Below are 111,340 nucleotides of genomic sequence, written 5' to 3'. Positions count from 1 at the left end.
GGCCAGCACGGCGTGCAGTTCGCGGACGAGGGGATGCCAGACCGGCATGGTCGGGCCGGTGTCGTGCACGAGGACGAGCCGCAGCCAGCGGTCCCGTGCCGGGCGCAGGACGGGCAGCCAGACGTCGGGGTGTGCGCCGAGCCGTGCGATGCGGTCGGCTGTGGCGCGTTCGTCCAACTCCCGCACCCGCGCCGACGGCACGGTCCGCTTCAGGGGACGCAGCGCGCGCTGAAGGCTCAGGGGGCGGGGCAGCATCGGCGGCACGGGCGCGAGGAGCGGCGTACCGCTGCCGCCCGGTTCGCCCTGGTGGGCGGGAGCGCGGGGGAGCCGCAGGGGGACGCGGTCGGAGGCGGGCGGCGGGGAGGGGGTGCCGGGGGTCGCGCGATCGGGGGCGGAATCGGAGCCGGCGTCTTTCGCACGGGGGCGGGAGTCGAGCGGGCCGCCCTCGTCGTCCGTGGCTGCGGCCGCCTCCGTGAGGGAGTCCCCCTCGTCGCCCAACTGCCGGGCGAGCCAGAGCACTTCGGCGAGCTCGCGAGGGGTGGGCGTGAACTCGGAAGCGGAGCCACGGCCGGCGGCGGCGAGTATGGCGGCCAGCCGGGCGACGGCACGGACGTCCCGCCCCCGAGCCGCCGCCTCCACGCCAGAGCGGCCCGCCGCCGCGTCCACGTCGGAGCAGCCCGCCTCCGGCTCCACGTGGGACCGGCCCGCCTCCGCGTCCTTGCCTTCCGCCTCGCCGTCCCCCTGTTCCTCCCCCTCTTCTTCCCGCTGTTCTCCGGGGCGTTCAGAAGCCATCGGTGTCTGCCGTGGGGGTCAGGTAGGGCATCAGTTCGTCGGCCAGAGCGTCTCGGGAGGCAGGGTCCAGGCCGGCGACGCCGGTGAGGTAGAGGGCGTTCAGGAGCTGGTCGGTGGCGAGTTCGCCGTCGGCCGCCCGGTTCAGGAAGCGGGTGATGAGGTGGTCGGCCTCGCCCGGCGGGGTCGCCAGGTGGGCGCGGACGATCTCCGTGAGCTGCTCGTGGTCGGGGCGGCGCAGCTTCAGCCGGACACAGCGGCGCAGGAAGGCCGGCGGGAACTCGCGCTCGCCGTTGCTCGTCAGCACCACGAACGGGAAGGCGCGGCAGCGGACCCGGCCACGGGTGACGGGCACCGGTGTGTCCGTGCCGTCGGCGAGCACCTCGGCGGTGGCGGCGTCGGCCGAGTGGCGTGCGGCGCGCATCAGTTCGGGGATCTCGTACTGGCCCTCCTCCAGGACGTTCAGGAGGTCGTTGGGCAGATCGAGGTCGCTCTTGTCGATCTCGTCGACGAGGAGGACGCGGGGGCGGTCGTAGGGGAGCAGGGCGGTGCCGAGGGGGCCGAGACGCAGGTGGTCCTCGACCCCGTCCGCACCGGCGGCGCTCGCCTCGTTCGCCGCCCCCGCCCCCGGCAGGTCCCCCCTGGAAGTCCCCGCCCCCGGCAGGTCTCCCCTGGAGGCCCCCGCCCCCGGCAGCTCCCCCCTGGAAGCCCCCGCACGCCAGGCCGCCGCCTGCCTCGCCGCGTACAGGCGGGACAGGGGGTCGTACTGGTAGAGGCCGTCGGACAGGGTGCTGCGGCTGGTGATGTTCCAGCGCAGGACCGGGCCGAGGCGCAGCTCCCGGGCGACCGCGTAGGCGAGGGAGGACTTGCCGGTGCCGGGCGGGCCGGTGACCAGCAGCGGGCGGCGCAGGACGAGGGCCGCGTTGACGAGCTGCACGCTCTCGGGCGCGGCCACGTACGTGCGGGCGCGGTGCACGCGGTCGGGGGAGACGGCCGCCTCGTCGTCGGCGTCCCGGGGCGTGGGCAGGACGGGCTCGCCGTCGAACGCGCGCCAGGGCGGCGGCGGGGGCAGCCGGTCGACGCCGTCGTGCGGCTCGCTGTCGCCGGTGTAGACGGACCAGTGGGGCATGGGAGGGTTCCGGTCTCCGTTCAGGGGCTCGTCCGGTGGGCCCGGTCGGTCGACGGGCTGCCCGGTGGGCTCATTCAAGAGGCGACACGGGCGATCGGGCGTGCGCCGCCGTCCCGCCGTGCGGGTCGGTGAAGACGCGCGGGTCGTCCCACAGCAGCTGGATGTCCCGCGCCCAGTGCCCGTCCTCCAAGTCGGCCTCCTCCCGCAACTGAAGGACTCGGCGGGGCAGTTCGACCGGCGGGACGACGGACACGCACGCGTCCAGCTCGTCCAGGAACGTCTTGCCCGCGCACCCGTCGCCGCCCGCGCAGGGCTCGTCCGGCCCGCCGTCGCAGCCGCCCCTGGACCAGACGACCACCGGCGCCGGCGCGGTGAGCGAGGTGTCGAAGTGGGGCCTGGTGCGGGCAGAGGCCGGCGCGGCGGCGAAACCGGCCAGGCAGGCGTCGGCCTGCCGCAGCCGCACCCGCAGCCGGCGCGGCTCCTCCGGCCCGCCGCACTCGACCCGGTGCAGCCGCGCGCCGGGCACGGCGTCGAGCCGGTTCCAGGCCCGGGTCAGCTGATGCCGCGCGCCCGCCCTGCGCCGCGCCTGGTCGGTGACGACGACCGGGTACACGCAGCCCAGCGGAGTGTCGTCGTCGGGTGCGCTCGCCCAGCGGTCGACGGGCAGGTCGATCCAGTCGCGGGGCAGGGCGAACGCGATCAACTCGTCGTCCCCTGCCGTCAGACAGGGGAAGGCGGCCTCGATGAGGTCGCGCACGCGGTCGGGCAGCCCGGCCCACGGCACGGTGCCGGAGGCGACGGGGTGCCGGCGTCCCCCGCTGTACGCGGACACCTCGACGCGGACCTGCCCGTCGCCGGCGCCGCTGTGCTGGAGCTCGACCAGGATGGGCGCCCAGCGGGGGACGGCGGACGTGCGGGCCGGGGCCCGGAACAGGGTCTCCACCTGGTCGGCGAAGCGGGCGACGGTGCCGGCCGCGTCCTCGCCGTCGATCTCGCACAGCACGAACAGGGCCGCCGCGCGCAGAGAGTCGAAGCCCTCCTGCGGCGGGTCCGGGTCGAACGGCCCGGCGGCGGCCCGGTAGAGCCGCGCGAGCCGTACGGGATCGCAGTCCAGGCCGGTGCGGACGGCCCGTTCGACGAGGTCGCGCAGCCGGGCCCGGTCGGCGGAACGGTGGTCGGAGGTGGGGACGAGGCCGGCGAGCCCGGGCCAGTATCGGGCCATGACCTCGGTGGGCATCATGCGTCCGTTGCGCACGCCCTGGTCGCCGGCGGCCGCCGTGACCATGCCGACGACCTCGCCGGTGTCGACGAGGGTGACGGCCGCGCCGCTGAAACCGGGGGCGAGCGGCTGGCCGTCCGGCTGCCAGGCCTCCAGCTGCATCCATTCCCGGTTGAGCAACTGCGGTGCGGTGATGCGGTATTCGGCGAGGGTGCCCTCGTCGAAGCCGACCGGGAAGCCGTACACGACGAGTTTGCGGGGCTGCCGGCCGTGCGCCGCGTCGACGGGGGCGAGCGCGGCCGGGGCGATGCCGACCTCCCGCTCCAACTCCAGGACGGCGAGGTCGCCGAGGTCGGTGACGCCTCCGGCCCAGCCGCCCTCGGCGACGATCCGGGCGGGGACGGGAGCGGAGCCCGGCCGCTCGGTGAACGTCACCGCGAGCGCGTCCGCCGGGCCCTCGTGCACCACGTGCGCGCAGGTCAGGACCAGTCGGGGGGTGACGAGGAAGCCGGCGCCGACGACCTGGCCGGCGCACTCGACGCGGGCGTGCCACTCGGGGCTGTCCATGGCCGTCATGCGCCGCATGCGTTGCACGCGCGTCATGAGGAGGCGGGAGGCTCAGCCGCGGCCGTGGGAGCGCCGGGTCCGGCCCCGGACGATCCCTCACCGGTGTCGCGGTCGGGCGACCACGTCAGCCTGACCACCAGGTGGCCCTCCGCCGTGCCCTTGGCGATGATCGCGCCCGTCTCGGCGGCCAGCTTCACCCCGAACTCGATCTCCACCCCGTCGGGCCGCAGCGCGCCGTCCCGGAAGACCCGCAGCGCGGACTCCGCTGCGGAGCGCACGCCCTCCAGCGCGCCTTCGAAGGTCCGGGCCGCCTGGACGGTGCCGTCGCCACGGGCGACCAGCCGCGAACCGGGACGCTGCTCCGTGGCGGCCTCCACGGCGACCACGGCGCCGTCCTGCGTCCTGAACTCCACCAGTCCCGTCATGGCTCCCCGGTCGCCCCCTCGTCCTCGCCGGTCGTCCCACGCCGCTGTGCACGTGACACGGCTCTGTGCAGCGTAGCTGTAACCAACGGTGCCCGCAGCCGCCCTGACCCCGTCACCCGGCGTCCGTGCGGATCACCCCCAGCTCGGCCAAGTCCTGCGGCCGGATGCGGAGTTGTTCAGCCGTCGACTCGATCTCGGACGGCGGGCGCTTGAGGATGCGGGCGGCCTGCTCCGGGGCGATGACGGAGAAGTAGCTGTCCGGTGTGGCCCAGGTGCGGCCGGGGGCGGCCAGCGCGAGCGCGCCGCCGGAGCCGCCCTCGCCTATGACCAGCGTCGTGACCGGGGTCCTGGCGGCGGCGACCACGCCGAACAGCTCCGCGATCGCCGCGCCGGCGCCCTGCCGCTCGGCCTCGGCGTCGTTGGCCGCGCCCGGGGTGTCCACCAGGGTCAGCACCGGGATGCCCAGCCGTTCCGCGAGCCGGATCAGCCGGGTCGCCGTGCGGTATCCGGCGGGGCGGGTCGCCGTGCCGGTCTGGGCGGCGTAGGCGATCGTACGGCCGTCCCGCTCGCCGAATCCGCAGAGGACGCCGTCGGGGTCCGTCCCGCCGCAGCGGTCGCCGCTGATCGTGACGCGGTGGGTGAAGTAGTCGTCCAAGTAGTGCGCGGCGCGCGGGCGTTCGGGGGAGCGGGCCCGCTGGACCGCGTTCCAGCCGGAGGCGGGCAGGCCGGCTGCGCCGAGGGGTCGGGGCACGGGCGCGGGCTCCGCCGACGGCGTGGTCAGGAGCCGCAGCCACCGTCCGAGCGTCTCCCGCAGCTCTTCCGGGGGCACGACCGCGTCCGCCGATCCGGCCGCGACCTGCGCCTCGGCCGTGTAGGCGGCCGGGTCGGCGTCCGGCGGCCTCACCCGTGAGCCCGCGAAGCCCACTTGGGCGCCGGGCAGTGCCAGGACGATGTCGGCGCCCGCGCCCAGGGTGGCCCAGCCGCCGCCGGTCGTCGGGTCGCGCACCACGGCGACCTGCGGCAGCCCGGCCTCTCGCGTGAGTGCCGACTGCCTTGCCACGCGCTGGAGTTGGGTGAGGGCGAGCATGCCCTCCTGCATACGGCTGCCGCCGGTGGCGATCAACGGGACCACTGGGAGCCGGTGTTCCCGTGCGCAGGCGAAGGCGGCCTCCAGGCGGTCGCCGGTCCGTTCGCCCAGCGAGCCGCCCAGATAGCCGAACTCGAACGCGATCAGCACGGCGCGTACGCCTTCGGCGTCTCCCGCGCTCTTGATGTGCGCGGTGCCGCAGACGACGGACTCCGTCTCGCCGGTCCGCTCCGCGGCGCGGGCGCGGGAGGCGTCGTAGCCGGGCCAGCCGAGGGGGCCGTCCCTCTTGGAGTCCCGTATCGGGCAGTCGAGTTCACGGAAGTCGTCGGTGACGAGCGCGATGGCCTCCCGGGCGCTCGGGCGGTGGTCGGCGGTCATGACGGCAGCGCCCGCTTCATGATCTTCCCCATGTCGTTGCGGGGCAGGGAGTCCAGATACCGCACGACGCGCGGCCGCTTGTGCGGAGCGAGCCGGCCGGCGACATGGTCGGCCAACTCGCTTTCCCCTGGCGGGCTTTGTTGGTCGACCGGCACCACCCACGCCACGATCCGCTCCCCGAGGTCCGGGTCCGGCTCTCCGGTGACGGCGGCCTCGCGCACCCCCGGGTGCTCCAGCAGCGCGTTCTCGATCTCCCCGGCCCCGATCTTGTACCCGCCGCTCTTGATCAGGTCGGTGGCCTTGCGCCCCACGATCCGTACGTAGCCGTCGGGGTCGCGCACCGCCATGTCCCCGGTGCGGAACCAGCCGTCGGAGGTGAAGGCGGCGGCGGTCGCGTCGGGGCGGTTGAGGTACTCGGTGAAGAGGTTCGGCCCGCGCACCTGGATCTCGCCCACGGTCTCCCCGTCGAAGGCGGGGTTCTGCGTGGCCGCCCCGGCGTCGCGGGTACCGTCCGCGCCGACGGGCGTGCCGTGCGAGGCAGTCTGCGTGCCGCCCTCTGCGCCGATTGGCGTGCCGTCCTCCTCCACCAGCCGCAGTTCCACCCCCGGCAGCGGCACGCCCACGGTCCCCGGCCGTGCCTCCCCGTCGGCGCGGACGCTGGTGTTCATCAGCGTCTCCGTCATGCCGTACCGCTCGATCACCCGGCGGCCGGTCGCCGCCGCGATCCGCTCGTGGTCGTGCACGGGCAGCGCGGCCGAACCGGAGACCAGCAGCCGGGCCCCCGACAGCGCCTTGACCAGCTCGGGATCGTCGGGCAGCGCCTCGGCGAGCCGGTGGTACATCGTCGGCACCCCGAACAGCATGGTCGCCCCCGCGTTCAGCTCCCGCGCCACGCCCTCGGCGGAGAACCGCCCCAGGTGCCGCACCGACCCGCCCCGCCGCAGCGGGCCGAGCACGCCCAGCACCAGCCCGTGCACATGGAACAGCGGCAGCGCGTGCACCAGCACGTCGTCCGCCGTCCACTGCCAGGCGTCCGCGAGGGCGTCCAGGGTCGCGACGAGGGCCCGCCGGGGGAGGACCGCGCCCTTGGGCGGGCCGGTGGTGCCGGAGGTGTAGACGACCAGCGCGGGATCACCGTCGTCCACCTGCGCGAAGTCGGCACCCCCGCCGCTGACTCGGACATCGACGTCGACGCGCGTCAAGTGGCCCGCCGCCTCGGGGAGCCGCTCGCCGGGAGCCGCCAGGACCAGCGACGGCGCACTGTCGGCGAGGATGTGCCCGAGTTCCTTCTCGCCCGACTTCGGGTTGAGCGGCACGACGGCCGCCCCGGCGAGCAGCACGCCCACCACGCCGACGGCGGTCTCCAGCGACGGGGTGGCCCACACGGCGACCCGCTCACCCGCGCGCACCCGCCCCCCGACCGCCGAGGCGGCCCCCGCGAGCTCCGCATACGTGAGGGACCGCTCACCGAACCGCAGAGCGACACACTCGCCCGGCCCGTCGACCAAAGCGGGAAAAAGAAACGACACGCGGCGACTCCTGGCTGTCTCGACGGCACGAAGGTGGACGACACCTCACGGCATCACCTTTCCCTGTCCCGTGCGCGGCGAGACGCGCGCCACCGGTCAGGCCGCCGTGGTTTGTACCACGTCTGCCACCACGCAGGTCACGTTGTCCGGGCCGCCGGCTGCGTTCGCTTCGGTGATCAGGGCTCGGACCGTCTCGTCGGGGGCGTCGGGGGTGGTGGTGAGGAGGCTGCGCAGGCGCTCTTCCGGGACGACGGTCGACAGGCCGTCCGAGCAGAGGAGGTAGCGGTCGCCGGGACGGGCGTCGTGCAGGCGCAGGTCGGGCGCGGCCGGGCCGCCGCCGGTCAGGGCCTTCAGCAGCAGGGAGCGCTGGGGGTGGGAGACGGCCTCCTCGGGCGTGAGGCGGCCCTCGTCGATCAGCGACTGGACGACGGTGTGGTCCTCGGTGATCCGGAACAGTCCGCCGTCGCGGAGGAGATACGCGCGGGAGTCCCCGATGTGGACCAGCGCGAGCCGGGAGCCCGTCCACAGCAGCGCCGTCAGGGTGGTCCCGACGTCGTCGCCGCCGTCGGCGATGTCACGGACCGCCTGGGTCGCGCCGCGCACCGCGTCCTCCAGGAGGTTCAGCACGTTCCCGGCGGGCGCGTCCGGGGTGTCCAGGAAACGCAGCGCCTCCACGGCCGCGCCGCTCGCCGGCGCGCCCGCCGGTCCGAAACCGTCGGCGACCGCGAGCAGCCGGCCTCCCGCGTAGGCGGTGTCCTGGTTCTCCGGGCGGACCAGGCCCCGGTCGGAGTGGGCGGCGTAACGCAGTTCCAGCATGGTGGTGTCCTTCCTCGGTGCTTCCGTCAACTGGTTCACGAGGAACGAGGCGAGGTCGCGGCGTACCGCCGTCTCCGCTTCCACCCGCGCCCAGTAGGCGCGGATCTCCCGGGCGGCGTCCCCCGGTTCGAGGGCGACGACCTCGCGGATGCGGGCCAGCGGCATGCCGAGCCGCCGCAGCCACGCCACCAGGCGCGCCTGCTCCAACTGCTCGGCGGCGTAGTACCGGTAACCGGTGTGGGGGTCGACCCGCGCGGGTCGCAGCAACTCCAGCTCGTCGTAGAGCCGCAGCGCCTTCGGCGACAGCCGGCTCGCCTTCGCGAAGGCGCCGATCGTCATGCTCATGTGCCTGTGCACCCCGTTTCCGTCTCGTTCCGCCACCGATGCTGGGGCTTCCCCGAAGGGGAAGGTCAACAGGGGCACGACGGTTGCCGCGGCCGCGCCGGCTCCGGCTAGCCTGCCGGGACGCGCGCCTCGCGAGAACGTACGAGAACGGAGTCCCGCCGTGCCCCGCATAGCCCTCGTCACCTACGACCCCGGTCCGGAGCCCAGCAAGGACCACGACCTCCCCGTGCTGCGGCGCGCGCTGGAGGACGCCGGCGCGCGGGCGGACACCGTGTGCTGGGACGACGCCGGCGTCGACTGGGCCTCCTACGACCTCGCCGTCATCCGCTCGACCTGGGACTACAGCTGGCGGGCGGCCGAGTTCACGGCGTGGGCGGAGCGCTGCGCGAAGGCGACGCGGCTCGCGAACCCGGTGGAGGTCGTGCGCTGGAACGCCGACAAGCGCTACCTCGGCGACCTGGCCGACGCCGGCGTCCCCGTCGTCCCGACGCGCTATGTCGCCCCCGGGGCCCCGGACCCCTCGGCCGCCCTCCCCACCGACCACGAGTACGTGATCAAGCCCACCTCGGGGGCGGGTGCGCGCTACGCCGCCCGCTACACCCCCGACCGGCACGAGACGGCCGTACGGCACCTCGCGCGGATGCACGAGGAGGGGCTGACGGCGATGATCCAGCCGTACATGGCGTCGATCGACACCGGCGGCGAACGGGCTCTGCAGTTCTTCGCCGGCCGCCTCCTGCACGCCAGCCGCAAGCGGGCGGTCCTCGCCCCCGGCACCGCCTTCGACGCGGACAAGGTGGCCCACCCCGGCCTGGAGCCCTGGACCCCGACCGCGTCCGAACTCGCGGTGGCCCGGCAGGCGCTGTCCGCCGTCCCCGGCGACCCGGACCTCCTCTACGCCCGGGTGGACCTGGTGCAGGGCGCGGACGGCGAGCCGCGGGTGATGGAACTCGAACTGGTCGAACCGAACCTGTTCCTCCACCTCCACCCCACCTCGACCCCGAAGGTCGCGACAGCGATCCTCGCGACGGCCGCTACGCCCTGACCGCCGTCCGCTGCAGCAGTCCCCAGGTGAACTCCGCCGCCACCTGCCGTCGCCGACCCAGACCGTCCGGGGCGGTGAGGAGGAGACCCCATCGGGTGGGAGCCGTGCCCTCCATGGGGCGGGCGGGGGCGAAGGCGCGGGCCGCCTCGTCGACCGTGCAGGACCAGGGGGTGAGGTCGTCGAGGGTGCGCAGCGGCGGCGGCTCCGCTCCCGGGGCGCGGACCAGCCACTCGTTCCACACCGCGCCGTTCGGGGCGAGCAGCACCTCGAAGCGGAGGTCGGGCCACAGCGGGAGCGGCCAGAGCAGCGCCTCGCAGTCGAGGTCGCCGACGCGGCGGGCGGTACGGGACTCCGGAGCGCCCAGCACCGAGCGGTACCGGGACGCGGCGGCCCGCCCCCGCGGCGACCGCACCATCGCCTGCCACCGCTTGTTCGCCTCCCGCATCCCGCCCAGGGACACCCCCAGCTCCCGCCGCGCGTCCTCCACCAACCCGGGATTGTGATCGGCCATACGCCGCAGCAGCACCAGCTGGAAGTGCAGGGCCGTGAACGGCTCGGCGGGACGCTTCTCGGACGGCATACCGTCCATCCTCACCCATCCCCCGCCACCCGGCCGGTGCGGTCGCTCACCGCCCGCTTCACACCCACCCCGTTCCCGGCCATTGCCCGGCAGGTTGCTGTGTGGCTAGCCTGTGTTCGCCATGCCGATCGCCTGTTGATATATCGAACACAGGCAATGAGACGATCAAGGGAGGGGGACGGTCGTGGGACGACTCGTACCTGCCGTGACCCGGGCTCTCGACATTCTCGAGCTCTTCCTCGACGGAGACGGGACGCTCTCCGCCCCCGACATCGTGCGCAAGCTCCAGCTGCCGCGCACCACCGTGCACGAGCTGGTCACCACGCTCGCCGCCCGGTCCTACATCGTCCAGATCCCCGGACAGCCCGGACGGTACCGCCTCGGCGTACGTCCGTACCAGCTCGGGAGCCGGTACGCCGAGCAGCTCGACCTGGCCGCCGAGGGGCAGCACGTGGCCCGGTCCGTCGCCGAGACCTGCGACGAGACGGTCCACGTGGCGATCCTGGAGGGCACGGACGTCATCTACATAGCCAAGGTCGACTCCACGCACGCCGTCCGCATGGTCTCCGCCGCCGGACGCCGGCTGCCCGCCCACTGCACCTCCGTCGGCAAGATGCTCCTCGCCTCCCTCCCCGACGCCGAGCTCGCCGCCCGCATCCCCGACGACGCCGAGCTCGTCCGCATGACGCCGAACAGCATCACCGAGCCGGGCGCGCTGCGCGAGGCACTGGCACGGATCCGCGAGCGCGGCGTCGCCGTGGAGAACCGCGAGTCCAACCCCGACGTCAGCTGCGTCGCCGCCCCCGTCCGCGACCGCACCGGACAGGTGGTCGCGGCCCTGTCCATCTCCGTCCCCATGATCCGCTGGAGCGACGACCGCCGCCCCGAGCTGGAGCAGCTCGCCGCCAAGGGCGCGGCCGAGCTCTCCGAGCTCCTCGGCTACCGGAGCGTGTCGTGACGACGACGCGCAGCACGGCGTACGAGGTGGCCGTCCGCGCCCGGGCCACCCTCGGCGAGGGACCCACCTGGGACCCGGCCGCCGGCCGCCTCCTCTGGCTGGACATCCTCGGCTCCCGCCTCCACACCTACGACCCCGCCACCGGCCGCCGCACGGTACGCGTCACCGACCAGCACGTCGGAGCCGCCAAGCCCCGCGCCGGAGGCGGCCTCGTCCTCAACCTCCGCGACGGCGTCGCCCTCGTCGACGCGGACGGGGACGGCACCCTGCGCTGGCTCCACCGCGAGCCCGTCCCCGGCCGCCGCGCCAACGACGCCGCCGTCGCCCCCGACGGCTCCCTCTGGGCCGGCACCATGCGCTACGACGAGGCCCCCGGCGGCGGCACGCTCACCCGCCTCACCGGCGACGGCTCGGTCGAGCCCGTCCTCGACGACGTGGCCGTCAGCAACGGCACCGGCTGGAGCCCCGACGGCCGCCTCATGTACTACGTCGACTCCCCGACCCGCCGCGTCGACGTCTTCGACCACGCGGACGGCCGGGTGTCCGGCCGTCGCACCTTCGCCGTGATCGAGGACGGCGCGGGCTTCCCCGACGGCCTCACCGTCGACGCCGACGGCTGCGTGTGGGTGGCGCTGTGGGACGGGGGAGCGATACGCCGCTACACCCCCGAGGGGAAGCTGGACCGCGTCATCGCCCTCCCCACACCCCGGGTGACCGCCTGCGCCTTCGGCGGCCCCACCCTGAGCGACCTCTACGTCACCACGGCCCGCGTGGGGCTCGACTCGCCCCATCCGGTGGCCGGCTCACTGCTGGTGGTGCCGGGCGCGGGACAGGGACTGCCCCAGCCGGCGTTCGCGGGCTGACACCGGGGAGGACGAGCCGGCCCCCGCGGCCGAGCTCAGTCCTCCAGCCCCGCCCGCTTGATCTCGTCCCCCGTCAGCGGCGGCCCCGCCAGTGGGGGCAGCAGCGGGCCCGCCGCCGCCCCCACCAGCACCGCCGGCGACAGCAGCACCGCCGCCCCCCGCTCCAGCGACGTCACATCCGTCACCCGCCGCGCGATCCGGCCGTTGCCCGTCGCCGTGTGCATCAGCCGGTTCACGTACGCCGCCACCAGCCGGTCCCGCAGCCCGGGCCCGCCGTCGACCGCGCCCGGGTAGAACACGTCCTGCCCGATCGCCAGATCCCACGCCGCGCCCACCGGCCGGGCCACCGCCTTCTGCACCCGCCGCGAGAGTCCGGCCGCCCCCATCCGTGACGTCTGGTCAAATCACGCAGCAGCAGGGCGCTTTGGGCGCTCACGGCGAGCCCGTGCCCGTACACCGGGTTGAACGCGGCCAACGCGTCGCCGAGGACGGCGAAGTTGTCGGGCCACGCCCGCATCCGCTCGTAGAAGTGGCGGCGGTTGGCCGTCGCCCGGGTCACGGACACCTCGCTCAGCGGCTCGGCACGCTCCAGCAGCCGCCCGATCAGCGGGTGTCGCAGACCGTCCCGTGCGAAGGGAACGAACTCCTCGGCGGACGACGTGGGTTCAGCACCCCGCGTGCCCGCGAGCGTGACCATCCACCGCCCGTCCTCGATGGGCAGCAGGAACCCCGACCGCCCCGGCCCCCCGGCCCGCGGATCGAGCTGCACGTTGACGACGGGGAAGCCGGACCGCGCGTGCTCGGGCGCGAGGTAGAGCCGGCTCGCGTACGCCAACCCGGCGTCCATCTCCCGCCGTTCCACCTCCGGCAGCCCCAGCGACGTCAGCCAGCGCGCCGCACGCGAGCCGCGCCCCGTCGCGTCGACGACCATCCCCGCACCGACGACCCGCTCACTCCCGTCGGCGGTCCGCACCCGCACCCCGGTTACCGCGGACGCCGTGCCCTCCAGCCCCGACGCCTCCGCCCCCGCCAGCACCTCCACCCGGGGGTCGGCGAGGACCCGCGCGCGGACCGTCGCGTCCAGCAGGTCCCGCCCGGCGAGGATCACATGGTGGGACTCCTCCCACCGCCGGAACCACCCCCGCGGCGACAGAGCGACCATGTCCGTGGTGACGGGAGCCCGCCGCGCGCCCGCCTCCCGCAGCGCCGCCGTGATCCCCGGCAGCAACTCCTCCAGGGCCCGCACCCCGCCCGACCACAGCATGTGCGCGTGCCGCGCCTGGGGCAGCCCCTTGCGGGGCTCGGGTCTCTCGGGCAGCGCGTCACGCTCGACGACCACGACCCGTTCGGCGAACTCGGCCAGGGCCCGCGCCGCGAGCATGCCGGTGTGGGAGCCCCCCAGGACCACGGCGGTTCTGGCGGGGTGGGACGGGTCAGTCATGCGCGGACACGCTCTCTGCCGGGGCGGCGGCGTGGACGCGCACCGCGTTGATGTCGTCGGTGCTGCGCAACGCCCGGGCCACGGCCTGGATCTCGCGCAGCAGGTAAGTGGTGTCAGGGGTGGCGTCGGCACCCGCGTCGGGAGACGCGCCACGAGCCGACGTGTCACGAGCGGCCTCACCGGCGCCGGAAGCCTCGCCGACGCGGGACGTCTCACCGGAGCCGGATGCCTTACCGGCGACAGCCGCCTCGCCGGAGCCGGAAGCCTCACCGGCGACAGCCGCCCCGCCGGCACGGGATGCCCCGCCGGCACCGGACGCCTCGCCGGAGACAGCCGCCCCGCCCCGCCCCCCGCCCGCCTCGACCGCGTCCAGCAGCGCCACCGCCGCCGCGAGCGCCTGCGCCCGCCCCCGGTCGTGGCCGAGCGCGAGGGCAGCCTCGTAGGCCCGCCCGCGCAGCCCCTCGTCGAGCCGCCGGGACAGCGGAAGCAGCGCGTCGCGGATGAACGTCTCACGGCGGATCAGCCGCAACTCCGGCGTGGCACGCAGCGCGAGCGGCTCGCGGTCGCCGGTGACCTCCCGCATCAGCCGGGACAGCGGCCGCAGGTCCCGGTGCCGCCGCCGCACCAGCCAGCGCTCCTGGAGGTACTGGCCGGCGTGCGGGACGATGAAGCCGACCGCGACGAAGGTGGCGGCGACGCAGGCGGCCGACGGGGCCACGTTCGTGTTGAGCCAGTCCAGGTCGTGACCGGTCCAACGGGCCGCCACGGCGGTGAACTTGGCCGCGCTGAACAGCAGGTTCGTCGCATAGCCGACGCCCAGGAAGCGCAGTCCCCAGCGCAGCCAGGCGTCGAGGCCGTCGGTGCGGATCCAGTTCCAGATCAGCCGGGCGGTGATCGAGCAGGCCACGGTGTGCGCGGTGAGGTAGAGCAGGATCTCCTCGCGCATGAACGGCGTACCGGCGTAGTAGGTGTCCAGGTCCCGGATCTGCTCCACGGGCACGTCGGCGAGCGCGAACAGCACCCACAGCGCGACGACCACCCCCGCGTACACGGAGACCACCCACCGGGTCGCGCGCCGGGTGGCCGCCGAGCGCTCGGCGCGGCCGTTGCGCCAGGCGATGATCAGCAGCAGCCAGGACGCGGAGAGCGCGGTCAGCAGCGAGTACACCCAGGGGGCGGCGATGTTGGGCACGCCGGTGACCCGGTTGGTCCAGGCGATCGTCTTGGGGGCGGCGAAGACGAACACCGCGCAGGCGAACACCAGCAGCCCGCCGACGGCCCGCAGCAGCGGGTCCCGCCACAGCTTGAGGATGCTGGGCAGCTTGATCGCCAGGGCGGCGGCGAGGACGACGGTCGGCAGCCAGAAGGACACGTACAGCCCGCTGAGGAAGTGTTCCGCGGCGAGGGCGCCGGGCGCGGGTGCCGTCACCGCGCCGTCCCTCTGCGCCCCCGGTAGCCCATCGACCGCTGCACCGGCGTCAGTGACGACGACGGGTCGCCGCCGGGTCCGCTCAGGTACGGCCGCAGGGCAGCCGCGAGCCGGTGCCCGAACTCGTCGGCCTCCGACTCGTCCCGCCGCCGGGAGCCGTTGCGGGCCGCGACGGCCAGGGCGATGTCGTCCCGGCCGGACCGCCCGGCGAAGACGTGCGCGGCGGCCGTGTCGACACCGTGGTGGTGATGCCGGTGCCCCGCGTGCAGGTGCCACAACTCATGGCCGAGGATGACCAGTTGCTGCACGGCCTCGGCCCGTTCCTCGACGATGACGAGGTCGAAGTCCTGGAACTCCACCCACAGCCCGGTCACCTGGAACTCGTCGGGGAACCGCTCGAACCGCAGCTCGACGCGCCGTCCGCCGCGCACCGCGGTCATCTCCTCGCACAGCGCCCCGAACACCTCCGGCACGCCGTGCGGGGGGCGGGGCCGGGTCCGCAGCGCGGTGGACAGGACGCCGGCCAGCTCACGCATCGCCGGACCGTTCCCGCCGCGCCGCAGCGCCGAGGCGATGTGGGCCACCCTGGCACGCGCGCCCGCGATGTCCATCGCGTCCCCCTCCCGGCCGCCGTGCGGCAACCTGTTCGAGGCTACGCGGCCGGAAGCACGCGGCGTCAAGCCTTGCCGGAAGACCTGCCGAAGATCCGCCGAAGACCCACCGGAGACCCGCCGAAAGACTCGGCGAAAGACCGCCGAAGGTCCATCGAAGGCCCGCGCGGAACCCGGGGCGAATCCTCGCCGGAGGCCGCCGCCGTCCACCGCCCCATTGACGCGCGAACCGCTCCGATCTTACGTTTTTGTTCGTTCCTGTTCGACGTCACGAGCGGCCTCCGACATACCGAACACAAACCCCCGTCGCGAGGCCCCGAACACGAGTCACCGGACGACATCCGAAAGGCGCCCATGAGAACCGCCCGCCTCGCCCTGGACCCCGCCTTCACCGTCGGCCGGGTCGACCCCCGGCTCTTCGGCTCCTTCGTCGAGCACCTCGGCCGCTGCGTCTACACCGGCATCTACGAACCGGGCCACCCCACGGCCGACGAGGACGGCATCCGCGCCGACGTCCTCGACCTGGTCCGCGAACTGGGCGTCACCGCCGTCCGCTACCCCGGGGGCAACTTCGTCTCCGGCTACAAGTGGGAGGACTCGGTGGGCCCCGCCGAGGACCGCCCCCGCCGGCTCGACCTCGCCTGGCACTCCACCGAGACCAACCGCTTCGGCCTGTCCGAGTACATCGCCTTCCTCCGCAAGATCGGCCCCCAGGCCGAACCCATGATGGCCGTCAACCTCGGCACCCGAGGCGTCACCGAGGCCCTGGAACTCCAGGAGTACGCCAACCACGCGGAGGGCACCGCCCTGTCCGACCTCCGTGTCTCCCACGGCGACAAGGACCCCTTCGGCATCAGGCTGTGGTGCCTCGGCAACGAGATGGACGGCCCCTGGCAGACCGGCCACAAGACGGCCGAGGAGTACGGCCGCGTCGCCGCCGAGACGGCCCGCGCGATGCGCCAGATCGACCCGTCCGTGGAGCTGGTCGCCTGCGGCTCCTCCAGCCAGAGCATGCCGACGTTCGCCGAGTGGGAGGCGACCGTCCTGAAGGAGACGTACGACCTCGTCGACTACATCTCCCTGCACGCCTACTACTGGCCCGAGGACGGAGACCTCGACTCCTTCCTCGCCTCCGCCGTCGACATGGAGTCCTTCATCGCCAACGTCGTCGCGACCGCCGACCACGTGGGCGCGCGGCTGAAGTCGAAGAAGCGGATCAACCTCTCCTTCGACGAGTGGAACGTCTGGTACCTGCCCCGGTGGGAGGAGCACGCCAAGGGCATCGAACAGCGCGACTGGCCGGAGGCCCCCCGCCTCCTGGAGGACAACTACAGCGTCATGGACGCGGTCGTCTTCGGCTCGCTGCTCATCGCCCTGCTGCGGCACGCCGACCGGGTGACGGTCGCCTGCCTCGCCCAGCTCGTCAACGTCATCGCCCCGATCATGACCGAGCCGGGCGGCCCGGCCTGGCGGCAGACGACGTTCTTCCCCTTCGCCCAGGCGTCCCGGCACGGCCGCGGCGAGGTCCTCGACGTGCGCGTGGACTCGCCGACGCACGAGACGAAGAAGTACGGCGAGACGGACCTGCTGCACGCCACCGCCGTGCGCGCGGAGGACGGCACGCTCACGGTGTTCGCGGTCAACCGCAGCCGTACGGAGGCCCTGCCGCTGGAGGTGGCGCTGAACGGCCTCGGCGTCACACGGATCGTCGAGCACAGCGTGCTCGCGGACGCCGACCCGGACGCCCGCAACACCCTCGACGACCCGGAGCGGGTCGCCCCGCACGCCGCCGAGGGCACCACGCTCTCCGACGGGACGCTCACGGCGACGCTGGAGCCGCTCTCGTGGAACGTGATCCGCCTGGCGTGATCCGTTCCGGGGCGACAGGCGGCCGCACAATGGGCGTATGAGGATCTCGGCACGGGCTGACTACGCGGTACGGGCGGTACTCGAACTGGCCGTACGGCAGGGCGGCGACCCGGTGAAGGCGGAGGCCGTCTCCGACGCCCAGGGCATCCCGCACAAGTTCCTGGAGGGGATCCTCGGCGACCTGAGGCGCGGCGGGATCGTGGAGAGCCGGCGCGGCGGTGGCGGCGGCTACCGGCTGGCGCGCGAGCCGGGCAGCATCACCGTCGCGGACGTCATCAGGGCGGTGGACGGCCCGATCGTCTCGGTCCGCGGCGAACGGCCCACCGGCCTCACCTACACGGGCACCGCCGAGCCCCTGCTGCCCCTGTGGATCGCGCTGCGCGCCAACGTCCGCAAGATCCTGGAGGGCGTCACGGTCGCCGACATCGCGGCCGGCGCCCTCCCGGAGCCCGTGCGCGAACTGGCGGCGGAACCGGCGGCATGGGAGAACCCGTAAGGCCCCGGCGGGCCCGGCCCGTGAACCGGAGGGGTATGTGAACCGGTCGGCGTGAATGGCCGGAGATCGGTCTGTCCGCGTCCCGAGCGGCTCCTTACGATGCGATCGCCTCGCCGCTTCACAGCAACTCCACTCGTTCTTCACAGAGTTCGCCTGTGGAGGGGCCCGGCGCATCCACCCCCCACCGATCCCGAAGAAGGGGAGAGACCATGGCTAGTGGCCTGCTCCTGGGCGGCGCGGTCGCCGCTCTCGTCACCGCCGCCGTGCCGGCGCACAGCCCGTCGTCCTTCGACAACCCGCCCCCGGACAAGATCGTGATCACCATCGCCACGGTGAACGGCTCCGGCTGCCCCGCCGGCACCGCCGCCGTGGCCGTCTCCGCCGACAACACCGCCTTCACGGTGACCTACAGCGACTACCTGGCGCAGGTCGGCGGCAACTCCGACCCCACGGCGTTCCGCAAGAACTGTCAGCTCAACCTGAAGGTGCACGTCCCGCAGGGCTTCACCTACGCGATCGCCAGCGCGGACTACCGGGGCTTCGCCTCGCTCCAGCCCGGCGCGACGGCCGTCCAGCGGGCCTCCTACTACTTCCAGGGCTCGCCCAGCACCGTCTTCAAGAACCACAACCTCAACGGCGCCTACAACGACAACTGGCAGGCCACCGACGTCACGGACTGGGCCCAGCTCGTCTACGCGCCCTGCGGCGTCCAGCGCAACTTCAACATCAACACGGAGCTGCGCGTGAACGCGGGCACTTCCTCGCCGGGCAAGGTCAGCTTCATGACCATGGACTCGACGGACGGCGACATCAGCACTACGTACCACATGGCGTGGAAGCAGTGCCCCGGCAAGTGACCCGGCAGGGGCCGCCCGTCGCCTACCGGCACGGACGGCCCCGACGGTCACCGCGCGGCGTACGCGACGAAGTCGGCCCAGGCGGTGGGGGAGAGGGCGAGCTGGGGCCCGCGCTTGTCCTTGCTGTCACGGACGTGGACGTGCCCCGGCGGGGTGGCGACCTCGACGCAGTCGCCGGATGCGCTGCTGCTGTAGCTGGACTTGCGCCAGGAGAGGGCGACTTCGACGCAGTCTCCGTCGCCGCCGCTGCTGTAGCTGCTCTTGAACCAGGCCAGTTCGGACGCGCTCATAGGTCTCCTCGCATCTGCCGCAACAGGCTCGTGGAGTCTTCCGGGGTGAGAGCCTGTGAACGCATCCTGGCATAGCGCATGTGCAAGATGCTGACCTCTTTCGGGTCGGAAACGAGCAGACCGCCCCGCTGTCCTTCGCAGTAGGCGTACCACTTGTTCGCCGGTGTCTCCAGCAGTTGAACGGCCCCGTCCAGCCCCGCATGCGACTCCCGGACCGTCGGCATGACCTGCATCTCGACGTTGCGCAGCTCCCCGACGGTCAGCAGGTGATCGATGAGCCCGCGCATGACCTCCACGCCGCCCGTGCGCCGCCGTAGCAGGTGCTCTTCCAGGATGAAGCTGAACGCCGTGTTGGGCCGGTTCCGCAGCAGTTGCTGCCGGGCTGCGCGAGCCTGCCACTGCATCTCGATCTGATCGTCGTCAAGAGGTGGAAGCTGCTGCGTGAACAGCGTGCGCGCGTACGCCTCCGTCTGCAACAACCCAGGAATCATGCGGCACTCGTACGTATAGAGAGTGATCGCCGTCTTCTCCAGCCGGGCCCACTCCCGGAACCACGCCGCCAGCCCCACCTGCCGCACCAGGTGCACGGCGGCCTTCCGCAGTGCCCCCGTGTTGCCCAGTACCGCCTCCGCCGCCTCGACGAAGTCGACGTCCGGCATGCGCCTGCCCAACTCCACGGAGGCGACCGTGTGTTTGGAGAACCCGACCAGGTTCCCGAACTCCTCCCTGCTCAGTCCGTGGAACTCGCGCAGAGCCTGGACGACCGCCCCGAACGTCCGCAGACTGTCCGAGGACTCCGGCTCACCGCTGCCGCCCGCACCCACCCGTCCGTCGACCACCATCGGCCACCTCCCTCACGCCATGGTCACGCGGCGTCACCGGTACTGTCCAGTGAGTGACCGCGTACGCTGCGCGAGCGTACGCGGCACGTCGCTGGAGAAGTGGGCCCCACTCACGCCAGATTGGCCGCATGACTGCACGCTCCACCCCTCAACCGACCCGACTGCCGGTCACCGTACGTGCGTTCACGCAGCGTCTGAGCCCGACGCCGCGCGGGGCGCGGCTGGCCAGGCACCTGGCGCTGAACCAGCTCGACGCGTGGGGCATCCCGCACGGCACGGACGTGTCGGACGCGGTCGCCGTGATCGTGGCCGAGCTGGCGGCGAACGCGGTGACCCACGGCCGGGTGCCGGGCCGGGACTTCGAGTTGCGGCTGTCGCTCGTCGCGGGGAGCGTCCGCGTCGAGGTGAGCGACACCCGGGCCGAGCCGCCGCTTCCGCCGGGACCGGGTGCCGTACGGGAGCCGCTGCCGCTGGAGGAGGGTGGCCGGGGGCTGGTGCTGGTGCACGCGCTGGCGGCCCGCTGGGAGGTGGTGGACCGCGAGCCGCCGCCGGGGAAGACGGTGCGCGCGGAGGTCGACGTGCCGGGATGGCTGGGCATCGTCAAAAGATGCCCGGCGTGAGCGGCCGCCGGAGGCGGCAGGATCGCGCGACTGGGCGCCGGCGCCCCTTCATTGACGCCCAGTCAGCGACTCAAGCTCTCACCGCGGTCAGCCGGTCTCGACGCCGAGGGTGAGGGTGCCCGCGTAGCCGGCGGAGGGTGAACTCCCCAGCGCGGACAGGGTGAGCAGTCCGGAGGCCGCGCCGCCGCCGTCGTAGATGGAGTCCTGGGCGAGGGTGGTCCGGGTGACGCGGTTGGTGGAGTACGGGGAGACCGTGGCGACCCGGGTGGTGACGCTCTCGCTGAAGAAGAGCTGGCCGGTGTGGATCTCCCGGCCGCCGGTGAAGTGGCCGTCGGAGGTCAGGGTGACGCCCGTGTGGACCTTGACGTGGATGTGGATGCAGCGGCCCCGGTACCAGCCGGGGTAGACGGACGTGATCGTCGCGACCCCGGCGGAGTTCGTGAGCACGCCGCCGCGCAGGAAGGTGCCGTTGTCGGGCTCGCTGTGCCCGTTGTTCCCGACGAAGCCCGAGTACTCGCCGAGGGCGTCGGCGTGCCAGAGCTCGACGAGGGCGCCTCGCAGCGGGGCGCAGGTGTCGTCGTCGACGACGGTGAGGGTCAGCTTCAGCGGGACGCCGGGCTTGCCCTCGCTGATGTCGGCGCGGACGTACTGCCCGTCGAGGTAGTAGGGGCCTTCGGTCATCTCCCGCGTGAGCGTGCACACGGCAGCGGCGGCGGTGTCCTGGCGGGTGCCGTCGAGGGCGCCGGCCGAGGCGGCGCCTCCCACGGCCAGGGCGGCGGCGGTGGCGCCGCCGGCGACCAGCACCGTGCGACGCGCGACGGGGATACGGCTTTCCGAGTTGCTCGAAGAGGTATCTGTCATGAACACGGCATGTTAGGGAGCCTTCCTGTCAGGCACCTGTCAGTTCGGCAAAGCGCCGCCCCGTCAAGTCGCTTCCGGGCCGCGTCGAAGCACCCGCGGCCCGGAACACGGCGAAGCCCCCGGCCGACAACCCGTCGGCCGGGGGCTCCGTCGCGTCAGCTCGGCGGGGGTCAGCCCGCCTGGCCCATTCCCGCCGCGTTCGGCCAGCTCTGGGCGTTGGGCCAGCCGGTGGCCGCCGCCGGGGAGAGGCCGTTGGTGCCGCGGACCTGGGCGGCGGTCAGGCCGCCTCGGGCCGGGACGCCCGGAGGGGTCTGGCCGGAGGTCATGGGAGCCGCGGCCGGCGTCATCGCCGGAGCGGGGGCCGGGGCAGGGGCCGGCGGCGGGGCCATCGCCGCGGGGGTCATGGCAGCCGGGGACATCGCCGCGGGAGCCATCGCCGCGGGAGCCATCGCGGCCGGCGCCATCGGCGGCGGGGCCATCTGCGGCGGCACGGGCGCCATCGGCGGGGCCATGGCGGCCGGTGCCATCGCGGGCGCCATCGGCGGGGCGGGGGCCGGGGCCGGGGCGGGCGGCTGGGGTGCCGGTATCGACTGGGGGAAGATCTGGGCCGCCGCCGGCAGCGGCACCCCGGAGCCGTCGGAGGGGGTCGGGGCCGACATGCCGGCGGCGGCGGCCGGGGCGGGGGGGAGCCCCGGCGCACCGGCGCCCATGGCCTGAGCGGCAAGGCCCGGCATGCCGGCCCCGTTGGTAGCTCCCACCAGCCGATCCACGGCCGCCGTGCCCGAGCTGTAGCTGGTCCCGGCGCCCAGCTCGGGCACGGCGGCTCCCCTCCTGTTCCCGTAGAGCACCTGTTCCAGGCCGGACACCAGGCGACGCACGTCGACCTGGGGGCGCACCACGAGCCTCAGGAAGCGGCTGGAGGAGCCGATCTTGTTGCCGCACTCGCGGACCAGGATCCGGTGCTCGGTGAGCAGCCGGTCGCGGACCACGGTGCCCTCGGCGCCGACGGGGAGGCGCACGAAGAGGAAGTTCCCCTGCGAGGGGTAGACGGTCAGGCCGGGCAGCGCGGAGAGCTGGCTGGCCATCTCCAGACGGTCCCGGCGCACCTGCATCAGGCTCTGCGCGTACTCGGGGCCGTGCTCCTTCAGCATGAACACCACGTGCTCGGCGAAGGAGTTGAGGTTCCACTTGGGCAGCATGGAGCGGACCCGCCCGGCCAGCGCCGGGTTCGCGACCAGGTAGCCGAAGCGGATGCCGTGCAGGCCGAAGTTCTTGCCGAGGCTGCGCAGCACGACGACGTTGGGCCGCAGCATGGCCTCCTGCACCACGCTCGGCTCGGCCTCGGCGTCGGCGAACTCCAGGAACGACTCGTCGATGACGATCAGGTCCAGGTCGGCCATCGCGTCCATGAACTGCACCAGCGAGTGCTTGTGCAGGAACCCGCCGTCGGGGTTGTTCGGGTTGCAGATGACGGCGACCCGGGTGCCGCGGGTGCGGATGAACTCGGCGTACTGCGCGAGGTCGAGGGCGAAACCGCTGGACTCCTGGAGCGGGAACATGTCGACCCGCTTGCCGGTCTCCATCGGCTGGTCGGTCCAGCGGCCGAAGGTGGGGACGGGCACCGCGAGGGACTCGCGGACCAGCAGGTGGTCGATCCAGGTGATCAGCTCGGTGGAGCCGTTGCCCATGGCGACGGCCTGCGGCGGGAGTCCGAGCAGGTTGCACAGCTCGGCGGTGATGGTGTCGGCGCTGCTCGGGTAGTACGTGATGATGTCCCGCAGCCGGTTCGACATCTCGTCGAACATCTGCGGGGTGGGGAAGTAGGGATTGCAGGGGATGCAGAAGTCCACCGGCCCGCCCCCGTCGCCGCCCTCGCGGGTCAGCGCCGCCATCGACGGGCTGTGCGCCGCGGTGCTGCGGAACAACGAGGTGACGTTGTCGGCCATGGAACCTCCGTATGGGGCGGGCCCGGTGGGGACGACCGGGCCCGTCGTCATCTGGGTGGCCCGCGCGGGGGAGCACGGGCCGTCCCTACATACGCAGGCCGGGGCGCAACTGTTCAACCGCCGAGAAGCGGGTGTCAGTTGCGCCCCACCGCTGAGGAGACGTCAGCAGTCGAAGGAGTGGACCGTCGTCGACCGGTACGTCTGGCCGGGCCGCAGCACGGTCGACGGGAAGTTCGGCTTGTTCGGCGAGTCCGGGAAGTGCTGCGTCTCCAGGCACATGCCGTCGCCCTGGCGGTAGACGGTCCCGCCGCTTCCGACGAGCGTGCCGTCCAGGAAGTTCCCGGAGTAGAACTGCAGGCCGGGCTCGGTGGTGGAGACCGTCAGGGTGCGGCCCGAGGACGGGTCGCGCAGGGTGGCGACGGGCGCCGGCCGGGAAGTGATGCCCTTGTCGAGGACCCAGTTGTGGTCGAGGCCCTGGCCGTACAGCAGTTGCTGGTGGGCGACGCGGATGTCCTTGCCGACGGTCTTGGCGCGGCGGAAGTCGAAGGGGGTGCCCGCGACCCTCGCCAGCTCGCCGGTGGGGATCAGGCCCGAGTCGACGGGCGTGTAGCGGGCGGCGTCGATCTCCAGCTCGTGGTCGTAGATGGTGCCGCTGGACTCGCCGGCGAGGTTCCAGTAGACGTGGTTGGTGAGGTTGACGACGGTGGCCTTGTCGGTGGTGGCCTCGTAGTCGATGCGCCAGTCGCCGTGCCGGGTGAGGGTGTAGGTGACCTTGACCTTCAGCGTGCCCGGGTAGCCCATCTCGCCGTCGGCGCTGGTGTACCGCAGGTGCAGGCCGACGTCGGAGCCCTTGGCGAACGGCTCGACGCTCCACACGTGCTTGTCGAAGCCCTTGGAACCGCCGTGCAGGCTGTTCGCGCCGTCGTTGACGTCGACCTGGTAGGCCTTGCCGTCGAGGGTGAACTGCCCCTTGCCGATGCGGTTGCCGAAGCGGCCGATCAGCGCGCCGAAGTAGGGGGACTTGGCGACGTAGTCCTCGATGTTGTCGAAGCCCAGGGAGACGTTGGCGTAGCGGCCGCGACGGTCGGGGATCTCCAGGGACTGGACGATGCCGCCGTAGTCCAGGACCTTCAGCCGCGTCCCGCCGTTGGCCAGCGACCACAGGTGGACCTCGGTGCCGTCGGCGAGCGTGCCGAAGAGCTTCTTCGTCGGCTTCTTGCCGCCGGAGGTGGAGGCCTCGGCGACGCCCCCGAGGGCGGTGGCGGCGATGCCCGCCGCAGCGGCGCCCGCGATGACCGTGCGTCTGTTCAGTTCCATCTAGCGGCTCCAGAGAGGGGAGTTGGAGGCGCCCGCCGGGCCCCGCGCCCTGTGCAGGGCGCGGGGGACCGCGCTACCGGCCATGTGCGGCCCGCAGCGTCGTACGGCCTTCCCGGCGGAGCGCTTGCTTACGAACCGGACTTGCGCTTGTTCCACACGTCGAACCCGACGGCGACCAGCAGGGCGAGGCCCTTGATGACCTGCTGCCAGTCGGTGCCGACGCTGAGGAGGTTCATGCCGTTGTTCAGCACGCCGAGGACGAGACCGCCGATGATCGCGCCGAGGACGGTGCCCACACCGCCGCTCATGGACGCGCCACCGATGAACGCCGAGGCGATCGCCTCGAGTTCGTAGTTCAGGCCCGCCTTCGGAGAGGCCGCGTTGAGGCGGGCGGCGATCGCCAGACCAGCCAGGGCCGCGAGCACGCCCATGTTCAGGAAGACCAGGAAGGTGACCTTCTTGTCCTTGACGCCGGACAGCTTGGCCGCCGGCAGGTTGCCGCCGATGGCGTAGATGTGACGTCCGAAGATGGAGTTGCGCATGAGGTAGCCGTACCCGACCACCAGCGCGCCCAGGATCAGCAGGATGATCGGCGCGCCCTTCCAGCTGGCGAGCAGCATGGTGACGACGAGCAGCGCGGAGGCGATCGCGACGAGCTTGAGCAGGAAGAGGTTGGTCGGCGGCACGTCGAGGGAGAACTCCCGCTGACGCTTGCGGTCCCGGACCTCCTGCATGACCACGAAGGCGATCAGCACGATGCCGAGGAGCAGGGTGATGTTGTGGTAGTTGGTCTCCGGGCCGACCTCCGGGAGGAAGCCGTTGCCGATCTTCTGCAGTCCGAGGGGGAACGGGCCGAGGGTCTGCCCCTCCAGAAGGATCTCGGTGACGCCGCGGAAGGTCAGCATCCCGGCGAGGGTGACGATGAAGGAGGGTATGCCGAGGTAGGCGATGAAGAAGCCCTGCACCGCGCCCGCCACGGCCCCCGCCAGCAGGCAGAGGGCGACGGCGACGGGCCACGCCACGTCGTGCTGCACGGTCAGCACGGCCGCGAAGGCCCCGACGAACGCGGTCAGCGAGCCGACCGACAGGTCGATGTGGCCCGCGATGATGACCAGCATCATGCCGATCGCGAGGATCAGGACGTAGCTGTTCTGCAGCACCAGGTTGGAGATGTTGTGCGGCGTCAGCAGTCCGCCGTCGGTCCACACGCCGAACAGCGCCACGATCAGGCCGAGCGCGATCAGCATGCCGTACTGACGCATGTTGCGGCGCAGGCCGTCCAGCACCAGCTGGAGCAGGTTCCCGCCCGCCGCGTCCCCGCTCTTGCCGGGCGGCGCGGGGGCCGGGCTCTTGGCGGTCACTTCCGTGCTCATCGGGTTACCTCTTTGTCCTTCGTCATCTGACGCATCAGCGATTCCTGCGTGGCCTCGGCACGCGGGAACTCACCCGTCAACCGCCCTGCGGCCATGGTGTAGATGCGGTCGCACATACCGAGCAGCTCCGGCAGCTCGGAGGAGATGAAGACGACCGCCTTCCCTTCCGCGGCCAGCTTGTCGATGACCGTGTAGATCTCGTACTTGGCGCCGACGTCGATGCCGCGCGTGGGCTCGTCAAGGATCAGCACGTCCGGACCCGTGAAGATCCACTTGCTGAGGACGACCTTCTGCTGGTTGCCGCCGGACAGCTTGCCCACCGGCTCGAAGACGGTCGGCGCCTTGATGTTCATCGACTTGCGGTAGCGCTCGGCCACCTGCCGTTCCTCGTGCTCGTCGACCACGCCCCGCTTGGCGACCTTGTCCAGGGCGGTCAGCGAGATGTTCCGGTTGATGGTGTCGATGAGGTTGAGGCCGTAGTGCTTGCGGTCCTCGGTGACGTAGGCGATGCCGTGCCCGATCGCCTCCGCGACGGACTTGGTGCGGATCTCCTTGCCGTCCTTGAGGACGGTGCCGCCCGCGTGCCGGCCGTAGGACCGGCCGAAGACGCTCATGGCGAGTTCGGTGCGGCCGGCGCCCATCAGTCCCGCGATGCCGACGATCTCCCCGCGCCGCACGTCGATCGACACGTCGTCGACGACCTTGCGCTGCTGGTCGATCGGGTGGTGCACGGTCCAGTTGCGGATCTCCAGCGCGGGCGCCGCGCCGGCCTCCGGCTCGTGCGGGGTGCGCTCGGGGAAGCGGTTGTCGAGGTCGCGGCCGACCATGCCGGAGATGATCCGGTCCTCGCTGGTCTCCTCGGCCTTGACGTCCAGGGTCTCGATGGACTTCCCGTCGCGGATGATCGTCACCGAGTCGGCGACCCGGCGGATCTCGTTGAGCTTGTGGGAGATGATGATCGAGGTGATGCCCTGGTTCTTCAACTCAAGGATCAGGTCGAGGAGTTTGCCGCTGTCCTCGTCGTTCAGGGCCGCGGTCGGCTCGTCGAGGATGAGCAGCTTCACCTCCTTCGACAGGGCCTTCGCGATCTCCACGAGCTGCTGCTTGCCCACGCCGATGTCGGCGACGCGGGTCTCGGGGTGGTCGCTCAGGCCGACCCGGCGCAGCAGCTCGGAGGCGTGGCGCAGGGTCTCCCTCCAGTCGATGAGCCCGCGCTTGGCGTGCTCGTTGCCGAGGAAGATGTTCTCCGCGAGGGAGAGGTACGGCACCAGCGCCAGCTCCTGGTGGATGATGACGATGCCGCGCTGCTCGCTCGCCCGGATGTCCTTGAAGCGGCAGAGCTCTCCCTCGAAGAGGATCTCCCCCTCGTAGGTGCCGTGCGGGTGGACGCCGGAGAGGACCTTCATCAGGGTCGACTTGCCGGCGCCGTTCTCTCCGCAGATGGCGTGGACCTCGCCCTGACGGACGGTCAGTGTGACGTCCGACAGCGCTTTGACGCCGGGAAAGGTCTTGACGATCGAGCGCATTTCCAGGACGGGTCCCGCCATGGTCGTGCCTTCCAATCCGTGTTTCGTGTGAAGGGCGTCGGCGCTTACTTGAGCTGGTCGGCGGTGTAGTAGCCGCCCTTGACCAGGACCTCCTCGTAGTTGGTCTTGTCGACGCTCACGGGCTGGAGCAGGTAGGCCGGGACGACCTTGTTGCCGTTGTCGTAGGTCTTGGTGTCGTTGACCTCGGGCTTCTTGCCGTTGAGGGACGCGTCGACCATGTTCGCGGCGACCTTGGCGAGCTGGCGCAGATCCTTGTAGACGGTCTGCGTCTGCTGGCCGGAGATGATCGACTTCACCGAGGCGAGCTCGGCGTCCTGGCCGGTGAGGACCGGCAGCGGCTTGGCGGCGCTGCCGTAGCCGTCGGACTTCAGGGCGGACAGGATGCCGATGGAGATGCCGTCGTACGGCGAGAGGACGGCGTCGACCTTCCCGCTCGTGTACGACTTGGAGAGGATGTCGTCCATGCGGCGCTGGGCGGTGGCGCCGTCCCAGCGCAGGGTCGTGACCTGCGTGATCTTCGTCTGGCCGGACTTGACGACGAGCTTCTTGCTGTCGATGTACGGCTGGAGCACGCTCATCGCGCCGTTGAAGAAGTACTTGGTGTTGTTGTCGTCGTTGGAGCCGGCGAACAGCTCGATGTTGAAGGGGCCCTTGCCCGACTTCAGGCCGAGCTTGTCGGCGATGTAGTCGGCCTGGAGCTTGCCGACCTTCTCGTTGTCGAACGACGCGTAGTAGTCGACGTTCGGGCTGTTGAGGATCAGGCGGTCGTAGGAGATGACCGGGATCTTCGCGTCCTTGGCCTGCTGGAGCACGTTGTCCAGGGACTTGTTGTCGATCGCCGCGACGATCAGCGCCTTGACGCCCTGGGCGATCAGGTTCTCGATCTGGGAGACCTGCTGCTCGGGCTTGTCCTCGCCGTAGACCAGCTTGGTCTTGTAGCCCTTGGCCTCGAGCTCCTTGACGACGTTCTTGCCGTCGGAGATCCACCGCTCGGAGGACTTGGTCGGCATCGCGATGCCGATGGTCGCGCCCTTGGTGTCGCCCGCCTTCTCCTCGCTGCCGCCTTCGCTGTTCTGGCCGCAGGCGGACAGGGTGAGGGCGAGGGACGCGGCTCCGGCTATGGCGGTGAGTGCGGCTCTGCGGTTACGCATGGTCATCATCCTTGATGTGGTGAGGGTGGTTCCCGGCCCCGCGAGTTGGAGGGCCCGAAGGCGGTGCCGGAAGGGCCGAGAAAACGCGCGTGTGGGATTCTGTTCGGCTGCGTCTGCTTGTGTGAAGCGTTTGTGTGCTGTGTGTCCGGAACGTTATGCGGGCGTTTCGAACCGCTTCAGTTCGCCGGGCAGTCGCGACCCCAGCGGAGCCATGTCCTCGCCGGCTCCGTGGCGCGCGAGCAGGTCCAGGGCGAGCCGGCCGCGCCGCACCCGCTCCTTGGCGGTGGACAGCGTCAGTTCCCGCAGGTGGTGCCCGTAGGGGTAGATGCCCGGGGTCTTGGAGAGACCGAACTTGAGGTAGAGCGGCGCCCCGCGCCGGATCAGCTCGGCGACCTCGTACATCCGGATGTACCCGCCCAAGTCGTCCGGCGCCTCGATGTACATGTCCATCGGAGCGGCCGACACCCGCCGGATCTCGGTGAGGTGATCGAGCGTCAGATCGCTGGGCACGTTGACCGAGTCGGCGCCCAGGTGCTCGTACACCGCGTACGCGGCCGGGTTGACGGGGCCGATCAGCGCCGACACCTTGAGCGTGGTGTCCGCCGGGATGATCCCGGCCTGCCGCGCCCGGTGCAGCGTCCACAGCACGCCCTCGTCGGCGACGAGCAGGCACTTGACGCCCAACTCCGTGGCCCGCACGGCGTCTTCGACACAGCCGGCCACGGCGTCGTGGCCTCTGGCTCTCAGTCCCGCGCCGCGCGAGTCGGTCCGGGTGGAGCCGCCGATGTCCCAGGTGCCGCGCGGACCGGTGAACAGGCAGAGCTCGATGTCGCGTTCGGCGGTCGCCTCGACCATCTCGGTGATCTCGGCGTCGGACAGCATCCACACACCGCTGCCCTGGCTGATGCGGTGGACGGGCACGTCGAGCCGCGAGGCTTCCTTCAGGACGACGGCCAGCGCTTCGGGACCCTCGCACGAGGGGATCTCGGTGCGCCAGCGGCCGCCGCCCGGGAACGTGTGCGGTGAGGCGTCGGCGGGATCGAGCGCGGGCGCGCCCAGACCGAGCGCGGTGAGCGCCGGCTCGCCGGGTCGGCGGGCCGCCGTGGCGGAAGCGTCGGTGGTCACAAGGCTGTCCTTCGTGTTCGATATGTCGGACGTGGTTCGCGGCTCAAGGCGGAAAAGGGTGGTGGGGTACGCCGGTACGGAGGCCGTCAGGTGCCTTCGCACCGGCGTACGGCTGGGGGTGGCCTACGGCCGGAGCAGCACCTTGCCCACCTTCGGATCGCCGGAGCCCACCAGCTCGATCGCCTCGGGGAACTCCGTGAGCGGCAGCTCGTGCGTGACCAGCGGCAGCGGGTCCAGCAGTCCGGCCCCGAACACCCGGACGGTGTGGGACCAGGCGTCCGGCGGCGCCCCGAAGACGGTGTGCACCTCCAGCTGCCGTACGACCAGGTCCGTCGGGTCGAGGCCCTCGGCGCCCGGCGCCGGGATGCCCGTCAGGACCAGCCGGCCGCCGCGCCGGAGCAGCGAGGCGGCGGTGCGGGCGGCGGACGCGGACCCGGCCGTCTCGATCACCACGTCGAAGTCGTCGGGCAGCGCCTCGTCCCGGGTGCGGAAGCCGGTCGCCCCGAACTGCCGGGAGAGCTCCTCCCGGTCCCGCCGGGTGCCGACCACCAGCAGCTCGCCGGGCGAGCCCGCCTTGAGGAACTGGACGGCGAACATGCCCAGCGTCCCGGTGCCGACGACGGCGACCTTCTCGCCCGGCACCGCGTGCGCCTTGAGGGCGGCGGCCGCGATGCAGGCGGCCGGCTCCAGCAGGGCGGCGGCGGTCAGGTCGGCGTCGTCGGGCAGGACGTGCAGCAGCCGGGCCGGCAGGGTGAGGGTGGCGGCCATCGCCCCGGGCTGGGTGAACCCGGTCTCCTCGTAGCCGTCCGTGCACAGCGTCGTCTCGCCCGCATGACAGCGGTCGCAGACCTGGCAGTTGCGGAAGCCCTCGCCCACGACCTTCCGGCCGACCAGTGAGGCGGGCACCCCCGCGCCCACCGACTGGACCGTCCCCGACCACTCGTGGCCCGGGGTGAGCGGGTAACGGACGTACCCCTCGGGCCGGTTGCCCTGGTACACCTCGCGGTCGCTGCCGCAGATGCCGACGGCGTGGACCCGCACGAGCGCCTCGCCCGGCTCCGGCTCGCGCGGCGTGTGCGCGACGAGCCGGTGCTCGCCCGGCGCCTCGACGACGACGGCGGTGGTCACTTCCCGGAGCCCTTCGGCTTACGCTGCTCCCAGCCCTCGGCCCACAGGTCGAAGCGGGCCTGCTGTTGCGGGAACTCGGCGGCCGCGTCCACGTCCAGCTCGACGCCGAGACCGGGCGCGTCGGAGAGGTGGAAGTAGCCGTCAACCACCTCGGGGGCGCCCTTGACGACCTTCTTGATCTCCGCGTCCGCGAAGTCGTTGAAGTGTTCGAGGATCTTGAAGTTGGGCGAGGTGAAGCCGACCTGGAGGGAGGCGGCGGTCAGCACCGGCCCGCCCACGTTGTGCGGGGCGACGAGCACGTAGTGCGTCTCGGCGGTCGCCGCGAGCTTGCGGGTCTCCCAGATGCCGCCGATGTGGCCGACGTCCGGCTGGATGATGTCGACGGCCTGGCTCTCGAAGAGCTCGCGGAACTCGATCCGGTCGTGGATGCGCTCACCGGTGGCCACGGGGACGTCCACCTTGGCGGCGACCTTCTCCAGCGCCTTCAGGTTCTCCGGCGGGCAGGGCTCCTCCAGCCAGGCCGGCTTGAAGGGGGCGAGCTCCTTGGCCAGGCGGACGGCGGTGGCGGGGGAGAAGCGGCCGTGCATCTCCAGCATCAGCTCGGCGTCCGGGCCGATCGCGTCCCGCACGGCCTCGATCAGGGAGACGGCGTACAGGGTGTTCTCGTGGTCCAGCTCGTAGTGGCCGGTGCCGAAGGGGTCGATCTTGAGCGCCTTGTAACCGCGCTCCATGACCCCCTGGGCCGCCTTGTGGTACGCCTCCGGGGTGCGCTCGGTGGTGTACCAGCCGTTGGCGTACGCCTTGACCTTGTCGGTGACCTTGCCGCCGAGCAGCTGCCACACGGGGACGCCGAGCGCCTTGCCCTTGATGTCCCAGCAGGCCATCTCGACGACGGCGATCCCGGACATCACGATCTCACCCGCGCGGCCGTAGTCGCCGTACTTCATCCGGCGCACCAGGTCCTCGACAGCGAACGGGTCGGAGCCGAGAATGTGGTTGGCCTCGGCCTCCTTCAGATAGCCGATCAGCGCGTCGGTGTGGCCCAGCATGCGGGTCTCACCGACACCGGTGATGCCCTCGTCGGTGTGCACCTGGACGTAGGTCAGGTTGCGCCAGGGCGTCCCGACCACGTGTGTGCTGATTCCAGTGATGCGCACGGAAGTTGCCCCTCAGCTGTTCGAGATTTCGTCACACGTTCGAAATGCTGGCGTGACAGTAAGGACGGCGTGAGGGGAGTGTCAATGGGTCGAACAGATAACGGTTTCGGCAGTTTCGGGTGATCTTTCGATCGCGGGAGATCGTTTTTCGGCTGGGGGAAGCCCTTGAGGCGTTGGTTTCCCACACAACTTTCACAGGGGGACCTAGGAACGCCACACCTTGGGAACCTAGTCTTCCCGCGTCATGGACTACTGCCACCCGTGCCGACGGCACCTCAATGGCGCCCTCGCCTGCCCGGGGTGCGGCGCACCCGCTGAACCGCAGGGCGCGTACGCGCCGGAGGCGTACGGGCGGGAGACGTACCCCCCGGACGCCTACCGGCCGGACCCGTACGGGCCGCAGCCGCACGAGCGGCAGCCCTACGAGCAGCAGCCCTACGCACCGGAGCCCTACGAGCCGCAGCCGTACGGGCAGCAGTCGCCCGCCCCGGAGCCCGGCCACGCCGACCGCGCGGAGGCGGCCGAAGCGGTGGCCGACGACCCCGCGCCGGCCGAAGACGTCCCCGCGCAGGGGCGTGCCGCCCGCCGGCGGGAGCAGGGCCGGAGCGGTCGGGTCCGGGACGCGGGCCGCGGGTCGGCGTCGGCCGACGAGAGCGACGCGAGTCGTCGCGACCGCAAAGCAGCCGTCCATCGAAGACGTCGTCGCCGGACCGTGCTGATCGCCGCCGGCTTCGTCCTGGCGGCCGGCGGGCTGAGCGTCGCCGAACTCGGCGCCGACGGGCCCGGATCGCCCGAGCCGAACCCCGCGGCCGCCGACGGGGAGTCCTCGCCGCTCGAAGACGACTCGTCCACACCCGCCGCCACGGCCGACGCCGACGCCCGTGAGGCCGCCGCCCCCGCCGCCTCGCCCAGCCCGTCGGCCTCCTCCTCGGCCTCCCCGACCTCGGCGTCGCCCTCGCCCAGCGCGTCGGACACGCAGTCGCCGACCCGCGAGGCCTCTACGGCGCCCTCCGCATCCAGCGCGTCCTCCGCGCCCGCGCGGGACCCCCGGACGGTTCCGACGCGCACCCCGGGCGCCACGCCGACGACCTCCCAGCCGGCCCCGAAGCCGTCGCCCTCGGAAACGTGCAACCGTTTCCTGTGGTGGTGCACCTGAGGCTGCCCGCCCGGCCGGGCGTCACGTCACTGGTCCAGCATGCGGCGCAGCAGACGCCGTAGCAGCTCTCGTTCGTCGTCCGCCAGGCCCGCCAGGGGTTCGCTGGCGAAGCGGAGCGACTCGCGCAGGTCCCGGGCCACCTGATGGCCCTCCTTCGTCACCGCCGCCAGTTTCACGCGGCGGTCGGACGGGTCGGGGCGGCGCTCCACCAGGCCCCTGGTCTCCAGCCGGTCCACGATGCCGGTCACGTTGGACGGCTCGCACTTCAGCCGGTTCGCCAGCTTCCGCATGGGCAGCGGCTCCAGGCAGAGCAGGCCGAGCAGCCTCGCCTGCGCGCCGGTGAGCGAGTGCACGGCCGCGGCGTCCTCGTAGTCCGCGTGGTAGCGGGCCACCACCTCACCGATGAGCTCGACGACCTCCAGGGTGGGATCGTCGGAACGGCGGGTCTGCTGGGGTGTGGACATGAGATCCAGGGTACCCGCTTATTTGACATCCTGAAATATTCAGGAGCATGGTTGTTTCAGGTAGTGAAATGAACGAGCTCAGCACGTAAGGAAGGCTCCATGTCCGAGACCCCCACGCTTCCCGCCACCGGCCGTGAGTGGCGTCTGCTCAGCCGCCCCGTCGGCTGGCCGAAGCCCGAGGACTTCGAGCTGGCCGAGGCGGAGATCCGCCGGCCCGGCCCCGGCGAGGTGCTCGTCCGCAACGAGTACCTCTCCGTCGACCCCTACATGCGCGGCCGCATGAGCGCCGCCAAGTCCTACGTCGCTCCCTTCGAGCTGGGCAAGGCCATGCAGGGCGGCGCCGTGGGCGAGGTCATCGCCTCCGAGGCCGAGGGCGTCGCCGTCGGCGACCACGTCCTGCACTTCGGCGGCTGGCGCGAGTACGCCACCTTCGACGCGGCGCAGGCCGTCAAGGTCGACCCCGGCACCGCGCCCCTGTCCACCTACCTCGGCGTCCTCGGCATGACCGGCCTCACCGCCTACGCGGGCCTGCTGCGCACCGCCTCCTTCAAGGAGGGCGACTCGGTGTTCGTGTCCGGTGCGGCCGGCGCCGTCGGCAGCCAGGTCGGGCAGATCGCCAAGCTCAAGGGCGCCTCCCGGGTCATCGGCTCGGCCGGCTCCGACGAGAAGGTCAAGCTGCTGGTGGAGGAGTACGGCTTCGACGCGGCCTTCAACTACAAGAACGGCCCCGTGGCCGAGCAGCTCCAGCAGGCCGCCCCCGACGGCGTCGACGTCTACTTCGACAACGTCGGCGGCGACCACCTGGAGGCCGCGATCGGCGCGCTCAACGAGCACGGCCGCATCGCGATCTGCGGCATGATCTCCGTCTACAACAACACCGAGCCCGCGCCCGGCCCGCGGAACCTCACCCGCCTCATCCAGACCCGCGGCAACATCCAGGGCTTCCTGGTCTCCGACCACTACGACCTGCAGCCCCAGTTCGTCCAGGAGGTCGGCGCCTGGGTCCGCTCCGGCGAGCTGAAGTACCGCGAGACGGTCGTCGAGGGCATCGAGAACAACCTCGAGGCGTTCCTCGGCGTCCTGCGCGGCGACAACACCGGCAAGATGATCGTGAAGCTCTGAGCGGCACACGCGCGCACGGCGAAGGCCGCGCCCCCGGACACGGGGCGCGGCCTTCGCCGTGACGGACAGCCCGTGCCCGTGCCTAGCCGGCCGCCAGCGCCGCCCCGTGCACCGCCGCCGCCAGCCGGGCGTTCTCCGGGGCCGCCCCGCCGGGGAAGGCGAACCGGCGGCGGGTGTAGCCGTAGGCCAGACCGCTGCGCGGGTCCGCGAACGCCTGCGAACCGGCTGCCCCGCTGTGCCCGAAGGACCCCGCGCCGAGGAACGGGTACCAGGTGTCCGCGGTCGCCTGGAACCCCAGCCCGAACGACTTGTGCGCCCTCGACACCAGGTCGTAGCCCACCGAGTGGAACTGCGCGAACTCCGCCGCCGTGTCCTCCTTCAGCAGCGGCGCCTTCCCGCCGACCTCGCTGATCGCCGCCGCGTACATCCCGGCCAGCCCTCGCGCCGATGCCACCCCGCCCACCGAGGCCGGGCCCTTGGCGCGGATCAGCGGGTCGTTCGGCAGCAGTTCGAGATCGGTCGGCTCGGCGGCGTGGCGGTTGAAGGCGATGGCCGACAGCGAGTGCGGGCCGCCGGCCAGCCGGTCGAGCAGGGCCCGCTGCTCCGGCGTCGGCGCCATCGGCTGCGTGCTGCGGAACCGCGTCTCGTGCCGCGCCGGCAGCCCCAGGAAGAAGTCCAGCCCGTACGGGGCGCGCACCCGCTCCTCGTAGACGTCCTGCAGCGTGCGGCCCGTCGCGCGCCGCACGACCTCGCCGACGAGCGCGCCGATGACCAGCCCGTGGTAGCCGAAGGCGGTCCCCGGACGCCAGAACGGCCGCTGGTCGGCGAGCCGTTCGGCGAGCTGCCGGTCGTCGGCCAGCTCCTGCCGGGTGAACCCGGTGTCCGTGCCGACCACGCCCGCCCGGTGGGCTAGCAGCTCACGCAGGGTCAGCGCGCCCTTGCCCTCACTGCCGAACTCCGGCCAGTAGTAGGTGACCTTGCGGTCCAGCTCCAGGGTGCCGTCCTGCACGAGGAGCGCGGCCACCAGATGCGCCGCGCCCTTCGTCGACGAGAACACGCCGTAGAGGGAGTCCACGCCCGCCCCGTCCCCGGTCCACAGGTCGACGACCCGGCGGCCGTGCACGTACGCGCACAACTGGCCCTCGTAACCCGGCCGCTCCTGCGCGACGAACGCGGCGAACTCCTCCCGCGCCGCCTCGAAACCGTCCGCGACGGTGCCGTGGATCTCCTGCGTCATCCGTGCTCCTCAACCAGACCGCTGCTTGCGTGTTCCATCGTGATCAAAGCCTGCCCGACCTGGGGGTACTCGCGTGCTTCGTGGATCGGTACGGCGAGGTCTACCCGATCGACTCAACTGTGTGACACGGGGCTCGGTGTCTCCTGTGCCCCGGATGGCCTACACAGCCCCTCCCTGACGCCCGCGGCTGATGTGAGCACGACCGATAGAGTGCGGCCATGCGAGAACTCGGGGCCGGATTCAAGTACCTCATGGAGGGCCAGCGATGGGTGGCCCGGCACGGCAGGCAGTACGGGTTCGCTCTGGTGCCGGGACTGATCACGCTAGTCCTCTACCTGGGCGCGCTGGTGGCCCTCGCGGTGTGGGGCGACGACTTCACGGCCTGGGCGACGCCCTTCGCCGACGACTGGTCGGGCCCCTGGCAGGGCCTGTTCCGCGGCTTCCTCACCGCCGTGCTGTTCGCCCTCGCACTGCTGCTGTCCGTCCTGACCTTCACGGCGGTCACGCTGCTCATCGGGGAGCCCTTCTACGAGAGCCTCTCCGAGCGCGTCGACCGTGACGTCTCACCCGACGGCACCGCCCCCTCCTCCGGCCTGCCGCTCTGGCGCGAGCTGTGGATCTCCGCCCGCGACAGCCTGCGCATCCTGGTCCGGGCGCTGCTGTGGGCGGTGCTGCTGTTCGCCCTCGGCTTCATCCCCTTCCTCGGGCAGACGGTCGTCCCGGTGATCGGCTTCTTCGTCACCGGCTTCTTCCTCACCGAGCAGCTCACCGCCGTCGCCCTCCAGCGCAGGAACGTCGACCTGCGCGCCCGCCTCGCCCTGCTCCGCTCGCGCAAGCCCCTGGTGTGGGGCTTCGGCACCCCGCTCGGCCTCGCCTTCCTGGTGCCGTTCGTGGCGGTGTTCCTGATGCCGGGCGCGGTCGCGGGCGCGACCCTCATGGCGCGGGACCTGCTGGGCGAGGAGAGCGCGGACGGCGAGGACCGCGAGGAGACGGACACCGCGCCCCAGCCCCTGTGAGGACCCCCGCCCCTTGTGAAGGGTTCGTACGAAACCCGGGTGGGTAGGTCGAGGCGGGATCGTGGGACGACCGCGACGGCTAACGTCGGACGCGGCACTCCTCGCCCGAGAACAGCCCCGGTCCGGGACCTGACCCCTGGACCGGGGTTCGCGCGTTCTCGCGGGCCTATCGCGCCGAGAAGCCGTACACCGTCTCCGAGCGGTACACCTCACCCGGGCGCAGGACGGTGCTCGGGAAGTCCGGGCGGTGGGGGGAGTCGGGGAAGTGCTGGGTCTCCAGGGCGATGCCCGCGCCGGGGGCGAAGGGCTCGCCGAGGTGGTCCGCGGTGTACACCTGGATGCCCGGCTCGGTCGTCGACACCGTCATCACCCGTCCGGACGCCGGGTCGTGCAGCTCGGCGGCCTCCACCGGAGTGTCGGTGACGCCCTTGTCGAGCACGAAGTTGTGGTCGTAGCCGTCGCCCACCTTGCGGGACGCGCGGAAGTCGAAGCGGGTGCCCTCGACCTCCGCCGGCGCGCCCTCGGGGATCAGGTCCGCGTCGACCGGGGTGTACCGGGAGGCGGCCAGCCGCAGTTCGTGCCCGCCCGCGGGCCCGGATCCGGCGAGGTTGAAGTAGCTGTGGTTGGTCAGGTTCACCACCGTCGGCGCGTCCGTGACCGCCTCGTAGGCGATCCGCAGCGCGCCCGACGCGTCGAGGGTGTACGTCGCCGACACCTCCAGGCGGCCCGGGAAGCCCTCCTCGCCGTGCGGGCTGACCCGGCTCAGCCGCACCCCGTGCTCGACCGGCTCCGCCTCCCACACCCGCTTGTCGAAGCCGCGCTCACCGCCGTGCAGGGAGTTCGGGGCGTTGTTCGGGGCGAGGGCGTACGTCCGCCCGTCCAGCGGGAAGCCTGCGCGCGCGATCCGGTTCGCGTACCGGCCGACCAGGGCGCCCAGATAGGGCTCCGGATGCGCGAGGTACCCGTCCAGGGCGGCGAACCCCAGCACCACGTCCGCCGTCCGCCCCTCCCGGTCCGGGACCTCCGCCGACTGCACGATCCCGCCGTACGTCAGGACCCGCACGCGCACGTCCGCGCGCTCCAGGGTCCAGCGATGCACCGGTGTGCCGTCGGAAAGTGTTCCGAAGTGTTCGCTCATGAGCGAGACCTTAGGGCCTGTCCGGCGGATCATGCCGCAGACGCGGGGCTTGGCACGGGCATCTGCCGCGTTGTCGTCGGTCGCCGACGCGCCGCGTCGACTCCCTCCTCCGCCTTGCAGCTGCACGCACCAAGCCCCGCTCACCGGCACTGACAAGCCCCCGTCGCTTTCCTGCGACTTGATCCGCCGGACAGGCCCAGTCACGCGGTCGCGCCGGTGACCTTGCGGTAGGCGATCTCGGCGAGGCGCGCCTGGCCGTTCACGCTCGGGTGGAACCAGTCCCAGTGGCTCAACTGGTCGGTGCCGAAGCGGTAGTCGTACACCGCGCCCCCGTCGAATCGGCACCGCGGGTCCTTCGCGCACACCTCCGCGAGTACCGTGTTGTAGTCCTCCACCCGCTTGTGCACCGTGTCCCGCCGCAGCGTCGCCGCCGCGTCCAGCGCGTCCGCGTCGCCCAGCATCGACGGGCAGATCCCCAGCTTCCACACCTGCTTGCCCAGCGCGCTGGTCCGGCCCTGCGACCACAGCCGCTTCAGGTCCGGCACGCTCGCCACGTACACCTGCGTCTTCGGCGCGGCACGGCGCAGCGTGCGCATCGCGTCCTCGAACGCGGCGCGGAAGTCCGCCACCGGCGTCATCGCCGCCGCCGTCGCCCGGCAGGCGTCGTTCGCCCCCACCATCACCGTCACCAACTGCGGCTTGTCCGCCGCGGCCCGCGCCATCTGCGCGGGCAGATCCGCCATCCGCGCCCCGGTCACCGCGTGGTTCCAGCTGTGCGTCGCCGCCTTGCCGGCGCCCAGCAGACGGACCGCCAGACTGTTCACCTCCGCGTTGCCGCCCGTCGCCCACGACACCTCCGGGCAGTCCGTCAGGATCGCGCAGGCGTCGAACCCCCGGGTGATGGAGTCGCCCACCGCGGCGATCGACTCAGGGCTGCGGTCCCACACGAAGGACGGCGACGGCGTCGGCGCCGGCTTGCTCTGCCGCGCGCCCGGCGCCTCCGGGCCACCCCCGCCCAGGGCGTCGCAGCCGGCCAGGCACAGCACGGCCGCCGTGGTGACCGCGAGCACCGCCCGCCCGCGCCGGATTCCCTTCCGCATCCCCGGTGACCCCCTCGCTCCTCGTCCGGCTCGCGTGCGACGCGCCGCACCCGGTCCCTCTCCCATGACAACGTCCGGGAGTTCCCGACGGCGACCGGAAGCGACCCGATCGCACCCGCACAGGCGTCCTGCCGGGTGAATGGCACACGTTTCACGACATCGGGACCGACGGTACGTCACACTCCTTGCGCCGCCGCACGGTAGCCTCGCCCTCAAAGCGGCTGCCCTGCCGCCGCCGCCACGCCAGCCTGCAAGACTGTCCCGCTCTGCCCGGAGGTCCCGGTGACGACACGTGGAGTTCTGTACGTGCACTCCGCGCCGCGCGCGATGTGCCCGCACGTCGAGTGGGCCGTCGCCGGGGTGCTCGGCACGCGCGTCAACCTCGACTGGATCCGGCAGCCCGCCGCGCCCGGCACCTGGCGCTCGGAGTTCTCCTGGCAGGGCCAGGCCGGCACCGCCTCCAAACTGGCGTCCGCGCTGCGCGGCTGGCACCTGCTGCGCTTCGAGGTCACCGCCGAGCCCTGCGCCGGCGCCGAGGGCGAGCGCTACAGCTGCACCCCCGACCTGGGCATCTTCCACGCCGTCACCGGCATCCACGGCGACATCCTGATCCCGGAGGACCGCCTGCGCGCGGCCCTGCTGCGCAGCCGGCGCGAGGAGAGCGACCTGGAGGCCGAGGTGTCCAAGCTGCTCGGCAAGCCGTGGGACGACGAACTGGAACCGTTCAGATACGCGGGCGAGGGAGCCCCGGTGCGCTGGCTGCACCAGGTCGTGTGACCGGCCCACGAGACGCCGCGACGCCGAGTGGCCCGAACCCCACCCCGGGGTTCGGGCCACTCGGCGTCTTGAGGACTTCTCAGACCGTCCGGAACGCCAGCACCACGTTGTGCCCGCCGAACCCGAACGAGTCGTTGAGCGCCGCGATACGGCCCTCGACGGGCAGCTTGCGCGCCTCGCCCCGAACGACGTCCGCGTTGGCCTCCGCCTCCGGGTCGAGGTTCTCCACGTTGATGGTCGGCGGAGCGACCCGGTGGTACAGCGCGAGGACCGTCGCCACCGACTCCACACCGCCCGCGCCGCCCAGCAGGTGACCGGTCATCGACTTGGTCGCCGAGACGGCCATGTGGTCGGTGTCGTCGCCGAAGACCTTGCGCAGCGCCTTCAGTTCGGCGATGTCACCGGCCGGGGTCGACGTCGCGTGCGCGTTGACGTGCACGATCTCCGCCGGGTTCAGGTCGGTGCGCTCCAGCAGGTTCTGCAGGGCGTGCGAGATGCCCCGCCCCTCCGGCTCGGGCTGCACGATGTCGTGGGCGTCGGCGGAGATGCCCTGGCCGACGGCCTCGGCGTACACCCGCGCGCCGCGCTTGGCGGCGTGCTCGGCCGACTCCAGGACGATCACACCGGCGCCCTCGCCCAGGACGAAGCCGTCACGGGCGACGTCGTAGGGACGCGACGCGCCCTGCGGGTCGTCGTTGTTCTTGGACATCGCCATCATGTTGCCGAACGCGGCGATCGGCAGCGGGTGGATCGCCGCCTCCGTGCCGCCCGCGACGACGACGTCGGCGCGACCGGTGCGGATCATCTCGATGGCGTAGCCGATGGCCTCGGCGCCCGACGCGCAGGCGGAGACCGGGGTGTGCACGCCCGCGCGGGCGCCCACGAGCAGACCGACGTTGGCGGACGGGCTGTTCGGCATCAGCATGGGCACGGTGTGCGGCGAGACCCGGCGTACGCCCTTGTCCCGCAGCACGTCGTACTGGTCCAGCAGGGTCGTGACGCCGCCGATGCCGGAGGCGATGACCGCGCCCAGCCGGTCGGGGTCGACCGAGGCGCCCTCGGTGGACTCACCGGCCTTGCCTTCGAAACCGGCGTCCTTCCACGCCTCCTGAGCCGCGATCAGCGCGAACTGCGCCGAGCGGTCCAGCTTGCGGGCCTGGGGCCGCGGGATGACCTCGGTGGGCTCCACGGCGACCGGGGCCGCGATACGGACGGCCTGGTCGGCCGCCCACTCCTGCTCCAGGGGCTTGACGCCGGACTTGCCGGCGACCAGGCCCTCCCAGGTAGAGGCTGCGTCGCCACCCAGCGGTGTGGTTGCGCCGATACCGGTGACGACCACGGTGCGATTGGTCGGGCTCACGGATTCCTTCTCCAACGTTTGCGAGGATTCAGCGGCGCCACCGCCGGGTGGCGGGGCGGGCCGGAGCGTCCGGCCCAAGCAGTGGCTCAGGCCTGGTGCTTGAGGATGTAGTCGGTCGCGTCGCCGACGGTCTTGAGGTTCTTGACGTCCTCGTCCGGGATCTTGACGTCGAAGCGCTCTTCGGCGGCGACGACGACCTCGACCATGGACAGGGAGTCGACGTCAAGGTCGTCGGTGAAGGACTTGTCCAGCTGGACGTCCTCAACCGGGATCCCGGCGATCTCGTTCACGATCTCCGCGAGACCGGCGACGATCTCTTCCTGAGTGGCGGCCATGTCGGCGCTCCTTCGTTGGTGTTCTTCAGGGTGTGGCGCCCGCCGCGGGTGGCGGCAGGTGGTGCGTTTCCCGTACCGGACCGCATGATCCGGCACGGAGTGCCTAGGGGAGGGTAACGACCGTCGCGGCGTAGACGAGACCCGCCCCGAATCCGATGACGAGCGCGGTGTCGCCGCTCTTCGCCTCGCCGGTCGCCAGGAGCCGCTCCATCGCGAGCGGGATCGAGGCGGCCGAGGTGTTGCCGGTGGTGCGCACGTCACGGGCGACCGTGACGGACTCCGGGAGCTTCAGGGTCTTCACCATCGAGTCGATGATCCGCTCGTTGGCCTGGTGCGGGATGAAGACGTCCAGCTCGTCGGAGCCGATGCCGGCCGCTTCCAGCGCCTGCTGGGCGACCTTCGCCATCTCGAAGACGGCCCAGCGGAACACCGCCTGGCCCTCCTGCGTGATGGCGGGGAACTTGGCGACCTCGCCGGTGCGGTAGTCCGTCCACGGCACGGTCTGCTTGATGGTCTCCGACTTGTCGCCCTCGGAGCCCCAGACCGTCGGGCCGATCGCCGGCTCCTGCGAGGGGCCGACCACGACCGCGCCCGCGCCGTCGCCGAACAGGAAGGCGGTGGCCCGGTCCTCGAGGTCGGTCAGGTCGGACAGCCGCTCCACGCCGATGACGAGGACGTACTCCGCGGAGCCCTCGACGACCATGCCCTTGGCGAGGGTCAGGCCGTAGCCGAAGCCGGCGCAGCCCGCCGAGATGTCGAACGCGGCGGCCTTGGCGGTGCCCAGCTTGTCGGCGATCTCGGTGGCGACGGCCGGGGTCTGCTTGAAGTGCGAGACCGTCGAGACGACCACGGCGCCGATCTGCTCGGCGGTGATCCCCGCGTCGGCGACCGCCTTGCCGGCGGCCTCCACGGACATGGCGGCGACGGTCTCCTCGTCGTTCGCCCAGTGCCGGGTCTGGATGCCGGAGCGCGAGCGGATCCACTCGTCGGAGGAGTCGATCGTCTCCAGGATCACCTCGTTGGGCACCACCCGGGTGGGCCGGTAGCCGCCCACGCCCATGATGCGCGCGTGGGGGGCGCCCTTACTGGGCTTGATCTTCGCCATCAGGGCTCCTCACGCACCCGCCGCGTCGGCGGCGGGCGTCACGGTCTCGGAGATGATCTCGCGGGCCGCGTCCAGGTCGTCGGGGGTCTTCAGCGCCAGCGTCCGCACGCCGGGCAGCGCGCGCTTGGCCAGACCGACCAGGGTCCCGCCGGGGGACACCTCGACGATCGCGGTGACGCCGAGCTCCTTGAAGGTCTCCATGCACAGGTCCCAGCGGACCGGGTTGGCGACCTGGCCGACGAGCCGGTCGAGGATCTCCGCGCCGGACGCCACGGTCCGCCCGTCCTTGTTGGAGACGTAGGCGACCGTCGGGTCGGCGGGGGTGACCTCCTTGGCGGCGGTCGCGAGCGTCTCGACCGCGGGGGCCATGTGGTGCGTGTGGAAGGCGCCGGCCACCTTGAGCGCGACGACCTTGCGGACGCCCTCGGGCTTGTCCTCGTTCAGCGCGGCGAGCTGCTCCAGCGTGCCCGCGGCCACGATCTGGCCCGCGCCGTTGATGTTCGCCGGGGTCAGCCCCAGCTTCCGCAGATGCGCGACGGAGACCTCCGGGTCGCCGCCGAGCAGCGCCGACATGCCGGTCTCGGTGATCGCGGCGGCCTCGGCCATGGCCAGACCGCGCTTGCGTACGAGGGTCAGCGCGGCGGTGTCGTCGAGGACCCCGGCGAACGCTGCGGCGGTGAACTCGCCGACGCTGTGGCCCGCGACGGCGCCCGGGGTCACGGCACCGAGTGCCGTGGCGGACAGGATTCCGGCGGCGACGAGCAGCGGCTGCGCCACCGCGGTGTCACGGATGGCGTCCGCGTCGGCCTGCGTGCCGTAGTGAACGAGGTCCAGTCCGATGGCGTCGGACCACGCGGCGACGCGGTCGGCGGCGCCGGGCAGTTCGAGCCAAGGGGTCAGGAAGCCGGGCGTCTGAGCGCCCTGGCCGGGAGCGACGAGTACGAGCACTCTCACACTCTCTCTTGAGGGCGGCCACGGCCGCCCGTGGGGACAAGGACGAAGAACGGCAGGGGGTTTTGTGGGCCCCCGACAAAAGCCTAGGTCTGGGGATCTCCATCGACCAGACGCCCCAGGATCAGTGCGATGCGCAAGGTGAACGCCGAGCGTACATCCGAAGGCGACCAGCCGGTGACGTCAGTCACACGTCGAAGCCGGTAGCGCACGGTGTTGGGATGGACGAACAGCATCCGGGCCGCACCCTCCAGACTGGACGCCTGTTCGAGGTAGACGGAGAGCGTCTCCAGCAGCGCGGACCCCGCCTCCTCCAGCGGTCTGTAGATCTCCTCCACCAACTGCTCGCGGGCTCCGGGGTCGCCCGCTATCGCCCGCTCCGGCAGCAGATCGTCGGCCAGGACCGGACGCGGGGCGTCCTGCCAGGCGGAACACGCCTTCAGTCCCGCCGCGGCGGCCTGCGCGGACCGGGTCGCGGCCAGCAGGTCGGGCACGACGGGCCCGGCCACCACAGGGCCCGCCGCGTACGGGCCGATCAGCGACCTGGCCACCGCCAGCGGATTGTCGCTGCCGCCCGCGATGACGACGAGCCGCGAGCCGAGCACCCCGGTGAGCACCTGGAGCTTGGCGTGCCGGGCGGCCCGCCGGATCGCCTCCACCGTCAGCTCCGAGTCGCCGTCCGGGGCGGTGCCCAGCACCACGCACACGTTCTCCGGAGCGTTCCAGCCGAGCGCGGCGGCCCGGCTGACGGCCCCCTCGTCGGCCTCCCCGCTGAGCACGGCGTTGACGACGAGGGACTCCAGCCGGGCGTCCCACGCGCCGCGCGCCTCGGCCGCCTGCGCGTACACCTGGGCGGTGGCGAAGGCGATCTCACGGGCGTACACGAGGAGCGCCTCGCGCAGCACGCTCTCGTCGCCCGGAGCGGCGACCTCGTCGATCGCGGACTCCATGACCTCGATGGTGGTGCGCACCATCTCCACCGTCTGCCGGAGCGTGATCGCCCGGGTCAGCTCCCTCGGGGCGGTCCCGAAGACGTCCGTGGAGATCGCCTGCGGGGCGTCCGGGTGCCGGAACCACTCCGTGAACGCGGCGATGCCCGCCTGGGCGACGAGCCCGATCCAGGAACGGTTCTCCGGGGGCATCGCCCGGTACCACGGCAGGGTCTCGTCCATCCGCGCGATCGCCTGGGCGGCGAGACTTCCGGAGGACTTCTCCAGCCGCTTCAGGGTCGCGGTGTGCGGGTGCGCTGCCGCTCGGCGGTGGCGGGCTTCGGGTTCGGAGTGGGATTCGGGCACGGGACAAGACTGCCTTATCGGGACGGCGGGCCGCGCCGGTGGGTTGCCGGGGGGCTTCGCCCGCCCGATAGCGTGGGTCGCGTGATGGACGTACGGCGCGCCGGAGAGCGCTACCGCGGCGGTGATCCCGAGGCCGGGATCGACACCCGGCACGCCTTCTCCTTCGGCGCCCACTACGACCCCGGCAACCTCCGCTTCGGCGCGCTGATCGCCTGCAACGAGGAGCGGCTCGCGCCCGGCGCGGGCTTCGGCGAACACGCCCACAGCCACACGGAGATCGTGACCTGGGTGGTCGAGGGCGAGCTGACCCACCGCGACTCCGAGGGCCACGAGGCGACCGTCCGCCCCGGGGACGTGCAGCGGCTCAGCGCGGCGGCCGGGGTGCGCCACACCGAGCGCAACGACGCCGAAGTCCCCCTGGCCTTCGTCCAGATGTGGCTGACCCCGCTGGAGCCCGGCGGCGACCCGTCCTACGAGATCGTCCGCAGCGTCGCCGACTCCACCCCGTACGCCGTCCCGCGGGCCGGCGCGACCCTGCACGTACGGCGGCTGACGGCCGGGGAGCGGGCGGCGGCGCCGACGGGGTCGCACGGGTACGTGCATGTCGTACGCGGCGAAGTGAGCCTGGACGGCGAGCGGCTGGGCCCCGGCGACGCGGCGCGCCTCACGGACGCCGGCGAGGTCCGGGTGCTGGCGCTCACGCCGGCCGAGCTCCTGGTCTGGGAGATGCGCGCCGGCTGAGGGGGCCGGGACTCAGCCCTCCCGCAGCTCCGTCAGCAGCGCGTCCGTGAACGCCGGCCAGGCCTCGACCGCCCACGGGCCGAACGCGCGGTCCGTGAGCGCGACGGCCGCCAGCCGCGCGTCGGGGTCGATCCACAGGAACGTACCGGACTGCCCGAAGTGGCCGAACGTGCGCGGCGAGGAGGAACCGCCGGTCCAGTGCGGGGACTTGGAGTCGCGGATCTCGAAGCCGAGGCCCCAGTCGTTGGGGTTCTGGTGGCCGTAGCCGGGCAGGACGCCCTTCGTGCCCGGGTACTGCACGCTCATCGCCTCGGCGACCGTGCGCGGGTCCAGCAGCCGGGGCGCCTGCACCTCGGCCGCGAAGCGCAGCAGGTCCTCCACGGTCGAGACGCCGTCCTTCGCGGGCGACCCCTCCAGCGAGGTGGACGCCATCCCCAGCGGCTCCAGCACCGCCTGCCGCAGGTACTCCCCGAAGTCGATGTCCGTGGCCTTGGCGATGTGGTCGCCGAGCTGCTCGAACCCGGCGTTGGAGTACAGCCGCCGCTCCCCGGGCGCGGCGGTCGCCCGGTGCTCGTCGAAGGCGAGCCCGGAGGTGTGCGCGAGCAGATGGCGCACGGTCGCCCCGGGCGGCCCGGCCGGCTCGTCCAGCTCGATCGCCCCCTCCTCGTAGGCGACCAGCGCGGCGTAGGCGGCGAGCGGCTTGGTGACCGAGGCCAGCGGGAAGCGCCGCCCGGCCGGGCCGTGCGTCCCGAGGACCGTCCCGTCGGCCCGCACGACACCCGCCGCGGCGGAGGGGACGGGCCAGTTCTCGATCAGCGCGAGGCTCTGCGACGACATGCCCCGAGCCTATGCGGCTAAAGGAGCAGCTCCATCAGAGGGTCGGGCTTGGGCCTGAAGCCGAGCGAGGCGTACAGCGGCTCGGCCTCGGGGGACGCCGTGAGGTGGACCTGGCGCACACCCCGCTCGCGGAACCAGTCCAGCAGCGCGTCCATGCACGCCCGCGCGTGCCCCCTGCGCCGGGCCTGCGGGTCCGTCGCGACGCTGAAGACGTACCCGACGGCGCCGTGCGGATTGCCGGCCCGCCCGATCCGGTACTCGACCGTGCCGACCACCAACGCGGCCAGCTTCCCGGGCCGCTCGGGGCAGTCCACGACGAACGCACCGAAGTCACCGTCCGGTTCGGCCAGCCGGCGGCGCAGCCCGGGCAGGGACTCGGCGTGCCAGTCGACGGGTCCGGCGCTGGGGGCGAGGGAGTCGATCATCACCTGGCGCAGCCTCAGCACTTCGGCGGCGTCCTCGGGCAGGGCCCGGCGTACGGCATTCATGCCCCGCAAGCTAACCGGTGGGATCCGGCCGCGTCTTTCCGATTCTTACCGTTCCCGCTTGCCTGGAGCGCACTTGAAGGTCATAGCGTGGGGCCATGACGGTGTTGCAGACCACGCCCGTGACCACCGAGCGCAGCCAGAGCTCCGCAGACGTCTGCTCCGGACCGCCGCCGGGCCATCCGCGCCCGGACGGGCAGGACCGCTACACGATCAGCGAGGTGGTCGCCTTCACCGGCCTGACGGCGCACACCCTGCGCTGGTACGAGCGGATCGGGCTGATGGCCCACGTCGACCGCTCGCACACCGGCCAGCGCCGCTACAGCAACCGCGACCTGGACTGGCTCGACCTGGTCGGCAAGCTGCGGCTGACCGGTATGCCGGTCGCCGACATGGTGCGGTACGCCGAGCTGGTGCGCGAGGGCGAGAGCACGTACGAGCAGCGGCGCGAACTGCTGGAGGAGACCCGGCGCGACGTCCAGGCCAGGATCGCCGAACTCCAGGACACGCTCGCCGTGCTCGACCGCAAGATCACGCACTACTCCCGGGGCGCGTGAGGGGGAAGTCCCTACAGCTCGGCCAGCAGGTCGGCCTTCTTCGCGGTGAACTCCTCGTCGGTGACCAGCCCGGCCTGGTGCAGTTCGCCGAGGTGGCGGATCCGGTCGGCGACGTCCGCCGGGTCCCGGCGGCGCGGGTCCGCGGCGGGGACGGCGGCCGCCGGGACGGCCGGCGTGCTCCCGCGCGTGCGGACGGCCGCCAGCACCGCCGCCGCCAGCGGCAGCGACTCGTGCACCGCCCCGTACCCGAGCCCGAACACCACCGTCGCGGGGTCCTGGTCGGTCCCCGCGGGCGCGTGCTCGCCGCGGTGCAGCCGCAGGTAGCCTTCGAAGACCTCCGGCGACCGCCACTCCACGCCGCTCAGCTCGGACACCGGGAAGCTCTGGTCGCCCGCCTTCCACTTGGCCGACGACGCGCCCGTCCAGAACCACCGGAACCGCACGGTCCGCCCGTCGAAGGACGCCTTCGCGTCGTACGCCTTGAACGACAGCGGCGCCTTCGGGGCCGCCACCAGGAACCGGTCGGCCGGCCCGGACTCGCTGAGCCGCTCCCGCAGCTCGTCGGCGTAGTACTCCGCGAGCGCGTCCCGCTCGCCCGGCAGCACCAGCCGGTAGGGGTCGCAGGACTCCTTCAGCTGCCCCGCCGCAGCCTCGATCAGCGGGTCCGCGCCTTCGCGCGGTCGGATGCGCAGCACCGCGGTCCCGCGTCTGCCGGGCTCCAGCGTCACGCCTTCGATCGCCGCCAGCGGGATCCGGCGCTCCCCGAGCGCCGACAGCAGCTTCGGTGTGCGTATCCCCCGTTCGTAGCGGATGAGGACGGAGTCGGACTCGAACTCCCAGGCGGCATGAAATCCGGCCAGTACGTCACCCATGCGGCTCATCGTATGCGGCACCGGCTTTTTCCGTCCCTCCTCGCGCACACCGCTGTTTCTGCGCCTCTACGCGCGTCCCGCCGTCGTTGCGCCGGACAGATCCTCCCGGCAGGCGTCATCCTCCGCGGCGCAGCGCACCGAGTCGTACACGCCGGCGCCGATGCCGGCGAAGTTGCGCAGGCTGTCCGTGCCGGGCTCGAAGTAGCCGGCGTGGCCCTCGGCCTCCCGCGCGGACAGCACCCGCGCGCCGAACCCGGACGACACCGGGTCCGCGCCGTGCCCGAGGCCGCCGAGCTCCAGGTAGGGCACGTCCTGCACCCAGTCGTCGGCGTCCCGCATCGCCCACACCCGGGCGGAGGTGCGCAGCTGGACCGCGCTCTCCACCCGCATGCCGGGGCTGCCGGCCACCGCGATGTCGCTGACCCGCTCCGGCAGCGTGTGCGCGGCGACCCCGCACACCACGGAGCCGTAGCTGTGGCAGAACAGCGAGACGGGCGAGACGCCGGGCAGGGCGCGCACCAGGGCGTTCAGCCGGGTGGCGCCGGACTCGGCGCGCATCGCGGTGGCCGAGTCGATGCCGAGGCCGGCGGGGGAGGTGTAGTCGGCCCAGGCGATCACGGCGGTCCGCGTCTCAGGGCTCGCCTCCCGCTCGGCCGCGTACAGCGCCTGGGCCATGCCGACGGGCGCCGAGTACTTGCGGTAGGTGCGCTGGAAGGTGAGCAGCGCGGTGTCGACGCCGGGGACCACGACGGAGATCCGCTGGGCGCTGTCGAGGTCGCCGAAGACCTCGGCGGCGCGGCCGGCGCCGTCCGGGTCGAAGGCGAGGATCTTGCGGTCGCGGTCGCTCATCGACTCGTAGCGCTGCATGCGCCGCCCGGCCTCGTGCTGGCCGGCGGGGGAGAGCCGGGCGTCGTGCATCCGGGCGCGCTCGACGCGCACCTGCTCCCGCAGCGCCATGCGGTTGGCGAGGTAGCGCAGCTCGGCCGGGGCGCCGTTCATGTTGCCGACGGCGAGCGGGTAGCGGTGGGCGAGCGTGGTGCGCTGGGCCGCGGTGAGGGTGGCGAAGAACCGGGCGAGCCGACCGGGGGCCGCGGACGGGTCCGGCAGCGCGCGTCCGTCGACGCGGCCCTCTTCCCAGGCGGTGAGCGACGCGCGCAGGGCGGTGCTCTCCCGCTGGTGGTGTACGGCGGTCCAGCCGGTGGTCGCCAGCATCACGAAGACCACGGCGAGGGCGAGCAGCAGCCGCCCCATGTTGAGCGGGGGAGTGGAGTCGAAGGAAGTCACTGGAAGGACACACTAGGAGAACGGGATGGTCTCGGGAGGCCCGAGTGACGGGTATCACGTTTCGATGACCGTGACGATGGTCATGAGATCTCTCAGGCCGTGCGCCAGCTTCCCATGAGCGCGGGCCCCAGTTGGTCGAGGTAGCGGGACGCGAGGGCGCGCATCTCCTCCAGAGTCACGTTCTCGCCGCTGCTCCAGTGCCGCTCCGTGAGCCGCATGACCCCGCCGAAGGCCGCCACCGCCAGCCGCGGCCGCGGGTCGGCCTCCACGTCGAGCCCCTCGCGGTCCGCGAGCACCCGGGCGATCGTCTCCTCGGTCTCGACCGAGTGTCGCAGATACGCGGCGAGCAGCACCGGCGTCGACTCGATCACCCGGCACATGCGCAGGTACAGCTCCACCGGCACGACCTGCTCGACGATCTCGTGCACCGAGTTCCAGCCGTCCAGGACGGCCTGGCGCAGGGCCTCCAGAGGCGCCTCGTGCGGCGGGCGTTCGCGCACCGCCTCGACGAAGCGCGCCACGGTCATGTCGGCGACCGCGAGGGCCGCCTCCTCCTTGCCGGCGAAGTAGCGGAAGAAGGTGCGCTGGGAGACGTCGACCGCCTGGGCGATCTCGTCGACGGTGGTCCGCTCGTACCCCCGGGTGGTGAACAGTTCCAGCGCGGCGCGCAGCAGCGCGTCCCGGGTGCGCTGTTTCTTGCGCTCACGCAGAGTTTCCATAGATGTCAGTTACCGACTTGTGAATTGGTTTGTCAATTGTCAGCGGCTGTCACTAGCCTCCGCTGTATGACTAGTCAGACCACCGTCGACAAGACGGGACCGGGGGACGGGGCGCCCCACGACCCGTCGGACCAGCCTCCGGCCAAGGGGCTGCGCGGACACCCGTGGTTCACGCTCATCACCGTCGCCGTGGGCGTCATGATGGTGGCCCTGGACGGCACCATCGTCGCCATCGCCAACCCGGCGATCGCCAGCGACCTGGGCGCCACCTTCGCCGAGGTGCAGTGGATCACCAACGCCTACTTCCTCGCCCTCGCGGTCTCCCTGATCACCGCGGGCAAGCTCGGTGACCGCTTCGGGCACCGCCAGACCTTCCTGATAGGCGTCGTCGGCTTCGCCGCCGCCTCCGGCGCGATCGGCCTGTCCGACAGCATCGCGCTGGTCGTCACCTTCCGCGTCTTCCAGGGGCTGTTCGGCGCGCTGCTGATGCCGGCCGCGCTCGGGCTGCTGCGCGCGACCTTCCCGGCCGAGAAGCTCAACATGGCCATCGGCCTCTGGGGCATGGTCATCGGCGCCTCCACGGCCGGCGGTCCCATCCTCGGCGGCGTCCTCGTCGAGCACGTCAACTGGCAGTCGGTGTTCTTCATCAACGTGCCGGTCGGCGTCCTCGCCCTGGCGCTGGGCGCCGTCATCCTGCTCGACCACCGCGCCGAGAACGCCCCGCGCTCCTTCGACCTGCTGGGCATCGCCCTGCTGTCGGCGGCGATGTTCTGCCTCGTCTGGGCGCTGATCAAGGCCCCCGACTGGGGCTGGGGCGACGGCAAGACGTGGGCGTTCGTCCTCGCCTCCCTCGCGGGCTTCGCGCTCTTCGCCTACTGGGAGACCAGGGTGGCGGAGCCGCTGATCCCGCTGGCGCTGTTCCGCTCCGTCCCGCTGTCCGCGGGCGTGGTCCTCATGGTCCTGATGGCGATCGCCTTCATGGGCGGTCTGTTCTTCGTGACGTTCTACCTCCAGAACGTGCACGGGATGAGCCCCATCGACGCGGGCCTGCACCTGCTGCCGCTCACCGGCATGATGATCGTCGGCTCGCCGCTCGCCGGCGCGATGATCACCAAGTGGGGGCCGCGCATCCCGCTGGCCGGCGGCATGGCGGCCACCGCGATCGCCATGTACGGCATGTCCACGCTGGAGACGGACACCGGCAGCGGTGTCATGTCCGTCTGGTTCGCGCTGCTCGGCCTCGGACTCGCGCCCGTCATGGTCGGCGCCACCGAGGTCATCGTCGGCAACGCGCCGCTGGAGCTGTCCGGCGTGGCCGGCGGTCTCCAGCAGGCCGCGATGCAGATCGGCGGCAGCCTCGGCACCGCCGTGCTGGGCGCGGTGATGGCCTCCAAGGTGGACAGCGACCTGCCCGTCAACTGGAAGGAGGCGGGGCTGCCGGACCTGACGCCCGAGCAGCTCGGCAAGGCCTCCGAGGCGGTCCAGGTCGGCGTGCCGCCGGTGGCGCCGGGCACGCCGGCGCCGATCGCCGCCAAGATCGCGGACGTCGCCCACGACACGTTCATCTCCGGGATGAGTCTGGCGTCCCTGGTCGCGGCGGGCGTGGCCGCGGTCGCCGTACTGGTCGCGCTGCTGACCAAGCGCGGGGCCAACGCCGACGCGGGAGCGGGCGTCGGCCACATCTGACGGGTGCTCCCCGAGCACGACTCGGGGACTCCGCCGACCGACCCCGGGCTTGGTCCGGGGTCAGTCGGCGTTCGCGCGGGACCTCAGGGCCGCCACCTCCGTGCGCAGCGCCCTGACCTCCTCCGTCAGGGCCCGGATCGCCTCCGTCTGCCGGCGCTCCTCCACGTCGTCCTTCTCGAAGCGCTCGATGAACCACGCGGCGATGTTCGCGGTCACGACACCGAGCAGGGCGATCCCGGACAGCATCAGGCCGACCGCGATCATCCGGCCCAGTCCCGTGGTCGGCGCGTGGTCCCCGTAGCCCACGGTCGTCATCGTGGTGAAGGACCACCACAGGGCGTCACCCAGGGTGCGGATGTTCCCGTCCGGCGCGTCCCGCTCCACCGACAGCACCGCCAGCGACCCGAACATCAGCAGCCCGACGACCGCCCCGGCGACGTACGTCGTCACCTGTATCTGCGAGGCCATCCGCGCCCGCTGCCCCACCAGCAGCAGCGTCGACACCAGCCGCAGCAGCTTCAGCGGCTGTATCACCGGCAGCACCACCGCGGCCAGGTCCAGCCAGCGGGTGCGGACGAACTCCCGGCGGTCCCGCGCCAGCGCCAGCCGCACCGCGTAGTCCCCGGCGAAGGCCGCCCACACCGCCCACTCGACCGCCGCGCACACGGCGGTGAGCGACGCGTCGGCCGAGGTGTCCACGATCGGCAGGGCGTACGCCACGGCGAACACCACGGCGAGCGCCAGCAAAGGCCGCTGCGTCCGCTCTTCCCACCGCGCCTGGGCCGTTTCTTCCCGCATGACCCGCATCGTAAGGAACGGGTGAACGCGAAGGGGCGGTGAGGCCGAACCTCACCGCCCCTCGGGATCAGGCGTCGCCGCCCGCCGCCCCCGGGTCCGCCGCCGCCACGTCCAGCAGCTGGTACCGGTCGACGGCCTGCTTCAGCGCCGAACGGTCGACCTTGCCCTCCTTGGCCAGCTCGGTCAGGACCGCCAGCACGATCGACTGCGCGTCGATGTGGAAGTACCGCCGGGCGGCGCCCCGCGTGTCCGCGAAGCCGAAGCCGTCCGCGCCCAGCGACTGGTAGGTCCCCGGCACCCAGCGCGCGATCTGGTCCGGCACCGAGCGCATCCAGTCGGAGACCGCCACGAACGGCCCCTCGGCCCCGGCGAGCTTGCGGGTCACGTACGGAACGCGCTGCTCCTCCTCGGGGTGCAGCAGGTTGTGCCGCTCGACCTCGACGGCCTCGCGCCGCAGCTCGTTCCAGGAGGTCGCCGACCAGACGTCGGCCTTGACGTTCCACTCCTCGGCGAGGATCTTCTGCGCCTCGACCGCCCACGGCACGGCGACGCCGGAGGCGAGGATCTGCGCCGGGACCGAGCCCGAGACGCCCTCGCTGAAGCGGTAGACGCCCTTGAGGATGCCCTCGACGTCGACGTCCTCCGGCTCGGCGGGGTGCCGGATGGGCTCGTTGTAGACGGTGAGGTAGTAGAAGACGTCCTCGCCCGGCTTGCCGTCCGCGGTCTCGCCGTACATCCGGCGCAGACCGTCCTTGACGATGTGCGCGATCTCGAAGCCGAACGCGGGGTCGTACGCCACACAGCCCGGGTTGGTGGAGGCGAGCAGCTGGGAGTGGCCGTCCGCGTGCTGGAGGCCCTCACCGGTCAGGGTCGTACGGCCCGCGGTCGCGCCCAGGACGAAACCGCGCGCCAACTGGTCGGCCATCTGCCAGAACTGGTCGCCGGTGCGCTGGAAACCGAACATCGAGTAGAAGACGTAGACCGGGACGAGCGGCTCGCCGTGCGTGGCGTAGGCCGAGCCGGCCGCGATCAGCGAGGCCGTGCAGCCGGCCTCGGAGATGCCGTCGTGCAGCATCTGGCCGGTGGGCGACTCCTTGTACGCGAGCAGCAGCTCGCGGTCCACGGACTCGTACTGCTGGCCGAGCGGGTTGTAGATCTTCGCACTCGGGAAGAACGAGTCCATGCCGAAGGTGCGGTACTCGTCCGGCGCGATCAGCACGAACCGCTTGCCGAGTTCCTTGTCCCGCATGAGGTCCTTCAGCAGCCTGACGAACGCCATGGTCGTGGCGATCGACTGCTGACCGGAGCCCTTCTTCACGGTCGCGTACGTCTTGTCGTCCGGCAGCGCGAGCGGCTTGGCGCGCACGACCCGCGTCGGGACGTACCCGCCGAGCCCCTTGCGCCGGTCGTGCATGTACTGCAGCTCCTCGGAGTCGCGCCCCGGGTGGTAGTACGGCGGGACCCCGCCCTCCAGCTCCTTGTCGGAGATCGGCAGGTGCAGCCGGTCGCGGAAGCCCTTGAGGTCGTCGACCGTCAGCTTCTTCATCTGGTGCGTGGCGTTGCGGCCCTCGAAGTTCGGCCCGAGCGTCCAGCCCTTGACCGTCTTGGCGAGGATGACCGTCGGCTGGCCGGTGTGCTCCACGGCCGCCTTGAACGCCGCGTAGATCTTCCGGTGGTCGTGGCCGCCGCGCCCCAGGTGCAGGATCTGGTCGTCGGTCATGCCCTCGACCATCGCGCGCAGCCGCTGGTCGTCGCCGAAGAAGTGCTCGCGGATGTACGCGCCGGACTCGGTGGCGTACGTCTGGAACTGGCCGTCGGGCGTGGTGTTCATCCTGTTGACGAGGACGCCGTCGCGGTCCTGCGCGAGCAGCGGGTCCCAGGACCGGTCCCAGATCAGCTTGATCACGTTCCAGCCGGCGCCCCGGAACACCGACTCCAGCTCCTGGATGACCTTGCCGTTGCCGCGCACCGGGCCGTCGAGGCGCTGGAGGTTGCAGTTCACGACGAACGTCAGGTTGTCCAGGCCCTCACGGGCGGCGATGGACAGCTGGCCGAGCGACTCGGGCTCGTCCATCTCGCCGTCCCCGAGGAACGCCCACACATGCGACTTGGAGGTGTCGGCGATCCCGCGCGCGTGCATGTAGCGGTTCATCCGCGCCTGGTAGATCGCCCCGATCGGGCCGAGGCCCATCGACACGGTCGGGAACTCCCAGAAGTCCGGCATCAGCCGGGGGTGCGGGTACGAGGAGAGCCCGTGCGGCGCCTTGGACTTCTCCTGGCGGAAGGCGTCCAGGTTCTGCTCGCTGAGCCGGTCCAGCAGGTACGCGCGCGCGTAGATGCCCGGCGAGGCGTGCCCCTGGAAGAAGACCTGGTCGCCGCCGTCGCCCTCGTCCTTGCCGCGGAAGAAGTGGTTGAAGCCGACGTCGTACAGCGACGCGGAGGAGGCGAACGTGGCGATGTGGCCGCCCACGCCGATGCCCGGGCGCTGGGCGCGCGAGACCATCACGGCCGCGTTCCAGCGGGTCGCGTTGAGGATCTTCCGCTCGATCTCCTCGTTGCCCGGGAAGAACGGCTCGGCCCTGGTGGGGATGGTGTTGACGTAGTCCGTGCTGCGCATCTCGGGCACGGCCACGCGCTTCTCGCGGGCCCGCTCGATCAGGCGCAGCATCAGATAGCGGGCCCGTTCCCGGCCCCGCTCGTCGATCGCGGCGTCGAGGGAGTCGAGCCACTCCTGGGTCTCCTCGGGATCGAAGTCAGGAACCTGACTCGGGAGGCCGCCAATGATGATCGGGTTGCGATCGGATCCGGAAGCCACGCTGTTCCTTACCTGTCGGAGGGCTGATTGTCCGCTGTGCCGCTGTGTTCGCCGGCCCGCGCCGCACGCCCCGGGTCTGCAGTGCCTGCACCGCCCCCATCGTGTACCTCGGGGCCGCAAACGTCATCTCTACCCAGAGGTAACCGGTACCTGTTCGAAACTCGTACCCGTGGATGGTTCTCAAACGCGCATTCAGGGCACACAGGTGTGGTGTGTGTCACCCATCGGCCCGGGTGGTGTGCCTGAAGTTGCGGCGACACGGCCAGGATCGTCACCGTTTCGGCGGTCTGAACCGCCGGGTACTTGCGCGATCCGTCCCGCCCGTGTGGACTACGGCCAATGCTTCGCGCACGCGCGTGGCTGAGTTATTTCCCGAAACATGATCAGGAGGCACCCCGTGAGCGCGACCGCGGACCACGCGGAGGAGCGGACGAGCCCTGCCGTCAGGCTGGGTTTCCAGCCCGGGCAGGTGGTCCAGGAGATCGGCTACGACGACGACGTCGATCAGGAGCTCCGCGAGTCCATCGAGGAAGTCATCGGCAGCGACCTGGTGGACGAGGACTACGACGACGTTGCCGACGCCGTGGTGCTGTGGTTCCGCGACGAGGACGGCGACCTGACGGATGCGCTGGTGGACGCCACCACGTACATCGAAGAAGGCGGCTCCATCCTCCTCCTCACGCCGAAGACCGGCCGAGCGGGGTACGTCGAGCCCAGCGACATCTCCGAAGCCTCGACGACGGCGGGTCTGTCGGCCAGCAAGAGCGTCAGCGTGGGCAAGGACTGGAGCGGCAGCCGGCTGGTGACGCCCAAGGCGGCCAAGTCCAAGAAGTGACGAACTGAAGGTCCGGACGGGCCGGGCGCGCGCCCGGCCCGTCCGGCGGCCCGCTGTGATCGCTGCGTAGGCTGGGGCTCACCCAGACAGCCCCACGAAGGGACGTCCTCGCGATGGCGATCCAGGTCGGCGACAAGGCCCCCGACTTCGAGCTCAAGGACAACCACGGCAGGACCGTGCGCCTGTCCGACTTCCGCGGCGAGCGGAACGTCGTCCTGATCTTCTACCCGTTCGCCTTCACCGGTGTGTGCACGGGCGAGCTGTGCGAGGTGCGGGACAACCTGCCGCGCTTCGCCGACCGCGACACCCAGGTGCTCGCCGTCTCCAACGACTCCATCCACACCCTGCGCGTCTTCGCCGAGCAGGAGAACCTGGAGTACCCGCTGCTCAGCGACTTCTGGCCGCACGGCGAGGTGTCCCGGGCCTACGGCGTCTTCGCCGAGGACAAGGGCTGCGCGGTGCGCGGCACCTTCGTCATCGACAAGGAGGGCGTGGTGCGCTGGACCGTCGTGAACGGGCTGCCGGACGCCCGTGATCTCGGCGAGTACGTCTCGGCTCTCGACACCCTGTGATTGACGGGCCCCAGAGCCTGTGGGGTCCGGGAACCCGTCACTAGGATCGACTCGTTGATCCGATATCCGACGCACGACGGGGCTCCCCGGCCCCTGACACCAATGGAGGACTTCGTGGGAGTCAGCCTCAGCAAGGGCGGCAACGTTTCGCTGACCAAGGAGGCCCCGGGCCTGACCGCGGTCATCGTCGGTCTGGGGTGGGACGTGCGCACCACGACCGGCACCGACTTCGACCTGGACGCGAGCGCGCTGCTGCTGAACAACGCGGGCAAGGTCGCCAGCGACGCCAACTTCGTCTTCTTCAACAACCTCAAGAGCCCCGACGGCTCGGTCGAGCACACCGGCGACAACCTCACCGGTGAGGGCGAGGGCGACGACGAGGCGATCAAGGTCAACCTCGCGGCCGTCCCGGCCGACGTGGAGAAGATCGTCTTCCCGGTCTCCATCTACGACGCCGAGAACCGCCAGCAGTCCTTCGGCCAGGTCCGCAACGCCTTCATCCGCGTCGTGAACCAGGCCGGCGGCACCGAGATCGCCCGCTACGACCTGAGCGAGGACGCCTCGACGGAGACCGCGATGGTCTTCGGCGAGCTCTACCGGCACGGCGCGGAGTGGAAGTTCCGCGCCATCGGCCAGGGCTACGCGTCGGGCCTGCGCGGCATCGCGCAGGACTTCGGCGTCAACGTCTGACCCGACTCGCCCACTGTCCGGCGCCGCACCGTTTACGGGCGGCGCCGGACGCGCAGGACAACCGAAGATGACCGGGCTCCGGCCCTGACAGCCGGACAGGCCCCAGGGGAGGATCAGCACATGGGTGTCACGCTCGCCAAAGGAGGCAACGTCTCCCTGTCCAAGGTCGCGCCTAACCTCACGCGGGTGATGGTCGGCCTCGGCTGGGACGCGCGCTCCACCACCGGAGCACCCTTCGACCTCGACGCCAGCGCACTGCTGTGCGCCGGCCAGCGGGTCATGGGCGACGAGTGGTTCGTCTTCTACAACCAGCTGACCAGCCCCGACGGCTCCGTGGAGCACACCGGCGACAACCTCACCGGTGAGGGCGACGGCGACGACGAGTCGCTGCTCGTCGACCTCGCCAAGGTGCCGGCCCAGTGCGACAAGATCGTCTTCCCGGTCTCGATCCACATGGCCGACGAGCGCGGCCAGACCTTCGGACAGGTCAGCAACGCGTTCATCCGGGTCGTCAACCAGGCCGACGGCCAGGAGCTCGCGCGCTACGACCTGAGCGAGGACGCCTCCACCGAAACCGCCATGATCTTCGGCGAGCTCTATCGCTACCAGGGCGAATGGAAGTTCCGTGCGGTCGGGCAGGGGTACGCGTCAGGGCTGCGGGGCATCGCTCTAGACTTCGGGGTCAACGTTTCGTAAAACCGCGTACGGCGCGGGGGAGCCCCGTACACAAGGATTGGGTAGCCAGTGGTTCTGAAAACCTTCGGGTGGTCGTTCGCGGTGACCGCGCTCGGCCTCGTCGCGGCGGTGTTCTACGGGGGGTGGACCGCCTTCGGAGTCGTGGCGATCCTTTCCGTCCTCGAGATCTCGCTGTCCTTCGACAACGCAGTCGTCAACGCCGGGATCCTGAAGAAGATGAACGCCTTCTGGCAGCGCATCTTCCTCACCGTCGGCGTCCTCATCGCCGTCTTCGGCATGCGCCTCGTCTTTCCCGTCGTCATCGTCGCGATCAGCGCCCAGCTCGGGCCGATCGAGGCCGTCGACCTCGCGCTCACCGACAAGGACCGCTACCAGGAACTCGTCACCGACGCGCACCCGGCGATCGCCGCCTTCGGCGGCATGTTCCTGCTGATGATCTTCCTCGACTTCATCTTCGAGGACCGGGACATCAAGTGGCTCGCCTGGCTGGAGCGCCCGCTCGCCAAGCTGGGCAAGGTCGACATGCTGTCGGTGTGCATCGCCCTGATCGTCCTGCTGATCACCGCGATGACCTTCGCCACCAACGCCCACCTGCACGCCGGGCACGCCGACAAGGCCGAAACCGTCCTGCTCTCCGGCGTCGCCGGCCTCATCACGTACCTCGTCGTCGGCGGTCTCTCCAGCTACTTCGAGGACAAGCTGGAGGAAGAGGAGGAGCGCGAGCACGAGGCCGAGGAAGAGGCCAAGCGCACCGGCAAGAAGCAGTCCGCCGTGCTCCTCGCGGGCAAGGCCGCCTTCTTCATGTTCCTCTACCTCGAAGTCCTGGACGCCTCGTTCTCCTTCGACGGCGTGATCGGCGCCTTCGCCATCACCAACGACATCGTCCTGATGGCCCTCGGCCTCGGCATCGGCGCCATGTACGTCCGGTCGCTCACCGTCTACCTGGTCCGCCAGGGCACCCTCGACGACTACGTCTACCTGGAGCACGGCGCCCACTACGCGATCGGCGCCCTCGCCGTCATCCTGCTGGTCACCATCCAGTACCAGATCTCCGAGATCATCACCGGCCTGGTCGGCGTCGTGCTGATCGCCTGGTCCTTCTGGTCCTCCGTCCGCCGCAACCGCGCCCTGGCCGCGGCCGAAGGCGGATCCGGCTCGGACGAGAAGAGCGAGGTCTCGTCCGGGGTGTGATCACCTTCCCGGTGAGGAACGCTCTGTGCGGGGCGGCCGTCGAGGACGAGTCCTCCGGCGGCCGCCCCGCCGGTCTTCCACAGATCCCCTGGGGGCGGGAATGGGATTCTTCGACGGACTCCGGCCCGGCCGGGCCGCCGACTTCGACTCGGGCAGCGCGGCGACCAACGCCATCGAGCTGACCAAACGGCACAGCCAGGTCTCGCTCACCCGGCAGGACGCCGCCACCGGCAACCTGCGCATCAACCTGACCTGGCGGATGCGCACCTCCGACATCGGCGGCGGGCGGGAGAGCCTGCTGCGCCACCCCTTCAAGGCGCTGCGCCCGCCGGAGGTCATGGGACACAGCCAGAGCATGGTCAACGTCGACCTCGACCTCGGCTGCCTGTACGAGCTCACCGACGGCACCAAGGGCGTCGTCCAGCCGCTGGGCGGGCTCCTCGGGGACGTCAACGCCCCGCCGTACGTGAAGCTCAGCGGGGACGACCGGTTCGGCTCGGCGTCCGGGGAGACGATCTACGTCAACCTCGACCACCGCGAAGCGATCAAGCGGCTGCTGGTGTTCGTCTACATCTACGACCAGACGCCGGCCTTCGACCGCACCCACGCGATCGTCACGCTCTACCCGAGCAACGGGCCCCGCATCGAGATCGGCCTCGACGAACGGCACCCCCAGGCCCGCTCCTGCGCGGTGGTGATGATCGAGAACGTGAAGGACGAACTCGTGGTGCGGCGCGAGGTGCGCTTCGTATACGGCTTCCAGGCGGAACTGGACCGGCTCTACGGGTGGGGACTGCAGTGGGGACGCGGCTACAAGGCCAAGGCGGAGAAGTGACCGAGGCCCCTGCGATGACGCCTACCGTCCGATGAACTGGGGGCCCTGCGGCGGCATCCGGAACTCCTGAGCCGGGGCCTGGGCCGCCGCCGGGGCCGGGGCCTGCTGAGGGGCGTCCGGGTAGCCGTAGCCGTACGTCGGGAGGTTCGGCGGGTAGCCGTAGGTGGCGGGGGGCTGCTGCGGGGTGGTCGTCGTCGGCTGCTCCGGGGGGAGCGGCTGGGACAGGCTCGGGGTCGGGTCCGGAGCCGTCCTGGGCAGCCCGTCGTCCTGCTGCTCCGCCGATTCGTCCACCGAGATGCCGTAGTCGGTCGCCAGTCCCTTGAGGCCCTCGGTGTAGCCCTCGCCCAGCGCGCGGAACTTCCAGCCGTCCCCGCGGCGGTACAGCTCCCCGCAGATCAGCGCGGTCTCCTCGCCCGTCTCCGGACGGATGTCGAACGTGGCCAGCGGATCGCCGTCCTTGGCCGCGTCGTACAGCAGGATGCTGAGGGACCGTACGTGGTCGAAGGTGACGCCGTCCGCCGAAGCGACCAGGAGAATGCGGCCCACGTCGGGCTCGACACCGGCCAGATCCGTCTGGATCGTGTCGGTGAGGCCCTCGGTCACCCGCTTCGCGCCGAGCCGCCACACCTTCCCGGAGGGGTGCCGGGGCTGGTTGTAGAAGACGAAGTCCTCGTCGGAGCGCACACGGCCGTCGGGACCGAGGAGCAGCGCGGAGGCGTCCACGGCCGGTACCCCCCGCCCGGGCGTCCAGCGCAGCACGGCCCGCACCGTGGCGGCCTTCAGCGGGACGTTCGACCCCTTCAGCATGGCGTGCGTCATGCGGTCATCCTGCCCTTTCGGTTCTGCTCACGACAACGCGGGGTACTCGGCGGTTCCGTGTCACCTGAAATTCACGACCGCCGGGAACCCCGGACATCTGACCCTACGTACTATTACCGGCCACCCATCGCCGAAATCCACCGGCCACCTTGCTCCACGGGGGAGATACATGCGTCATTTCGGGCACCTCACCGCCGAGGTGCGGCAGCGTCTCTTCCATCGCGAGCCGTGCGCCTTCGACGCCGACTCGCCGGGCCGGCTGCTCTCCGCCGCCCTGGGCGCCACGCTCTACAGCCCGGCCACCCGGCCCCGGCTCGCCGACGACGTCGTCAAGCAGACCGCACGCGGCGTGGTCTCGATGGTGCTGTGCCTGGAGGACTCCATCGGCGACGAGGACGTGGCCGAGGGCGAGCGGAACCTCGTCCGCCAGTTCACCGAGCTCGCCGCCCGCCCCGCGGGCGAACTGCCGCTGCTGTTCATCCGGGTCCGCACACCCGAGCAGATCCCCGACCTGGTCCGGCGTCTCGGCCCGCAGGCGCGGCTGCTCAGCGGCTTCGTGTTCCCGAAGTTCACCGAGGAGCGCGGCATCCCCTTCCTGGAGGCGCTGACCGGCGCCGAGGTGGCGAGCGGGCGGCGGCTGTTCGGCATGCCCGTGCTGGAGACGCCCGAGCTGATGTACCGGGAGTCGCGGGTGGAGGCCCTGGAGGGCATCGCCCGCGCCGTCGAGAAGTACCGCAGCCGGGTCCTCGCCCTGCGCCTCGGCGTGACCGACTTCTGCTCCTCCTACGGGCTGCGCCGGGCCCCCGACATGACCGCCTACGACGTGCAGATCGTCGCCTCCGTCATCGCGGACGTGGTGAACATGCTCGGCCGGGCCGACGGTTCGGGATTCACCGTGACCGGGCCGGTGTGGGAGTACTTCCGGGTGCCCGAGCGCATGTTCAAGCCGATGCTGCGGCACAGCCCCTTCCTGGAGGGACAGGCCGTGGAGCTGCGTGAGAAGCTGATCGAGCACGCGATGGACGGGCTGCTGCGCGAGATCTCGCTCGACCACGCCAACGGCCTGCTCGGCAAGACCTGCATCCACCCCTCGCACGTGCCGGCGGTCCACGCGCTGTCCGTCGTCAGCCACGAGGAGTACAGCGACGCGGCGGACATCCTGCGGCCGGAGCGCGGCGGCGGGGGAGTGCTGCGGTCGGCGTACACGAACAAGATGAACGAGGTGAAGCCGCACCGCGCCTGGGCGGAGCGGACGATGCTCCGGGCCGAGGTCTTCGGGGTGGCCAACGAGGACGTCAGCTTCGTCGACCTGCTCGCCGCGACCATCCCCGGCTGAGCCCTCTCACCCGCCTCACTCCTCTCCACCTGGCTTCGACATAGGGACGCATGAACAACTCAGTGAACAACGCGGTCTGGTCCGGGACCTGGGTCGCCGAGCGGCTCGGGCTGGAACTCGTGGGCGACGACGCGCTCCGTGACCACCTGGGGCTCGCCCTGCGCCGCAACCCCAAGCGGGCGCACCTGCTCGTCTCCAACGTGCTGGGCAAACACGTCCCGCAGTCGCCGGCCGTCGTCCGCGGCCATGGCGTCGCCCTCGGCCGCCGGGTGCGGGAACTGCTGGGCGCGGAGGCGGGGAACGCGGTCGTCCTCGGCTACGCGGAGACCGCCACCGGCCTCGGCCACTGCGTCGCCGACGGCATCGGCTCCGTCCCCTACCTGCACTCCACGCGCCGCCCGGTGCCCGGCGTCGCCCGGGCCGGCGGCTTCGAGGAGGCCCACTCCCACGCCACCTCCCACCTGCTGCTGCCGGAGGACCCCGCGCTGCTCGTCGGCGACGGGCCGCTGGTCCTGGTCGACGACGAGTTCTCCACCGGCAACACGGTCCTCAACACCATCCGCGACCTCCACGAGCGTTATCCGCGCCGCCGGTACGTGGTGGTCGCCCTGGTCGACATGCGCTCGGCCGCGGACGCGGGGCGCCTGAGCGACTTCGCCCACGAGATCGGGGCGCGAGTCGATCTCGTGGCCGCGGCCTCGGGCACGGTGCTCCTGCCGGAGGGGGTGCTGGAGAAGGGGCGGGAACTGGTGGCGCGGTACGAGGAGGGTGCCGCGCAAGGTGATTCGTCGTCTGCCGCCGCGTCGGGGCCGCCCGCGCCCCGCGGCGGAGCCGCAGATCAACACCGCCCCGCGCCCCTGGGGGTGGATGCCGACGCGAGCTGTGAAGCGGAGGGTCGGCCCACCTCCTCCCTAGGGGCGCGGGGCGGTGACATATGCGGCTCCGCCGCGGGGGCGCGAACAACCCCCACCGGCCCGCAGCCGACACACCACCTCACCCGCGTGGACCTGAACTGGCCCGAAGGCCTCCCCGACGGTGGCCGTCACGGCTTCACGCCCGCACACCGCGCACAACTCGACGCCGCTCTCCCCGACATGGCCGCCCGCCTGGCAGCCGCACTACCAAGGGACGCCCGCGTGCACATCCTCGGCTTCGAGGAGCTGATGTACGCCCCCCTGCGCCTCGCCTGCGAGCTGGAGCGCGGCGGTGGCGTCGAGGTCACCTACTCCACCACCACCCGTTCCCCCGTCCTCGCGGTCGACGACCCCGGTTACGCGATACGCAGCCGCCTCGTCTTCCCCGCGCACGACGACCCCGCCGACGGCCCCGGCGAGCGCTACGCCTACAACGTCGCCGGCGCCGGTTTCGACGCCGTCGTCGCCGTCGTGGACTCCGCGGCCGACACGGAGGAGCTGCACGCCCCCGGCGGCCTCCTCGACCGGCTCGCCGCGCACACCCCGCACGTGGTCCTCGCCGTCGTACCGTCGTACGTGCCGCAGCCGCTGTACGCCGACGTCCTGCCCGAAAAGAGACCCTCCATGCTGTCCGAGCCCCTCCGCGGCCCCGCCTTCTCCTCGTACGCGCCCGAGGAGGTCGGCTGGCTGCTCCAGGACCTCTCGGACGTGACGCTGGAGGCGCCGACCGAGGAGCGCGAGGAGGCCATCCAGTCGGGCGGCGCGCACTACGCCGAGTCGCTGCCGGTGGAGTACCAGCCCAGCGAGCAGTACCAGGAGCTGTTCCACGCCGCCCTCGGGACCTCCGCGGCGCGCCTCGCGCAGGCGGTCGGCGCGGTCACGGAGCTGGTGATCGCCGAACGCTCCCCGCGCCCCGTCCTGGTCTCCCTCGCCCGCGCCGGCACCCCCGTCGGCGTGCTGATGCGCCGCTGGGCGGCCCACCGGCACGGTCTCGAACTGCCGCACTACGCCGTGTCGATCGTGCGCGGGCGCGGCATCGACGCCAACGCGCTGCGCTGGCTCGCCGAGCACCACGACCCGCGGGACGTCGTCTTCGTCGACGGCTGGACCGGCAAGGGCGCGATCACCCGCGAACTCGCGGCGGCCGTCGAGGAGTTCGAGGCGGCGGGCGGCGCGCCCGGCTTCGACCCGGAGATCGCGGTGCTCGCCGACCCGGGCTCCTGCGTGCGCACGTACGGCACCCGCGAGGACTTCCTGATCCCCTCCGCCTGCCTCAACTCCACGGTGTCCGGCCTGATATCGCGGACGGTGCTGCGCGCCGACCTGGTCGGCCCGCACGACTTCCACGGCGCGAAGTTCTACCGCGAACTGGCCGGAGCGGACCTGTCCAACGCCTTCCTGGACGCCGTCTCCGCCCGCTTCCCCGAGGTCGCCGACGCGGTCGACGGCACGGTGAAGGAGCTCCTCGCGAGCGACCGCTCGCCCACCTGGGAGGGCTGGGCCGCGGTGGAGCGCATCAGCGAGGAGTACGGCATCCACGACGTGAACCTGGTCAAGCCCGGCGTGGGCGAGACCACCCGGGTGCTGCTGCGCCGCGTCCCGTGGAAGATCCTGGCCCGCTCCGGCGCGGGCGCCGACCTGGACCACGTCCGGCTGCTGGCCGGGCAGCGAGGGGTGCCGGTGGAGGAGGTCGGCGAACTGCCGTACACCTGCGTGGGGTTGATCCACCCGAAGTACACGCGGGGCGCGACCGGCGCCGACGGCCGGGCGGTGACGGTGTGATGCCGGTGCTGGTGGCGAGCGACCTCGACCGTACGCTCATCTACTCCGCGGCGGCCCTCGCGCTGACCATGCCGGACGCGCGGGCGCCCCGGCTGCTCTGCGTGGAGGTGCACGAGAGCCGGCCGCTGTCGTTCATGACGGAGACGTCGGCGCGGCTGCTCACCGAACTCGGGGACGCGGCGCTGTTCATGCCGACGACCACCCGGACGCGCAAGCAGTACCTGCGCATCAACCTGCCGGGCCCGCCGCCCAAGTACGCGATCTGCGCCAACGGCGGCCACCTCCTGGTCGACGGGGTGTCCGACCCGGACTGGCACGCGTCGGTGACCGCGCGGCTCGCCGACGAGTGCGCGCCGCTCGCGGAGGTGCAGGCGCACCTTGCGGCCTTCTCCGACCCGCTCTGGCTGCGCAAGCAGCGCGTCGCGGAGGACCTGTTCGCCTACCTCGTGGTGGAGCGCGAGCTGCTGCCCGAGGAGTGGGTGAAGGAGCTCGCGGTCTGGGCGGAGAACCGCGGCTGGACGGTGTCCCTCCAGGGCCGCAAGGTCTACGCCGTGCCCAAGCCGCTCACCAAGAGCGCGGCCGTGCGCGAGGTGGTCCGCCGTACCGGCGCGCAGCTCACGCTGGCCGCCGGCGACTCGCTCCTGGACGCCGACCTGCTCCTGGCGGCGGACCGGGGCTGGCGCCCCGGCCACGGTGAACTGGCCGACGAGGCCTGGACGGCGCCGCGGATCACGGCGCTGCCCGAGCGGGGCGTCCTCGCGGGGGAGCGGATCCTGCGGGAGTTCCTGCGGGGGGCGCGCGAGGGATGACCCTCGCCGCGGCCCGTCGTTGACGTCAGCCGCCGCGCCCGTCGCCGGAGTCAGCCGCAGCAGCCTCCGCCGCAGCAGCCGCCGCCACCGCCCCCGCCGCCCGCCTTGGGCGCGGGGGCGGTCGTCGTGCCGCCCACGGCCACGGTGGAGAGCAGCTTGACCGTGTCGTCGTGGCCGGCGGGGCAGTCGGCGGGGGCGGAGGACTCCGCCATCGGGCGGCTCAGTTCGAACGTGTCGCCGCACGTCCGGCAGCGGTACTCGTAGCGAGGCATGCGCCCAGGTTAGCCGGGCGGCCCGCCCCCGCCCCGGTAGGCCGGTGGCTCGACCCCGGCTGGCCGGAACCCGATCTTCATGGTATTTACAGTTGTCCAATCTTGAAACAGTGCGGGCGGTCTGCCCTGGGGGGCCCGGAAGGCCGCCGGTTCCGTGGCACGGGAAAGGTGTGCGGGTCTGAATGAGACGTCGTTGGTGGGGGACGGGCGCGGTCGTCGCGGCGGGCGTGTGCGGGACGTTGTTGGCGGTGCAGACGGTGACCGGGGGGCCGTCCGGCGCGGGGGGCCGCGACGGGCGGGGACCGGTCCGTGACCAGGTCCGGTCGGCCGCGCTGACGCCGAGCCGGGACGGCGCGTCGGCCGCACTGGGCCGGCGGGAGACCGAGCCCTTCAGCATGCTGGGCGTCACCTGGCGGAACCCCTCCGCCGTGCTGAACGGCACGGTCGAGGTGCGCACCAGGGCGGTCGGTTCCGGAATCTGGTCGGACTGGCTGGCGCTGGAGCGCGACGCGGGCCGCGAGGAGAACGGCGGCGGCGTCCGGGGCGGCACCGAGCCCGCGTGGGTCGGGCCGTCCGACGGCGTCGAGGTGCGGGTGAACGGCAAGGCGGCCCGACGCCTGCCGCAGGGGCTGCGCCTGGACATGATCGCCGCCGACGGGAGCTCCACCGCGGCCGGCGACATCGAGCCCGCCGCGTTCGCCGCCGACGGGGACGGTCCCACCGCCCCGGAGACGACGCCGCCGGAAGCGACCCCGTCGACGCCCCCGTCCGCGTCGGAGACGGCCACGGACGGGTCGTCCCCGTCCGAGCCGCCCGCCTCGGACGCCGCGTCCCCCTCGTCCTCGCCCTCGTCGTCGCAGCCGGCGTCGCCCTCCGCGTCCGCGTCGCCGTCGCCCTCCGGGCCGGGCACGCCCACCGCGCCGCCGTCCACCGTGCCGCGGCCGTCGATCACGCCCCGCTCCGGATGGGGCGCGGACGAGTCGCTCAGCCCGGAGGAGCCGGCCTACCTGCCGGGCGGGAAGATCAAGGCCGTGGTGGTGCACCACACCGCCCAGAGCAACGACTACACCTGCGCCGAGGCGCCGTCGATCATCAACGCCGTCTACACCTACGACGTGCGGACGCTCGGCTGGAAGGACCTCGGCTACAACTTCGTCGTCGACAAGTGCGGCACCGTCTACGAGGGCCGCAAAGGCGGCGTGGACCTGCCGGTGGTGGGCGCCCACGCCTACGGCTTCAACTCCCAGACCACCGGCATCGCCGTGCTGGGCACGTACACCGACTCCCCGCCCTCCCAGGCCGCGATGGTCTCGGTGGCCCGGCTCGCCGCGTGGAAGCTCGGCCAGTACGGCGTCGAGCCGGACTCGACGGTCGACCTCACCACCGCGGTCGAGGGCCGCACCCTCGCCGGCAGGTCCTGGGGGCCCGGGGAGACGCTGACCCTCCCTGCGATCCACGGACACCGCGACGGCTATAACACCCTGTGCCCGGGCGACGCGTTCTACGCCCGCCTCGGCGAACTGCGCGGCCTCGCCGCCGGACCCGTGACGGGGCTGACGCTCACCTCCGTCACCGGCACGACCGCCGTCGGCCCGACCCGGTACGCCACCGGCCCCGTCACAGTGAACTGGTCGGCCACCACCCCGGCCGCGCTCGTCTCCCGTTACGAGGTGCTGGTCGACGGGGAGCCGGCGCTCACCGCCGACGGCGACGCGACCTCCGCCCGGGTGCCGCTGACCGACGGCGCGCACCGACTGCGGGTCAGGGCCGTCCACCTGTCCGGCCGGACCTCGGTCACCGAGCCCGTCGCCGTGACCTCGGACACCACCGCGCCCGCCTTCCCCGTCGCGCCGGGCCTCGCCCTGCGCCAGGGTGTCGTGGACCCGGCCGCCGTGCCGCTGACGCTCGGGTGGACCGCGGCCGACGCCGCCCTGAAGGAGGTGCGCCTGACCGCTCCGACGGCGGCGGCCTTCGGGCCGGCCGTCACCAGCGCCCCGTACACCGCGCCCCTCGGCGCCACCACCACCTGGTCGCTGAACGCCTCCGACGTGGCCGGGAACACCACCACGGCCTCGGTCGCGGGCACGCCGGCCGTCCTCGACGAGACCGACGCCGTCCGGACCGGGACCTGGACGGCCAAGTCGTCCGACCGTTTCCTGGGCGGCGGCGCTCTCGCCAGCCGCTCCAAGGACGCCTCGCTGACGTGGACGTTCACCGGCCGCTCGGTCGCCTGGGCGGTCGCGCGGTCCGCCCTCTCGGGCCGGGCGGACGTCTACGTGGACGGCGAGAAGGCGACGAGCGTGGACCTCAGGCTGTCCAAGGTCGGCTACCGGAACGCCGTCTGGACCCGGACCTGGGCCGAGAGCGCCCCGCACACGGTCAGGATCGTGGTGGAAGGCACACCGAGGCGCCCCACTGTCGTCACCGACGGACTCGTGTACCTGAAGTAGCAGGAACCTTCCGGGTATTGCCGAACAATCGGCGCATTCGGCCGGGGCGTCGCACGCCGGTGTCCCCGCCGAATGCCCTGACCCACCCCGACTTCGGGTGAAGGGACGGGAAAGTCTAGGATTGACCTGGGCTGTTCTGATGTATGCCCCACATCGTCGACTGTGTTTGCTTCTGTCGATTTCTTATGTGGAGAACTTGCGAAGAGCGCTGGTAATTTGAGAGCGCCGCGATGAACCGCGAGGTCGTGGGACTCAGGGTCTGCAGCCGTCGACACGGCAACCATGTCAGGTCCTCGTACGTCTGTACGTCTGCCTGCGCGAGCAGCACCGAGTGCGGAGGGAGACAGCGTGACCCAGAGGGGGCAGGGGGAGGAGCCCCAGGAGCCCGACGCGACCATGCAGTTGAAGGTCCCGGCCTCTTTCAAGGCCGACGAGACCATGCAACTGCGCGTCCCGGACGGCGGGATACCGGTCACCCGGGACACCCCGGCGGCGCCCGAGGACCCCGGGAACCGGCGCAAGAGCCGCAAGGCGCCGCGCCCCTCCTTCTTCGTCCGGCTCCACGCCCGAATATCCGCCCTGCTCGGCCCCCACCTGGCCCCGCTGGTCGCCCGCCTGAAGCCCTACGTCCGCCGGATGCGCCCGCAGTACCCGCGCCCGGGCCGCGAGGGCTGGCAGCGGTGGGTGCCCTCCTGGCGGCAGTGGCTCGGCGGCCTCCTGGGCGCCCTCGGCCTGAGCACCCTCTTCCTGGTCACGGCGTACGCCGTCACCGACATACCGGAGAACCTCAACACCTACGCCACCCAGCAGGACAACGTGTACTTCTGGGCCGACGGCACGCCCATGGCCCGCACCGGCTGGGTGCAGCGGCAGGCGATGCCGCTCAAGGACATCCCCGAGGACGTCCGCTGGGCGGTGCTCGCCGCCGAGAACGCCAGTTTCTACAGCGACCCCGGCATCTCGTTCAAGGGCATCAGCCGCGCCCTGTTCCGCACCATCGGCCAGGGCGACACCCAGGGCGGCTCGACGATCACGCAGCAGTACGTCAAGAACGTCTACCTGAACCAGAACCAGACCGTCAGCCGCAAGTTCACCGAGGCGATGATCGCGCTCAAGCTGGACAACCAGATGAGCAAGGACGACATCCTGGAGGGCTACCTCAACACCAGCTGGTTCGGCCGCGGCACCTACGGCATCCAGCGCGCCGCCCAGGCCTACTACGGCAAGGACGTCAGCGAACTCAACGCCAGCGAGGCCGCCTTCCTCGCCTCCCTGCTCAAGGGCGCCGGCCTGTACGACCCGACGCTGAGCGGCTCCAACCGCGCCCGGGCCATGGAACGCTGGACCTGGACCCTCGACCGGATGGTCGAGATCGGCAAGCTGTCCAAGGCCGAGCGGGCCAAGTACACCAAGTTCCCCGACCCGCTCAAGAGCAACCCGCTGTACGACACCGGTGAGCAGAGCGACTACCTCGTCGAACTCGCCGCCCAGTACGCCAAGAAGGCCGGGAAGATCACCGACAAGGACTTCGACCTCGGCGGCTACCAGATCTACACGACCTTCGACAAGAAGCGTGAGGCGCAGCTCACCGACGCCGTCACCAAGGCCCGCGCCAAGGCCGCCAAGGACGAACCCAAGGCCGCGAAGAACGCGCACTACGGCGCCGCCTCCGTGGACACCGGCGGACGGATCCTCGCCGTCTACGGCGGCCCTGACCACCGTACGCAGGGCTACAACGAGTCCAACGCCACCACCGTCCCGGCCGGTTCGGCCTTCCTTCCGTTCGTGTACGCGGCCGGACTGGAGCACGGCGTCCACAAGGAGCGCGGCGGCGAGGCGACGGAGATCACCGGCGACACCGTCTACGACGGCGACGACGACATACCGGTGACCACCCCGGAGGGGCCCTACTGGGACCGCAGCGGCCGCAAGGTGTCCGCCAGCAACGACGGCGACCGCTCCTACGGGAAGATCTCCCTGCGCCGGGCGCTGGAGCTGTCCGTGAACACCCCCTTCATGCAGCTCGGCATGGACACCGGCCTCGACAACGTGCGCTCCACCGCCGAGGCCTCCGGACTGCTCCCTTCCAGCATCGGCGCCCAGGTCCCCACCCTGTCCACGGGCAGCTCCACGCCCAGCGCCATCCGCATGGCCAGCGGCTACTCCACCTTCGCCGCCCAGGGCAAGCACACCGAGCCGTACTCGGTGTGGAAGATCACCCACAACGGCACCAAGGTCGCCCTGGACATCCCCGCGCCGCGCCGCGCCGTCGGCGCCGACGTGGCCCGCGAGGTCACCTCGGCCCTGAAGGGCTCCTTCCGCGCCGCCCACCCCTCCGCCGCGTCCGCCGGCGCCGAGGTGGCCGGCAAGGCCGGCACCACCAAGGACGACAACGCCGCCTGGTACGTCGGCACCGCCAAGTCGGTGTCCACGGCGATCGTCGTCTACCGCATCGACCTCACCAAGAGCCTCGAACCGCTGCCGCTGGAGGGCGTCGCCGGCGACACCGCCGACGGCGTCGCCTACGACATCTGGTCCAAGGCCATGAGCCCGCTCGGCTGACCACCGACGGACACCGCCGTCACCGACCGTCTGGAGAATGAGCCGCACATGAAGTCACCGTCGGGCCGCCGCCGCAAGGCCGCGGCACCGCGCCGCCCCGCCGCTCGTCCCGGGTTCGTCAGCCTGGCGGCGTTCCTCGCCGTCGCCTCCCTGACGGCGGGCTACCTGGTGCTCAACCGCACGGACAACACCGCGCCGACCGCGTCCTCGGGGGAACAGCAGAGGAACGCGACCACCTCCAAGGAGCCGGAATGGGACGGCAAGACCAAGGTCCTGGGGGACGGCTCCACCTCGTACACCGGCCCGCAGAAGGGCGGCCTGAAGGCCGAGCCCCTCAAACCCGGTGAGAAACCGCCCCAGTTCGTCGTCTTCTCCTGGGACGGCGCCCTGGCCGGCGACGACGAGCTCTTCCAGCACTACCGGGAGCTCGCCAAGGAGTACGACGCCCACATGACCTTCTTCCTCACCGGCATCTACCTGCTGCCCAAGAGCAAGAAGGACCTCTACAGCCCGCCGCAGCACCCCAAGGGCTCCGCGGCGATCAGCTTCCCCACCGACGACCACATCCGCACCACGATCGAGCAGCTCGGCAAGGCGTGGGAGGAGGGGAACGAGATCGGCACCCACTTCAACGGCCACTTCTGCGGCGCGAAGGGCGGCGACGACTGGAGCGTCGCGGAATGGCGCAGCGAGATAGACCAGTTCTACGCCTTCGCCGAGAAGTGGAAGACCAACACCGGCTACACCGACATGAAGCCGCTGCCCTTCGACTTCCGGAAGGCCGTCGTCGGCGGCCGCGCCCCCTGCCTGGAGGGCCAGGCCAACCTGCTGAAGGCCGCGAAGAGTTACGGCTGGCGCTACGACGCGAGCTCCAAGGGCGACTTCCAGATCTGGCCGGCGAAGAAGAACGGCATCTGGGACTTCCCGCTCCAGATGCTCCCCTACGAGGGCGGCAAGTACCAGGGCCTGTCCATGGACTTCAACTTCCTCTACAACCAGTCCGACGGTCAGACCCAGGGCGACCCGGCGAAGTACCCGGAGTGGGAGAAGGAGACCGCCGACACCTACATGGCGGGCTTCAACCGCGTCTACTACGGCAGCCGCGCCCCGCTGTTCATCGGCAACCACTTCGAGGAGTGGAACGGCGGCATCTACATGAAGGCCGTCGACGACACCGTCAAGAAGGTGTGCACCAAGAAGGACGTCAAGTGCGTGTCCTTCAAGGAGCTGGCCGACTGGATGGACGTGCAGAAGCCGGCGACTCTGGAGCGGCTGCGCACCCTCGACCCGGCGCAGAGCCCCAACTGGTCCACGGTCGTTCAGTAAACCGCTCGGTGACGCCACGGCCGCGCACTGACACGTGTCGCGGCCGCCCCATGACAGTCGTATAACTCCCTGGCGCAAGTGCCCTTACCCCTCTTCACAACAGCCACACATGGCGTGCGAAGATTCCGATCCCGGCATCCCTCCCGCCGGGGCAGAGGGGAAACACCAGTGAAGTCAAGGAAATTGAGCCGTACGCGGCGCAGAGCCGCGATACTCGGAGCTGCCGCCACCTCGGTCGTCGCCGGCGTGGCGCTGCTGCCCAACTGGAGCGCCGGCGCCGCGGTCGTCGACGACCCGACGGTGGACGCGAAGACGAAGGCCACCTTCCAGCGGCTGGCGGACGCGGTCTTCACCGACCGGACCGAGGCCCTGGTCGACGGCAAGCAGGGTGACCGCAAGAAGCCGCTGACCGACGGTTTCTCCGGGAAGGTCAAGCTGTCCTCCGGTCTGGCCCGCACCGAGGACTCCGCGCTGTCCTCGCTCGACCGGCGCAAGGACACGCTCGCCAAGCTCGGCGAGAAGTACAGCAGCGGCAGCACGACGGTCACCCTGAACGCCACCAACGTCAAGGGCCGCACGGCCAAGGTCGCGGTCACCGAGACCACCACGCTGACGTACGCGAAGGTCCGCGGCGGCGAGCCGCAGGCCACCGGCTTCCAGGCCCGTCACGAGCTGACGTTCTCCGCCGACAAGCACGGCAACTGGCAGCTCACCGGCATCCGTGACACCGACGAGGGCGTCGCGGTGAACCAGACGGACCGGCCCGCCGTCGCCCCCCGCGTCGGAACCACCGGCAGCACCACGCCGGCGGCGCCCAAGGCGTCCACCACGTACCCGGGCCCGGCCAACCCGAAGAACTTCAGCGCCAGCGGCCTGGACTACAACGCGATGGCCGCGTACGCCAAGCAGTACTGGTCGAACTACAACCCGGCCTACCCCAACTTCAACGGCCACGGCGCGGGCGGCGACTGCACCAACTTCGTCAGCCAGTCGCTGAAGGCGGGCGGCTGGAAGCACGTCCCCGGCTACGTGTACGACTACACCAAGTGGTTCGGCAACAACGAGATCCAGTCGGACTCGTTCGTCGGCGTCAACGAGTGGTCCTGGTTCGCCCAGAACTCCAAGCGGACCACGAGCCTCGCCAACGTCTACCAGCTGGACGTCGGCGACGTGCTCCAGATGGACTTCGACCGCGACGGCTCGAAGGACCACACCATGATCGTCACCTCGAAGAGCCGTGGTGTGCCGTACCTGACGTACCACTCCACCAACACCTACAGCCGGTCGCTGCAGAGCATCCTCGCGTCGTACCCGACCGCGAACTACTACGCGTACCGCACCTGATCGGGGCCCGCGCCTGACCGGCCGTCGTGCCCGTCAGGCCGGGAACTCCTCCCGGCGTTCGCGGTCGCGGTCCCGCTCCTCCGCGAGGCCGGGATGGCGCGCCCGGTAGTAGGGGTTGTCGTGCGGCAGGGCCGATCCGACCCTGCCGTACATCCCGAAGACCAGCAGCAGGATCCCGATCACAAAACTGAGCAGGCAGTTCTGGATCTGGAACGCCAGGAAGTTGTAGTCCGTCTCCAGCAGCCCCATGTTCAGGAAGCCGCTGAGGACGAACAGCACCCCCAGGGTCATGTTCAGCGTGGACGCGAAGTTCCCGCCGATCACCATCCCCACCATCAGCAGCAGCCCGACGGCGACCGACAGCCAGCTGAGCGCGCCGTTGGTGTTCAGCGACCAGACGGTGTCCCCGCCGGTGTCGAAGAAGCCGATCCGGTGCAGGATGCCGAAGATCCCGAACGTGAGCAGCCCGGCGCCCATGAGCCCGGCGCCGATCCGGTAGACCTTGTTCAGCCGGTGGTCGACGGGCAGATGATCGTCCAGCCGGATACGCCGCCGATGCTCCGAACGCACCGTGTGTGTGGCCATCGCCGCCTCCCTGTCTCGCTCGCCGGGCCGACGGACCCTTGTACGCACCTGGAGCGGGTGCCTTCGTGCGCGCACCGCGTGCCCGAGTGCGCACCCGGAGCGCGTGACTGGAGCGCGCGCCGAAGTGCGCACCTCCCAATATCCGCCCGCCGCGCCGGGGCGGCAACGGCAGCCCGCGTGCCCCCGGCACCGGCTCAGTGGGCCGACGCCGCGCCTCGCTCGCCCCGGATGTGGGCCACCACGTCCGCGACCGTACGGCGGACCGCCTCCGTCTCGGTGAGGAAGTGCCAGTAGTCGGGGTGGTGGCCGTCCAGCACGGTGATCGCCCGTTCCAGACGGGCCACCGACTCGTCCAGCGGCCGGGCGTGCCGCGGGTCCGGCGTGTTGCGGCCGGCCATGGCGAGCCGCTGGGCGTCGCGGATCGCGAACCGGGTCCGCTCTATCTCCTGACGCGGGTCCTTCTGCACGGCGTTGAGCCGGGCCAGACGGTCCCCGGCGGCCGAGACGGCCTCGTCGGTGGCGTTCAGCAGCGCCCGCGCCGTCGACAGCAGCGCGGTGGCGTCCGGCCACCGCTGCGCCTCCCGCGCGGCCCGCGCCTCCGCGAGCCTCGCCTCTGCCTGCCGTACGTGCTCCACGGCCTGCTCCGGGACGTGCTGGAGATCCTGCCAGCAGGGCGCGGTGAACCGCCGGCGCAGCTCGCTCAGCACCGGCTCCACCTGCCCCGCGCGGGTCGTCAGCGCCTGCGCGCGGGTCCGCAGCGACACCAGACGGTGGTCGATCTCGGCCGCCTGCTCCGGCAGCCGCTCGGCCTGCGCCCGCACCGCCTCCGCCTCCCGGGAGACCCGCTCGGCCCGCTCCAGGGTCTGCGGCACGCCGTGCTGTCCGGCGCCCTGGTTGAGCCGGGTCAGCTCGGGCCCCAGCGCCGCCAGCCGGGCCGCCAGGTCGTCGGCGCGCAGCCCCGAGCCCCGGGCGGCGTCCAGCGCGTTCGACGCGGCCAGCAGCGCCTGCCGGGCCCGCTCCACGGCGGGCGCGACCCGGGCCAGCTGCGTCTCGGCCTTGCCCAGCAGCGGTCCCAGCCCGTCCGCGAACCGGTCCAGCTCTCCCTTGACCCGCTCCAACTCCTCCTTGGCGCGGGCGAGTTCACCCCGCGCGCGGGCGGCGGCCGAGGCTTCGAGGTCGTCGCGGTCCAGGTCATGGGCGTCGACGGCCTGGATGTACTGGTGGCTGGCCTCGTCGACGCGCCGGCCGATCGCCTCGAAGTCGGCGACGGCACGCCGGGCCGCCGGGGAGTCGTCGACGGCGGTGATGGTCTCGATCGAGATCCGCAGGTCCCGCTGGGCGGTGTCGAGTTCGTAGAACGCGGCGGCCGCGGCGTCCTTCGCGGCCTGCGCCTCGGCCCGCTGCCCCTCCGCGCGCCCGCCGAACCAGCGCCGGGTGCCGCCGCCCGCGAACGCGGCGGGCAGCGCGAGTGCGGCGACGAGCGGCAGCGCGGCGAGGACGAGCGCGTCCCGCAGCCCGGCCGCGCGGCGGCCGGGGGTGTGGGTCGGTGTGCGGCTGGGCCGGCGTGCGCGCGGCTCCGACGGCGAGTGCGGCTGCGCTGGTGTCGCCGTCACGATCCCTCTCCCCGTGGTGTGATCCGCCCGTGCCCGGTGTCATTCTCCCACCCCGTGAGGACGAACACACGAGCCGATCAGTTCGCCTCCCGCGCGCGGATGTCGCTTCCGTGCGACGGATACGGGTTTGCGGGGCAGTACCTGCGGCCATGTAGTCTGTCCACTCGTCCTGGGTGCGTAGCTCAGGGGTAGAGCGCCTGCCTTACAAGCAGGATGTCGGCGGTTCGAAACCGTCCGCGCCCACCAGGTGAGAAGCGAGAGGGCCCCCGGAGTTCCGGGGGCCCTCTCGCGCGTCCGGGTGCATGCGCTACGCCTCCTGGGCGTCCTGCGGGCCGCCGTCGGAAGCGTCCTCGGACGGCGGGGCCGGCGGTGCGTGCTTGAGGCGCGTGCGGGCCTCCACGAGGTCCCCGGTGGCGACCTCGGTCCAGAACCGGTGACAGGTGACGAACACGGCGAGTTCGTGCTCCCGCTGCCGGAGCTTCTCGACCTCGGCCTGTTCGTCCGCCGTCCAGCCGGGGGAGGCGGGGCGCTCCACCTTGCGCCAGCCGCCGTCGTCGCTGAAACCGTCCAACGGCTCGACCGACCAGGGGAGCCGCTTCAGCAGGGCCGACAGCTCGGCCCGCACCTGATGCAGCTCCTCCTGGCCGGCGCGCAGATCGCTGGGGAAGTCAAAGGAACTCGCCACACGGCAATGGTACGCCTGTTCGAATTTGGGTGGCGAGCTCAGTCGGGGGGATCGTGTGTTCGAAGGAGCGGGTGGGACTGTCAGTGCCGTCACTTACGGTGACGTCATGGAGAGCATGGGTGTGGGCGAGGGCGTGGGCGAGGACACGGGCGGGGAGCGGGTACGGCTGGTCCCCTGGGCGGAGGGCGACTTCTGGCTGCTGCGGCGGACCAACAGTCCCGAGATGACGGCCCACCTGGGCGGACCGGAGCCGGAGGACGGACTCGCACAGCGGCACCGGCGGTACGTCGGGCTGGAGGCGGGGTGCATGTACCGGGTCGTGTCGGCGGGGAGCGAGGAGACCGTCGGCACGATCGGCTACTGGGAGCGCGAGTGGAGGGGCGGGACGGTCTGGGAGACGGGCTGGGGCATCCTGCCGGAGTTCCAGGGGAGAGGCCTCGCGGTGAGCGCGGCGCGGGCCCTGACCGGGGTCGTGCGCGCCCTGCGTCCGGCCGGCGGCCACGCCGCCCTGCACGCCTTCCCCGACGTCCGGCACGCCGCCTCCAACGCGGTGTGCCGCAAGGCGGGGTTCACGTTGCTCGGGCAGGCCGACTTCGAGTACCCGAAGGGCAACTGGATCACGTCGAACGACTGGTGCGTCGACCTCGACGGCGACGCGCCGACCGGAGCGGGGGGACACTGAGACCATGTGCCGAAGCATCAAGACGCTGCGTCCGCCCGCGCTGCCCGAGGAGGCCACGGACGACGAGATCAGGGCCGCCGCCCTGCAGTACGTGCGCAAGGTGTCGGGCTTCCGGGCGCCGGCCGCGCACAACCGGGAGGTGTTCGACGAAGCGGTGGACGCGGTCACGGCAGCGACCACGAAGCTCCTGGCCGGCCTGGAGATCAGGGGCTCGGCAGCCAGGGGAGCGTAGCCACGGCTCCACCTCCGCACCGGGGGAGCCGGGCCCCGGCCCCTCCGGCGACGGCAGCCCAACGCCGGGGCGCCGCGTCGATCGGGCTGGCCGGCGGCCGGCCCCTCCGGCGGCGGCAGCCCCATGCCGGGGCGCTGTGTGGGTCGGGCCGGCTGGGGGCCGGTTCTTCCGGCGGCGGCGGCCCTTCGTCGTGTCGGTCATGCCGGCGGCGTGCAGCCCCGCGCCGGGGCGTCGTGTCGGTCACGCCGGCCGGCAGCCGGTTCCTGCGGCGGCGGCAGCCCACACCCCGGGCGTCGTGTCGGTCAGGTCGGCCGGCGGCCGGTCTTTCCGGCGGCGGCAGTCCCACGCCGGGGCGTCGTGTCGGTCAGGCCGGCTGGCTGCCGGTCCCTCGGGGCCGCGCCAGCCCAGACTCGGGGGCCCTGTCGGGCAGGTCGGCCGGCAGTCGGTTCCTCCGGGCGCGGCAGCCTGACGCCGCGGCGTCAGGCCGGTTGGCGGCGCATGACGTATGCCGCTCCTGCTCCCGCTCCGAACAGGGCCAGTACCGACACCGCCGTGGCCAGCCATGCCGTCCCCAGCCACTGGGTGCCGTAGTACCCGAGCGCCGCGCTGTACGCCGCCCAGGACAGACCCGCCAGCGCCGACCACGGGACGAAGTCACGCGGACGCCGGTGCGCGGCGCCCGCGACGAAGGAGACGACCGAGCGGCCGGCCGGCGCGAACCGGGCCAGCACGAACAGCGCCCCGCCGCCCCGGGCGAGCGCCCCGCCGAGACGTGCCTGCGCGGTGGTGAGCCGCCGGGAGCGGGATATGGCGCGGTCCAGACGCGCGCCCCCGCGCCAGGCCAGCCGGTACGCGGCCAGGTCCCCCAGCACGGACGCGGTCGCCGCGGACAGGATCAGGGCCACGATGTCCGGGACCTGATGCGGCAGCCGTCCGGTCGCCGCCCCCGAGCCCGCGGCGGCAGCCGTCGCCGCGGCGATGACGAGCACCCCGCTCGGCAGCACCGGCAGGAACACGTCGAGCAGCACCGACAGCGCCACCAGCACATAGATCCACGGGGCGCCGATCAGCGCCCACGCCCCCACACTCTCGAACACCCCGAACTCCCCGGTCTCCCCCGTAGCGGCCGGCCTCGCCGCGGTGTCGCGGGGGAGCGGCAGGTGCGGCCATGACAGCCATCCAGCGTACGCCGATGATGTGACAGAAGGGTCACAGGGTGCGCGTGTGTTCGGCAACGCATGGAGCCGCGAGTCGTCTCAACGGCCGTGCCCGGAGCGGCAGAAGGGCCCCGCCGGGGGGTGACGGAAAGCGCCCTCCCCGATGAACGGAGAGGGCGCCCCGGGTACGAGCCGCGTGGGTCGGGCCGCGACGGGCCGGACGTCGGAGCCCGGCCGTGACGGGTCAGGCGGAGACGGCCGCCTCGCGCGCCGCCGGCTCCTGCTCCCGCTGACCCGCGGTGCGCCGGCTGAACAGCCGGTCAAGCCCGAACGCGCCGGAGCCGGTGAAGACCAGCAGCAGGAAGGCCCAGCAGAACATCGCGGACGCCTCGCCGCCGTTCTGCATCGGCCACAGCGCCTCCGGCTGGTGGACCTTGAAGTACGCGTACGCCATGGAACCCGACGCGATGAACGCGGCGGCGCGGGTGCCGAGGCCGAGCATCACGAGGGTGCCGCCGACCAGTTGGATGACGGCCGCGTACCAGCCGGGCCAGGTGCCGGCGCTGACGGTCCCTCCGTCGGTGCCGACGGCCCCGCCGAGGACGCCGAAGAGCGAGGCGGCGCCGTGGCAGGCGAAGAGCAGGCCTACGACGATGCGGAACAGGCCGAGCGCGTACGGCTGTGCGCTGTCGAGACGAGCGGACATGAGGGGGGTACTCCTTCGGTTTCGGTCAAGACGACCGGTCCTGGGGACGGACCGGCCGGTGGGGGCGGCGGTACCGAACGAGTGACCCACGGTAGGCGGATTCCGGCGATGCTTGCAAGTTCAACATTTGGCCACCGCTTGGATTACCCTTGGCGCTTTCCTGGTGACAGCGCAGCACGTAGAGCGCTTTCTGCGCTCCGGCCCGCTACCGAGAGCGTGACCGAATACACACCCACCGCGACCGAATGCGACTCACTAAGACCGGATTTGCCTCTCGGGCGACCGGATGTGCACCCATGGCGACCGGATTCTCGCCGCGGCCCCCTCAGGACCCGCTCAGCCGTGACTCCATGACCGTCTCCAGGCGGGGCCGCCCGCCGTTCCGCGCCGGCTTCGCCTGCTCCAGCCGCAACCGGGCCGAACGACCGCGCAGCGTCAGCGTCATGAGCTGGTTGCCGAACCAGGGCCCACCCGTCTTGCGCCAGCTGACGGGCGGTCGGGCGCAGCGCCCGTGCCGGCGGAACCGGCGTCCGAGAGCCCGCGCCGCCGCGCTCCACCCGAAGCGGAAACCCGCCCGGATCGACAGCGGGACGGAGTTGTGGACGGGCGAGCACGTCAGCTGGAGCACCCGTGCGTCCGGCGAGCCGTCCCGCCACCGGGTCTCGGCCACGTACGCGTGGTGCACGTCCCCGGACAGCACGAGCACCGTCGCCGGGGCCTGCGGGCCGGTGCCGATCTCCGCGAACAGGCCGGTCAGTTCGGCGAACGACGACGGGAACGCCGCCCAGTGCTCCAGGTCCGCCTTGCGCCGCAGCCGCTCCCCGAACCGCGCCCAGCGAGCGCCCCGTTCGCCCCGGCACAGGGCCGAGCTCCAGCCCTCGACGTCGTGCACCAGGTGAGGCAGCAGCCAGGGCAGGGAGGTGCCGACGAGGAGGTGGTCGTAGGAGCCGGGCTCGTCCAGCACCTGGGCGCGCAGCCACTCGGCCTCGCCCGGGTCGAGCATCGAGCGCTCGCTCTCCTCCAGCACGCGCGCCGCCCGCGAGTCCACCATCACCAGCCGCACCCGGCCGAAGTCCCGCCGGTAACTCCAGCGCGCGGAAGCCGAGTCGGCGTCGGCGCGGCAGGCGAAGTCACGCAGCGCGTCGGTGCCGTCGGGCGTGGCGCACACGGCCGCGTAGAGGGGGTCGTCGGCCAGCTCGGCGGGGGAGAGGTTGCCCAGGTGCTGGTACACCCAGTACGACATCAGCCCGCTCAGCAGCCGCTCGCGCCACCAGTGGGTGGCCCGCATGTCGGTCAGCCAGGAGGCGGAGGTGTTCCAGTCGTCGATGACGTCGTGATCGTCGAAGATCATGCAACTGGGCACGGTGGACAGCAGCCAGCGGATCTCGGGGTCGAGCCAGGACTCGTAGTAGAGGTGGGTGTACTCCTCGTAGTCCGCGACCCCCGTGCCCGGCGGTTCGCCGAGGTCGCGGCGGGCGGCCAGCCAGCGCTGTGTCGCGTCGGAGGTCTCGTCGGCGTACACCTGGTCGCCGAGCAGCAGCAGGACGTCGGGCCGCTCGCCCTCCGGGTCGGCGGCGATGCGCGCGGCGAGGCTGTCCAGGGCGTCGGGGCCCACGGGGTCGTGCGCGTCGGCGGCGGGCGCCGCCCACCGGCAGGAGCCGAACGCCACGCGCACGTCGTCGCCGCCGGCGGGGGTGCGGATGACCGAAGGCGGAAACGACGTCGAGGCGGCTGACGCGTCCGGCGCCGGCCACACGCGTGTGCCGTCGAGGAACACCTCGTACGGCGTGGCGGTTCCCGGGGCGAGGCCGGTCACCGGGATCAGGGCGTAGTGGTGCCCGGCCACCTGGAAGGTGCGGGCGGTGCCGCCGGAGCCGTCCGCGCAGCGCACTTCGGCGGCGCACGGACGGCTCGCCTCGCCCCATACGGTCGCGGACGTGCTGTCGGCGTACCTCAGCAGGGGTCCCAGCCGCAGTCCGGCCATGTGATCGCCTCCTCCGTCGCCCCGTACGGTACGGAACGACGGGGCGCGGTGGGGAGATCCCGGCGGCGAACCGCGTGCGGTCGCCGGGTCAGCAGCTCGCCAGGTGGCCGGTCAGCGCGCTCTTCTCGGCGGAGTCGACCGACAGGCCGTAGTAGTACTTCACCTGCACCCAGGCGCGGACGTAGGTGCAGCGGTAGGACGAGACCGACGGCATCCACTCGGCCGGGTCCTGGTCGCCCTTGGCCTGGTTGACGTTGTCGGTGACGGCGATGAGCTGCGGGCGCGTCAGGTCGTTGGCGAAGTTCTGGCGCTTGGCGCTGGTCCAGCCGTCGGCGCCGGAGTCCCAGGCCTCGGCGAGCGGCACGACGTGGTCGATGTCCAGGTCGGCGGCGGCGGTCCAGGTGGCTCCGTCGTAGGGGGAGTACCAGCTGCCGCTGGTGGCGGTGCAGGCGGAGTTGACGACCACGTTGGACCCGTCGCGCTTGAGGACGGTCTCGCGGGTGTTGCAGGAGCCGCTGACGGTGATCCAGTGGTTGAACAGGTCGCGGTCGTAGCCGGTGCGGTCCTCGGCGGCCACCGTGAGCGAGGCGAGGTAGGTGCGGGCGGTGGCGGCGCTGACCGGGGTGGGGAGGGCGGCGGAGGCGGTCGGGCCGCTGAACAGGGCGGCGGAGGCTGCCAGTCCGGTGAGCGCCGCGACTGTGCCGATCCGTTGACGCGCGTAGACTGAGGGTCTGCGGGACATGCGAACTCCCTTGAGGGGTGAGGGCGTTGCGGTGCGAGCGGAGGAATGCTCGCGGGGCCGCGTTGCGGGGAGGTGTGCGTGCGGTGAGAAGTTAGTGACGTGCGCATGACACGACAAGACGTTCGGTGTGAAGCTTTTCGGCAGCGTGCGGGGATGTGGCGAGCGTCACTCGCGGGCGAGGTCGGTGCAGGTGTCACGTACCATGGACGGCGCAGAAGGGGAGTAGCTCTTCGCCGGACCGTCGACATACTGCTCGGCCCGTCCTCGTGACGGATGCCGGGCCGGCGCCCGGAGGCCGATCCGCACCCGTGCGGATCCGCCAGCGAGACCTTCGGCAAGCAGTGCACGCCCGTGCCGTCCGGCGCGGGCGCCGTGTGCGCTGCCGTGCCGAGGCGTCTCCGTAGGGCCGACAGGCCCCCCGCGCTCTCGGTGGGGCAGCCCGACCGATTGAGGAACCTTGATCAGCCTTACCGTGACGGCGCTCGTCTTCGGCGTCGTCTTCCTCGCCGAACTGCCCGACAAGACCGCCCTCGCCGGCCTCGTCCTGGGCACCCGCTACCGCGCCTCCTACGTCTTCGCCGGCGTCGCCGCCGCCTTCGCCGTGCACGTCGCGCTCGCCGTCGCGGCGGGCAGCGTGCTGACGCTGCTGCCGCAGCAGATCGTGCACGCGCTGACCGGTGTGCTCTTCCTCGGCGGCGCGGCCGTGCTGCTGAGGAAGAAGGACGACGACGAGGACGAGGTCCGCACGCCCGAGAACCAGTCCTTCTGGAAGGTCTTCGGCGCGGGCTTCATGCTGATCCTCGTCGCCGAGTTCGGCGATCTGACCCAGATCATGACGGCGAACCTCGCCGCCCGCTACGACGATCCGCTCTCCGTCGGCCTCGGCGCGGTGCTGGCGCTGTGGGCCGTTGCCGGGCTCGGCATCGTCGGCGGGAAGGCCCTCATGAAGCGGGTGCCGCTGCGGCTGATCACGCGGATCGCGGCGGCGCTGATGCTGGCCCTGGGGGCGTGGAGCCTGTGGGAGGCGATCGCCGGGTGAGGCGGGGCCGGCGCCGGATGACGGGGGCGGCTGGTGAGGCGGGGCGCAGGGTGACACGGGGCGCCGGGGGAGACGGGGCGGCTCAAGGGTGGCGTGCACCCCCGGATGTTTTGTACCGTGGGGAAACAAAGTGGCTCCCGCCCGTTTTCCCTGACCGGCGGGCGGGGCCGCCTTGTTCTTCTCCGCGCGTCCCTTGCTCCCCGTCCGCGTATGCCGTCCGCCCCCGCGCGCGTTCCGCCTGCCGGGCACGCGCCCGACCGTGCTGGAGTCGCCGATGCCGACCCCCCTGTCCGCCCCCACCGTCCTGACCGCCCGCGCCCTCCTGCTCGACATGGACGGCACCCTGGTGAACTCCGACGCCGTCGTGGAACGGATCTGGCGGCGCTGGGCCGCCGAGCACGGGCTCGACGGCGACGAGGTCATGCGGGTCGTCCACGGCCGCCAGGGCCACGCCTCGATGGCCCTGCTGCTGCCCGACCGCCCGAGGGAGCTCAACCTCGAGGACAACGCGCGGATGCTGGCCGAGGAGACCGCCGACATGGACGGCGTCGTCCCGGTCCCCGGGGCGCCCGAGTTCCTCGCCTCCCTCCACGGCGTCCCGCACGCCCTGGTCACCTCGGCGGACGCCCCCCTGTCCACGGCGAGGATGGCGGCGGCGGGACTGGACCTGCCGCGGGTGCGCGTCACCGCCGAGTCGGTGGGCGCCTCCAAGCCGGACCCCGAGGGCTTCCTCAAGGGCGCGGCGGAGCTGGGCGTCGCCCCCGAGGAGTGCGTGGTCTTCGAGGACTCCGGCGCGGGCATCGCCGCCGGGCGGGCGGCCGGGATGCGCGTCGTGGGCGTCGGGGCCCGCGCGGCGGCGCACGAACCGGACGTCGTCGTGCCCGATCTGCGGCGGGTGCGCGTGGAGACCGTCGCCGGCGGGGGCGTGCGCCTGCACGTGGGCTGAGGAGCCCCCGCGGGCGCGGGTCAGCGTCCTGCCGCGCCTGAAGCTCCGGCGGAGACGTCGGAGGCGTCCTGGGAAGTGTCGTCGGAGGCGTCGGCCGTCGGGACGCCGGCCCTTCAAGGCTCGTGCGTCTCCGACTCCAGGCGGGCCCGGGTCAGCTGCCCGTACACGCCGAGTTCCTCGCCCTGGATCCCCCGGGACCGCTGGTAGGTGCGCAGCGCCTCCTCCACCTGGCGGGTGAAGACACCGTCGGGCTTGCCGACGTAGAGGGACAACTGGCTCAGACGGAGCTCGAGTTCCGTGACCTCGTCCCCCCGGTCGCCCGGCCGCAGGACGCTCGCCCCGGGGCTGGCCGCGCCCGCGTCGGCGGCCCCGTTCCCGGGCCTTGGGGGCGGCGCGGTGGTGCTCGGGCCGGCCGACGGACTCGGGGAGGCCGACGGGGATGCCGACGGCGCGGCGCTCGACGGCGACGCGGACGGGGACGGTGACGGGCTCCCGCTCGCGGAAGGCGACGGGGAGGCGCTGGGGGAGTCCGACGGTGACCCGGGCGGGCTCGCCGACGGCGACGCGGAGGCGTCCGCGCTGGGCGAGGTCTCCGGCACGGCCGCCCGGACGTCCTCCGGGGCGGCGCCGTCGCGAGTGGGCTTCTCGTAGCTGAACAGCCCGCCGGCGAACCCCACCGCCGCGACGACGGCCACGGCCCCGGCGGCCGCCGCGATCAGCAGGGGGCGACGGCGCCGGCCGCGCGGCTCCCCGTCGTCGCCGTACGCGTCCGTCGTGTCCGGGCCGCCGCCGGTGCCTAAGGGGCCCGGCCCGGACACGGCGGGCAGCGCCGTCGTGCGCGCGTCCGCACCGGCCGGGCTCACGGCGCGCAGCGGCAGGGTGGCGTCGGACGCCGCCGGGGGGACGGCCGGCAGCGGCATGGTCAGGTCGCTCGCGGAGACCCCGTCCGCGGACGGGGCGTCCGCCGTGCCGGGAGCACCGCCCGCGCCGTCCAGTTCCACGTAGGGCCGTATGCGGAGCGGATCGAAGTCCCCCGCCGCGGCCGCCTCCGCCTCGCGGGTGTCGCGCAGGGCCTCGGCCGCGCGCCGCGCGCAGGCGCAGGACGGGGTGTTGTCCGCCGCGCGGAGCGCCCCGCACTCGGGGCACGGAAGCCTGTGCTGTCCCGGTCGTCCCTGCCACGCCGTCGGCTCGTTCACCTGTTCGCCCCTCCCCGTACGAACTCCAGAGACTACCCAGAACCTCCACACGACCGCCCGTCAGACACCCGTACGACCCCGGCCGACCTCGACACGACCGGCGGACCGGGCGCGGAACCAACGGGACTCAAGAGGCCATAACGGGCCACACCGATCACGATGGAGGTGTTCGCGACAGCCCCGGGAGGCATTCATGGCCCTGGACGCACATGCCAGGACGGGGGATCCGCGCCAGGAGCACGTTCCCGGCGGCGTCCTCGTCTCGATCGGCGCCCTGCTGCTCGGCATGCTGCTCGCCGCCCTCGACCAGACGATCGTGTCGACCGCGCTGCCCACCATCGTCAGCGACCTCGGCGGCATGGAGCACCTGTCCTGGGTGGTCACGGCGTACCTGCTGGCGTCGACCGCCGCGACGCCGCTGTGGGGCAAACTCGGCGACCAGTACGGGCGCAAGAAGCTGTTCCAGATCGCGATCGTGATCTTCCTGGTGGGCTCGGCACTGTGCGGCATGGCCCAGGACATGGCCCAGCTCATCGCCTTCAGGGCCGTGCAGGGCCTCGGCGGCGGCGGGCTGATGGTGCTGTCGATGGCGATCGTCGGCGACATCGTCGCCCCCCGGGACCGCGGCCGCTACCAGGGATTGTTCGGCGCGGTCTTCGGCGCCACCAGCGTCCTCGGACCCCTCCTCGGCGGTCTGTTCACCGAACACCTCAGCTGGCGCTGGGTCTTCTACGTCAACCTGCCCGTCGGCGTCGTCGCCCTCGCCGTCATCGCGGCCGTCCTGCGCATCCCGCGCAAGGGGACCCGGCACGTCATCGACTACCTGGGCACCTTCCTCATCGCCGCCGTCGCCACCTGCCTGGTCCTCGTGGCCTCCCTCGGCGGCACCACCTGGTCCTGGGGCTCGCCGCAGATCGTCGGACTCGCCGTGCTGGGCCTCCTGCTCCTCGTCGCGTTCGTGGCCGTGGAGCGCCGCGCCGCCGAACCCGTCCTCCCGCTCAAGCTGTTCCGCATCCGCACCTTCACCCTCTCCGCGGTGATCAGCTTCATCGTCGGCTTCGCCATGTTCGGCGCGATGACCTACCTGCCGACGTTCCTCCAGGTCGTCCAGGGCGTCTCGCCCACCCTGTCCGGCGTGCACATGCTGCCCATGGTGGTCGGCATGCTCCTGTCGTCCACCGTCTCCGGCCAGATCGTCAGCCGCACCGGCCGCTGGAAGGTGTTCCCCGTCGCCGGCACCGCCGTCACGACCGTCGGCCTGCTGCTCCTGCACCGGCTTGACGAGGGCAGCTCCACGGCGGAGATGAGCACCGTGTTCTTCGTCTTCGGTCTCGGGCTCGGCCTGGTGATGCAGGTCCTCGTCCTCATCGTGCAGAACGCCGTCTCCTACGAGGACCTCGGCGTCGCCACCTCCGGCGCGACCTTCTTCCGCTCCATCGGCGCGTCTTTCGGCGTCGCCGTCTTCGGCACGGTGTTCGCCGGCCGCCTCGGCGACGAACTCGCCGACGCCTTCCGGGGCGTCGCCCTCCCGGCCGGCGTCTCCGCCGACGCGCTGGAGGCCGACCCGCGGGGCATCGGCGAGCTGCCGGCCGCGCTGCGCCCGCCGGTCCTGCACGCGTACGCGTCCTCCATCACCGACGTCTTCCTGTACGCGGCGCCCGTCGCCCTCGTCGGCTTCGTCCTCGCCTGGTTCCTCAAGGAGGAACCGCTGCGCGGTTCGGTCACCGCGCCGGACGTGACGGAGACACTCGCCAGCAACCCCGTCGAACGCTCCTCCTACGACGAGGTCTGCCGGGCCCTGTCCCTGCTCGGCACCCGGGAGGGCCGCCGCGAGATCTACCGCACGATCACCGCCCGGGCCGGCTACGACCTCCTCCCGGTCGCCAGCTGGATGCTGCTGCGCATCCGCCGGTACGGCAGCGTCGAGCCGTCCCGGCTCGCCGAGCGCAGCACCGTGCCGCTCCCCGTGATCCTGGACGGCACCCGGCAGATCGAGGAACGCGGACTGGCCCGGCGCGAGGGCCTCGACCTGGTCCTCACCGACGAGGGGTGGACGGTGGCCCGCCGGCTGGCCGGGGCCCGCGAGGAGTCCCTCGCCGAACTGCTCGGCGACTGGTGGGGCCCGGACCGCCCCACCGACCTGACCCGCCTGGTCAAGGAGCTGGGCGGCGAACTGTGCGGCTCGGACCGCGAACAGCCGCACGCGGAACGGCCGGTGACACGGCCAGCGTAGGTGTCCGGCGCCTCAGCTCAGGTTCTTCGCGAACCAGTGGTCGGCGTACCGGTCGTCGTTGTGCGGCTCGGTCTCCGCGTACCCGAGCCGCGCGTACAGGGCGCGGGCCTCGACCAGGTCGCCGCGGGTGTCCAGGATCATCCGGGCCGCCCCGAGCGCGCGGGCGCTCTCCTCGGCGGCGGCGACCAGCAGCGCCGCGCCGCCCCTGCCCCGGGCGCCGGGCAGCAGGAACACCCGCGTCAGCTCGGCCGTCGCCGCGTCCAGCAGCCGTACGCCGGCGCTCCCGGCCGGCGCGCCCTCGTACCACGCGACCAGCAACAGGCCCCGCGGCGGCGTCAGTCGATCTCCTTTCCCGGCGGTGATCTCCCGCTCCAGCTCGGCCGGGTCGGTCCTGCGCCCCTCGTGCAGCAGGTACCAGCGGTCGCTGACCTCCGTGTAGTACTCCCGCCACAACGCGGCGGCGACGGGGGAGTCCACGGGTTCCGGGGCGATGGTCCAGGCGGTCGTGACGCTCATGCCGGTCATTGTCGTGGGCGTCGCGCGGCTTTGCCTGCCGTTTGTACGACGTCTTCCGGGCAACCCGGAATCGTGAACCGGCCCGCGGGGCCGACCACATCGGAAGGCAACCATGTCCACAGGCGTGATCATCGCTCTGATCGTGATCGTGGCGGCCGTCATCGCCGTCGCGGCCGTCCTGGCCGTGCGGTCCCGAGGGCCGCACGGGGGACGCAGCCTGAAGCATCGCTTCGGGCCCGAGTACGACCGTGCCGTGGCGCGGCACGGCGGAGACGTCAAGGCCGCCGAGCGGGAGCTCGGCACACTCGTGGAGCGGCACGGCGGACTGCAGGAGCGTCCGCTGGAGCCCGCCGAACGCGAGCGGTTCGAGGCCCGCTGGACGGCGGCGCAGGAGCGCTTCGTCGACTCGCCCCGTGAGGCGGTCGCCGAGGCCGACCGGCTGGTCGCGGAGGTGGCGGGCGCCCGGGGCTTCCCGGACGGCGCGCAGTACGACGAGCAGGTCGCCGCGCTCTCCGTGCACCACCCGCGCCACGTCAACGGCTACCGGCACGTGCACCACGTGGCGCGCTTCCACACCGACGGCGGCGCGCGCAACGGCCAGGCCCCCGGCACCGAGGACCTGCGGTCCGCCATGGTCGAGGCCCGCGCCCTCTTCGACGAGCTGGTGAAGGAGGGCCGGCACGGGGCCGGCCGTCACCGGTCGCCGGCCGCGGTGACGCAGGGCCGGGAGACCCACGCGCGGAACGAGCACCGCTCCGGCCTCCACCTGCCGCGAGGCTTCCACAGGCACCAGACGAAGGAGAGCTGACAGGAATGCCCGACGTGACTTCGAGCGGCGAGGACCGCGACCGGACGACGACCCCGGAGCAGACCGGACGGACCCGGGTGAACCCGGTGACGCCCGTCAGCCCCGTGGACCCCGTCCACAAGGACACGACAGCCCCCGGCGCGGGCGCGGACGACCCGACGACCGGCCGGGAGCCGAGGGACGCACGGGACACCCTCCCGGGCGGGACCCCCAGCGTGACCGGCACCGGCACCGGCGCTGAGGAGCGCACCGGCGCGGACGCCGACACGGCCCGCACGGACACGCCGTCGGCGGGGCCGCACTCCGCTGCCGACCGCTCGCACGGCCCGCAGGGCTCCCCGCTGCTGCCGAACGAGGAGTGCGAGGAACTCGCCTCCCGGCTGCACCACGCGGTCGCCGGGTTCGTGGACCGGCCGCGTGACGCCGTCGAGGAGGCCGACCATGTCCTGGAGGAACTGGCCGCCCGCTTCACCGACGCCGTCAACGACCGCCGCCGCACCCTGCGCGGCTCCTGGCAGCTCGCCGAGGGCGGCGGAGCCAAGGGCGGAAGTAAGGGCGACACCGCCACCACGGCCGTCGACACCGAGCAGCTCCGCCTGGCCCTGAGGGATTACCGCGAACTGACGGAGCGGCTCCTGCACGTGTGAGTGTGCGTGCCGACCGGCGTGTGCCGTGCACGACCCGTCAGCTGTTCCCCGAAGCCGCCTCCCGGCGCTCCCGCCACTGACGTACGACCGCTTCGACGTCGTACGGCTGCATCCCGAGCGGGGGGCCGGGCGGCGGCTTGAACATCATGTCGCGGAGTTTGACGTTGACGTCCGTGATGATCTTCCGGACGAGGCGTTCCGAAGGGGCCGCGTACGCCGCCGCGAGGGCGTCCTCCGCCTCCTTGCGCAGTGCGAGCGCCGGCGGAAGCACCGAGAGCCCCTCGCGCGCCATCTTGCGCTTGATCCACCACAGTTCGTCGTACGCCGTGTCGGAGCCGGACTCCAACGGCTTTCCCGCGCCCGGGAGTTGATCGAACTCACCCCGGAGTTGCGCGTCCCGGATCTGCTTGTCGATCCAGGAGTCGAACGGAACACCGGGTGGCTTTCGCTCGGTCATGCGTCCATTGTGCCGGACGCGGCGGGGCCGGGCGATTTAGTATGCGGCCGCTGTGCAAGGTCACTTGCAAGCCACTGTCGGACACAGTCACGAGGAGCGCACGTGCTCGAACTCACCATGGCCACCGTCTCGGGGACGGAAGAGGGTGCCACGGCCGGCATGCTCATGGCCGACGCGCCCAGCGAGCCGGGGGCGGTGCTGCGGGTGGGCCGGGACAAGTCCGTCTGCCGCCTCGTGACACCCGAGGACTGGCTGTTCGTCTCCCGGGTCCACCTGGAGTTCCTGTGCGGGCCGGAGGGCGTCTGGCAGGTCAGCTGGCTGCGCGGCTCCCAGCCGGACCCGTCCTCCGAGGTCCGGCTGGTCGTCGGCGAGTACGCCCAGACCATCCCCTACGGCGGCACGGTGCAGCTGCCGCGGGGCGGCGTCGGCGAGATCGTCGTCGTCGACCGCACCGGCCCGCGCAGCGTCAACGTCGGGTTCTTCCACGAGGCGTAGCCGCGGGGAGCCCCACGGGCTACGCCAGTACGCGGGCCAGCGCGAACCCGTCGTAGCCCTTCGCCCCCACCGTCTGGACCGCGGTGCCGCTCAACCGCGGGTGCGAGCCGATGAGTTCGATGGCGGCTCGGGTCCCGCGCACGTCGTCCGCGTCGCTGGCCGCGTCGACGACCCGGCCGCCGCGCACCACGTTGTCCAGGACGATGAGGCTGCCCGCGCGGGTCAACTTCAGCGCCCATTCGAGGTAGTGGGGGTTGTTGACCTTGTCCGCGTCGATGAAGACCAGGTCGAACGGGGGCGGGTTCTCGTCGGCGAGCAGCGGCAGTGACTCCAGGGCCGGGCCGACCCGCACCTCGACCTGCTTGTCGAGGCCCGCGCGGGCGATGTTGCGGGCGGCGACCTCGGCGTGCTTCGGGTTGTACTCCAGGGTGATCAGCCGGCCGTCGGCCGGGAGCGCGCGGGCCAGCCAGATCGTGCTGTACCCGCCGAGGGTGCCGATCTCCAGGATCGCGCGCGCCCCCTGGATCTCGGCGAGCAGCTGGAGCAGCTTGCCCTGCGCGGCCGTGACGCTGATCGGCGGCAGCTCGGCGGCGTCGCTGTCGCGCAGGGCCGCGGAGGTGACCTCGTCGTCCGGGGAGAGGTGGTCGGTGAAGTAGGCGTCGACGGCGTCCCAAACCTGCGACTCGCTCATGCGCTGCTCTGCCTCTCGTGTGAACTCGACACGTGACATCTACTTAGGAACCCTAACGACCCCGTCAATGCCCCGCCCCGTTTCTCTCCCCGGCGTGGCGCTAGATCCGCTGGATGATCGTCCCCGTGGCCAGGGCGCCGCCCGCGCACATGGTGATGAGGGCGAACTCCTTGTCCGTGCGTTCCAGTTCGTGGAGGGCCGTGGTGATCAGGCGGGCGCCCGTCGCTCCGACCGGGTGGCCGAGGGCTATCGCGCCGCCGTTGACGTTGACCTTCGACAGGTCCTGGTCGAAGACCTTCGTCCAGGACAGCACCACGGACGCGAAGGCCTCGTTGATCTCGACGAGGTCCATGTCCTTGAGGGACATGCCCGCCTTGCCGAGCACCGCCCGTGTCGCGTCGACGGGGCCGTCCAGGTGGAAGTGGGGGTCCGCGCCGACCAGGGCCTGGGCCACGATCCGCGCCCTGGGCTTCAGTTTCAGGGCGCGGGCCATCCGTTTGGACGCCCACATGATCGCCGCCGCGCCGTCGGAGATCTGGGAGGAGTTGCCGGCCGTGTGCACCGCCGTCGGCATGATCGGCTTCAGCCGGGCCAGGGCCTCCGGGGAGGTGTCGCGCAGGCCCTCGTCGTGGTCGACCAGGCGCCACATGCCCTGGCCGGCAGCCTGCTCCTCCTCCGTCGTGGGGACCTGGACCGCGAAGGTCTCCCGCTTGAAGCGCTCCTCCGACCAGGCGTCGGCGGCTCGCGTCTGGCTGAGCAGGCCCAGCGCGTCGACGTCGTCGCGGCTCAGCCCCCGGTGCCGGGCGATGCGTTCCGCCGCCTCGAACTGGTTCGGCAGGTCGACGTTCCACTCGTCGGGGAACGGCTTGCCCGGGCCGTGCTTCGAACCCGAGCCGAGCGGCACGCGAGACATCGCCTCCACCCCGCAGGAGATCCCCACGTCGATGACGCCCGCCGCGATCATGTTGGCGGTCATGTGCGACGCCTGCTGCGAGGAGCCGCACTGGCAGTCGACCGTCGTCGCCGCCGTCTCGTAGGGGAGGCCCATCGTCAGCCAGGCCGTGCGGGCGGGGTTCATGGACTGCTCGCCGGCGTGGGTGACGGTGCCGCCGACGATCTGCTCCACGGCGTCGGCGGGGATGCCGGTGCGGCCGAGGAGTTCGCGGTAGGTCTCGCCGAGGAGGTAGGCGGGGTGGAGATTGGCGAGCGCGCCGCCGCGCTTGCCGATGGGGGTGCGGACGGCTTCCACGATCACGGGTTCGGCAGCCATGGGTGCGGGATCCTCCCGGAACTAGTACGTGTTCTAGTTCTGCTCTGTGCAGTCTGCGGACGTGACGTACGTCACCGCAAGGGTCTTGCAAGCTTCAGAGCCCTGAACTACCGTCGCCGCACCCTGTTTCTGATGGACCGTCAGGCGACTGGTCCGACGGCTGGAGCTGCCCATGCACTGTCCAGCGCTTCCCGACGGGTTCGACTTCACCGACCCCGACCTGCTGCAACACCGTGTCCCCCTGCCGGAGTTGGCTGAGCTGCGGCGGGCCGAACCGGTCCGCTGGATCCCCCAGTCGGGAAACGTGGCCGGCTTCCAGGACGAGGGTTACTGGGCGGTGACCCGTCACGCCGACGTCCGGTACGTCTCCACTCACCCCGAGCTGTTCTCGTCCACCGTCAACACCGCCATCATCCGTTTCAACGAGCACATCCGGCGCGACTCCATCGACGCGCAGCGGCTGATCCTGCTGAACATGGACCCCCCCGAGCACACCAGGGTGCGGCAGATCGTGCAACGCGGGTTCACGCCACGGTCGATCCGCGCGCTGGAGCAGCGGCTGCGGGACCGGGCGGCCGGCATCGTCGCCGCCGCCCGCGAACTCGACGGCCCCTTCGACTTCGTCACCTCGGTCGCCTGCGAACTGCCCCTCCAGGCCATCGCGGAGCTGATCGGCATCCCCCAGGGCGACCGGACCAAGATCTTCGACTGGTCCAACAAGATGATCGCCTACGACGACCCCGAGTACGCGATCACCGAGGAGGTCGGCGCGCAGTCCGCCGCCGAGCTCATCTCGTACGCCATGACGATGGCCGCCGACCGGAAGCAGTGCCCGGCGCACGACATCGTCAGCACCCTCGTGGCCGCCGAGGACCAGGGCAACCTCAACTCCGACGAGTTCGGCTTCTTCGTGCTGATGCTCGCCGTCGCCGGCAACGAGACCACCCGCAACGCCATCACCCACGGCATGCACGCCTTCCTCACGCACCCCGAGCAGTGGGAGCTCTACAAGCGGGAGCGGCCCTCCACCGCCGCCGAGGAGATCGTCCGCTGGGCCACGCCCGTGTTCGCCTTCCAGCGCACCGCCACCCAGGACACCGAACTCGGCGGGCGGATCATCAGGAAGGGCGAGCGGGTCGGACTCTTCTACGCCTCCGCCAACCACGATCCCGAGGTGTTCGAGCGGCCCGACGCGTTCGACGTCACCCGCGACCCCAACCCCCACCTGGGATTCGGCGGCGGCGGGCCGCACTTCTGCCTGGGCAAGTCGCTGGCGGTGCTGGAGATCGACCTGATCTTCAACGCCATCGCCGACGCCATGCCGGGGCTGCGGCTGGTCGGCGACCCACGGCGGCTGCGGTCCGCCTGGATCAACGGGGTGAAGGAGTTGCGGGTCGCCGCCGAGTGAGGGGCGTATACGTCGACGTATACTCGCCCCATGGCAGATGCGATGATCCGAGTTCCCGCCGAAGTCCGGGACCGTCTGGCGGTGATAGCGGAGTCGCGGGGGACGTCGATCCGTTCCCTCGTGCAGGACTTCGCGGAGTCCACGCTGACCGAGGAGGAGCGGCGTGAGCGGGCGGAGCGGGCCCGTGCGTATCTGGCGGAGCACTTCGGGGTCGAGGTGACCGACGAAGAGAGCGCCGCGATGGGGCGCAGGCTTCGCGAAGCCTTCGCGCGGCAGCAGGGTGACGCCGCGTGATCCTTCATCACCTGGTCCTGGATACGCCGACGCTGCTGGCGTTGTCCGGCAATCGGCAGGTGTCCGCGCTGGTCCACCGGGCCCACTTCGAGACCGAGTCGCGCTTGTGGGCGCCGACGCTGTCGGTGCTGGAGGCCGATCGCGAGCATCTCGGAATCGCCGAGCATGTCGGGCAGTTGGAGGTCCTGCACACCGTCGACCTCGACTACGCGGCGGTGCTCGCGGTGGCCCGGATGCATCGCGACGGAGTGCCTCTCGGGATCGCGGCGGCGATCCACGCCGCCCGTCATCTGCCTGAGTGGGGTGCGGACGCGCTCGTCGCCACCGTGGATTCCAAGGCGTACGAAGGGCGCGGTGTGCCGGTGCTCGACCTCAACCGCTGAGGCGGTTCAAGCGCGCGAAAGTGAGCGCGCGGCGGAGCGGGCCGGGAGACGCGGAAGGCGGCGGCCCCGGGGGATCAGGGGGCCGCCGCCGGTCAGGGTGCCGCGCGGGGGCGTGCGGGGTGGCGCTTGCGCCTCGGCCGCCGGGCGTGTGGTGCCGTCGGTTCGTCCGGGTGGCTCAGTACCAGCCGTTGGCCTGCCAGAAGGACCAGGCGTCGACCGGGCTGCCGTAGCGGGAGTTCATGTAGTCCAGGCCCCACTTGATCTGGGTCTCGGCGTTGGTCTTCCAGTCGGAGCCGGCCGTGGCCATCTTGGAGCCGGGGAGGGCCTGGACGAGGCCGTAGGCGCCGGAGGAGGAGTTGGTGGCGTCGACGTCCCAGTTGCTCTCGTGCTCGACGATCTTGCTGAACGCGTCGAACTGCGCGGCGTCCGGGATCATCTTGTGCGCGATCGCCTGGGCCTCGGCGGCGGAGGGGGCGGCGGGGGCCGCCTGGGCCGGCGCCGCGGTCAGGGCCATGCCGGCGGTGGCGGCGGCCACGGCGACGGCGGTGAGGGTCTTCTTCGGGGAGGCGAGGCGGCGGATGACGGAAACGGACACGGAGAACCTTTTTCTTCGGGGACTGACGGCGTCGCGGCCGGCGGCGGACCGTGGGTGAGCGGCGTCCGGCACACGTCGGCGCCGGAGCCTGATGGGCTCGTCGGCGCCGTGCGACGTCATCCAGAGAAACAGGCCCGGAAGGTGCCCGCAATGACCCCTTTTACTAGTTGTGGCCGCATGTGGGTGGTTCGCCGCCACCGCAGTGAGCCGGTCCCTGTCCAGGTCAGCGGTGCTATCGACGCGTACATGGCATCCGATATGTCCGACTAAAGAGGATAGTAGGTGATCCACGTCATGTGGGGCGGTTCACCGGCCGGCGGTCCTCGAATGTGACCGCGGTCTCGAACGCGGCCCGCCGGGTGGCCCTCCGTAGCGCCCTGAGCACCGCCGGGCCGAGCGTCACGGTCAGCACGACGGTGACCACCGCGCGGCCGAGGTCCCAGCCGACGGACGTCGCCAGGCAGTACGCGGCGAAGGAGGCCAGGTTCTCCGCGACGGAGGCCGCCGGGTCGAAGGCGATGGTCGTGGTGCCCGCGCCCAGGAAGGGCCAGCCCTGCATGTTCATCGCCGTGCCGTAGGCGAAGGCCGCCAGGAAGCCGTAGCAGGCGAGCAGCGCGAGCTCCCCGCGGCCGCGCAGCCGGTCCCGGCCCGGGAGCAGGCCCGCGCCCATCGTGAACCAGCCCATCGCCAGCATCTGGAACGGCATCCAGGGCCCGACCCCGCCGGTCAGCAGCGCGGACGCGAACATCGTCACCGAGCCCAGAACGAAGCCGAAGCCCGGCCCGAGGACCCGGCCGCTCAGCACCATCAGGAAGAACATCGGCTCGATGCCCGCCGTGCCCGCGCCGATGGGACGCAGCGCGGCGCCCGTCGCCGCCAGCACCCCCAGCATCGCGACGGCCTTCGCGCCAAGACCCGACTCCGAGATCGTCGCCGCGACCACGGCGACCAGCAGCGCCAGCAGCCCCGCGAACAGCCACGGCGCGTCCTGGGCGTGGGCGTTCACCGTGGAGTGCGGCGGGGCCAGGAAGGGCCAGGTGAACGCGACGACGCCGACGGCGCTGACGAGCACCAGCGCGAGGAGGGAACGCGGGCCCAGCCGGACCGCGCGGGCCTGCCGGGTCACCTCAGCGCCTCCCGCACCTGCGCCACCGTGAGCCACGGCTGCGGGGCCAGCACCTTCGTCACCTGCGGGGCGAAGGACGGCGAGGAGACCACCACCTCCGCCGTCGGACCGTCCGCGATCACCTCGCCCTCCGCCAGCAGCACCACCCGGTGCGCCAGCTCGGCGGCGAGCTCCACGTCGTGCGTGGCCAGCACGATCGCGTGACCGGCCGCCGCCGACTCCTTCAGTACGGAGACCAGGCGGGCCTTGGCCGCGTAGTCCAGGCCCCGGGTCGGCTCGTCCAGGAGGAGCAGGGGCGGGCGGGCGGTGAGGACGACGGCGAGGGCGAGGGTGAGGCGCTGCCCCTCGGACAGGTCGCGGGGGTGGGTGTCGTCCGCGATGCCCGGCAGCAGCCCGGAGACCAGCGCGCGGCAGGTGCCGGGGGCGGCCTGCGCGTCCCGGTCGGCGGCCGCGCACTCGGCGGCGACCGTCTCGGCGTAGAGGAGGTCGCGCGGCTCCTGCGGGACCAGGCCGACGCGGCGCACGAGGTCGCGGGGCGCGGTGCGGTGCGGGACCGCGCCGCCGGCCCGCACCGTCCCGGCGGACGGCTCGACCAGGCCGACGAGGGCGCTGAGCAGCGTGGACTTACCGGCCCCGTTGCGGCCCATGAGGGCGATGGTCTCGCCGGGGGCGATGGCGAGGTCCACGTGACGGAGCGCCTGCACCCGGCCGCGGCGGACGGCGAGGCCCGCGACCTCGGCGGGCGCGCCCGCGGGCGAGGGAGCGTCGGCGGGCCTGCGCCGGCGCCACCACGGCGGCGTCGAAGGGGCCCGGGGCGCAGGCGGCGCGGGGGTTGTCCCGGCCGCCGTGCCGTCGGGTTCCCGGTCCGCGAGGCGTTCGCGCAGGCCGCAGGCGCGGCGGCGGGCGTCGCGGACCGTCAGGGGCAGCGGGGACCAGTCGGCCAGCCGGCCGAGGCCCACCACCGGCGGGAACACCGGGGACACGGCCATGATCTCCGCCGGCGGGCCCAGGACGGGGGCCGCGCCGGGGGCGGGCAGCAGGGCGACATGGTCGGCGTACTGCAGGACGCGCTCCAGGCGGTGTTCCGCCAGCAGCACCGTCGTACCGAGGTCGTGGACGAGGCGCAGGAGGACGGCGAGGACCTCCTCGGCGGCTGCCGGGTCGAGCGCGGAGGTCGGCTCGTCCAGGACGAGGACGCTCGGGTGCGGGGTGAGGACCGAGCCGATCGCGACCCGCTGCCGCTGGCCGCCGGAGAGGGTCGCGAGGGGGCGGTCGCGCAGGGCGGCCAGACCGAGCAGGTCGAGGGTCTCCTCGACACGGCGGCGCATCACGGCCGGTGCCAGGCCCAACGACTCCATGCCGTAGGCGAGTTCCTCCTCCACGGTGTCGGTCACGAAGTGGGCGAGCGGATCCTGGCCCACCGTCCCGACCACGTCGGACAGTTCACGCGGCTTGTGGGTGCGGGTGTCGCGGCCGGCGACCGTGACCCGGCCGCTCAGGGTGCCGCCGGTGAAGTGCGGGACCAGACCGCTCACCGTGCCCAGCAGCGTCGACTTGCCGACCCCCGACGGGCCCGCGAGCAGCACCAGTTCACCCTCGGGGACGGTGAAGTCGACGCCCCGCAGGGCCGGTTCGGGGACGCCTTCGTACGTCACGGAGACGTTCTCGAAGCGGATCACGACGGTTGCTCCTGGCGTGGTGCGGGGGCGAGGAAGGCGGGGAGGAGGCCGACGAGGATCGCCGCAGCCGGCCACAGCGGCAGGGTGGGCGCGGTCAGTGGCACCACGCCCGGACGCAGGCCCGCCGGGTCCGTGGAGGCGGCCGCGAAGAGGAGCGCGGCGACGGCGATCCCGGACCCGGCGACCAGACACGCGCGCGGGGTCCAGCGGTCGGGGCGGTAGCGCGTGCGGGGGGAACGGCGGCCGCCGAGGCGGAGCCCGGCCAGGGCGGCGACGAGACCGGCGAGCAGGAGAGGGAGGCCGTACACCCCGCCGACGGCCGTCAGCAGGCCGTACGTCCCCGTGCACACGCCGAGCAGGCCGCCCAGGGTGAGAGCGGTGGTCGTTCGGCGGACGGCGGCGGGAACCTCGGCGGTACGGCCGTAGCCGCGGGCGTCCATCGCGGCGGCGAGGGCGACGGAACGCTCCAGCGCGCCCTCGAGGACGGGCAGCGCCACCTGGAGCAGGCCGCGCAGACCGCTGTCCGGCCGGCCGCGCAACCGGCGTGCGGCGCGCAGGCGTTGCACGTCGGCGATGAGATGCGGGGCGAAGGTCAGCGCCACGACGGCGGCCACCCCCGCCTCGTACAGTGCGCCGGGCAGGGACTTCAGCAGACGGGACGGGCCGGCGAGGGCGTTCGCCGCGCCCACGCAGACCAGGAGGGCGGCCAGGCGCAGACCGTCGTACAGGGCGAAGAGCACACCCTCCGCGGTCACCCTGCCGCCGAGGCGGATGCCCTGCGCCCAGTCGGGGAGCGGGACTTCGGGCAGCGTGACGATCACGTGCGTGCCCGGGACGGGGGAGCCCAGGGCGACGACGAAGAGGAGCCGGACGAGGAGGACGGCGAGGGCCAGGTGCAGGAAGGCGGAGTAGCCGCGGGCCCAGGGGGTGTGGGGGCGGCAGGTGAGGACGACGTAGGCGGAGGTCGTGAGCAGGAGGGCGAGGAGGAGCGGGTTGGTGGTGCGGGTGGCCGCGGTGCCGAGGGCCAGGGCCCACAACCACCAGGCGCCCGGGTGGAGTCGGCGGGGAGTGCGCTCCCGGTCGGTGGACTGCGGGGCCGGGGGCTGTTCGGTCGGGCGCTGCGGGGCGTCGCCGCTACGCATGCCCGCGCCGCCGGGACTGCCACACCGCCGCGCCCGCCAGGACCGCTATGAGGGCGCCCCCCGCGTACAGGCCCAGGGAGGGGCCCTCGTCCTGCTCGGGCTTCCCGGCGGGGGCGGGGCCGGTGCTCCGGGCGGTCACCTGCTCCCCGCAGCCGGTCTTCGGGTAGCCGCTGATCGCGCAGAGGAGCGCGTTGGCGTCATAGCGCAGGGGCTTGGCGACCGCTGCCAGGGCTTCCGCCGTCGAGGCGTCCTCCGGGACGCGGGCGCAGGCCGTCCGGGGGCGCGGCGGGGTCTCCCCGGAGGGGGCGTCCGCCGCCGTGCCGAAGTCGATGACCAGCGCCACCCGTTTGCCGCCGTCGTGCGGGGGCGTCGTGGCGCAGATCGCCGCGAAGGACGCCGTCCCGCGCGGCCTGGAGGCGTCCGCCGAGTCCGCGCTGACGGCGAAGCGGAAGCCCTGGACGTCGCCGTCGGAGGGGCGGGCGGTGGAGGGGCCCTGGGTGGCGTAGGTCCAGCGGTCGCCGGTGCGCTCCCAGAAGGACCAGTAGCGGTAACCCGCCGCCTGGGCCTGCCCGGGACCGGCCAGGGCCCACAGCAGCGCGGCCAGCGTGAGGGCGGCGCAGCGCCGTATCACGGCCGCTGCTTCCGGCGGCCGCTGATCAGGAAGCCGATGCCGATGCCGGCGACGAGGAAGACGCCGACGGTCCACCACACGCCGTAGCCGTCGTCGGAGTCCTCGCCCTTCGCGTCGTCGGCCTTGTCGCCCGGCTCGTCCGTCGCCGTCTTCCCGCTGTTCCCGGCCGGCTGCGGCGTCGGGCCCGTCGCGTTCAGGGCGGCGACCAGGTCCGTGCCGCCGAAGGCGCGCGGGTCGCTGCCCGTGGCGTGGGCGGCGAAGATCAGCTGGGCGTAGGCCGCGGGGCCGCTCTGCTTCGCCCAGGCGGCGGAGTTCTTCTCCAGCCAGGCGAGAGGCTTCTCCGCCCGCTCCGCGCCTCCCTGGGCGGCGAGGGCGACGACCGCGTCGGCGGTGTTGCCGTAGTCCGGCTGGTTCTCGGCGCCGGGGAGCACGGACATCAGGTGGTTGTCCTTGGCGACGGACTTCGCCAGGTACGCCGCCCCGCTCGCCGCGGCCTGCTGAGGGGTCGCGCGGCCCGTCCCGGCGCACACGGCGTCCGTCGCGCGGCCGGCCCCGGGGGCCATGCCCAGGCCGAGCGCGCCGAGGACGCCGGCGGCCGTCGCGTCCGCGTTGGCGGTCAGCTTGCCCTGCTTGTCGGGCTGGTAGGCGAAGGCGCCGCCCGCGTCGCAGGGGAGCGCGAGCTTCAGCAGGGCGTCGTAGGGGGAGTGGCCGCTCTTGACGAACCCGGCGGGCTTCTCGCCGGACGCCGTCAGCGCGCCGATGACGACGGAGGTGGAGTTGGCGTCGCTCGCGCCGCCGGGGGCGTAGCCCCAGCCGCCGTCGGTGTTCTGCACCGACTTCAGCCAGCCGACGGCCTTGTCCACCGCCGCGTCGTGCCCGCCGAGCGCGGAGAGGGCCTGGACGGCGGCGGCCGTGCTGTTGCTGTCGACCATCAGCTTGGCGTCGCACGGCTTCGCGGCGTCGGCGCGGAACGCGGCGAAGGCGCCGGTGGCGCACTGCTGGCCGGTGAGCCAGTCAACGGCCTGGTCCGCGGGCCGCACGCCCACGGTGTCCTGGGCGAGCAGCGCGAGCGACTGCCGCCAGACGCCGTCGTAGGTCGGGTCGGTGTCGCCGTACAGACCGGACGGGATCACCGGCGTCGGGGACGGCGAGGGGGACGCGGCCATGGCGGGCGTGGCGGCGCAGGTCAGTGCGGTGGCGGCGGCCAGGACCGCGGCGCTGCGGCGGACGTTCATGGTCGGCGGGTTGCCTCTCCCTGTGGGGAGCCGGGCAGCGCGGGACATCCCGGCGGCTCGGCTCCGTGAACCTCGACGGTGCCGCACGCCGGCGGGACGCCGACGCACGCGAGCCTCACTTGCCCGTCCGAGGCGATCCGGCTCACCGGCCCCCTGAGCGAGGGGCGGTTCACGGTTGCGGGGCCAGCGCCGGATTTGCACCGGCTTTCCCCCGTACGGGTGTGATGACGACGCCGCCACTGTACTCGCCCGTAAGAATGCCCTGCGGGGCGGCTGCCGGACCGGGGGCACTAAGGCGCTAGTGAAGGCGTGCCTCACACCGCCGCGTACGCCACCGGGTCGCTGCCCGTGACGGGTTCCGCGCGGCCCTGTTTCACCAGGCGTCGCAGGTGGGCCTCGGCCTCCGAGACCGCGATGTTGCGCGACCCGTAGGGGATCTGTTCCCAGGGCCGGTTCCACTCCATGCGCTCGGCGAGCTGCCAGGGGGTGAGGGGCTCGGCGAGGAGGGTCAGGAGGCCGGTGAGGCGGTCCTCGTGGTGGGCCAGCAGCTCCCTCACGCGGGCCGGCGCGTCGGTGAAGGCGTGCTGGTGGGCGGGGAGGATCTCGGCGGGGGCGAGGCGGCCGACGCGTTCCAGGGAGTCGAGGTAGTCGCCGAGGGGGTCGGTGACCGTGGCGTCGTCGGGGTCCTCGTACAGGCCGATGTGCGGGGTGATCTCGGGGAGCAGGTGGTCGCCGGAGAACAGCCGCCCCTTCCCCGGGAGCCGGGCGGGGTGCTCCTCCTCCAGGTGGAGGCAGACATGGCCGGGGGTGTGGCCCGGGGTCCAGATCGCGCGCAGGCGGCGGCCGGGCAGGTCGAGGAGCTCGCCGGGGACGATCTCCCGGTCGGGCAGGGCGGGACGCAGGCCGGGCAGGGTGCGGCGGGAGGGCGTGCGCAGGGGCGCCACATGCTTCTGAGGGGCTCCCGCGGCCTCCAGCTTTTCCGTCATGTAGGTGAACCAGCGCTGCGGGCGCGTGGAGCGGGTGCGGCGCACGATCGAGGCGTCGGCCGCGTGCATCGCCACCCACGCGCCGGACGCTTCCCGCACCCGCCCGGACAGGCCGTGGTGGTCGGGGTGGTGGTGGGTGATGACGACCCCGTACAGCTCGCCGACGGAGGTGCCGCAGGCGGCCAGCCCGGCGGTGAGGGCGTCCCACGAGGCGGGGTCGTCCCAGCCGGTGTCGACCAGCACCGGACCCCGGTCGGTGTCGACGACGTACACGAGGGTGTGGCCCAAGGGGTTGTCAGGAATGGGCACTTGAAGGGAGCGGACACCCCCGCCGTGATCCCACGTCGACGGCGCCCCCGGATTCCGACCGCCCTGGCTGCTGCGCATCGCGCCCTCCGTCCCACGGCCACGGCTCACTATAACTAGAACCGGTTCCAATGGGTGCCCAAGTCGACCGACGTCGTCATGGGCGGTGTGCGATCCGGGCTGATGTGCGTGTGCGCCGACGCGGCGGCGGTCTCAGAGCTTGGTCATCTTGGTGTACGGGCTCAGGATGCGCCGCTGTTCGGAGCCGAAGTCCACGAGGGCTGCGATTCCGTCCTCGAGGCCGATCACCCGGCCGAGGCCGTGCACGTCGTGGGTGACCTGGTCGCCCATGGCGAAGTGCTTGGGGGGCGGGATGACCGGGGCCCTGAAGGGGCTGGTGGGCAGGTGACGCTTCGGTGTCGCGGGCTTCGTCATGGTTCAGTATGGGCCCGCGCGGCCGCCGCCCGCTGTGGTCTGTGGCACAGATTCGCATCAGGGTGGTCACGGTCCGTCCTCGGCGGGCCCCGCGCCCTTGATCGTCGGGAAGGCGCTGCTCAGCCCCGTGGACTCCTTCAACCGGAGCTGGTATCAGTTTCTGAAACACCGTCAGAAACGAAGGCAGTCGCCATGGCCGAGTTCCTGGAACACCGACAGCTGTTCATCGGCGGGGAGTTGACCGACCCGCTCGGCGAGGACGTCATCGAGGTGATCTCCCCGCACACGGAGGAGGCCATCGGGCGTGTCCCGCACGCCTCGCGGGCGGACGTCGACCGGGCGGTCGCGGTGGCGCGGCGGGCCTTCGACGAGGGCCCCTGGCCCCGGATGTCCCTCGACGAGCGGATCGCGGTCGTCTCCCGCATCAAGGACGGCATCGCCGCCCGCCACGACGAGATCGCCCGAGTGATCTCCTCCGAGAACGGCTCCCCGTACTCCTGGAGCGTGCTCGCCCAGGCGCTCGGCGCGATGATGGTGTGGGACGCGGCGATCACCGTCGCGCGGGACTTCCCCCACGAGGAGCGGCGCGACGGCGTGCTGGGGAAGATCCTCGTGCGCCGGGAGCCGGTGGGCGTCGTCGCCGCCGTCGTCCCCTGGAACGTCCCGCAGTTCGTGGCCGCCGCCAAGCTCGCGCCCGCGCTGCTCGCCGGCTGCACGGCGGTGCTCAAGCCGTCCCCCGAGTCGCCCCTCGACGCCTATCTGCTCGCCGAGATCACCCGCGAGGCAGGTCTGCCGGAGGGCGTGCTGTCGATCCTCCCCGCCGGCCGCGAGGTGAGCGAGTACCTCGTCGGGCACCCCGGCGTGGACAAGGTGTCCTTCACCGGGTCGGTGGCGGCAGGCCGGCGCGTGATGGAGGTCGCCGCCCGCAACCTCACCCGCGTCACCCTGGAACTCGGCGGCAAGTCGGCGGCGGTCGTCCTGCCCGACGCGGACATCGCCACCGCCGTCCCCGGGATCGCCTCCGCGGCCTGGATGAACAACGGCCAGGCCTGCGTCGCCCAGACCCGCATCCTCCTGCCGCGCTCCCGCTACGACGAGTTCGCGGACGCCTTCGCCGCGGCCGCGAGCGCCCTCGTCGTCGGCGACCCGCTCGACCCGGCGACCCAGGTCGGCCCGCTGGTCGCGCGCCGCCAGCAGCAGCGCAACCTCGACTACATCCGCATCGGCCAGGAGGAGGGCGCGAAGGTCCTCACGGGCGGCGGCCGGCCGCCCGGCCTGGACCGCGGCTGGTACGTTGAACCCACCCTCTTCGGCGACGTCGAGAACACGATGCGCATCGCCCGCGAGGAGATCTTCGGCCCGGTCATCTGCCTCCTCCCCTACGGGGACGAGTCCGAGGCCCTGAAGATCGCCAACGACTCCGACTACGGGCTCAGCGGCAGCGTGTGGACGGCCGACGTCGAGCACGGCATCGAGGTCGCGCGCCGGGTCCGTACCGGCACCTACTCGGTGAACACCTTCAGCCTGGACATGCTCGGACCGTTCGGCGGCTACAAGAACTCCGGGCTGGGGCGCGAGTTCGGGCCCGAGGGGTACGGGGAGTACCTGGAGCACAAGATGATCCACCTGCCGGCCGGCTGGGAGGGCTGAGGCGATGGGTGCACCCGCCGCGCGAGCGGGTTCGGGCGTGGGTGCGGGCGACCGCTGGCACGTCGAGGTCGACCGCACCCTGTGCATCGGCTCCGCCCAGTGCCTCCACCACGCCCCGGGCGGCTTCCGGCTGGACACCGCCCGGCAGTCCCATCCGGTCGACCCGGACCCGGACGCGAACGAACGGGTGCTGGAGGCGGCTGAGAACTGCCCGGTCGAGGCCATCGCGATCACACTGCGGGAGAGCGGGGAGGCGGTGTTCCCGCCCGAAGAGTGAGAAGAAGGGTAAAAAGTCCCCTTCGCGTGGTTTCATTCCCGCTCAGGCGTTCTATCCTGTTATTGGCCTACGGGACGAGTGAGGGAGTCCGACCGGAGTAGCCGACTACGGCGCGACGCCGAGGCTTTGGCCGAGGCATCCGCTGTGGCCGACATCGACGGTAGGGCTGAGAGGCCGAACGGCAGCAGTCGGGCCCAACGGCGACCCCCAACACCTGATCCGGACCATACCGGCGAAGGGAACCCGTCTCGTAGGTTTCTCGCGTGCCCGCCCGCATTCTTGCGACGGCGAGGGCGCTACGTCCCGCTCTCCGCGGCCGGCCCCATGACCTCGGGCAGGTCGATCAGCCGGCACACCGTCTCGATGTCGATCCGCACCTGGGCGATGGAGGCGCGGCCCGAGAGCCAGGTGATGAGGGCCGAGTGCCAGGTGTGCTCGATGACGCGGACGGCGGAGAGCTGTTCGGGGGTGGGGCGGTCGAGGCCCATCGCGTCGAGGATGATCGCCGTGGTCTGGCGGGAGACCTGGTCGACCTCGGGGGAGACGCTGCGGTCGGCGAAGGTCAGGGCGCGGACCATCGCGTCGGCCAGATGGGGCTCGCGCTGGAGCGCGCGGAAGGCGCGCATCAGGGTCTCCGCGACCCGCTGCGCCGGGGTGTCGCCCCCCGGGGGCTTCTTGCGCAGGGTGCCGTGCATGCGCTCCAGCTGGTCCTGCATGGTGGCGACCAGCAGATGCACCTTGGAGGGGAAGTAGCGGTACAGGGTGCCCAGGGCGACCTGGGAGGACTCCGCGACCTCCCGCATCTGCACCGCGTCGAACCCGCCCCGGCTGGCCAGCTGCGCGCTCGCGTGCAGGATGCGCCGGCGGCGGGCCTCCTGCCGCTCCGTCAGCGGCGGGGAGGGGGGCTCACCCGGGCGAGCGGAGCCGTGGGGGAGGGAGTGGCGCTGGGTGCTGGCTTCCGCAGGCATGGTGCTGGTCCCGTTCCGTGACAGTCGGTGAAGGCTGTGATCACACAGCAGAACCAGGGCCTCCGGTCGTGGCGTGAATCACCTGATCCACTGCTCCCAGTGCCCTTACCTGCCGGTAGATTCAGAGCCTCCCGAACGATCAAGTCTGAAACTTGTTCTAGATTAGCGTCCCGTCGTAGTCTCGCGGGACAGTGCAGGCAGAAGGGGGCCCCGGAGTGACCGCTGAGGCCAGTCAGGCGGGGCCCGCACCGGCCCTAGCCGCGGACGGCGGGCGACCGCTCGACATCGCGCTCCTCACCTACAAGGGAAACCCGTTCTGCGGCGGCCAGGGCGTCTACGTCCGCCACCTCTCGCGCGAACTGGTCCGCCTCGGCCACCGTGTCGAGGTCATCGGCTCCCAGCCCTACCCGGTGCTCGACGCCCTCGACGTCCTCGGTGAGGAGCACGCCGGCCGGCTCTCCCTGACCGAGCTGCCCAGCCTCGACCTCTACCGCCAGCCGGACCCCTTCCGCACCCCCGGACGCGACGAGTACCGCGACTGGATCGACGCGCTGGAGGTCGCCACCATGTGGACCGGCGGCTTCCCCGAGCCGCTGACCTTCTCGCTGCGCGCCCGCCGCCATCTGCGCGCCCGACGCGGCGAGTTCGACGTCGTGCACGACAACCAGACCCTCGGCTACGGGCTGTTGGGCGACGTCGGCGCACCGCTCGTCACCACGATCCACCACCCCATCACCGTCGACCGGCAGTTGGAGCTCGACGCCGCCGAGGGCCTGCAGCGGCGTCTGTCCGTGCGCCGCTGGTACGCGTTCACCCGGATGCAGAAGCGCGTCGCGCGCAGGCTGCCGTCCGTGCTCACCGTCTCCGGCACCTCACGCCAGGAGATAGCCGACCACCTCGGCGTCCGCGGCGAGCGCATCCACGTCGTCCACATCGGCGCCGACACCGACCTGTTCTCCCCCGACCCCTCCGTGCCCGTCGTCCCCGGCCGGATCGTGACCACCTCCAGCGCGGACGTGCCGCTCAAGGGCCTGGTCTTCCTCGTCGAGGCGCTGGCCAAGGTCCGCGCCGAGCACCCGGACGCCCACCTCGTCGTGGTCGGCAAGCGCCCCGAGGAGGGGCCCGTCGCCCAGGCCGTCGAGCGCTACGGCCTCGAAGGCGCCGTCGAGTTCGTCAAAGGCATCTCCGACGCCGAACTCGTCGACCTGGTCCGCTCGGCCGAGGTCGCCTGCGTGCCGTCCCTGTACGAGGGGTTCTCCCTGCCGGCGGCCGAGGCCATGGCGACCGGAACGCCGCTCGTCGCCACCACCGGCGGAGCGATCCCCGAGGTCGCCGGGCGCGACGGGGAGACCTGCCTGGCGGTCGCGCCGGGCGACTCCGAAGCGCTGGCCGCCGCCCTGAGCCGGCTCCTCGGCGACGCCGCACTGCGGGCCCGCCTCGGCGCGGCCGGCCGCGCGCGCGTGCTGGAACGGTTCACCTGGGCGCGGGCCGCCGAGGGAACGGTGGCCCACTACCGCGAGGCCGTCGAACGTGCCGCGGGCGGGCGTCCACCGCGGACCGCCGCCCCCGACCCGACGGCGGCGGTCCGCGCGGCCGGCCCGGGCCGCGCCCCCGCCGCCGAAGCTGTTGACGTTGTATCCGATCGCGAAAGCAGGGCCACGTGCTGACCGTCGACTTCTCCCGGTTCCCGCTCGCCCCGGGCGACCGAGTCCTGGACCTCGGCTGCGGGGCGGGCCGGCACGCCTTCGAGTGCTACCGGCGCGGCGCGCAGGTCGTGGCGCTGGACCAGAACGCCGAGGAGATCCGCGAGGTCGCCAAGTGGTTCGCGGCGATGAAGGAGGCCGGCGAGGCCCCCGAGGGCGCCACCGCCACCGCCATGGAAGGTGACGCGCTCGCGCTGCCGTTCCCCGACGAGTCCTTCGACGTCGTCATCATCTCCGAGGTGATGGAGCACATCCCCGACGACAAGGGCGTGCTCGCCGAGATGGTCCGGGTCCTCAAGCCCGGCGGCCGCATCGCCATCACCGTCCCGCGCTACGGGCCCGAGAAGGTCTGCTGGACGCTGTCCGACGCCTACCACGAGGTCGAGGGCGGCCACATCCGCATCTACAAGGCGGACGAACTGCTCGCCAAGATCCGCGAGGCGGGACTGAAGCCGTACGGCACCCACCACGCGCACGCGCTGCACTCGCCGTACTGGTGGCTCAAGTGCGCGTTCGGCGTCGACAACGACAAGGCGCTGCCGGTGCGCGCGTACCACAAGCTGCTGGTATGGGACATCATGAAGAAGCCGCTGGCCACCCGGGTCGCCGAGCAGGCCCTGAACCCGCTCATCGGCAAGAGCTTCGTGGCCTACGCGACCAAGCCCCACCTCCCGGCGGTGGACGCGCGGTGACCACTCCCCGGACGGAACACCTCGTCCTGCCCGGGGTCCTGACCGCCGGGCAGGCCGCCGCGACCGTCCGCGGCATCCTCGCCGAGCAGCGTCAGGACGGTGCGATCCCGTGGTTCCGGGGCCACCACCTCGACCCCTGGGACCACACCGAGGCCGCCATGGCCCTCGACGCGGCCGGCGAGCACGAGGCGGCCGAGCGGGCCTACGACTGGCTCGCCCGGCACCAGAACGAGGACGGCTCCTGGTACGCCGCCTACGCCGACGGCGACTTCGCCGACGTGACCGACCGGGGCCGGGAGAGCAACTTCGTCGCCTACATAGCCGTCGGCGTGTGGCACCACTACCTGTCCACCGGCGACGACACGTTCCTGGACCGCATGTGGCCGGCCGTCTACGCCGCCGTCGAGTGGGTGCTGGAGCTCCAGCAGCCGGGCGGGCAGATCGGCTGGCGGCGCGACGACGACGGCACGGCGACCGCGGACGCGCTGCTGACCGGGTCGTCCTCCGTGCACCACGCGCTCCGGTGCGCGCTCGCCATCGCCGAGCAGCGTGAAGAGCCGCAGCCCGACTGGGAGTTGGCGGCCGGTGCGCTGCGGCACGCCATCCGGCGGCATCCGGAGCGGTTCCTGGACAAGGGCCGCTACTCCATGGACTGGTACTACCCGGTGCTCGGCGGGGCGTTGACCGGTGCGGAGGCCAAGTCCCGTATCGAGGCGGACTGGGAGCGGTTCGTCGTGCCCGGCCTCGGTGTGCGCTGCGTCGTGCCCAACCCGTGGGTGACGGGCGGTGAGTCGGCCGAACTCGCCCTCGCGCTGTGGGCGATGGGCGAGTCCGACCGGGCCCTGGAGATCCTCCAGTCGATCCAGCACCTGCGGGACGCGGAGTCGGGCCTGTACTGGACGGGGTTCGTCTTCGAGGACCGGGCCGTCTGGCCCGAGGAGTTGACCACCTGGACGGCGGGTTCGCTGCTGCTGGCCGTCGCCGCCCTGGGCGGCCACGAGGCCACCTGCGCGGTGTTCGGCGGAGAGCGACTGCCGACGGGCCTGGCCCCGGACTGCTGCGGCTAGGGCGGGTTTCGAACACGCCCCAGCCCCTCAGTGGCGCTGGACCCGGTTGGCTATGGCGTGGCCCACGAACAGGTACACGACCGCTGCCAGGCCGTAGCCCGCCACCACCCGCGCCCAGGCCTCGTCGAAGGTGAACAGGTCGTGGGACCAGCCGGCCAGCCAGCGGGCCACGTCGTGCACGAACTGCACGAACTCGTTGCCCTGGTTGGCGCCCAGCAGGTACATGAGAATCCACAGGCCCAGGATGAGGGCCATCACGTCGGCCACGACGGCGATGACCGTGCCGGCCTGGTTCGAGCCGTTGCGATATCTGGGAGACATGTACTTCGGTTTGCCGCCCGCCTCCCCGTGAAACCAGGCGCCTACGAGTTGAGTTCGGCCAGCACTTTCAGCGTGTGCGGGTCCGGGGCCACCACCAGCAGGTCCGTCACCGGGCCCTTGCGCCACGTCTCCAGCCGCTCGGCGATCCGTTCGCGCGGGCCGACCAGGGAGATCTCGTCGGCGAACGCGTCGGGGACGGCCAGGACGGCCTCCTCGCGCCGCCCCGCCAGGAACAGTTCCTGGACGCGCCGGGCCTCCTCCTCGTAGCCCATGCGGGCCATCAGGTCGGCGTGGAAGTTGCGGGTGGCGTGGCCCATGCCGCCGATGTAGAACCCGAGCATCGCCTTCACGGGGAGCAGCCCCTCGGCGACGTCGTCGCAGACCAGGGCCCGGGCCAGGGGCGCGACCAGGAAGCCCTCCGGCAGCTCCGCCACCGCCGGCCCGTACGCCTCGGGGCGGTTCGGCGACCAGTACAGCGGCAGCCAGCCGTCGGCGACACGGACGGTCTGGGCCACGTTCTTGGGGCCCTCCGCGCCCAGCAGCACGGGCAGGTCGGCGCGCAGGGGATGGGTGATCGGCTTCAGCGGCTTGCCCAGCCCGGTCGCGTCCGGGCCCCGGTAGGGGTGGGAGTGGAACCGGCCGGCCGTCTGCACGGGCCCGCGCCGGGCGAGGACCTGCCGTACGACGTCGACGTACTCGCGGGTCGCGGTCAGCGGGGAACTCGGGAACGGGCGGCCGTACCAGCCCTCGACGACCTGCGGGCCCGACAGGCCGAGCCCCAGCATCATCCGCCCCCCGGAGAGGTGGTCCAGGGTGAGCGCGTGCATCGCGGTCGTGGTCGGCGAACGGGCCGCCATCTGCGCGACGGCCGTACCCAGCCTGATCCTTGACGTGCGGGCCGCGATCCAGGTGAGCGGGGTGAAGGCGTCCGAGCCCCACGACTCCGCCGTCCACACGGAGTCGTAGCCGAGCCGCTCCGCCTCCAGAGCCAGTTCCACCTGCCCCGGAGAGGGGCCGCGCCCCCAGTAGCCGAGCGCCAGACCGAGCCGCATCACTGCCTCCTGACGGTACGTCAGACGACGGGTGGGAGGCGACTGTACGGCAACGGCCCCCCGCCCGGAAGGGCGAGGGGCCGTGCGTCGCGGTGCGCGGAGGCCGTTCGCGGTCAGCCGCGCTGGATCCCCGAGGTGTCGCGGAGCACGCCGCGGCGGCCGTCCTGGGTCTGCGCGATCAGGCCCTGCGCGCCCTGCTCGACGGCCAAGTACCAGGTGCCCGGAGCCAGTTCGGCGATCGGCGTCGGCGCGCCGTCCTCGGCGAACAGCGGACGCGGCACCGGCACGGCGAACCAGAACGGCGAGAAGTCGGCGGCCGCGGGCTGCGCCGGACCCTGCTGGCCGCCGAACGCCGGCTGACCCGGCTGCTGGCCCTGCTGCGGCGGCTGACCGCCGAACGGCGACTGCTGCGCGCCCGGGTAGCCGTAACCGGCGGGCGGCTGCGCGCCGTAGGGCTGCGGGGCCACCGGCTTCGGCGCGGGGATCAGCGCGCCCTGGAGGGCGGGGACCAGGGGGGTGGCGACGGCCGCGCCGGCCAGGACGAGGGCGGCGATGAAGCCGAGGATGAGACCGGCGCCGGCGTCGACGCTGTCGGGGACGCCGACCAGGGACCAGAAGAACGTCCAGGCGGAC

The 111,340-nt window shown here is 72.2% G+C and carries 106 protein-coding genes, 1 tRNA gene, 1 pseudogene and 2 riboswitches (2 of these 110 running past the window's edge); of the genes and pseudogenes, 44 read left to right on the top strand and 64 right to left on the bottom strand.

Annotated elements, in window-relative coordinates; all coding sequences use genetic code 11:
• From ACFYXA_RS15885 to ACFYXA_RS15855, 7 genes are all read right to left on the bottom strand, one after another.
• On the bottom strand, nt 1-792 hold the 5' portion of the coding sequence (locus tag ACFYXA_RS15885) for an SAV_2336 N-terminal domain-related protein (protein WP_389032891.1). Its footprint begins 3,126 nt before the window's first position; the window shows 792 of its 3,918 coding nt (coding positions 1-792); it begins with the start codon at nt 790-792; the stop codon falls past the left edge of the window.
• The gene (locus ACFYXA_RS15880) at nt 782-1,918 is read right to left on the bottom strand and encodes an AAA family ATPase (protein WP_389032888.1); all 1,137 of its coding nucleotides are present in this window, start codon (nt 1,916-1,918) and stop codon (nt 782-784) included. The genes ACFYXA_RS15885 and ACFYXA_RS15880 overlap by 11 nt, the downstream gene beginning before the upstream one ends.
• A gap of 70 nt (nt 1,919-1,988) precedes the next feature.
• Nucleotides 1,989-3,704: a trypsin-like peptidase domain-containing protein gene (locus ACFYXA_RS15875; RefSeq protein WP_389033425.1), complete on the bottom strand. Its 1,716-nt coding sequence runs from the start codon at nt 3,702-3,704 to the stop codon at nt 1,989-1,991.
• Between the two features lie 32 nt (nt 3,705-3,736).
• Nucleotides 3,737-4,129: a CU044_2847 family protein gene (locus ACFYXA_RS15870; RefSeq protein WP_352244989.1), complete on the bottom strand. Its 393-nt coding sequence runs from the start codon at nt 4,127-4,129 to the stop codon at nt 3,737-3,739.
• A gap of 112 nt (nt 4,130-4,241) precedes the next feature.
• Complete coding sequence (locus ACFYXA_RS15865) at nt 4,242-5,594, bottom strand: carboxyl transferase domain-containing protein (RefSeq protein WP_389032883.1); 1,353 nt, start codon at nt 5,592-5,594, stop codon at nt 4,242-4,244.
• On the bottom strand, nt 5,591-7,123 hold the full coding sequence (locus ACFYXA_RS15860) for an acyl-CoA synthetase (RefSeq protein WP_389032880.1): 1,533 nt from the start codon (nt 7,121-7,123) through the stop codon (nt 5,591-5,593). Before ACFYXA_RS15860 ends, ACFYXA_RS15865 begins: the two co-directional genes overlap by 4 nt.
• 96 nt (nt 7,124-7,219) lie before the next feature.
• Nucleotides 7,220-8,284 (bottom strand): MerR family transcriptional regulator, encoded by a 1,065-nt coding sequence (locus ACFYXA_RS15855; protein ID WP_389032877.1) that lies wholly within the window; start codon nt 8,282-8,284, stop codon nt 7,220-7,222.
• Between the two features lie 160 nt (nt 8,285-8,444).
• Here ACFYXA_RS15855 and ACFYXA_RS15850 point away from each other — a divergent pair, with 160 nt between their 5' ends.
• Nucleotides 8,445-9,329 (top strand): RimK family alpha-L-glutamate ligase, encoded by an 885-nt coding sequence (locus tag ACFYXA_RS15850; RefSeq protein WP_389032874.1) that lies wholly within the window; start codon nt 8,445-8,447, stop codon nt 9,327-9,329.
• Here the strand turns inward: ACFYXA_RS15850 and ACFYXA_RS15845 are convergent.
• Nucleotides 9,319-9,918, bottom strand: a complete 600-nt coding sequence (locus ACFYXA_RS15845; RefSeq protein ID WP_389032871.1) for a hypothetical protein — start codon at nt 9,916-9,918, stop codon at nt 9,319-9,321. The two genes, ACFYXA_RS15850 and ACFYXA_RS15845, sit on opposite strands and share 11 nt — an antisense overlap.
• A 175-nt stretch (nt 9,919-10,093) precedes the next feature.
• On the opposite strand from ACFYXA_RS15845, the gene ACFYXA_RS15840 reads away from it, so the two are divergent.
• Entirely contained in the window at nt 10,094-10,867 is a 774-nt protein-coding gene (locus tag ACFYXA_RS15840) for an IclR family transcriptional regulator (protein ID WP_389032867.1), read from the top strand.
• Nucleotides 10,864-11,730: an SMP-30/gluconolactonase/LRE family protein gene (locus ACFYXA_RS15835; RefSeq protein ID WP_352244981.1), complete on the top strand. Its 867-nt coding sequence runs from the start codon at nt 10,864-10,866 to the stop codon at nt 11,728-11,730. Before ACFYXA_RS15840 ends, ACFYXA_RS15835 begins: the two co-directional genes overlap by 4 nt.
• A gap of 35 nt (nt 11,731-11,765) precedes the next feature.
• On the opposite strand, the pseudogene ACFYXA_RS15830 reads toward ACFYXA_RS15835, so the two are convergent.
• From ACFYXA_RS15830 to ACFYXA_RS15820, 3 genes and pseudogenes are all read right to left on the bottom strand, one after another.
• Nucleotides 11,766-13,111, bottom strand: a pseudogene (locus ACFYXA_RS15830) (NAD(P)/FAD-dependent oxidoreductase).
• Between the two features lie 52 nt (nt 13,112-13,163).
• Nucleotides 13,164-14,600: an MAB_1171c family putative transporter gene (locus tag ACFYXA_RS15825; protein WP_389032863.1), complete on the bottom strand. Its 1,437-nt coding sequence runs from the start codon at nt 14,598-14,600 to the stop codon at nt 13,164-13,166.
• Nucleotides 14,597-15,211 carry a toxin-antitoxin system, toxin component family protein gene (locus tag ACFYXA_RS15820; RefSeq protein ID WP_389032860.1) on the bottom strand — a complete coding sequence of 205 codons (615 nt, stop codon included), beginning with the start codon at nt 15,209-15,211 and terminating at the stop codon, nt 14,597-14,599. Before ACFYXA_RS15820 ends, ACFYXA_RS15825 begins: the two co-directional genes overlap by 4 nt.
• Before the next feature lie 354 nt (nt 15,212-15,565).
• Between ACFYXA_RS15820 and ACFYXA_RS15815 the strand changes: the two genes are divergently transcribed.
• The 3 genes from ACFYXA_RS15815 to ACFYXA_RS15805 all read left to right on the top strand — a co-directional run bounded on the left by ACFYXA_RS15815 (nt 15,566) and on the right by ACFYXA_RS15805 (nt 18,433).
• Entirely contained in the window at nt 15,566-17,080 is a 1,515-nt protein-coding gene (locus ACFYXA_RS15815; protein ID WP_389032857.1) for an alpha-N-arabinofuranosidase, read from the top strand.
• Nucleotides 17,081-17,117: 37 nt separating this feature from the next.
• Entirely contained in the window at nt 17,118-17,576 is a 459-nt protein-coding gene (locus tag ACFYXA_RS15810) for an Rrf2 family transcriptional regulator (protein WP_351098659.1), read from the top strand.
• 209 nt (nt 17,577-17,785) lie between these two features.
• Nucleotides 17,786-18,433 (top strand): DUF4360 domain-containing protein, encoded by a 648-nt coding sequence (locus ACFYXA_RS15805; protein WP_352244976.1) that lies wholly within the window; start codon nt 17,786-17,788, stop codon nt 18,431-18,433.
• A gap of 47 nt (nt 18,434-18,480) precedes the next feature.
• Here ACFYXA_RS15805 and ACFYXA_RS15800 read toward each other — a convergent pair whose 3' ends face one another.
• Both ACFYXA_RS15800 and ACFYXA_RS15795 read right to left on the bottom strand, forming a co-directional pair.
• Entirely contained in the window at nt 18,481-18,723 is a 243-nt protein-coding gene (locus tag ACFYXA_RS15800) for a DUF397 domain-containing protein (protein WP_352244975.1), read from the bottom strand.
• Nucleotides 18,720-19,565, bottom strand: coding sequence for a helix-turn-helix transcriptional regulator (locus tag ACFYXA_RS15795; protein WP_352244974.1), 846 nt, complete (start codon nt 19,563-19,565; stop codon nt 18,720-18,722). Before ACFYXA_RS15795 ends, ACFYXA_RS15800 begins: the two co-directional genes overlap by 4 nt.
• Before the next feature lie 128 nt (nt 19,566-19,693).
• On the opposite strand from ACFYXA_RS15795, the gene ACFYXA_RS15790 reads away from it, so the two are divergent.
• Nucleotides 19,694-20,185 (top strand): ATP-binding protein, encoded by a 492-nt coding sequence (locus tag ACFYXA_RS15790; RefSeq protein ID WP_389032852.1) that lies wholly within the window; start codon nt 19,694-19,696, stop codon nt 20,183-20,185.
• 87 nt (nt 20,186-20,272) lie between these two features.
• Here the strand turns inward: ACFYXA_RS15790 and ACFYXA_RS15785 are convergent, their stop codons facing one another.
• The 9 genes from ACFYXA_RS15785 to ACFYXA_RS15745 form a co-directional block, all read right to left on the bottom strand.
• On the bottom strand, nt 20,273-21,046 hold the full coding sequence (locus ACFYXA_RS15785) for an intradiol ring-cleavage dioxygenase (protein WP_389032849.1): 774 nt from the start codon (nt 21,044-21,046) through the stop codon (nt 20,273-20,275).
• 170 nt (nt 21,047-21,216) lie between these two features.
• Nucleotides 21,217-22,992 carry a pyridoxal phosphate-dependent aminotransferase gene (locus tag ACFYXA_RS15780; protein WP_389032846.1) on the bottom strand — a complete coding sequence of 592 codons (1,776 nt, stop codon included), beginning with the start codon at nt 22,990-22,992 and terminating at the stop codon, nt 21,217-21,219.
• A gap of 162 nt (nt 22,993-23,154) precedes the next feature.
• A complete protein-coding gene (locus tag ACFYXA_RS15775) occupies nt 23,155-24,309 on the bottom strand; it encodes an aldose epimerase family protein (RefSeq protein WP_389032843.1) in 1,155 nt (384 codons plus the stop codon).
• 128 nt (nt 24,310-24,437) lie between these two features.
• Nucleotides 24,438-25,682, bottom strand: a complete 1,245-nt coding sequence (mmsB, locus tag ACFYXA_RS15770; RefSeq protein ID WP_352244969.1) for a multiple monosaccharide ABC transporter permease — start codon at nt 25,680-25,682, stop codon at nt 24,438-24,440.
• The gene (mmsA, locus tag ACFYXA_RS15765) at nt 25,679-27,229 is read right to left on the bottom strand and encodes a multiple monosaccharide ABC transporter ATP-binding protein (protein WP_389032839.1); all 1,551 of its coding nucleotides are present in this window, start codon (nt 27,227-27,229) and stop codon (nt 25,679-25,681) included. Before mmsA ends, mmsB begins: the two co-directional genes overlap by 4 nt.
• 44 nt (nt 27,230-27,273) lie before the next feature.
• Nucleotides 27,274-28,380 (bottom strand): multiple monosaccharide ABC transporter substrate-binding protein, encoded by a 1,107-nt coding sequence (chvE, locus tag ACFYXA_RS15760; RefSeq protein ID WP_352244968.1) that lies wholly within the window; start codon nt 28,378-28,380, stop codon nt 27,274-27,276.
• Between the two features lie 153 nt (nt 28,381-28,533).
• Complete coding sequence (locus ACFYXA_RS15755) at nt 28,534-29,505, bottom strand: hypothetical protein (protein ID WP_351098670.1); 972 nt, start codon at nt 29,503-29,505, stop codon at nt 28,534-28,536.
• A 123-nt stretch (nt 29,506-29,628) separates the two neighbouring features.
• The gene (locus ACFYXA_RS15750) at nt 29,629-30,633 is read right to left on the bottom strand and encodes an alcohol dehydrogenase catalytic domain-containing protein (protein ID WP_352244967.1); all 1,005 of its coding nucleotides are present in this window, start codon (nt 30,631-30,633) and stop codon (nt 29,629-29,631) included.
• On the bottom strand, nt 30,630-31,790 hold the full coding sequence (locus ACFYXA_RS15745) for a mandelate racemase/muconate lactonizing enzyme family protein (protein WP_351098672.1): 1,161 nt from the start codon (nt 31,788-31,790) through the stop codon (nt 30,630-30,632). Before ACFYXA_RS15745 ends, ACFYXA_RS15750 begins: the two co-directional genes overlap by 4 nt.
• A gap of 244 nt (nt 31,791-32,034) precedes the next feature.
• Here ACFYXA_RS15745 and ACFYXA_RS15740 point away from each other — a divergent pair, with 244 nt between their 5' ends.
• Nucleotides 32,035-32,946: a hypothetical protein gene (locus ACFYXA_RS15740; RefSeq protein ID WP_389032832.1), complete on the top strand. Its 912-nt coding sequence runs from the start codon at nt 32,035-32,037 to the stop codon at nt 32,944-32,946.
• 26 nt (nt 32,947-32,972) lie between these two features.
• On the opposite strand, the gene ACFYXA_RS15735 is transcribed toward ACFYXA_RS15740, so the two are convergent.
• The gene (locus ACFYXA_RS15735; RefSeq protein WP_389032829.1) at nt 32,973-33,410 is read right to left on the bottom strand and encodes a MarR family winged helix-turn-helix transcriptional regulator; all 438 of its coding nucleotides are present in this window, start codon (nt 33,408-33,410) and stop codon (nt 32,973-32,975) included.
• Between the two features lie 99 nt (nt 33,411-33,509).
• Between ACFYXA_RS15735 and ACFYXA_RS15730 the strand changes: the two genes are divergently transcribed.
• Nucleotides 33,510-34,532 carry an NADP-dependent oxidoreductase gene (locus ACFYXA_RS15730; RefSeq protein ID WP_352244964.1) on the top strand — a complete coding sequence of 341 codons (1,023 nt, stop codon included), beginning with the start codon at nt 33,510-33,512 and terminating at the stop codon, nt 34,530-34,532.
• An 82-nt stretch (nt 34,533-34,614) separates the two neighbouring features.
• Here ACFYXA_RS15730 and ACFYXA_RS15725 read toward each other — a convergent pair whose 3' ends face one another.
• Nucleotides 34,615-35,769 carry a serine hydrolase domain-containing protein gene (locus ACFYXA_RS15725; protein ID WP_389032825.1) on the bottom strand — a complete coding sequence of 385 codons (1,155 nt, stop codon included), beginning with the start codon at nt 35,767-35,769 and terminating at the stop codon, nt 34,615-34,617.
• 218 nt (nt 35,770-35,987) lie between these two features.
• On the opposite strand from ACFYXA_RS15725, the gene ACFYXA_RS15720 reads away from it, so the two are divergent.
• Nucleotides 35,988-36,785, top strand: coding sequence for an EI24 domain-containing protein (locus tag ACFYXA_RS15720; RefSeq protein ID WP_389032822.1), 798 nt, complete (start codon nt 35,988-35,990; stop codon nt 36,783-36,785).
• A 166-nt stretch (nt 36,786-36,951) separates the two neighbouring features.
• On the opposite strand, the gene ACFYXA_RS15715 is transcribed toward ACFYXA_RS15720, so the two are convergent.
• On the bottom strand, nt 36,952-37,923 hold the full coding sequence (locus ACFYXA_RS15715) for an aldose epimerase family protein (protein WP_389032819.1): 972 nt from the start codon (nt 37,921-37,923) through the stop codon (nt 36,952-36,954).
• A 200-nt stretch (nt 37,924-38,123) separates the two neighbouring features.
• Nucleotides 38,124-39,023, bottom strand: coding sequence for an SGNH/GDSL hydrolase family protein (locus ACFYXA_RS15710; protein WP_352244960.1), 900 nt, complete (start codon nt 39,021-39,023; stop codon nt 38,124-38,126).
• 282 nt (nt 39,024-39,305) lie between these two features.
• Here ACFYXA_RS15710 and ACFYXA_RS15705 point away from each other — a divergent pair, with 282 nt between their 5' ends.
• Entirely contained in the window at nt 39,306-39,800 is a 495-nt protein-coding gene (locus ACFYXA_RS15705) for a DUF3145 domain-containing protein (RefSeq protein ID WP_351098680.1), read from the top strand.
• Between the two features lie 79 nt (nt 39,801-39,879).
• On the opposite strand, the gene fabF is transcribed toward ACFYXA_RS15705, so the two are convergent.
• The 5 genes from fabF to ACFYXA_RS15680 form a co-directional block, all read right to left on the bottom strand.
• Complete coding sequence (gene fabF / locus ACFYXA_RS15700; RefSeq protein ID WP_351098681.1) at nt 39,880-41,160, bottom strand: beta-ketoacyl-ACP synthase II; 1,281 nt, start codon at nt 41,158-41,160, stop codon at nt 39,880-39,882.
• Between the two features lie 86 nt (nt 41,161-41,246).
• Entirely contained in the window at nt 41,247-41,495 is a 249-nt protein-coding gene (locus ACFYXA_RS15695) for an acyl carrier protein (protein WP_030341284.1), read from the bottom strand.
• Between the two features lie 103 nt (nt 41,496-41,598).
• Nucleotides 41,599-42,600, bottom strand: coding sequence for a ketoacyl-ACP synthase III (locus tag ACFYXA_RS15690; protein WP_389032813.1), 1,002 nt, complete (start codon nt 42,598-42,600; stop codon nt 41,599-41,601).
• Between the two features lie 9 nt (nt 42,601-42,609).
• The gene (locus tag ACFYXA_RS15685; RefSeq protein WP_352244958.1) at nt 42,610-43,548 is read right to left on the bottom strand and encodes an ACP S-malonyltransferase; all 939 of its coding nucleotides are present in this window, start codon (nt 43,546-43,548) and stop codon (nt 42,610-42,612) included.
• Between the two features lie 89 nt (nt 43,549-43,637).
• Nucleotides 43,638-44,846 (bottom strand): helix-turn-helix domain-containing protein, encoded by a 1,209-nt coding sequence (locus tag ACFYXA_RS15680; protein ID WP_351098683.1) that lies wholly within the window; start codon nt 44,844-44,846, stop codon nt 43,638-43,640.
• An 84-nt stretch (nt 44,847-44,930) separates the two neighbouring features.
• On the opposite strand from ACFYXA_RS15680, the gene ACFYXA_RS15675 reads away from it, so the two are divergent.
• On the top strand, nt 44,931-45,587 hold the full coding sequence (locus tag ACFYXA_RS15675; RefSeq protein ID WP_389033422.1) for a pirin family protein: 657 nt from the start codon (nt 44,931-44,933) through the stop codon (nt 45,585-45,587).
• 12 nt (nt 45,588-45,599) lie between these two features.
• On the opposite strand, the gene ACFYXA_RS15670 is transcribed toward ACFYXA_RS15675, so the two are convergent.
• Complete coding sequence (locus ACFYXA_RS15670; RefSeq protein ID WP_351098685.1) at nt 45,600-46,424, bottom strand: serine hydrolase domain-containing protein; 825 nt, start codon at nt 46,422-46,424, stop codon at nt 45,600-45,602.
• A 17-nt stretch (nt 46,425-46,441) separates the two neighbouring features.
• Nucleotides 46,442-46,912, bottom strand: coding sequence for a GNAT family N-acetyltransferase (locus ACFYXA_RS15665; protein WP_352244957.1), 471 nt, complete (start codon nt 46,910-46,912; stop codon nt 46,442-46,444).
• A gap of 95 nt (nt 46,913-47,007) precedes the next feature.
• On the opposite strand from ACFYXA_RS15665, the gene ACFYXA_RS15660 reads away from it, so the two are divergent.
• Nucleotides 47,008-47,466 carry a MerR family transcriptional regulator gene (locus ACFYXA_RS15660; protein WP_352244956.1) on the top strand — a complete coding sequence of 153 codons (459 nt, stop codon included), beginning with the start codon at nt 47,008-47,010 and terminating at the stop codon, nt 47,464-47,466.
• A gap of 11 nt (nt 47,467-47,477) precedes the next feature.
• Here the strand turns inward: ACFYXA_RS15660 and ACFYXA_RS15655 are convergent, their stop codons facing one another.
• The 3 genes from ACFYXA_RS15655 to ACFYXA_RS15645 all read right to left on the bottom strand — a co-directional run bounded on the left by ACFYXA_RS15655 (nt 47,478) and on the right by ACFYXA_RS15645 (nt 50,341).
• Nucleotides 47,478-48,347 carry a DUF4429 domain-containing protein gene (locus tag ACFYXA_RS15655; protein WP_389032806.1) on the bottom strand — a complete coding sequence of 290 codons (870 nt, stop codon included), beginning with the start codon at nt 48,345-48,347 and terminating at the stop codon, nt 47,478-47,480.
• A gap of 57 nt (nt 48,348-48,404) precedes the next feature.
• Nucleotides 48,405-49,622, bottom strand: a complete 1,218-nt coding sequence (locus tag ACFYXA_RS15650) for an alpha/beta hydrolase (protein WP_389032803.1) — start codon at nt 49,620-49,622, stop codon at nt 48,405-48,407.
• Nucleotides 49,623-49,714: 92 nt separating this feature from the next.
• Complete coding sequence (locus tag ACFYXA_RS15645) at nt 49,715-50,341, bottom strand: TetR family transcriptional regulator (protein WP_352244954.1); 627 nt, start codon at nt 50,339-50,341, stop codon at nt 49,715-49,717.
• 66 nt (nt 50,342-50,407) lie between these two features.
• Here ACFYXA_RS15645 and ACFYXA_RS15640 point away from each other — a divergent pair, with 66 nt between their 5' ends.
• Nucleotides 50,408-52,027 carry an MFS transporter gene (locus ACFYXA_RS15640; protein ID WP_389032800.1) on the top strand — a complete coding sequence of 540 codons (1,620 nt, stop codon included), beginning with the start codon at nt 50,408-50,410 and terminating at the stop codon, nt 52,025-52,027.
• A gap of 60 nt (nt 52,028-52,087) precedes the next feature.
• On the opposite strand, the gene ACFYXA_RS15635 is transcribed toward ACFYXA_RS15640, so the two are convergent.
• Both ACFYXA_RS15635 and aceE read right to left on the bottom strand, forming a co-directional pair.
• Nucleotides 52,088-52,825 (bottom strand): potassium channel family protein, encoded by a 738-nt coding sequence (locus ACFYXA_RS15635; protein ID WP_352244952.1) that lies wholly within the window; start codon nt 52,823-52,825, stop codon nt 52,088-52,090.
• 67 nt (nt 52,826-52,892) lie between these two features.
• Nucleotides 52,893-55,640, bottom strand: a complete 2,748-nt coding sequence (aceE, locus tag ACFYXA_RS15630) for a pyruvate dehydrogenase (acetyl-transferring), homodimeric type (protein WP_352244951.1) — start codon at nt 55,638-55,640, stop codon at nt 52,893-52,895.
• A 397-nt stretch (nt 55,641-56,037) separates the two neighbouring features.
• Here aceE and ACFYXA_RS15625 point away from each other — a divergent pair, with 397 nt between their 5' ends.
• From ACFYXA_RS15625 to ACFYXA_RS15600, 6 genes are all read left to right on the top strand, one after another.
• Nucleotides 56,038-56,475, top strand: a complete 438-nt coding sequence (locus ACFYXA_RS15625; protein ID WP_351098695.1) for a DUF3052 domain-containing protein — start codon at nt 56,038-56,040, stop codon at nt 56,473-56,475.
• Between the two features lie 113 nt (nt 56,476-56,588).
• Entirely contained in the window at nt 56,589-57,047 is a 459-nt protein-coding gene (locus ACFYXA_RS15620) for a peroxiredoxin (protein WP_352244950.1), read from the top strand.
• Between the two features lie 114 nt (nt 57,048-57,161).
• Complete coding sequence (locus ACFYXA_RS15615) at nt 57,162-57,737, top strand: TerD family protein (RefSeq protein ID WP_130436975.1); 576 nt, start codon at nt 57,162-57,164, stop codon at nt 57,735-57,737.
• Between the two features lie 120 nt (nt 57,738-57,857).
• Nucleotides 57,858-58,433, top strand: a complete 576-nt coding sequence (locus ACFYXA_RS15610; RefSeq protein ID WP_130436976.1) for a TerD family protein — start codon at nt 57,858-57,860, stop codon at nt 58,431-58,433.
• A 48-nt stretch (nt 58,434-58,481) separates the two neighbouring features.
• Nucleotides 58,482-59,624, top strand: a complete 1,143-nt coding sequence (locus ACFYXA_RS15605; protein WP_352244949.1) for a DUF475 domain-containing protein — start codon at nt 58,482-58,484, stop codon at nt 59,622-59,624.
• Nucleotides 59,625-59,724: 100 nt separating this feature from the next.
• Nucleotides 59,725-60,459, top strand: a complete 735-nt coding sequence (locus tag ACFYXA_RS15600) for a Tellurium resistance (RefSeq protein ID WP_351097902.1) — start codon at nt 59,725-59,727, stop codon at nt 60,457-60,459.
• Nucleotides 60,460-60,480: 21 nt separating this feature from the next.
• Here the strand turns inward: ACFYXA_RS15600 and ACFYXA_RS15595 are convergent, their stop codons facing one another.
• On the bottom strand, nt 60,481-61,278 hold the full coding sequence (locus ACFYXA_RS15595) for a TerD family protein (RefSeq protein ID WP_352244948.1): 798 nt from the start codon (nt 61,276-61,278) through the stop codon (nt 60,481-60,483).
• Nucleotides 61,279-61,447: 169 nt separating this feature from the next.
• Here ACFYXA_RS15595 and ACFYXA_RS15590 point away from each other — a divergent pair, with 169 nt between their 5' ends.
• Genes ACFYXA_RS15590 through ACFYXA_RS15580 form a run of 3 tightly spaced genes read left to right on the top strand, consistent with a single transcriptional unit; the run spans nt 61,448 to nt 66,119 of the window.
• Entirely contained in the window at nt 61,448-62,614 is a 1,167-nt protein-coding gene (locus ACFYXA_RS15590; protein ID WP_389032791.1) for an HpcH/HpaI aldolase/citrate lyase family protein, read from the top strand.
• 50 nt (nt 62,615-62,664) lie between these two features.
• Complete coding sequence (locus ACFYXA_RS15585; RefSeq protein WP_389032787.1) at nt 62,665-65,310, top strand: phosphoribosyltransferase; 2,646 nt, start codon at nt 62,665-62,667, stop codon at nt 65,308-65,310.
• Nucleotides 65,310-66,119, top strand: coding sequence for an HAD family hydrolase (locus ACFYXA_RS15580; RefSeq protein WP_352244945.1), 810 nt, complete (start codon nt 65,310-65,312; stop codon nt 66,117-66,119). Before ACFYXA_RS15585 ends, ACFYXA_RS15580 begins: the two co-directional genes overlap by 1 nt.
• Before the next feature lie 50 nt (nt 66,120-66,169).
• Here ACFYXA_RS15580 and ACFYXA_RS15575 read toward each other — a convergent pair whose 3' ends face one another.
• Entirely contained in the window at nt 66,170-66,391 is a 222-nt protein-coding gene (locus tag ACFYXA_RS15575; protein WP_130436983.1) for a zinc ribbon domain-containing protein, read from the bottom strand.
• 182 nt (nt 66,392-66,573) lie between these two features.
• Here ACFYXA_RS15575 and ACFYXA_RS15570 point away from each other — a divergent pair, with 182 nt between their 5' ends.
• From ACFYXA_RS15570 to ACFYXA_RS15555, 4 genes are all read left to right on the top strand, one after another.
• Nucleotides 66,574-68,841, top strand: coding sequence for a peptidoglycan recognition protein (locus ACFYXA_RS15570; protein ID WP_389032783.1), 2,268 nt, complete (start codon nt 66,574-66,576; stop codon nt 68,839-68,841).
• 396 nt (nt 68,842-69,237) lie between these two features.
• Nucleotides 69,238-71,403 (top strand): transglycosylase domain-containing protein, encoded by a 2,166-nt coding sequence (locus ACFYXA_RS15565; RefSeq protein ID WP_389033419.1) that lies wholly within the window; start codon nt 69,238-69,240, stop codon nt 71,401-71,403.
• A gap of 48 nt (nt 71,404-71,451) precedes the next feature.
• Entirely contained in the window at nt 71,452-72,729 is a 1,278-nt protein-coding gene (locus ACFYXA_RS15560; RefSeq protein WP_352252452.1) for a hypothetical protein, read from the top strand.
• Nucleotides 72,730-72,912: 183 nt separating this feature from the next.
• The gene (locus ACFYXA_RS15555) at nt 72,913-74,073 is read left to right on the top strand and encodes an amidase domain-containing protein (protein ID WP_352252450.1); all 1,161 of its coding nucleotides are present in this window, start codon (nt 72,913-72,915) and stop codon (nt 74,071-74,073) included.
• A 33-nt stretch (nt 74,074-74,106) separates the two neighbouring features.
• Here ACFYXA_RS15555 and ACFYXA_RS15550 read toward each other — a convergent pair whose 3' ends face one another.
• Both ACFYXA_RS15550 and ACFYXA_RS15545 read right to left on the bottom strand, forming a co-directional pair.
• Nucleotides 74,107-74,658 (bottom strand): DUF4383 domain-containing protein, encoded by a 552-nt coding sequence (locus ACFYXA_RS15550; RefSeq protein ID WP_352252448.1) that lies wholly within the window; start codon nt 74,656-74,658, stop codon nt 74,107-74,109.
• A 194-nt stretch (nt 74,659-74,852) separates the two neighbouring features.
• Nucleotides 74,853-76,271 carry a hypothetical protein gene (locus ACFYXA_RS15545; protein WP_389032778.1) on the bottom strand — a complete coding sequence of 473 codons (1,419 nt, stop codon included), beginning with the start codon at nt 76,269-76,271 and terminating at the stop codon, nt 74,853-74,855.
• Between the two features lie 171 nt (nt 76,272-76,442).
• Between ACFYXA_RS15545 and ACFYXA_RS15540 the strand changes: the two genes are divergently transcribed.
• Nucleotides 76,443-76,517 (top strand) — tRNA-Val (locus ACFYXA_RS15540).
• A gap of 61 nt (nt 76,518-76,578) precedes the next feature.
• Here ACFYXA_RS15540 and ACFYXA_RS15535 read toward each other — a convergent pair.
• Complete coding sequence (locus ACFYXA_RS15535; RefSeq protein ID WP_389032775.1) at nt 76,579-76,956, bottom strand: hypothetical protein; 378 nt, start codon at nt 76,954-76,956, stop codon at nt 76,579-76,581.
• A 106-nt stretch (nt 76,957-77,062) separates the two neighbouring features.
• On the opposite strand from ACFYXA_RS15535, the gene ACFYXA_RS15530 reads away from it, so the two are divergent.
• Nucleotides 77,063-77,638, top strand: a complete 576-nt coding sequence (locus tag ACFYXA_RS15530; protein WP_389032772.1) for a GNAT family N-acetyltransferase — start codon at nt 77,063-77,065, stop codon at nt 77,636-77,638.
• A 4-nt stretch (nt 77,639-77,642) separates the two neighbouring features.
• Entirely contained in the window at nt 77,643-77,870 is a 228-nt protein-coding gene (locus ACFYXA_RS15525; RefSeq protein ID WP_352252440.1) for a DUF2277 domain-containing protein, read from the top strand.
• A gap of 479 nt (nt 77,871-78,349) precedes the next feature.
• Here the strand turns inward: ACFYXA_RS15525 and ACFYXA_RS15520 are convergent, their stop codons facing one another.
• The 4 genes from ACFYXA_RS15520 to ACFYXA_RS15505 form a co-directional block, all read right to left on the bottom strand.
• Nucleotides 78,350-78,967, bottom strand: coding sequence for a VTT domain-containing protein (locus tag ACFYXA_RS15520; RefSeq protein WP_352252438.1), 618 nt, complete (start codon nt 78,965-78,967; stop codon nt 78,350-78,352).
• A gap of 304 nt (nt 78,968-79,271) precedes the next feature.
• Entirely contained in the window at nt 79,272-79,733 is a 462-nt protein-coding gene (locus ACFYXA_RS15515; RefSeq protein ID WP_352252436.1) for a DoxX family protein, read from the bottom strand.
• 325 nt (nt 79,734-80,058) lie between these two features.
• A complete protein-coding gene (locus ACFYXA_RS15510) occupies nt 80,059-81,717 on the bottom strand; it encodes an alkaline phosphatase D family protein (protein WP_389032767.1) in 1,659 nt (552 codons plus the stop codon).
• Between the two features lie 88 nt (nt 81,718-81,805).
• Complete coding sequence (locus ACFYXA_RS15505; RefSeq protein WP_389032764.1) at nt 81,806-82,459, bottom strand: HNH endonuclease family protein; 654 nt, start codon at nt 82,457-82,459, stop codon at nt 81,806-81,808.
• A gap of 457 nt (nt 82,460-82,916) precedes the next feature.
• Between ACFYXA_RS15505 and ACFYXA_RS15500 the strand changes: the two genes are divergently transcribed.
• Both ACFYXA_RS15500 and ACFYXA_RS15495 read left to right on the top strand, forming a co-directional pair.
• Nucleotides 82,917-83,498 (top strand): TMEM165/GDT1 family protein, encoded by a 582-nt coding sequence (locus ACFYXA_RS15500; RefSeq protein WP_351097919.1) that lies wholly within the window; start codon nt 82,917-82,919, stop codon nt 83,496-83,498.
• 274 nt (nt 83,499-83,772) lie between these two features.
• Entirely contained in the window at nt 83,773-84,444 is a 672-nt protein-coding gene (locus tag ACFYXA_RS15495; RefSeq protein ID WP_389032761.1) for an HAD-IA family hydrolase, read from the top strand.
• A gap of 113 nt (nt 84,445-84,557) precedes the next feature.
• Here ACFYXA_RS15495 and ACFYXA_RS15490 read toward each other — a convergent pair whose 3' ends face one another.
• Nucleotides 84,558-85,640, bottom strand: coding sequence for a peptidoglycan-binding protein (locus ACFYXA_RS15490; RefSeq protein ID WP_389032758.1), 1,083 nt, complete (start codon nt 85,638-85,640; stop codon nt 84,558-84,560).
• Between the two features lie 193 nt (nt 85,641-85,833).
• Between ACFYXA_RS15490 and ACFYXA_RS15485 the strand changes: the two genes are divergently transcribed.
• The gene (locus tag ACFYXA_RS15485) at nt 85,834-87,873 is read left to right on the top strand and encodes a DHA2 family efflux MFS transporter permease subunit (protein WP_389032755.1); all 2,040 of its coding nucleotides are present in this window, start codon (nt 85,834-85,836) and stop codon (nt 87,871-87,873) included.
• A 12-nt stretch (nt 87,874-87,885) separates the two neighbouring features.
• On the opposite strand, the gene ACFYXA_RS15480 is transcribed toward ACFYXA_RS15485, so the two are convergent.
• Nucleotides 87,886-88,389 carry a GNAT family N-acetyltransferase gene (locus ACFYXA_RS15480; protein ID WP_389032752.1) on the bottom strand — a complete coding sequence of 168 codons (504 nt, stop codon included), beginning with the start codon at nt 88,387-88,389 and terminating at the stop codon, nt 87,886-87,888.
• A 112-nt stretch (nt 88,390-88,501) separates the two neighbouring features.
• Between ACFYXA_RS15480 and ACFYXA_RS15475 the strand changes: the two genes are divergently transcribed.
• The gene (locus ACFYXA_RS15475) at nt 88,502-89,197 is read left to right on the top strand and encodes a hypothetical protein (protein WP_352252422.1); all 696 of its coding nucleotides are present in this window, start codon (nt 88,502-88,504) and stop codon (nt 89,195-89,197) included.
• A gap of 5 nt (nt 89,198-89,202) precedes the next feature.
• Complete coding sequence (locus ACFYXA_RS15470; RefSeq protein ID WP_389032749.1) at nt 89,203-89,844, top strand: hypothetical protein; 642 nt, start codon at nt 89,203-89,205, stop codon at nt 89,842-89,844.
• Between the two features lie 37 nt (nt 89,845-89,881).
• On the opposite strand, the gene ACFYXA_RS15465 is transcribed toward ACFYXA_RS15470, so the two are convergent.
• On the bottom strand, nt 89,882-90,301 hold the full coding sequence (locus ACFYXA_RS15465) for a DUF1992 domain-containing protein (RefSeq protein WP_352252418.1): 420 nt from the start codon (nt 90,299-90,301) through the stop codon (nt 89,882-89,884).
• Between the two features lie 102 nt (nt 90,302-90,403).
• Here ACFYXA_RS15465 and ACFYXA_RS15460 point away from each other — a divergent pair, with 102 nt between their 5' ends.
• On the top strand, nt 90,404-90,796 hold the full coding sequence (locus ACFYXA_RS15460; RefSeq protein ID WP_130437003.1) for a hypothetical protein: 393 nt from the start codon (nt 90,404-90,406) through the stop codon (nt 90,794-90,796).
• A 19-nt stretch (nt 90,797-90,815) separates the two neighbouring features.
• On the opposite strand, the gene ACFYXA_RS15455 is transcribed toward ACFYXA_RS15460, so the two are convergent.
• Both ACFYXA_RS15455 and ACFYXA_RS15450 read right to left on the bottom strand, forming a co-directional pair.
• Nucleotides 90,816-91,487 carry an O-methyltransferase gene (locus ACFYXA_RS15455; RefSeq protein ID WP_352252416.1) on the bottom strand — a complete coding sequence of 224 codons (672 nt, stop codon included), beginning with the start codon at nt 91,485-91,487 and terminating at the stop codon, nt 90,816-90,818.
• A gap of 100 nt (nt 91,488-91,587) precedes the next feature.
• Nucleotides 91,588-92,757 carry a steroid 3-ketoacyl-CoA thiolase gene (locus ACFYXA_RS15450; RefSeq protein WP_352252414.1) on the bottom strand — a complete coding sequence of 390 codons (1,170 nt, stop codon included), beginning with the start codon at nt 92,755-92,757 and terminating at the stop codon, nt 91,588-91,590.
• Between the two features lie 172 nt (nt 92,758-92,929).
• Here ACFYXA_RS15450 and ACFYXA_RS15445 point away from each other — a divergent pair, with 172 nt between their 5' ends.
• From ACFYXA_RS15445 to ACFYXA_RS15435, 3 genes are read left to right on the top strand one after another with little or no spacing between them, the layout of a single operon-like run.
• Complete coding sequence (locus ACFYXA_RS15445) at nt 92,930-94,165, top strand: cytochrome P450 (RefSeq protein ID WP_389032744.1); 1,236 nt, start codon at nt 92,930-92,932, stop codon at nt 94,163-94,165.
• 30 nt (nt 94,166-94,195) lie between these two features.
• The gene (locus ACFYXA_RS15440; RefSeq protein WP_130437007.1) at nt 94,196-94,459 is read left to right on the top strand and encodes a hypothetical protein; all 264 of its coding nucleotides are present in this window, start codon (nt 94,196-94,198) and stop codon (nt 94,457-94,459) included.
• Nucleotides 94,456-94,842 carry a hypothetical protein gene (locus ACFYXA_RS15435; protein WP_389032740.1) on the top strand — a complete coding sequence of 129 codons (387 nt, stop codon included), beginning with the start codon at nt 94,456-94,458 and terminating at the stop codon, nt 94,840-94,842. Before ACFYXA_RS15440 ends, ACFYXA_RS15435 begins: the two co-directional genes overlap by 4 nt.
• Nucleotides 94,843-95,017: 175 nt before the next feature.
• On the opposite strand, the gene ACFYXA_RS15430 is transcribed toward ACFYXA_RS15435, so the two are convergent.
• From ACFYXA_RS15430 to ACFYXA_RS15395, 8 genes are all read right to left on the bottom strand, one after another.
• A complete protein-coding gene (locus ACFYXA_RS15430; protein ID WP_352252408.1) occupies nt 95,018-95,437 on the bottom strand; it encodes a transglycosylase SLT domain-containing protein in 420 nt (139 codons plus the stop codon).
• A gap of 292 nt (nt 95,438-95,729) precedes the next feature.
• Complete coding sequence (locus ACFYXA_RS15425) at nt 95,730-96,599, bottom strand: ECF transporter S component (protein ID WP_389032736.1); 870 nt, start codon at nt 96,597-96,599, stop codon at nt 95,730-95,732.
• On the bottom strand, nt 96,560-98,242 hold the full coding sequence (locus tag ACFYXA_RS15420; protein ID WP_389032733.1) for an ABC transporter ATP-binding protein: 1,683 nt from the start codon (nt 98,240-98,242) through the stop codon (nt 96,560-96,562). Before ACFYXA_RS15420 ends, ACFYXA_RS15425 begins: the two co-directional genes overlap by 40 nt.
• The gene (locus ACFYXA_RS15415; protein WP_389032730.1) at nt 98,239-99,384 is read right to left on the bottom strand and encodes a CbiQ family ECF transporter T component; all 1,146 of its coding nucleotides are present in this window, start codon (nt 99,382-99,384) and stop codon (nt 98,239-98,241) included. The genes ACFYXA_RS15420 and ACFYXA_RS15415 overlap by 4 nt, the downstream gene beginning before the upstream one ends.
• A complete protein-coding gene (locus tag ACFYXA_RS15410; protein ID WP_389032727.1) occupies nt 99,377-100,015 on the bottom strand; it encodes an SCO2322 family protein in 639 nt (212 codons plus the stop codon). The genes ACFYXA_RS15415 and ACFYXA_RS15410 overlap by 8 nt, the downstream gene beginning before the upstream one ends.
• Entirely contained in the window at nt 100,012-101,250 is a 1,239-nt protein-coding gene (locus tag ACFYXA_RS15405) for a prenyltransferase/squalene oxidase repeat-containing protein (protein WP_389032724.1), read from the bottom strand. Before ACFYXA_RS15405 ends, ACFYXA_RS15410 begins: the two co-directional genes overlap by 4 nt.
• Before the next feature lie 136 nt (nt 101,251-101,386).
• Nucleotides 101,387-101,455: riboswitch (cobalamin riboswitch) on the bottom strand.
• Between the two features lie 109 nt (nt 101,456-101,564).
• On the bottom strand, nt 101,565-102,623 hold the full coding sequence (locus ACFYXA_RS15400; RefSeq protein WP_389032721.1) for an MBL fold metallo-hydrolase: 1,059 nt from the start codon (nt 102,621-102,623) through the stop codon (nt 101,565-101,567).
• A 132-nt stretch (nt 102,624-102,755) separates the two neighbouring features.
• Nucleotides 102,756-102,977, bottom strand: a complete 222-nt coding sequence (locus ACFYXA_RS15395) for a hypothetical protein (RefSeq protein WP_352252394.1) — start codon at nt 102,975-102,977, stop codon at nt 102,756-102,758.
• A gap of 192 nt (nt 102,978-103,169) precedes the next feature.
• Between ACFYXA_RS15395 and ACFYXA_RS15390 the strand changes: the two genes are divergently transcribed.
• The gene (locus ACFYXA_RS15390) at nt 103,170-104,627 is read left to right on the top strand and encodes an aldehyde dehydrogenase (protein ID WP_389032717.1); all 1,458 of its coding nucleotides are present in this window, start codon (nt 103,170-103,172) and stop codon (nt 104,625-104,627) included.
• A 4-nt stretch (nt 104,628-104,631) separates the two neighbouring features.
• Nucleotides 104,632-104,904, top strand: coding sequence for a ferredoxin (locus ACFYXA_RS15385; protein WP_352252390.1), 273 nt, complete (start codon nt 104,632-104,634; stop codon nt 104,902-104,904).
• 70 nt (nt 104,905-104,974) lie between these two features.
• Nucleotides 104,975-105,162: riboswitch (TPP riboswitch) on the top strand.
• A 38-nt stretch (nt 105,163-105,200) separates the two neighbouring features.
• Here ACFYXA_RS15385 and ACFYXA_RS15380 read toward each other — a convergent pair.
• Nucleotides 105,201-105,872 carry a TetR family transcriptional regulator gene (locus ACFYXA_RS15380; RefSeq protein ID WP_352252388.1) on the bottom strand — a complete coding sequence of 224 codons (672 nt, stop codon included), beginning with the start codon at nt 105,870-105,872 and terminating at the stop codon, nt 105,201-105,203.
• 215 nt (nt 105,873-106,087) lie between these two features.
• Between ACFYXA_RS15380 and ACFYXA_RS15375 the strand changes: the two genes are divergently transcribed.
• Genes ACFYXA_RS15375 through ACFYXA_RS15365 form a run of 3 tightly spaced genes read left to right on the top strand, consistent with a single transcriptional unit; the run spans nt 106,088 to nt 109,334 of the window.
• Nucleotides 106,088-107,539, top strand: coding sequence for a glycosyltransferase family 4 protein (locus ACFYXA_RS15375; protein ID WP_389032712.1), 1,452 nt, complete (start codon nt 106,088-106,090; stop codon nt 107,537-107,539).
• Entirely contained in the window at nt 107,533-108,267 is a 735-nt protein-coding gene (locus ACFYXA_RS15370; RefSeq protein ID WP_351097942.1) for a class I SAM-dependent methyltransferase, read from the top strand. Before ACFYXA_RS15375 ends, ACFYXA_RS15370 begins: the two co-directional genes overlap by 7 nt.
• Nucleotides 108,264-109,334 carry a prenyltransferase gene (locus ACFYXA_RS15365; protein ID WP_389032707.1) on the top strand — a complete coding sequence of 357 codons (1,071 nt, stop codon included), beginning with the start codon at nt 108,264-108,266 and terminating at the stop codon, nt 109,332-109,334. The genes ACFYXA_RS15370 and ACFYXA_RS15365 overlap by 4 nt, the downstream gene beginning before the upstream one ends.
• Nucleotides 109,335-109,361: 27 nt before the next feature.
• Here the strand turns inward: ACFYXA_RS15365 and ACFYXA_RS15360 are convergent, their stop codons facing one another.
• From ACFYXA_RS15360 to ACFYXA_RS15350, 3 genes are all read right to left on the bottom strand, one after another.
• The gene (locus tag ACFYXA_RS15360) at nt 109,362-109,655 is read right to left on the bottom strand and encodes a hypothetical protein (RefSeq protein WP_130437023.1); all 294 of its coding nucleotides are present in this window, start codon (nt 109,653-109,655) and stop codon (nt 109,362-109,364) included.
• A 41-nt stretch (nt 109,656-109,696) separates the two neighbouring features.
• Nucleotides 109,697-110,707 carry an LLM class F420-dependent oxidoreductase gene (locus tag ACFYXA_RS15355; protein WP_389032704.1) on the bottom strand — a complete coding sequence of 337 codons (1,011 nt, stop codon included), beginning with the start codon at nt 110,705-110,707 and terminating at the stop codon, nt 109,697-109,699.
• 113 nt (nt 110,708-110,820) lie between these two features.
• On the bottom strand, nt 110,821-111,340 hold the 3' portion of the coding sequence (locus tag ACFYXA_RS15350; protein WP_389032701.1) for a hypothetical protein. Its footprint extends 236 nt past the window's final position; only the last 520 of its 756 coding nucleotides appear in the window; its start codon lies off the right edge, out of view; it ends in the stop codon at nt 110,821-110,823.

It is taken from the genome of Streptomyces sp. NPDC002566, from assembly GCF_042889585.1.
Taxonomy (GTDB): Bacteria; Actinomycetota; Actinomycetes; order Streptomycetales; family Streptomycetaceae; genus Streptomyces.
Note: the sequence above shows the minus strand (reverse complement) of the source record. Positions and strands in the feature narration are given on the sequence as shown.

Bases quoted from the DNA above. Each gene is read 5' to 3' on its own strand.
- ACFYXA_RS15880 (WP_389032888.1), bottom strand. From the start codon at position 1,918: ATGCCCCACTGGTCCGTCTACACCGGCGACAGCGAGCCGCACGACGGC.
- ACFYXA_RS15875 (WP_389033425.1), bottom strand. From the start codon at position 3,704: ATGGACAGCCCCGAGTGGCACGCCCGCGTCGAGTGCGCCGGCCAGGTC.
- ACFYXA_RS15870 (WP_352244989.1), bottom strand. From the start codon at position 4,129: ATGACGGGACTGGTGGAGTTCAGGACGCAGGACGGCGCCGTGGTCGCC.
- ACFYXA_RS15865 (WP_389032883.1), bottom strand. From the start codon at position 5,594: ATGACCGCCGACCACCGCCCGAGCGCCCGGGAGGCCATCGCGCTCGTC.
- ACFYXA_RS15855 (WP_389032877.1), bottom strand. From the start codon at position 8,284: ATGAGCATGACGATCGGCGCCTTCGCGAAGGCGAGCCGGCTGTCGCCG.
- ACFYXA_RS15845 (WP_389032871.1), bottom strand. From the start codon at position 9,918: ATGGACGGTATGCCGTCCGAGAAGCGTCCCGCCGAGCCGTTCACGGCC.
- ACFYXA_RS15820 (WP_389032860.1), bottom strand. From the start codon at position 15,211: ATGGACATCGCGGGCGCGCGTGCCAGGGTGGCCCACATCGCCTCGGCG.
- ACFYXA_RS15815 (WP_389032857.1), top strand. From the start codon at position 15,566: ATGAGAACCGCCCGCCTCGCCCTGGACCCCGCCTTCACCGTCGGCCGG.
- ACFYXA_RS15810 (WP_351098659.1), top strand. From the start codon at position 17,118: ATGAGGATCTCGGCACGGGCTGACTACGCGGTACGGGCGGTACTCGAA.
- ACFYXA_RS15805 (WP_352244976.1), top strand. From the start codon at position 17,786: ATGGCTAGTGGCCTGCTCCTGGGCGGCGCGGTCGCCGCTCTCGTCACC.
- ACFYXA_RS15800 (WP_352244975.1), bottom strand. From the start codon at position 18,723: ATGAGCGCGTCCGAACTGGCCTGGTTCAAGAGCAGCTACAGCAGCGGC.
- ACFYXA_RS15795 (WP_352244974.1), bottom strand. From the start codon at position 19,565: ATGGTGGTCGACGGACGGGTGGGTGCGGGCGGCAGCGGTGAGCCGGAG.
- ACFYXA_RS15790 (WP_389032852.1), top strand. From the start codon at position 19,694: ATGACTGCACGCTCCACCCCTCAACCGACCCGACTGCCGGTCACCGTA.
- ACFYXA_RS15785 (WP_389032849.1), bottom strand. From the start codon at position 21,046: ATGACAGATACCTCTTCGAGCAACTCGGAAAGCCGTATCCCCGTCGCG.
- ACFYXA_RS15780 (WP_389032846.1), bottom strand. From the start codon at position 22,992: ATGGCCGACAACGTCACCTCGTTGTTCCGCAGCACCGCGGCGCACAGC.
- ACFYXA_RS15775 (WP_389032843.1), bottom strand. From the start codon at position 24,309: ATGGAACTGAACAGACGCACGGTCATCGCGGGCGCCGCTGCGGCGGGC.
- mmsB (WP_352244969.1), bottom strand. From the start codon at position 25,682: ATGAGCACGGAAGTGACCGCCAAGAGCCCGGCCCCCGCGCCGCCCGGC.
- mmsA (WP_389032839.1), bottom strand. From the start codon at position 27,229: ATGGCGGGACCCGTCCTGGAAATGCGCTCGATCGTCAAGACCTTTCCC.
- chvE (WP_352244968.1), bottom strand. From the start codon at position 28,380: ATGCGTAACCGCAGAGCCGCACTCACCGCCATAGCCGGAGCCGCGTCC.
- ACFYXA_RS15740 (WP_389032832.1), top strand. From the start codon at position 32,035: ATGGACTACTGCCACCCGTGCCGACGGCACCTCAATGGCGCCCTCGCC.
- ACFYXA_RS15735 (WP_389032829.1), bottom strand. From the start codon at position 33,410: ATGTCCACACCCCAGCAGACCCGCCGTTCCGACGATCCCACCCTGGAG.
- ACFYXA_RS15730 (WP_352244964.1), top strand. From the start codon at position 33,510: ATGTCCGAGACCCCCACGCTTCCCGCCACCGGCCGTGAGTGGCGTCTG.
- ACFYXA_RS15725 (WP_389032825.1), bottom strand. From the start codon at position 35,769: ATGACGCAGGAGATCCACGGCACCGTCGCGGACGGTTTCGAGGCGGCG.
- ACFYXA_RS15720 (WP_389032822.1), top strand. From the start codon at position 35,988: ATGCGAGAACTCGGGGCCGGATTCAAGTACCTCATGGAGGGCCAGCGA.
- ACFYXA_RS15715 (WP_389032819.1), bottom strand. From the start codon at position 37,923: ATGAGCGAACACTTCGGAACACTTTCCGACGGCACACCGGTGCATCGC.
- ACFYXA_RS15710 (WP_352244960.1), bottom strand. From the start codon at position 39,023: ATGCGGAAGGGAATCCGGCGCGGGCGGGCGGTGCTCGCGGTCACCACG.
- ACFYXA_RS15695 (WP_030341284.1), bottom strand. From the start codon at position 41,495: ATGGCCGCCACTCAGGAAGAGATCGTCGCCGGTCTCGCGGAGATCGTG.
- ACFYXA_RS15690 (WP_389032813.1), bottom strand. From the start codon at position 42,600: ATGGCGAAGATCAAGCCCAGTAAGGGCGCCCCCCACGCGCGCATCATG.
- ACFYXA_RS15675 (WP_389033422.1), top strand. From the start codon at position 44,931: ATGGACGTACGGCGCGCCGGAGAGCGCTACCGCGGCGGTGATCCCGAG.
- ACFYXA_RS15670 (WP_351098685.1), bottom strand. From the start codon at position 46,424: ATGTCGTCGCAGAGCCTCGCGCTGATCGAGAACTGGCCCGTCCCCTCC.
- ACFYXA_RS15665 (WP_352244957.1), bottom strand. From the start codon at position 46,912: ATGAATGCCGTACGCCGGGCCCTGCCCGAGGACGCCGCCGAAGTGCTG.
- ACFYXA_RS15660 (WP_352244956.1), top strand. From the start codon at position 47,008: ATGACGGTGTTGCAGACCACGCCCGTGACCACCGAGCGCAGCCAGAGC.
- ACFYXA_RS15655 (WP_389032806.1), bottom strand. From the start codon at position 48,347: ATGAGCCGCATGGGTGACGTACTGGCCGGATTTCATGCCGCCTGGGAG.
- ACFYXA_RS15645 (WP_352244954.1), bottom strand. From the start codon at position 50,341: ATGGAAACTCTGCGTGAGCGCAAGAAACAGCGCACCCGGGACGCGCTG.
- ACFYXA_RS15640 (WP_389032800.1), top strand. From the start codon at position 50,408: ATGACTAGTCAGACCACCGTCGACAAGACGGGACCGGGGGACGGGGCG.
- ACFYXA_RS15635 (WP_352244952.1), bottom strand. From the start codon at position 52,825: ATGCGGGAAGAAACGGCCCAGGCGCGGTGGGAAGAGCGGACGCAGCGG.
- ACFYXA_RS15620 (WP_352244950.1), top strand. From the start codon at position 56,589: ATGGCGATCCAGGTCGGCGACAAGGCCCCCGACTTCGAGCTCAAGGAC.
- ACFYXA_RS15610 (WP_130436976.1), top strand. From the start codon at position 57,858: ATGGGTGTCACGCTCGCCAAAGGAGGCAACGTCTCCCTGTCCAAGGTC.
- ACFYXA_RS15600 (WP_351097902.1), top strand. From the start codon at position 59,725: ATGGGATTCTTCGACGGACTCCGGCCCGGCCGGGCCGCCGACTTCGAC.
- ACFYXA_RS15595 (WP_352244948.1), bottom strand. From the start codon at position 61,278: ATGACGCACGCCATGCTGAAGGGGTCGAACGTCCCGCTGAAGGCCGCC.
- ACFYXA_RS15590 (WP_389032791.1), top strand. From the start codon at position 61,448: ATGCGTCATTTCGGGCACCTCACCGCCGAGGTGCGGCAGCGTCTCTTC.
- ACFYXA_RS15585 (WP_389032787.1), top strand. From the start codon at position 62,665: ATGAACAACTCAGTGAACAACGCGGTCTGGTCCGGGACCTGGGTCGCC.
- ACFYXA_RS15580 (WP_352244945.1), top strand. From the start codon at position 65,310: ATGCCGGTGCTGGTGGCGAGCGACCTCGACCGTACGCTCATCTACTCC.
- ACFYXA_RS15575 (WP_130436983.1), bottom strand. From the start codon at position 66,391: ATGCCTCGCTACGAGTACCGCTGCCGGACGTGCGGCGACACGTTCGAA.
- ACFYXA_RS15570 (WP_389032783.1), top strand. From the start codon at position 66,574: ATGAGACGTCGTTGGTGGGGGACGGGCGCGGTCGTCGCGGCGGGCGTG.
- ACFYXA_RS15565 (WP_389033419.1), top strand. From the start codon at position 69,238: ATGCAGTTGAAGGTCCCGGCCTCTTTCAAGGCCGACGAGACCATGCAA.
- ACFYXA_RS15560 (WP_352252452.1), top strand. From the start codon at position 71,452: ATGAAGTCACCGTCGGGCCGCCGCCGCAAGGCCGCGGCACCGCGCCGC.
- ACFYXA_RS15550 (WP_352252448.1), bottom strand. From the start codon at position 74,658: ATGGCCACACACACGGTGCGTTCGGAGCATCGGCGGCGTATCCGGCTG.
- ACFYXA_RS15530 (WP_389032772.1), top strand. From the start codon at position 77,063: ATGGAGAGCATGGGTGTGGGCGAGGGCGTGGGCGAGGACACGGGCGGG.
- ACFYXA_RS15525 (WP_352252440.1), top strand. From the start codon at position 77,643: ATGTGCCGAAGCATCAAGACGCTGCGTCCGCCCGCGCTGCCCGAGGAG.
- ACFYXA_RS15515 (WP_352252436.1), bottom strand. From the start codon at position 79,733: ATGTCCGCTCGTCTCGACAGCGCACAGCCGTACGCGCTCGGCCTGTTC.
- ACFYXA_RS15510 (WP_389032767.1), bottom strand. From the start codon at position 81,717: ATGGCCGGACTGCGGCTGGGACCCCTGCTGAGGTACGCCGACAGCACG.
- ACFYXA_RS15505 (WP_389032764.1), bottom strand. From the start codon at position 82,459: ATGTCCCGCAGACCCTCAGTCTACGCGCGTCAACGGATCGGCACAGTC.
- ACFYXA_RS15495 (WP_389032761.1), top strand. From the start codon at position 83,773: ATGCCGACCCCCCTGTCCGCCCCCACCGTCCTGACCGCCCGCGCCCTC.
- ACFYXA_RS15485 (WP_389032755.1), top strand. From the start codon at position 85,834: ATGGCCCTGGACGCACATGCCAGGACGGGGGATCCGCGCCAGGAGCAC.
- ACFYXA_RS15480 (WP_389032752.1), bottom strand. From the start codon at position 88,389: ATGAGCGTCACGACCGCCTGGACCATCGCCCCGGAACCCGTGGACTCC.
- ACFYXA_RS15475 (WP_352252422.1), top strand. From the start codon at position 88,502: ATGTCCACAGGCGTGATCATCGCTCTGATCGTGATCGTGGCGGCCGTC.
- ACFYXA_RS15470 (WP_389032749.1), top strand. From the start codon at position 89,203: ATGCCCGACGTGACTTCGAGCGGCGAGGACCGCGACCGGACGACGACC.
- ACFYXA_RS15465 (WP_352252418.1), bottom strand. From the start codon at position 90,301: ATGACCGAGCGAAAGCCACCCGGTGTTCCGTTCGACTCCTGGATCGAC.
- ACFYXA_RS15455 (WP_352252416.1), bottom strand. From the start codon at position 91,487: ATGAGCGAGTCGCAGGTTTGGGACGCCGTCGACGCCTACTTCACCGAC.
- ACFYXA_RS15450 (WP_352252414.1), bottom strand. From the start codon at position 92,757: ATGGCTGCCGAACCCGTGATCGTGGAAGCCGTCCGCACCCCCATCGGC.
- ACFYXA_RS15445 (WP_389032744.1), top strand. From the start codon at position 92,930: ATGCACTGTCCAGCGCTTCCCGACGGGTTCGACTTCACCGACCCCGAC.
- ACFYXA_RS15440 (WP_130437007.1), top strand. From the start codon at position 94,196: ATGGCAGATGCGATGATCCGAGTTCCCGCCGAAGTCCGGGACCGTCTG.
- ACFYXA_RS15415 (WP_389032730.1), bottom strand. From the start codon at position 99,384: ATGCGTAGCGGCGACGCCCCGCAGCGCCCGACCGAACAGCCCCCGGCC.
- ACFYXA_RS15405 (WP_389032724.1), bottom strand. From the start codon at position 101,250: ATGAACGTCCGCCGCAGCGCCGCGGTCCTGGCCGCCGCCACCGCACTG.
- ACFYXA_RS15400 (WP_389032721.1), bottom strand. From the start codon at position 102,623: ATGCGCAGCAGCCAGGGCGGTCGGAATCCGGGGGCGCCGTCGACGTGG.
- ACFYXA_RS15395 (WP_352252394.1), bottom strand. From the start codon at position 102,977: ATGACGAAGCCCGCGACACCGAAGCGTCACCTGCCCACCAGCCCCTTC.
- ACFYXA_RS15390 (WP_389032717.1), top strand. From the start codon at position 103,170: ATGGCCGAGTTCCTGGAACACCGACAGCTGTTCATCGGCGGGGAGTTG.
- ACFYXA_RS15385 (WP_352252390.1), top strand. From the start codon at position 104,632: ATGGGTGCACCCGCCGCGCGAGCGGGTTCGGGCGTGGGTGCGGGCGAC.
- ACFYXA_RS15380 (WP_352252388.1), bottom strand. From the start codon at position 105,872: ATGCCTGCGGAAGCCAGCACCCAGCGCCACTCCCTCCCCCACGGCTCC.
- ACFYXA_RS15360 (WP_130437023.1), bottom strand. From the start codon at position 109,655: ATGTCTCCCAGATATCGCAACGGCTCGAACCAGGCCGGCACGGTCATC.
- ACFYXA_RS15355 (WP_389032704.1), bottom strand. From the start codon at position 110,707: ATGCGGCTCGGTCTGGCGCTCGGCTACTGGGGGCGCGGCCCCTCTCCG.